This is a genomic window from Marinactinospora endophytica, from assembly GCF_054780875.1.
Map to the genome: position 1 here is coordinate 171,399 of NZ_BAAGVM010000009.1, position 90,512 is coordinate 261,910.

The 90,512-nt window shown below is 72.1% G+C and carries 78 protein-coding genes (1 of these 78 only partly in view); 28 read left to right on the forward strand and 50 right to left on the reverse strand.

Features of this window, described 5'->3' with window-relative positions; translation table 11 throughout:
- Positions 1 to 67, forward strand: the 3' end of a protein-coding gene (locus tag ACYVHU_RS17905) for an ABC transporter permease (protein ID WP_078762428.1). It extends 731 nt beyond the left edge of the window; only the last 67 of its 798 coding nucleotides appear in the window; its start codon lies off the left edge, out of view; it ends in the stop codon at positions 65 to 67.
- A gap of 51 nt (positions 68 to 118) precedes the next feature.
- Positions 119 to 496 (forward strand): hypothetical protein, encoded by a 378-nt coding sequence (locus ACYVHU_RS17910; protein ID WP_432939674.1) that lies wholly within the window; start codon positions 119 to 121, stop codon positions 494 to 496.
- A 51-nt stretch (positions 497 to 547) separates the two neighbouring features.
- Here ACYVHU_RS17910 and ACYVHU_RS17915 read toward each other — a convergent pair whose 3' ends face one another.
- The 7 genes from ACYVHU_RS17915 to ACYVHU_RS17945 form a co-directional block, all read right to left on the reverse strand.
- Positions 548 to 1,492, reverse strand: a complete 945-nt coding sequence (locus tag ACYVHU_RS17915) for a universal stress protein (protein ID WP_078762427.1) — start codon at positions 1,490 to 1,492, stop codon at positions 548 to 550.
- On the reverse strand, positions 1,489 to 2,928 hold the full coding sequence (locus ACYVHU_RS17920) for an amino acid permease (RefSeq protein WP_235001023.1): 1,440 nt from the start codon (positions 2,926 to 2,928) through the stop codon (positions 1,489 to 1,491). The genes ACYVHU_RS17915 and ACYVHU_RS17920 overlap by 4 nt, the downstream gene beginning before the upstream one ends.
- Positions 2,929 to 3,041: 113 nt before the next feature.
- Positions 3,042 to 4,028: a carbamate kinase gene (gene arcC / locus ACYVHU_RS17925; RefSeq protein ID WP_078762426.1), complete on the reverse strand. Its 987-nt coding sequence runs from the start codon at positions 4,026 to 4,028 to the stop codon at positions 3,042 to 3,044.
- A 5-nt stretch (positions 4,029 to 4,033) separates the two neighbouring features.
- Positions 4,034 to 5,038: an ornithine carbamoyltransferase gene (argF, locus tag ACYVHU_RS17930; RefSeq protein ID WP_078762425.1), complete on the reverse strand. Its 1,005-nt coding sequence runs from the start codon at positions 5,036 to 5,038 to the stop codon at positions 4,034 to 4,036.
- Between the two features lie 153 nt (positions 5,039 to 5,191).
- The gene (locus tag ACYVHU_RS17935; RefSeq protein WP_498949055.1) at positions 5,192 to 6,412 is read right to left on the reverse strand and encodes an arginine deiminase; all 1,221 of its coding nucleotides are present in this window, start codon (positions 6,410 to 6,412) and stop codon (positions 5,192 to 5,194) included.
- 61 nt (positions 6,413 to 6,473) lie between these two features.
- Positions 6,474 to 7,853, reverse strand: coding sequence for an amino acid permease (locus ACYVHU_RS17940; protein WP_498949056.1), 1,380 nt, complete (start codon positions 7,851 to 7,853; stop codon positions 6,474 to 6,476).
- Positions 7,854 to 8,032: 179 nt separating this feature from the next.
- Complete coding sequence (locus ACYVHU_RS17945; RefSeq protein WP_078762423.1) at positions 8,033 to 9,418, reverse strand: amino acid permease; 1,386 nt, start codon at positions 9,416 to 9,418, stop codon at positions 8,033 to 8,035.
- 232 nt (positions 9,419 to 9,650) lie between these two features.
- Between ACYVHU_RS17945 and ACYVHU_RS17950 the strand changes: the two genes are divergently transcribed.
- Positions 9,651 to 10,547, forward strand: a complete 897-nt coding sequence (locus ACYVHU_RS17950) for an EamA family transporter (RefSeq protein WP_078762584.1) — start codon at positions 9,651 to 9,653, stop codon at positions 10,545 to 10,547.
- A 42-nt stretch (positions 10,548 to 10,589) separates the two neighbouring features.
- Positions 10,590 to 11,675 (forward strand): COX15/CtaA family protein, encoded by a 1,086-nt coding sequence (locus ACYVHU_RS17955; RefSeq protein WP_078762422.1) that lies wholly within the window; start codon positions 10,590 to 10,592, stop codon positions 11,673 to 11,675.
- On the opposite strand, the gene ACYVHU_RS17960 is transcribed toward ACYVHU_RS17955, so the two are convergent.
- The 3 genes from ACYVHU_RS17960 to ACYVHU_RS17970 form a co-directional block, all read right to left on the reverse strand.
- Complete coding sequence (locus ACYVHU_RS17960; protein WP_078762421.1) at positions 11,602 to 12,978, reverse strand: PrsW family intramembrane metalloprotease; 1,377 nt, start codon at positions 12,976 to 12,978, stop codon at positions 11,602 to 11,604. The two genes, ACYVHU_RS17955 and ACYVHU_RS17960, sit on opposite strands and share 74 nt — an antisense overlap.
- 141 nt (positions 12,979 to 13,119) lie before the next feature.
- Positions 13,120 to 14,094 (reverse strand): heme o synthase, encoded by a 975-nt coding sequence (locus tag ACYVHU_RS17965; protein ID WP_078762420.1) that lies wholly within the window; start codon positions 14,092 to 14,094, stop codon positions 13,120 to 13,122.
- Positions 14,094 to 14,228 (reverse strand): hypothetical protein, encoded by a 135-nt coding sequence (locus ACYVHU_RS17970; protein ID WP_498949057.1) that lies wholly within the window; start codon positions 14,226 to 14,228, stop codon positions 14,094 to 14,096. The genes ACYVHU_RS17965 and ACYVHU_RS17970 overlap by 1 nt, the downstream gene beginning before the upstream one ends.
- A gap of 636 nt (positions 14,229 to 14,864) precedes the next feature.
- Here ACYVHU_RS17970 and tkt point away from each other — a divergent pair.
- From tkt to pgl, 6 genes are all read left to right on the forward strand, one after another.
- Positions 14,865 to 16,907, forward strand: coding sequence for a transketolase (gene tkt / locus ACYVHU_RS17975; protein WP_394330063.1), 2,043 nt, complete (start codon positions 14,865 to 14,867; stop codon positions 16,905 to 16,907).
- An 83-nt stretch (positions 16,908 to 16,990) separates the two neighbouring features.
- Entirely contained in the window at positions 16,991 to 18,100 is a 1,110-nt protein-coding gene (tal, locus tag ACYVHU_RS17980; protein WP_078762418.1) for a transaldolase, read from the forward strand.
- Positions 18,101 to 18,235: 135 nt separating this feature from the next.
- Positions 18,236 to 19,912, forward strand: coding sequence for a phosphoglucose isomerase-related protein (locus tag ACYVHU_RS17985; RefSeq protein WP_498949105.1), 1,677 nt, complete (start codon positions 18,236 to 18,238; stop codon positions 19,910 to 19,912).
- Between the two features lie 86 nt (positions 19,913 to 19,998).
- On the forward strand, positions 19,999 to 21,528 hold the full coding sequence (gene zwf, locus ACYVHU_RS17990) for a glucose-6-phosphate dehydrogenase (RefSeq protein WP_078762417.1): 1,530 nt from the start codon (positions 19,999 to 20,001) through the stop codon (positions 21,526 to 21,528).
- A 19-nt stretch (positions 21,529 to 21,547) separates the two neighbouring features.
- Positions 21,548 to 22,477 carry a glucose-6-phosphate dehydrogenase assembly protein OpcA gene (locus ACYVHU_RS17995; RefSeq protein WP_078762416.1) on the forward strand — a complete coding sequence of 310 codons (930 nt, stop codon included), beginning with the start codon at positions 21,548 to 21,550 and terminating at the stop codon, positions 22,475 to 22,477.
- Positions 22,474 to 23,232 (forward strand): 6-phosphogluconolactonase, encoded by a 759-nt coding sequence (gene pgl / locus ACYVHU_RS18000; protein ID WP_498949058.1) that lies wholly within the window; start codon positions 22,474 to 22,476, stop codon positions 23,230 to 23,232. Before ACYVHU_RS17995 ends, pgl begins: the two co-directional genes overlap by 4 nt.
- A 38-nt stretch (positions 23,233 to 23,270) precedes the next feature.
- On the opposite strand, the gene ACYVHU_RS18005 is transcribed toward pgl, so the two are convergent.
- Together ACYVHU_RS18005 and ACYVHU_RS18010 are read right to left on the reverse strand one after the other, a co-directional pair.
- Complete coding sequence (locus ACYVHU_RS18005) at positions 23,271 to 24,272, reverse strand: ADP-ribosylation family protein (RefSeq protein ID WP_498949060.1); 1,002 nt, start codon at positions 24,270 to 24,272, stop codon at positions 23,271 to 23,273.
- Between the two features lie 261 nt (positions 24,273 to 24,533).
- Positions 24,534 to 25,520 (reverse strand): LacI family DNA-binding transcriptional regulator, encoded by a 987-nt coding sequence (locus ACYVHU_RS18010; protein ID WP_498949062.1) that lies wholly within the window; start codon positions 25,518 to 25,520, stop codon positions 24,534 to 24,536.
- A gap of 155 nt (positions 25,521 to 25,675) precedes the next feature.
- Here ACYVHU_RS18010 and ACYVHU_RS18015 point away from each other — a divergent pair, with 155 nt between their 5' ends.
- The 10 genes from ACYVHU_RS18015 (at position 25,676) to ACYVHU_RS18060 (ending at position 35,664) form a co-directional block, all read left to right on the forward strand.
- Complete coding sequence (locus ACYVHU_RS18015; RefSeq protein WP_432939650.1) at positions 25,676 to 26,500, forward strand: ABC transporter permease; 825 nt, start codon at positions 25,676 to 25,678, stop codon at positions 26,498 to 26,500.
- Positions 26,497 to 27,282: an ABC transporter permease gene (locus ACYVHU_RS18020; protein ID WP_498949063.1), complete on the forward strand. Its 786-nt coding sequence runs from the start codon at positions 26,497 to 26,499 to the stop codon at positions 27,280 to 27,282. Before ACYVHU_RS18015 ends, ACYVHU_RS18020 begins: the two co-directional genes overlap by 4 nt.
- A 23-nt stretch (positions 27,283 to 27,305) precedes the next feature.
- Complete coding sequence (locus tag ACYVHU_RS18025) at positions 27,306 to 28,325, forward strand: ABC transporter ATP-binding protein (RefSeq protein WP_498949065.1); 1,020 nt, start codon at positions 27,306 to 27,308, stop codon at positions 28,323 to 28,325.
- Entirely contained in the window at positions 28,322 to 29,371 is a 1,050-nt protein-coding gene (locus ACYVHU_RS18030) for an ABC transporter substrate-binding protein (RefSeq protein WP_078762410.1), read from the forward strand. Before ACYVHU_RS18025 ends, ACYVHU_RS18030 begins: the two co-directional genes overlap by 4 nt.
- Complete coding sequence (locus ACYVHU_RS18035; RefSeq protein ID WP_498949067.1) at positions 29,368 to 30,315, forward strand: nucleoside hydrolase; 948 nt, start codon at positions 29,368 to 29,370, stop codon at positions 30,313 to 30,315. Before ACYVHU_RS18030 ends, ACYVHU_RS18035 begins: the two co-directional genes overlap by 4 nt.
- Before the next feature lie 30 nt (positions 30,316 to 30,345).
- The gene (locus tag ACYVHU_RS18040; protein ID WP_432939638.1) at positions 30,346 to 32,055 is read left to right on the forward strand and encodes an adenine deaminase C-terminal domain-containing protein; all 1,710 of its coding nucleotides are present in this window, start codon (positions 30,346 to 30,348) and stop codon (positions 32,053 to 32,055) included.
- Positions 32,056 to 32,139: 84 nt separating this feature from the next.
- Positions 32,140 to 33,027: an arginase family protein gene (locus tag ACYVHU_RS18045; protein WP_498949069.1), complete on the forward strand. Its 888-nt coding sequence runs from the start codon at positions 32,140 to 32,142 to the stop codon at positions 33,025 to 33,027.
- Positions 33,028 to 33,147: 120 nt separating this feature from the next.
- Positions 33,148 to 33,441, forward strand: coding sequence for a TFIIB-type zinc ribbon-containing protein (locus ACYVHU_RS18050; protein WP_078762408.1), 294 nt, complete (start codon positions 33,148 to 33,150; stop codon positions 33,439 to 33,441).
- 367 nt (positions 33,442 to 33,808) lie between these two features.
- Positions 33,809 to 34,570 (forward strand): sugar phosphate isomerase/epimerase family protein, encoded by a 762-nt coding sequence (locus tag ACYVHU_RS18055; RefSeq protein WP_498949071.1) that lies wholly within the window; start codon positions 33,809 to 33,811, stop codon positions 34,568 to 34,570.
- The gene (locus ACYVHU_RS18060) at positions 34,570 to 35,664 is read left to right on the forward strand and encodes a Gfo/Idh/MocA family protein (protein WP_498949072.1); all 1,095 of its coding nucleotides are present in this window, start codon (positions 34,570 to 34,572) and stop codon (positions 35,662 to 35,664) included. The genes ACYVHU_RS18055 and ACYVHU_RS18060 overlap by 1 nt, the downstream gene beginning before the upstream one ends.
- Before the next feature lie 62 nt (positions 35,665 to 35,726).
- Here ACYVHU_RS18060 and ACYVHU_RS18065 read toward each other — a convergent pair whose 3' ends face one another.
- From ACYVHU_RS18065 to ACYVHU_RS18075, 3 genes are all read right to left on the reverse strand, one after another.
- A complete protein-coding gene (locus ACYVHU_RS18065) occupies positions 35,727 to 36,575 on the reverse strand; it encodes a polysaccharide lyase family protein (protein WP_078762405.1) in 849 nt (282 codons plus the stop codon).
- Complete coding sequence (locus tag ACYVHU_RS18070; RefSeq protein ID WP_498949074.1) at positions 36,572 to 38,179, reverse strand: alkaline phosphatase D family protein; 1,608 nt, start codon at positions 38,177 to 38,179, stop codon at positions 36,572 to 36,574. The genes ACYVHU_RS18065 and ACYVHU_RS18070 overlap by 4 nt, the downstream gene beginning before the upstream one ends.
- A gap of 202 nt (positions 38,180 to 38,381) precedes the next feature.
- On the reverse strand, positions 38,382 to 38,810 hold the full coding sequence (locus tag ACYVHU_RS18075) for a DoxX family protein (RefSeq protein ID WP_078762403.1): 429 nt from the start codon (positions 38,808 to 38,810) through the stop codon (positions 38,382 to 38,384).
- A 337-nt stretch (positions 38,811 to 39,147) separates the two neighbouring features.
- On the opposite strand from ACYVHU_RS18075, the gene ACYVHU_RS18080 reads away from it, so the two are divergent.
- Both ACYVHU_RS18080 and ACYVHU_RS18085 read left to right on the forward strand, forming a co-directional pair.
- Positions 39,148 to 39,441 carry a hypothetical protein gene (locus ACYVHU_RS18080; RefSeq protein WP_078762402.1) on the forward strand — a complete coding sequence of 98 codons (294 nt, stop codon included), beginning with the start codon at positions 39,148 to 39,150 and terminating at the stop codon, positions 39,439 to 39,441.
- 542 nt (positions 39,442 to 39,983) lie between these two features.
- Complete coding sequence (locus ACYVHU_RS18085) at positions 39,984 to 41,468, forward strand: amino acid permease (protein ID WP_078762401.1); 1,485 nt, start codon at positions 39,984 to 39,986, stop codon at positions 41,466 to 41,468.
- A gap of 57 nt (positions 41,469 to 41,525) precedes the next feature.
- Here ACYVHU_RS18085 and ACYVHU_RS18090 read toward each other — a convergent pair whose 3' ends face one another.
- From ACYVHU_RS18090 to ACYVHU_RS18125, 8 genes are all read right to left on the reverse strand, one after another.
- The gene (locus tag ACYVHU_RS18090; RefSeq protein WP_078762400.1) at positions 41,526 to 42,638 is read right to left on the reverse strand and encodes a GNAT family N-acetyltransferase; all 1,113 of its coding nucleotides are present in this window, start codon (positions 42,636 to 42,638) and stop codon (positions 41,526 to 41,528) included.
- A gap of 158 nt (positions 42,639 to 42,796) precedes the next feature.
- Entirely contained in the window at positions 42,797 to 44,005 is a 1,209-nt protein-coding gene (gene hutI, locus ACYVHU_RS18095) for an imidazolonepropionase (protein WP_078762399.1), read from the reverse strand.
- Complete coding sequence (locus ACYVHU_RS18100; RefSeq protein WP_432939620.1) at positions 44,002 to 45,411, reverse strand: formimidoylglutamate deiminase; 1,410 nt, start codon at positions 45,409 to 45,411, stop codon at positions 44,002 to 44,004. The genes hutI and ACYVHU_RS18100 overlap by 4 nt, the downstream gene beginning before the upstream one ends.
- A complete protein-coding gene (locus tag ACYVHU_RS18105; protein ID WP_235001017.1) occupies positions 45,408 to 46,625 on the reverse strand; it encodes an allantoate amidohydrolase in 1,218 nt (405 codons plus the stop codon). The genes ACYVHU_RS18100 and ACYVHU_RS18105 overlap by 4 nt, the downstream gene beginning before the upstream one ends.
- A gap of 136 nt (positions 46,626 to 46,761) precedes the next feature.
- Positions 46,762 to 48,423: a urocanate hydratase gene (gene hutU / locus ACYVHU_RS18110; RefSeq protein WP_498949078.1), complete on the reverse strand. Its 1,662-nt coding sequence runs from the start codon at positions 48,421 to 48,423 to the stop codon at positions 46,762 to 46,764.
- A gap of 20 nt (positions 48,424 to 48,443) precedes the next feature.
- A complete protein-coding gene (gene hutH, locus ACYVHU_RS18115) occupies positions 48,444 to 49,982 on the reverse strand; it encodes a histidine ammonia-lyase (protein WP_498949080.1) in 1,539 nt (512 codons plus the stop codon).
- 286 nt (positions 49,983 to 50,268) lie between these two features.
- A complete protein-coding gene (locus tag ACYVHU_RS18120) occupies positions 50,269 to 50,904 on the reverse strand; it encodes an alpha/beta hydrolase (protein WP_078762395.1) in 636 nt (211 codons plus the stop codon).
- Positions 50,901 to 51,857, reverse strand: coding sequence for a ring-cleaving dioxygenase (locus ACYVHU_RS18125; protein WP_498949083.1), 957 nt, complete (start codon positions 51,855 to 51,857; stop codon positions 50,901 to 50,903). Before ACYVHU_RS18125 ends, ACYVHU_RS18120 begins: the two co-directional genes overlap by 4 nt.
- 120 nt (positions 51,858 to 51,977) lie before the next feature.
- Between ACYVHU_RS18125 and ACYVHU_RS18130 the strand changes: the two genes are divergently transcribed.
- On the forward strand, positions 51,978 to 52,787 hold the full coding sequence (locus tag ACYVHU_RS18130; protein WP_498949085.1) for an IclR family transcriptional regulator: 810 nt from the start codon (positions 51,978 to 51,980) through the stop codon (positions 52,785 to 52,787).
- Positions 52,788 to 52,812: 25 nt separating this feature from the next.
- Here the strand turns inward: ACYVHU_RS18130 and ACYVHU_RS18135 are convergent, their stop codons facing one another.
- From ACYVHU_RS18135 to uvrC, 9 genes are all read right to left on the reverse strand, one after another.
- Positions 52,813 to 53,175: an RNA polymerase-binding protein RbpA gene (locus tag ACYVHU_RS18135; protein ID WP_078762392.1), complete on the reverse strand. Its 363-nt coding sequence runs from the start codon at positions 53,173 to 53,175 to the stop codon at positions 52,813 to 52,815.
- 118 nt (positions 53,176 to 53,293) lie between these two features.
- Positions 53,294 to 53,530 carry a preprotein translocase subunit SecG gene (gene secG / locus ACYVHU_RS18140; RefSeq protein WP_078762391.1) on the reverse strand — a complete coding sequence of 79 codons (237 nt, stop codon included), beginning with the start codon at positions 53,528 to 53,530 and terminating at the stop codon, positions 53,294 to 53,296.
- A 199-nt stretch (positions 53,531 to 53,729) separates the two neighbouring features.
- Complete coding sequence (tpiA, locus tag ACYVHU_RS18145) at positions 53,730 to 54,515, reverse strand: triose-phosphate isomerase (RefSeq protein ID WP_078762390.1); 786 nt, start codon at positions 54,513 to 54,515, stop codon at positions 53,730 to 53,732.
- A gap of 9 nt (positions 54,516 to 54,524) precedes the next feature.
- Entirely contained in the window at positions 54,525 to 55,715 is a 1,191-nt protein-coding gene (locus tag ACYVHU_RS18150; protein ID WP_432939608.1) for a phosphoglycerate kinase, read from the reverse strand.
- A gap of 86 nt (positions 55,716 to 55,801) precedes the next feature.
- Positions 55,802 to 56,809, reverse strand: a complete 1,008-nt coding sequence (gene gap, locus ACYVHU_RS18155; RefSeq protein WP_078762388.1) for a type I glyceraldehyde-3-phosphate dehydrogenase — start codon at positions 56,807 to 56,809, stop codon at positions 55,802 to 55,804.
- A 239-nt stretch (positions 56,810 to 57,048) separates the two neighbouring features.
- Positions 57,049 to 58,029, reverse strand: coding sequence for a DNA-binding protein WhiA (gene whiA / locus ACYVHU_RS18160; RefSeq protein ID WP_078762387.1), 981 nt, complete (start codon positions 58,027 to 58,029; stop codon positions 57,049 to 57,051).
- Between the two features lie 230 nt (positions 58,030 to 58,259).
- Positions 58,260 to 59,249: a gluconeogenesis factor YvcK family protein gene (locus ACYVHU_RS18165; protein ID WP_078762386.1), complete on the reverse strand. Its 990-nt coding sequence runs from the start codon at positions 59,247 to 59,249 to the stop codon at positions 58,260 to 58,262.
- 161 nt (positions 59,250 to 59,410) lie between these two features.
- Positions 59,411 to 60,295, reverse strand: coding sequence for an RNase adapter RapZ (rapZ, locus tag ACYVHU_RS18170; protein ID WP_078762578.1), 885 nt, complete (start codon positions 60,293 to 60,295; stop codon positions 59,411 to 59,413).
- Between the two features lie 4 nt (positions 60,296 to 60,299).
- Positions 60,300 to 62,339: an excinuclease ABC subunit UvrC gene (gene uvrC, locus ACYVHU_RS18175; RefSeq protein ID WP_498949089.1), complete on the reverse strand. Its 2,040-nt coding sequence runs from the start codon at positions 62,337 to 62,339 to the stop codon at positions 60,300 to 60,302.
- Positions 62,340 to 62,523: 184 nt separating this feature from the next.
- Here uvrC and ACYVHU_RS18180 point away from each other — a divergent pair, with 184 nt between their 5' ends.
- Complete coding sequence (locus ACYVHU_RS18180) at positions 62,524 to 63,651, forward strand: mechanosensitive ion channel family protein (protein ID WP_078762385.1); 1,128 nt, start codon at positions 62,524 to 62,526, stop codon at positions 63,649 to 63,651.
- Between the two features lie 91 nt (positions 63,652 to 63,742).
- On the opposite strand, the gene ACYVHU_RS18185 is transcribed toward ACYVHU_RS18180, so the two are convergent.
- From ACYVHU_RS18185 to ACYVHU_RS18250, 14 genes are all read right to left on the reverse strand, one after another.
- On the reverse strand, positions 63,743 to 64,162 hold the full coding sequence (locus ACYVHU_RS18185; RefSeq protein ID WP_235001016.1) for a Rieske (2Fe-2S) protein: 420 nt from the start codon (positions 64,160 to 64,162) through the stop codon (positions 63,743 to 63,745).
- Between the two features lie 103 nt (positions 64,163 to 64,265).
- Complete coding sequence (locus ACYVHU_RS18190; RefSeq protein WP_144390148.1) at positions 64,266 to 64,853, reverse strand: RDD family protein; 588 nt, start codon at positions 64,851 to 64,853, stop codon at positions 64,266 to 64,268.
- A gap of 742 nt (positions 64,854 to 65,595) precedes the next feature.
- Entirely contained in the window at positions 65,596 to 68,430 is a 2,835-nt protein-coding gene (gene uvrA, locus ACYVHU_RS18195; protein WP_078762382.1) for an excinuclease ABC subunit UvrA, read from the reverse strand.
- 255 nt (positions 68,431 to 68,685) lie between these two features.
- Entirely contained in the window at positions 68,686 to 69,711 is a 1,026-nt protein-coding gene (locus ACYVHU_RS18200; RefSeq protein ID WP_078762381.1) for a TerC family protein, read from the reverse strand.
- A 328-nt stretch (positions 69,712 to 70,039) separates the two neighbouring features.
- Positions 70,040 to 71,134 carry a glycosyltransferase family 4 protein gene (locus ACYVHU_RS18205; RefSeq protein WP_078762576.1) on the reverse strand — a complete coding sequence of 365 codons (1,095 nt, stop codon included), beginning with the start codon at positions 71,132 to 71,134 and terminating at the stop codon, positions 70,040 to 70,042.
- A gap of 5 nt (positions 71,135 to 71,139) precedes the next feature.
- Positions 71,140 to 72,789, reverse strand: a complete 1,650-nt coding sequence (gene murJ / locus ACYVHU_RS18210) for a murein biosynthesis integral membrane protein MurJ (protein ID WP_235001015.1) — start codon at positions 72,787 to 72,789, stop codon at positions 71,140 to 71,142.
- Between the two features lie 116 nt (positions 72,790 to 72,905).
- Positions 72,906 to 73,892, reverse strand: coding sequence for a hypothetical protein (locus ACYVHU_RS18215; protein WP_498949092.1), 987 nt, complete (start codon positions 73,890 to 73,892; stop codon positions 72,906 to 72,908).
- Entirely contained in the window at positions 73,889 to 74,962 is a 1,074-nt protein-coding gene (locus ACYVHU_RS18220; protein ID WP_498949093.1) for a copper transporter, read from the reverse strand. Before ACYVHU_RS18220 ends, ACYVHU_RS18215 begins: the two co-directional genes overlap by 4 nt.
- Entirely contained in the window at positions 74,959 to 76,164 is a 1,206-nt protein-coding gene (gene steA, locus ACYVHU_RS18225) for a putative cytokinetic ring protein SteA (protein WP_498949095.1), read from the reverse strand. The genes ACYVHU_RS18220 and steA overlap by 4 nt, the downstream gene beginning before the upstream one ends.
- 216 nt (positions 76,165 to 76,380) lie before the next feature.
- Positions 76,381 to 78,081 (reverse strand): DNA repair protein RecN, encoded by a 1,701-nt coding sequence (gene recN, locus ACYVHU_RS18230; RefSeq protein WP_078762377.1) that lies wholly within the window; start codon positions 78,079 to 78,081, stop codon positions 76,381 to 76,383.
- Between the two features lie 66 nt (positions 78,082 to 78,147).
- Positions 78,148 to 79,134 (reverse strand): NAD kinase, encoded by a 987-nt coding sequence (locus ACYVHU_RS18235; protein WP_078762376.1) that lies wholly within the window; start codon positions 79,132 to 79,134, stop codon positions 78,148 to 78,150.
- Positions 79,135 to 79,254: 120 nt separating this feature from the next.
- A complete protein-coding gene (locus ACYVHU_RS18240; protein ID WP_078762375.1) occupies positions 79,255 to 80,055 on the reverse strand; it encodes a TlyA family RNA methyltransferase in 801 nt (266 codons plus the stop codon).
- Between the two features lie 48 nt (positions 80,056 to 80,103).
- Entirely contained in the window at positions 80,104 to 80,385 is a 282-nt protein-coding gene (locus tag ACYVHU_RS18245) for a hypothetical protein (RefSeq protein ID WP_078762374.1), read from the reverse strand.
- Positions 80,382 to 81,365, reverse strand: coding sequence for an accessory factor UbiK family protein (locus ACYVHU_RS18250; protein ID WP_078762373.1), 984 nt, complete (start codon positions 81,363 to 81,365; stop codon positions 80,382 to 80,384). The genes ACYVHU_RS18245 and ACYVHU_RS18250 overlap by 4 nt, the downstream gene beginning before the upstream one ends.
- Positions 81,366 to 81,518: 153 nt before the next feature.
- Between ACYVHU_RS18250 and ACYVHU_RS18255 the strand changes: the two genes are divergently transcribed.
- The 3 genes from ACYVHU_RS18255 to ACYVHU_RS18265 all read left to right on the forward strand — a co-directional run bounded on the left by ACYVHU_RS18255 (position 81,519) and on the right by ACYVHU_RS18265 (position 84,642).
- On the forward strand, positions 81,519 to 81,869 hold the full coding sequence (locus tag ACYVHU_RS18255; protein ID WP_078762372.1) for an SCP2 sterol-binding domain-containing protein: 351 nt from the start codon (positions 81,519 to 81,521) through the stop codon (positions 81,867 to 81,869).
- A gap of 398 nt (positions 81,870 to 82,267) precedes the next feature.
- On the forward strand, positions 82,268 to 83,590 hold the full coding sequence (locus tag ACYVHU_RS18260) for a DUF1015 family protein (RefSeq protein WP_078762371.1): 1,323 nt from the start codon (positions 82,268 to 82,270) through the stop codon (positions 83,588 to 83,590).
- A 47-nt stretch (positions 83,591 to 83,637) separates the two neighbouring features.
- Entirely contained in the window at positions 83,638 to 84,642 is a 1,005-nt protein-coding gene (locus tag ACYVHU_RS18265; protein WP_498949098.1) for an HAD-IIA family hydrolase, read from the forward strand.
- Here ACYVHU_RS18265 and ACYVHU_RS18270 read toward each other — a convergent pair.
- A complete protein-coding gene (locus ACYVHU_RS18270) occupies positions 84,622 to 85,083 on the reverse strand; it encodes a single-stranded DNA-binding protein (RefSeq protein ID WP_078762369.1) in 462 nt (153 codons plus the stop codon). The two genes, ACYVHU_RS18265 and ACYVHU_RS18270, sit on opposite strands and share 21 nt — an antisense overlap.
- Positions 85,084 to 85,296: 213 nt before the next feature.
- On the opposite strand from ACYVHU_RS18270, the gene ACYVHU_RS18275 reads away from it, so the two are divergent.
- A complete protein-coding gene (locus ACYVHU_RS18275) occupies positions 85,297 to 86,289 on the forward strand; it encodes an MBL fold metallo-hydrolase (RefSeq protein ID WP_394330059.1) in 993 nt (330 codons plus the stop codon).
- 1,042 nt (positions 86,290 to 87,331) lie between these two features.
- Here the strand turns inward: ACYVHU_RS18275 and ACYVHU_RS18280 are convergent.
- The 3 genes from ACYVHU_RS18280 to ACYVHU_RS18290 all read right to left on the reverse strand — a co-directional run bounded on the left by ACYVHU_RS18280 (position 87,332) and on the right by ACYVHU_RS18290 (position 89,908).
- Positions 87,332 to 87,805 (reverse strand): NUDIX domain-containing protein, encoded by a 474-nt coding sequence (locus tag ACYVHU_RS18280; RefSeq protein ID WP_078762368.1) that lies wholly within the window; start codon positions 87,803 to 87,805, stop codon positions 87,332 to 87,334.
- Positions 87,806 to 88,184: 379 nt separating this feature from the next.
- Positions 88,185 to 89,123 carry a tetratricopeptide repeat protein gene (locus tag ACYVHU_RS18285; protein WP_235001014.1) on the reverse strand — a complete coding sequence of 313 codons (939 nt, stop codon included), beginning with the start codon at positions 89,121 to 89,123 and terminating at the stop codon, positions 88,185 to 88,187.
- On the reverse strand, positions 89,096 to 89,908 hold the full coding sequence (locus ACYVHU_RS18290) for a hypothetical protein (protein ID WP_498949100.1): 813 nt from the start codon (positions 89,906 to 89,908) through the stop codon (positions 89,096 to 89,098). The genes ACYVHU_RS18285 and ACYVHU_RS18290 overlap by 28 nt, the downstream gene beginning before the upstream one ends.
- Between the last annotated feature and the right edge of the window lie 604 nt (positions 89,909 to 90,512).

Below are 90,512 nucleotides of genomic sequence, written 5' to 3' on the forward strand. Positions count from 1 at the left end.
CCTGGTCCTCGCCGTGTGGGCGGTCGCCGGTTCCCTGCTGGCGAGCCGCCTCTTCCGCTGGGAGTAGCCCCGACGACCGTGACCGCGCCCGCGACATCCGACCGGTAGCGTGGAGCGGGTGGAGTACATCGGTGTCCCCCTGGTGAGCCTGATCCGCGATCTCGGCCCACCGCTGGTGGTCGTGGTCCTCGGACTGGCGCTGGCCGCGCGCTGGCGTCCGCGCCGGCCCCGGTTGGTCGTCGCGGCGCTGCTGGTCCACCTGTTCGCCGCGGCCCTGCCCTATCTGTGGATCTCGGCGCAGGTGTTCCTCGGGCTGGCCACGCAGTCGGCCGCGGGCCTGGTCATGATCCTGGTGCAACCGGCCGTGCAGTTCGCCGCGTGGGTGCTGCTGCTGGTGGGAGCGATCGTGCCACCGCGTGGAGCACCGCCGGGCTCCCCGTCCCCGGCCCGCTCCTCGGCCGTGACCGAGGAGCCCGCGCTGGGTTCCTCCCGCTAGCGCCCCCGCGTCGAACCGGGGCCGCGACGGTGCGGGGACGCCCTGGTCTCCTCACCCGCGACCGTCGGATGGCGGAGCCGCCCCCCTGGGGAGGAAGGCCACGGGCACGCCGGAGGCCCGCAGGATGTCGATGGCCATGTCGCCGAGGAAGACCCTGCGCAACGGCCCGCCCTGTCCCGAGGCGCAGACGAGCACCTCGCCGGTCCGCCATTCGGCCCGCGCCAGCGCGTCGGCGGCGCTCGTGCCGGCCACGATCTCGGTGGAGACCGAGATGGGGTCCGGTTCGGGCAGCGCGGCGACGTTGCGCACGGCCTCCCGCAGGTCGGCGGCGCCCTCGACGCGGAGCCGTTCCAGCATCTGCTCCCGCAGCCGGACGCCCCGGCCGCCCCGGGCCGCGTCCCCGATGAGCATCGTCAGCAGGCGCAACGGCAGGTCGAGCCGGCCGGCGAGCGAGGCGGCGAAGGCGAGGGCCCGGTCGGCTCCGGGCTGGCGCAGGTAGGCGAGGGTGAGCCGGTCCAACCGGGGCACCGACAGCGCGGCGTACCCACTGGGCGCCAGGAGCACGGGGACCGGACTGCCGTGCAGCAGCTGGTCGGCGGTGCTGCCCATGCGGATGTGGCCGCGCGGTCCGCCGGGCGCCGATCCGATGACGATCGCGTCGGCGCCGGCGTCGGCGGCGTAGTCGGCGAGACCCCGACCGCTGCCCCGGTGATGGTGGATGCGGTAGTCCACGCCCACCGGAGGAGGCGTCTGGCCCGGGGCCCGGTCGCGCACGATGCGGCGCGCGGCCTCAAGAGCGTTCTCGGCCTCTTCGCGCAGGTAGGTGACCCACTCGGCGTCCACGGCGGCCTTGGTGTGGGTGGGCCAGCCCGACGGGGGGACGTTGACCACCGACACCCGGGCCCGGGCCCGCCCGGCCAGGAGGAGCCCCAGGGCCAGCGCGTCCGTTCCGCGCTCGTTCGGCTCGTAGCCGATGACGACGTGTCCGCCTCTCATGGCGTGTTCGCTCCCCTCACCGCTCGCGCGAGCCTGGACTTGCGATGACCGTAGGCGAAGTAGGCGCCCAGCCCCACCAGGATCCACAGCAGGAACACCAGCCAGGTGACGTGGTCGAGCCGGGTCATCAGGAAGACGCAGAACAGCGTGCCGAGGATGGGGGTGAGGGGGAACAGCGGGGTGCGGAAGGAGCGCTCCAGGTCGGGACGGGTACGCCGCAGGACCATCACCCCGATGTTGACCAGGGCGAAGGCGAACAGCGTGCCGATGCTGGTGGCCTCGGCCAATCGCCCCAGCGGCACCAGTCCCGCGAGCAGCGCGACGAAGGCCGACACCAGCCAGATGTTGGCGGTGGGCACCTGGGTGCGCGGGTTGACCCGGGAGAAGATCTTCGGGATCAGACCGTCGCGCGACATCGCGAAGAGGATGCGGGTCTGGCCGTAGAGGACGGTGAGCACGACGCTGGCGATCGCGATGACCGCGCCCAGCGACAGCAGGACCGCCGCCCAGCTTCCGCCGATGACGTTGGTCAGCACCATGGCCAAAGACGCCTCGCTGCCGGCGAGGTCGCTGTAGTGGACCGCCGCCACCGCGGCGAGCGCGACGAGGACGTAGACGACCGTCACGATGACCAGGGAGAGCAGGATCGCCAGCGGCAGGTCGCGCTTGGGGTTGCGGGCCTCCTCCCCCGCGGTGGAGGCGGCGTCGAAGCCGATGTAGGAGAAGAACACCTGGGCGCCGGCCGCGCTGATCCCGGCGATGCCCATGGGCGCGAACGGGGTGAGGTTGCCGGAGTCGAAGGCGGTGAACGCCACGACGCAGAAGAACAGCAGGACCGCGACCTTGAGCACGACCATGACGGCGTTGGCCCGGGCGCTCTCCGAGGCGCCTCCCAGCAGCAGCCAGGTGGCGAGGAGGACCACCGCGATCGCGGTGACGTTGACGACGCCGCCGTCACCGGGGGGCGCGCTCAACGCGGCGGGGATGGTGAAGCCGAACAGCCCGTTGAGGAACTCGTTGAGGTACTGCCCCCAGCCGACGGCCACCGCCGACACCGACACCGCGTACTCCAGCAGCAGGCACCAGCCGCACACCCAGGCGACCAGCTCGCCCAGGGTGGCGTAGGCGTAGGAGTAGGAGGAGCCCGAGACGGGGATGGTGCCGGCCAGTTCGGCGTAGGACAGCGCGGAGAACAGGGCGGTGATCGCGGCCAGCGCGAAGGCGACGACGACGGCGGGGCCGGCCAACGGGGCGGCCTCCCCCAGGATGACGAAGATCCCGGTCCCCAGGGTGGCGCCGACGCTGAACATGGTGAGCTGCCACAGGCCCATCGTGCGTTTGAGCCGGCCGCCCTCGCCCTGGCCGCCCTCGCCGACGATCTCCTCGGTGGGTTTGGTCCTGGTCAGGCTCTGCCAGAACGACCCGTTTCGCTGCACCTCGGACTCCCACCGTTTCGGACGGACGACGACACGACCGGATGACTATACATATATGCGTATAGAAATGCGGAATCGTGGCGTTGTGATCTCCGTTTCCCGGCCGCCCCCGTTCACCTGCTCTCCTGTCCCGCCTCGGGCCCCAGCCCGCTCGGCCGGCCGGGCCCCGCGGCGCCGAGTTCGGGGTAGGTCCCGCTCGGCGTGACGATCGTGCCCGCGGTACCCGCCAGGATCTCGGCGGCCTGGGTCAGCGATCCGATCGCCCCCATGTCCCCGGTGATCTCGGCGAAGCGGCAGACCGCCTCGACCTTGGGCCCCATCGACCCGGCGGGAAACTCCATCGCCCGGAGCTGACCCGGCGTGGCGTTGGAAATCTCACGCTGGTGCGGCGTACCGAAGTTCTCCATGACCCGGGGGACGTCGGTGAGCAGCAGCAGCGCGTCGGCCTCCAGCGCCTCCGCCAGCAGCGAGGCGGTCAGATCCTTGTCCACGACCGCCTCGACGCCCGCGAGCAGCCCCTCTTCGTTGCGGATGGCCGGCACCCCGCCGCCCCCGGCGCAGACGACGATCGCCCCCGAGGACAGCAGCAACCGGATCAGCCGGGTCTCCACCACCCGCTGCGGCCGCGGCGAGGGCACCACCCGGCGCCAGTGCGCGCCGTCGGGTTTGACCACCCACCCCCGCTCCTCGGCCAGGCGCCTGGCCTCGGCCTCGTCGTAGACGGGGCCGACGAACTTGGTGGGGTTCTGAAACGCCGGATCTCCCATCGACACCAGCGTCTGGTTGATCAGGGACGCCACCTGGCGGCCGGGCAACGCGTTCTGCAGGGCCTGCAGCAGCCAGTAGCCGATCATGCCCTGGGTCTGCGCGCCCAGGACGTCGAAGGGGTAGGGCTGGCTGAGGGAGGAGTCGGCGGCGCTCTGCAACGCCAGCACCCCCACCTGCGGACCGTTGCCGTGGGTGACGACCAGTTCGTGCTCGGCCGCCAGGGGCGCCAGCGCGTGGACCGCGGCGGCGACGTTGCGGCGCTGGATATCGGCGTCGGGGCGTTCCCCACGCCGCAACAGGGCGTTTCCGCCCAGGGCCACGACCACGCGCATCTCCGTCAGCCTCCCAACGTCGCGACCAAGACGGCCTTGATGGTGTGCATCCGGTTCTCGGCCTGGTCGAAGACGATCGAGGCTGGCGACTCGAACACCTCGTCGGTCACCTCCAGGGCCTCCATTCCGGTCTTCTGGTACAGCTCTTCGCCGATCCGGGTGTTACGGTCGTGGAAGGCCGGCAGGCAGTGCATGAACTTCACGTCGGGGTTGCCCGTGGCCGCCAGCGCCGCGGCGTTGACCTGGTAGGGCCGGAGCAGCTCGATACGCCGCTCCCAGGTCTCGGCCGGCTCCCCCATGGACACCCACACGTCGGTGTAGACGAAGTCGGCCCCCTTGAGCCCCTCGGCGACGTCCTCGGTGAAGGTCACCTTCGCCCCGGTGCGCTCGGCGATCTCCCGGGCCGGCCGCGCCACGGTCTGCTCGTCGGGCCACAGCTCCTTGGGGGCGACCATGCGCACGTCGACGCCGAACATCGCGCCGGCGACGGTCAGCGAGTGTCCGAGGTTGTTGCGGGCGTCGCCCATGTAGGCGAAGGTGACCTGGCCGAGCGGTTTGTCGGTGTGCTCGGTGATGGTGAGGAAGTCCGCCAGCATCTGGGTGGGGTGCCACTCGTCGGTCAGCCCGTTCCACACGGGCACCCCCGCGTAACGGGCGAGTTCCTCGACGAGCTCCTGCTTGGAGCCGCGGTACTCGATGCCGTCGTACATCCGTCCCAGGACACGGGCGGTGTCCTTCATCGACTCCTTGTGGCCGATCTGGGATCCGCCCGGGTCCAGGTAGGTGACGTGGGCCCCCTGGTCGTGGGCGGCGACCTCGAACGCGCAGCGGGTGCGCGTGGAGGTCTTCTCGAAGATCAGGGCGATGTTCTTGCCCGTGAGGCGCGGCTGTTCGGTGCCCGCGTACTTCGCCGCCTTGAGGTCGGCGGACAGCCGGAGCAGGAACGCGAACTCCGCCGGCGTGAAGTCGAGTTCCTTGACGAAGCTGCGGTTACGCAGATTGAACGCCATCTCGGCGCTTCCCCTCTGTCGTTCCTGGCCCCGCCGGCCGCACGGCGCGGCCGACGCCAGGATGGTGGTCGAGAAATCGATCGGCGCCCGGAACACCGATACGCAAGAACATACACAGGTGTGCATATAAATGCGGAAGAGGGTGGCGCACGCTCACGCGTCCCGCTCGATCGGGCAGGTCATGCAGTGCGGGCCACCGCGGCCGCGTCCCAGCTCGCTGCCGCGCACCGTGATCACCTCGACGCCGTTCTTGCGCAGGAAGGTGTTGGAGGTGACGTTGCGCTCGTAGGCGATCACCACGCCCGGCTCGACCGCGAAGACGTTGCAGCCGTCGTCCCACTGCTCGCGTTCGGAGGAGAAGACGTCCTGCGTGGGCGTGAGCACCTTGATGTCGTCCAGCCCCAGGGCGTCGGCGATGGCCCGGTGCATCTGCTCGGGCGCGTGGTCGGTGACCTTGAGCTCCTTCTCGTTGTCGCCCGGTTCGATGGTGTAGGAGGGGAGCATGCCCAGCCCCGCGTACTTGACGAAGACGCCGTGGTCGACGTTGGTCATGACCGTGTCCAGGTGCATGACCGCGCGGGCCTTCGGCATCCAGATGCCGAGGATCCGCTGGGCCGCCCCCTTGGCGAAGAGCCGACGGGCCAGCATCTCCACCGCCTGCGGCTGGGTGCGTTCACTCAACCCGACCAGCACCGCGCCGTTGCCGATGGGCATGACGTCCCCGCCCTCGATCGTGGCCGGCGCCCACTTGCTCCCCGGCGCCCACACCTCGAAGTCGGCCTCGGCGAACATCGGATGCCAGGTGTAGACCGCCTCGTAGTGGACCGTCTCGCGCATGCGGGCCTTCTTGCGCATCGCGTTGACGGAGACGCCCCCGTAGATCCAGCACGAGGTGTCACGGGTGAAGATGTGGTTGGGCAGCGGCGTCAGGACGAAGTCGTCGGCGTCCAAGGTGTGGAACCAGACCGACTTCGGTTCCTCCATCCGCTCCAGCAGCTCGCGCTTGGTGATGCCGCCGATGAGGAACCGGCGCAGCGTCTCGGTGTCCATCGCCTCGAACGCGCTGCGGATGCCGTCGATGGCCAGCGGCCCCTGGAAGCGCTCGTCCAGGCTGTGGTCGAGGATGTAGGCCTTGGCCTCGGGCATCTCCAAGACGTCGTGGAGCAGCTGGTGGAACAGGTGGACCACGACACCCCGGTCGCGCAGGTAGTCGGCGAACGCATCGTGCTCCTCGCGTGCCCGCTTCGCCCACAGCACGTCGTCGAACAGCAGCGCGTCCCGGTTGCTCGGGGTGAGCCGCTTCAACTCCAGGTCCGGCCGGTGCAGGATCACCTGCCGCAACCGCCCGACCTCGGACTTCACTGAAAAGGCCATGCTTCCTCGTTCTCTCGCGTTCGCCTCGCCCGGGCGGCGGGCCACCGGAGCGCGGGCGAACTCACCGTCGACCACCTGCCGCGGCCGTCTGCCGGGTACGCGGGCCGCCGTCACCGCCGCTGGAGCGCGCCCAGATGTAGACCGGCACTCCGACGAGCAAAATGAGCATTCCCTGGAAAACCGCCTCGGAACCGGCACCGAACACCATCCAGAACGAAAAGGCCATCGCCACGATCGCCAGCGCCATGTCGCGCGCGAGGTGTCCCATCCGGATCCGGCGTCGGTGCGTCACCAGCCAGAAGATCTGGGCACAGGCGGAGAAGAAGTAGGGGATGACCGTGGTGAAGGTGGCCAGCAACAGGATCGACTCGAAGGCGTCGGCCGCCCCGTAGTAGTTGGTGACCACCACGATGGTGGTCAGGACCGCCCCGGCCAGGATGCCCACGTAGGGCACGCCGCCGCGGGTGCGGGAGAAGGCCTGTGGGAACAGGCCGTCACGCGCGGCGGCCATCGGCATCTCGGCGACGAGCATCGTCCAGCCGTTGAGCGCGCCCAGACCCGAGATGATGGCCATGACGGCCAGTACCCCGCCCCACACCTGCCCGCCGAACATGTTGTTGATCGCCTCGGCGAAGGGCGCCTCGGAGACGACCAGCCGGGCGTAGGGCACGTTGCCCATCACCGCGACCGTGCCCAGCAGGTAGACCACGGCGCACGCCAGGGTCCCGATGACGCTGGCCCGCCCGATGTTGCGCTCGGGGTCTCGTACCTTCTCCGCGGCGACCGACGCGCTCTCCACCCCGGAGTAGGCGAAGAGCAGGACCGCGCCGGACAACGAGACGGCGGTGAGCAGGGATCCGCCGGTGGCGTTGAACGGACCGAAGTTGGCCGGGTCGATGAACAGCAGTCCCACGAGCGCCACGAACAGCAGCGGGACGAACTTCAGCACCGTCGTCACCAGCTGGAAGGCCCCCATGTTGCGCACGCCGGTGAGGTTGACGACGGCCGGCAGCCAGATGCCCACCAGGGCGACCGCGGTGCGGCCGAGCGTGGAGTCCCAGTCCAGGAAGTAGTTGACGTAACCCACCCAGGCCACGGCGATACCGGCGTTGCCCGCCCAGGCCGTGATCCAAAACGACCAGGCGTTCCAGAAACCGGCGAAGTCACCGAAGGCGTCGCGCGCGTAGGCGTAGGGGCCGCCCGAGGCGGGAACGCGCGCCCCCAACCGGCCGAACACCGTGGCCAGCGCCAGGGCGCCCACCGTGACCACCGCGAACGCCAGGATGCTGACCGTGCCGTAGCCGGCGAGGGTCGCGGGCAGGAGGAAGATGCCGGTGCCGACGATGTTACCGACGACCAGGGCGGTGGCCACCGGCAGCCCCAGACGCGGCCCGTCCGCCCTGCCCTGGCTTCCCTCGTCCGCCGCCCGCGCGGTGCTCACGGGCGCCTCCCCGATCCGGCGCTTCCCACCCGCATCGCCCCGCTCTCTCGCTCACCGCGCGGAGCGGACCACCTCGGTCCACCGGATTCCCCGGCCCTCGCGGACTGTGTGCGATCCTGGCGTCTCCTTCCCGCCGGGAAGGACGGGGCTCGCCCGGTTGTCGAGAGCGACCGAAGGGTTTACGACGGTTTGACCGCGCCGGTGGCCTCGGCGTGTTCCGCGCGGGCGGCGGCGCGCCTGGCACGTGCCCGTTCCCCGACGTAGACCGGGACACCGAGCAGCATGATCAGCATGCCCTGCAACGCCGCCTGCGCCCCGGCCCCCACGACCATCCACAGGGAGAACAGCATCGCCAGCACGACCATGGTCAGGTCCACCGCCAACCGCCCGCCCGCCACCGGGCGTCCCCCGTCCCCGCCCACCAGCCAGTACAACTGGGCGCAGGCGGAGAAGAAGTAGGGGATGACGGAGGTGAAGGTGGCCAGCAGCACGATCGACTCGAAGGCGTCGGCCGCTCCGTAGAAGTTCAGCACGATGACCAGGGAGGCCATGACGGCGCCGGCGACCACGCCGAACCAGGGCACCTCGCGGGCGTTGGTCCGGGCGAAGACGCGCGGGAACAGCCCGTCGCGCGCGGCGGCCATCGGCATCTCCGCGACGACCATCATCCACCCGTTCATGGCGCCGATCCCCGAGAGCACCGCCATGGCCGCGACGGCGCTGCCCCAGTCCTGGCCGCCGAAGACGGCGTCGGCGGCCAGCGCGAACGGGGCCTGCGACTCCCTCAACCGCTCGTGGGGCACGTTTCCCATGACCGAGACCGTGCTCAGCAGGTAGACGAGGGCGCAGGCCAGCGTGCCGATGACCGTGGCGCGTCCGACGTTGCGCCGCGGGTCGCGTACCCGGCCGGCCGCGATCGAGGCGCTCTCCACCCCGGAGTAGACGAACAGCAGCACCGCGCCGGCCAACGACACCGCCGTCAGCCAGGACCCGCCCGTCGCGTTGAACGGGCCGAAGTTCGCCGGATCGATGAAGAACAGCCCGATCAGGGCGACCGACAGCAACGGGAGGAACTTCAGCACCGTGGTGACGACCTGGATGACCCCCATGGCCCGCACCCCCGCCAGGTTCACCAGGGCCGGTACCCACACGCAGACCAGCGCCAGCAGCGAGGAGCCCAGGGGCGAGTCCCAGCCCAGGAAGTGGTTGGCATAGCCCACCCAGGCCACGGCGATGCCGGCCATCCCCGCCCATGTCGTGATCCAAAACGACCAGGCGATCCAGAAACCGGTGAAGTCGCCGAAGGCGGCGTGCGCGTAGGCGTAGGGGCCGCCCGAGCCCGGGGTGCGCGCCGCCAGCCGGCCGAACACCGCTGCGAGGGCCAGCGCGCCCGCCGACACCAGGACCAGGGCGAGGAGGCTGATCGTGCCGTAGCCGGCCAGGGTCGCGGGGAGCAGGAAGATCCCGATGCCGATGACGTTGCCCATCACCAGGGCGGTGGCGGTGGGCAGGCCCAGGCCCGCCCGGCCCTGTTCCCGCGTTCTTCCGGCCGGTGCCGTGGTCATCCGTCGTTCCCCCGCAGCGGGCCTCGCCCGCGTCCTCGTCGCCGCCCGCGGGCGGTCCTCCGTTCATGAGCCCTCGGTAACGGTACGGGGTCATCAGCGGTGTTCAGCGCGTTTGCGCCCGCCCCGCCACGTGGTCTCCCCCACTCGATTCATAGGATGGTGGGTTGTGACCGCCAACGCCGCCGATGGTTCGCCTCTCCCGTCCCGTCTGCCCGCCCTGCGCGGCGCGGCCATGCTCCGCAACGCCGGCGCCTCCATTCCGCCGTCCTGGTACGTGGTCGCGGGGATCCTGTCGATCCAGGCCGGCGCCGGGATCGCCAAGAACCTGTTCACGGTGCTGCCGCCCAGCGCCGTGGTGTGGCTGCGGCTGCTCACCTCGGCGGTGGTCCTCATGGCGCTGGTACGCCCGCGGCTGCGCGGACACACCCGCGCCGACTGGCTCGTCGCGATCGGCTTCGGCGTGTGCCTGGCGACCATGAACTTCTCGCTGTACCAGGCCATCGCGCGCATCCCCCTCGGCATCGCCGTGACCATCGAGTTCCTGGGACCGCTGGCGGTGGCCGTCGCCGGTTCCCGGCGCCGCGTCGACCTGCTGTGGGTGGGGCTGGCCGCGCTGGGCGTCGTCCTGCTGGGGTACGGCGACGGCCACGTGACGCTGGCGGGTGTGGCGTTCGCGCTGCTCGCCGGGGCCGCCTGGGCGGGCTACATCCTGCTGGGCGCGGCGACCGGGCGGCGCTTCCCCGGGACCTCGGGGCTGGCGATCGCCAGCGTGGCCGGAGCGGTGCTCGTGGCCCCCGCCGGCATCGCCGAAGGGGGCGCCGCGTTGCTGGACCCACGGCTGGTGGTGATCGGCCTGCTCGTGGGACTGCTGTCGTCGGTGATCCCCTACACCCTGGAGATGCACGCGCTGCGGCGCATGCCACCACGGGTGTTCAGCATCCTGATGAGCCTGGAGCCCGCCGCCGCGGCGCTGATCGGCCTGCTCCTGCTCGGGGAGATCCTGACGATCGGCCAATGGGCCGCCGTGGCCTGCGTCGTCGCCGCCAGCCTGGGGGCCACCCGCACCGAGCGGACCCGGGCGGCGCGGGAGGCGGGTCCTCCCCCCGCCCCCGACCCTGGGGAGCGGTGAGGCGGATCCGGGGGAGCGCAACCGTCTACTACAGTTTGTCGTATGAGTGGTTCCCCAGCTCCGGCCGTACTCGCGGCGGACGAGATCTTGATATTGAACCTGCCGCTGTGGACGTGGCAGATCGTCTTCGCCGTCGCCGGGGTGCTGGCGCTGGTGGTGCTCTCGCGCACCATCTGGCACCCCACCGTCGCCTCACTGCGCTGGTGGGCGCTGGGCAACATCGTCGTCAACGCCGGCATCGCCGTGACCGGCGCGACGGTGCGGGTGACCTCCTCGGGGCTGGGCTGTTCGGAGTGGCCCAAGTGCACCAAGGAGAGCTTCGTCCCCGTGGGCACCCACCACTCCGCCTTCAACGCCGCCATCGAGTTCGGCAACCGGACGCTGACGTTCCTGGTCCTCGCGGTCGGGGTCATCGTGTTCGTCGCGACGCTGCGGATGCGTCCACGCCGCCGCGACCTGCTGACGTTGGCCACCATCATCCCGATCGGCGTGCTCGGCCAGGCCGTGGTCGGCGGCATCACCGTGTGGAGCGACCTGCACCCCGCCTCGGTCGCCGCGCACTTCCTGCTCTCCACGGTGGTGGTGATCTTCACCGTCGCCTACTACGTCCGCTGCCGTGAGCCCGAGGGCGAGCTCCGGCTCACCGTCGCCCCCTCGATCCGACACCTGGCCACCGCGCTCGTCCCGCTCGGTTTCGCGCTGCTCGTGGCCGGAACCGTGGTCACCGGTACCGGTCCGCACGGCGGGGACGCCTCGGCCCCGAGGTGGGACTTCGACATGGTGCTGGTCACCCGCGTGCACTCGCTGCTGGCCTGGGCCACGGTGGCCGGCGCCGTCGCCCTGATCGTGCTGGCGCTGCGCCTGGGTGCGCCGCGGCGGCTGCGCACCCAGATCTGGCTGCTGCTGGCGGTGATCGCCGCGCAGGGCGGTGTGGGCTATGCCCAGTACTTCCTCGGGCTGCCCGAGCTGCTGGTCGTCCTGCACGTACTCGGTTCGACCCTGGTGTGGGTCGCGATCCTTCGGGTGTACTTCGGGACCGCCGAACGGGCCGCCGTCACCAGCCCCGCTCCCCGGGGGGAGTCTGGCGAGGCGGCTGCGGCGGCCACTGGGCCGGCCGCGGACCACTAGGCGGCTGCGGGCCCGGCGGCGCACTGGGGTGCGCCCCGGGCCGGGGCGCCTCGCGCTGGCTCCTCGCCCGCTCGATGACGTGGGCGAAGTCGGAGCGCCGCAGGAAGCCGGAGTCGGTGGGCCGTTCCGCCCACACCGGCGCGGCCGGGACGGCCGCGCGCCCGATGAAGGCCTCGCGCGCCACGTGCATGAGCGCGAGGAAGGAGTCCCTGCGGTGCCACCACTGCGGGCGCACCACTCCGCGCTCCATCCGCTGGTGCAGCAGCGCCAGCTCGGTCGCCGCCAGCTGGTAGTCGCGCATCGCGTTACGGCCGGCCTGCCCCGCCGTACGCTGCGCCCAGGCCCGCGCCCCTCTCCGGCCCGCCATGGAGCTGAGCATCTGGATGTCGGCCGGCGTGACCAGGCCGGTGGGGATGTAGGGCGGCAGGTGACGGGCGATCGCCGCGACCTGGCGGCGCCGGTCCTGGACCGCGACCACGATGATCATGACGAGCACGAAGAACAGCACCAGGTAGGCGACGCCCAGCCCGAGCCAGCCGAACAGCGTCGACCCGTTCCACAGGGCGTGCAGCAGCATCGCGGCGATCCACCCGCCGACCGGGGCGAGGAAGCGCGCCGGCCCGCGGTTGATCGCCGCGTAGGCCACCCCCAGTCCGATCATCGCGGTGTAGATGGGGTGACCGAACGGCGCGATGACCCCGCGCAGCACGAAGGTGAACGCCAATCCGGCGAACCCGCTCTCGAAGAACGAGGTCAGGAAGTAGGAGATGTTCTCGGTGAAGGCGAAGCCGGTCGCCACCATCCCCGCGTAGATGACGCCGTCGGTGTAGGAGTCGATCTCGTGGCGGCGTCGCCACAGCAGGATGAGCAGCACCACGCCCTTGGCGGTCTCCTCGACCAGCGGCGCCCCCACAGCGGCGCTGAGGTAGGAGCCGAGGTCCTCCCCGAACACGGGGACGGCGTACAGCTCCATTCCCAGCGTGTTGAGGACGAGGGACACCAGCACCGCCACGCCCGCGCCCCACAGGAAGGCGAACAGCAGCATCGTGGCCGGCTCGGGCTCCAGTCGGTCCAGCAGCAGGATCAGCGGGATCAGGACCGTCACGGGGATGATCGCGGCGACCAGGCTGACGACGAAGCCGAGCGCGCCGGCGGCGCCACCGCCGACCAGGCCGCCGAGCAGCAGGTAGCCGAGCATCAGGGCCATGCAGATCACGCTGACCGTGATGCCGACGATCAGCCCCACGGAGTGACGTCCGGGCCGGCGTCCCTCCAGGATGGCCTTCGTGTCGAGAACGGGCATAGCCCCAGAGCGTAACGTGTCGTTCCCCCGCGCCGTCCCTCGGCGGCGGCGCGGGGTGGCCGGCCCCGGACGTCGTGACATGGCAACGGCCCCCCGCCCCTGACTCGGGGGCGGGGGGCCGGCGGCCGCGGAAAGGGCGGGTCAGGCCAGCAGGCCCGCGATCAGCGGGTCGATCGTGACCGCGCAGAACAGCAGCGCCAGGTAGGCGTTGGACAGGTGGAAGAAGCCCATCGTCTTCAGCTGCGCGCCGGTGACACCGGCCCGCACCCGGTTGAACAACCGGTGCGCCTGGAACAGCAGGATCGCGCCGAGCACGATCGCGCAGACGGCGTAGAACAGGGTGGTCCCGGCGACCGGCCAGAACAGCACCGAGACGATCACCGTCGCCCAGCTGTAGAGGACGCATTCGAGCAGGACCCGACGGTCGCTGGCCACGACCGGGAGCATCGGGACGTTGGCGGCCGCGTAGTCCTCGCGGTAGCGCATCGCCAGGGTCCAGGTGTGCGGCGGGGTCCAGAAGAAGACGACGAGGAAGAGGACGAACGGCGCCCAGTCCAGGCCCCCGGTGACCGCGGCCCAGCCGATGAGCACCGGCATGCAGCCGGCGATCCCGCCCCACACGACGTTCTGCGCGGTACGCCGCTTCAGCAGCATGGTGTAGACGAAGATGTAGAAGAGGATCGCGGTCAGCGACAGCGCGGCCGACAGCCAGTTCACGAACACCGCGAAACCGACCGTGGAGACCACGGCGAGGGTCAGGCCGTAGATCATCGTGCCGCGCGGTGTGACCTGGTGCATGGCGACCGGACGGCGCCGGGTGCGACGCATCTCCTGGTCGATGTCACGGTCGATGTAGCAGTTGATCGCGTTGGCGCTGGCCGCCGACATCGTGCCGAAGAGCAGCGTGGCGACGGCGGTCCACAGCGGGGGGACCCCACCCGCCGCGACGAACATCACCGGGATCGTGGTGATCAGCAGCAGCTCGATCACCCGGGGCTTGGAGAGCGCGACGTAGGCGCGCACGTAGGCGCCGAAGGAACGGGAGCGGGCCGCGCTGTCGCGCGCGTCCGCGTCCTCGACGCCGGCAGGGTGCGGGGAACGGTTCAGCAAGGTCATCAGCGCCGTCGCGTCTTCTCGCCACGGACCGCCACGCCCTGCTCCGGACGCGCCGCGCCCACCTGTCGTTCGCCCCACCCGTCACGCGGCGCGAAACGCGCGGCGGGGGACATCCGCTCTACGGACACAGACACGCTGAACCTCAAAGGAATCGGGAATCTCTACTGCTCGCCACGGGGGGGCCGCGGGCTCGGCACGCTCACGCGCCGGAAAAGCCGCGAAACCCGGTCAACGACATACTGTAGTACTTGCCGGGGCGCCCGCCCGACCGGGGGCGTGTCTGCGGAACCGGCTCTGAACTGTGGTTGCGCGCTCCCGCGGCGGAGGCGACCTCCCTCCGTACCCGTCCCGTCACCGCGGCGTTCCTCGCAGGCTGCCATAAGCGGTGGTCAGGCCATAGCGCGCCACGCCCGCCAGGTCAAGGAGGCAAGGGGGATAAACCTCGCTCCAGTGGGCAAGGGTGAGACGTGTTGAACATCGTTACCGATCGGTTCGGGCGATAGGCTCGAGACAGCGATCGTTCCCGCCGTGGCCCCGCGCACGGTCGTGGTCGGGAGCCGCATCCGCGGACCCGGTCCCACCGTCTCCGCACCGTCGCGGCGAGGATACGTCTGTTGACCATCCCATATTCACAGTTCCCGGGCGTAAGACGCCCGTTCGACCTGGATGCGCGAAAGGAGCCCTGAGCCCGCGTGAACACCGACACCTCAAAGACCCTTGATTGGTCAGAGCTGGACCAGCGCGCCGTCGACGTGGTCCGCGCCCTGGCGATGGACGCGGTCGAGGAGGCGGGCTCTGGCCACCCCGGTACCGCGATGAGCCTGGCGCCCGTGGCCTACCTCCTCTTCCAGAAGGTCATGCGCCACGACCCGAGCGAACCCACCTGGATCGGCCGCGACCGCTTCGTCCTCTCCGCCGGCCACTCCAGCCTCACCCTCTACATCCAGCTCTACCTGGCCGGTTATGGCCTGAGCCTGGACGACCTCAAGCGGCTGCGCCAGTGGGACAGCCTCACCCCGGGCCACCCCGAGCACGGGCACACCGCCGGCGTGGAGACCACCACCGGACCGCTCGGCCAGGGCATCGGCAACGCGGTGGGCATGGCGATGGCGGCCCGCCGCGAGCGCGGCCTGTTCGACCCCGAGTCCGCTCCCGGCGAGAGCCCCTTCGACCACTTCGTGTACGCCATCTGCTCCGACGGCGACGTCCAGGAGGGCGTCTCGCACGAGGTCAGCGCGCTGGCCGGCACCCAGAAGCTCGGCAACCTGATCCTCATCTACGACGACAACCACATCTCGATCGAGGACGACACCCAGATCGCCTTCTCCGAGGATGTCGCCGCCCGCTACGCCGCCTACGGCTGGCACGTCCAGGAGATCGACTGGACCGCCGGCGGCTCCTACCACGAGGACGTCGCCGCCCTCCACCAGGCGGTGCTCGCGGCCCAGGCCGAGACCGAGCGCCCCTCCCTGATCAAGCTGCGCACGATCATCGGCTGGCCGGCCCCCAACAAGCAGAACACCGGGGCCTCCCACGGCTCGGCGCTGGGCGCCGAGGAGGTCGCGGCCACCAAGCAGATCCTCGGCCTCAACCCGGACGCGACCTTCGACGTTCCCGAGGAGCTGCTGGAGCACACCCGCAAGGCCGTCGAGCGCGGCCGTGAGGCCCGCGCCGAGTGGGAGGGCTTCCTCGCCGCCTGGCGCAACGGCGCCGGCGAGCGCGGCGACCTGTTCGACCGCCTGTCCTCCGGCAAGCTCCCCCAGGACTGGACCGACGCGCTGCCGACCTTCGAGGCCAGCGCGAAGGGCATGGCCACCCGCAAGGCCTCCGGCGAGGTGCTGAGCGCGATCGCCCCGGTGCTGCCGGAACTGTGGGGCGGCTCCGCCGACCTGGCCGGTTCCAACAACACCACGCCCAAGGGCGAGCCGTCGTTCATCCCGGAGGAGTACTCCACCACGGCGTTCTCGGGCAACCGGTTCGGCCGGGTGCTGCACTTCGGCATCCGTGAGCACGGCATGGGCTCCATCCTCAACGGCATCGCGCTGCACGGCCCGACCCGGCCCTACGGCGGCACCTTCCTGGTCTTCAGCGACTACATGCGCCCGGCCGTGCGCCTGGCCGCGCTGATGAAGCTGCCGGTCACCTACGTCTGGACGCACGACTCGATCGGCCTGGGCGAGGACGGCCCCACCCACCAGCCGGTCGAGCACCTGTGGTCGCTGCGCGCGATCCCGGGCCTGGACGTGGTCCGCCCGGCCGACGCCAACGAGACCGCGGTCGCCTGGCGGACCATCCTGGAGCACAACGACCGTCCCGCCGCGCTCGCCCTGACCCGGCAGAACGTTCCCACGCTGGACCGCAGGGAGCTGGGCTCCGCCGAGGGCACCGCCAAGGGCGGCTACGTGCTCGCCGAGGCCTCCGACGGCAGGCCGCAGGCGCTCATCATCGCCACGGGCAGCGAGGTCGCGATCGCGCTGGAGGCCCGGGAGCGCCTGGAGGCCGAGGGCACTCCCACCCGCGTGGTCTCCATGCCCAGTGTCGAGTGGTTCAACGAGCAGGAGCCGGCCTACCGCCAGAGCGTGCTGCCGCCCTCGGTGCGCGCCCGTGTCTCGGTCGAGGCCGGTGTGGCGCTGGGCTGGCGCGAGTTCATCGGTGACGCCGGCGAGTCCGTGAGCCTGGAGCACTTCGGTGCCTCGGCTCCCTACCAGACGCTCTACGAGCAGTTCGGCATCACCGCGGAGCGGGTGGTCGCCGCGGTCCACGCGAGCATCGCCCGCCTCGGCGGCGAGAGCGGGACGACGACCGGCAACTGACGTCCGCGGGGAGGGTCCTTCACCGGTTCGGGAAGGACCCTCCTGCCGTCGGTGCCGCAACGACGAGGGGAAGACGAAAGACCATGACGAACCCACTGAAGAACCTGTCCGACCAAGGCGTCGCCGTCTGGCTCGACGACATCAGCCGGGAACGCCTGCGCAGCGGCAACCTGTCCGAGCTGATCCGCGACAAGAGCGTCGTCGGCGTCACGTCGAACCCCACGATCTTCGAGAAGGCCCTCAAGGAGGGTGACGCCTACGACGCGCAGCTGCACGACCTGGCGGTGCGCGGGGTGTCGGTGGAGGAGGCCGTGCGCGCCATCACCACCTACGACATCCGCTGGGCCGCCGACGTGCTGCGCCCGGTCTACGACGCCACCGACGGCCAGGACGGCCGGGTCTCCCTGGAGGTCGACCCGCGCCTGGCGCTGGAGGCCGCCGAGCGCACGGTCGCCGAGGCGCGCGCGCTGTGGTGGATGGTCGACCGGCCCAACCTGATGATCAAGATCCCGGCGACCGAGGCGGGGCTGCCCGCCATCACCCAGGCCCTGTCCGAGGGCATCAGCGTCAACGTCACGCTGATCTTCTCGCTGGAACGCTACCGCGGTGTGATGGAGGCGTTCCTGGCCGGTCTGGAACAGGCCCGCGAGAACGGCCACGACCTCCACACGATCCACTCCGTGGCATCCTTCTTCGTCAGTCGGGTGGACACCGAGATCGACAAGCGGCTGGAGGCCATCGGCAGCGAGCAGGCGCGCGGGCTGCGCGGGCGTGCCGCGATCGCCAACGCCCGCCTGGCCTACGCCGCCTACGAGGAGGTGTTCTCCTCCGAGCGGTGGAAGGCCCTGGAGTCCGCCGGTGCCCGCCCGCAGCGTCCGCTGTGGGCCTCCACCGGTGTGAAGGACCCCGCCTACCCCGACACGCTCTACGTCACCGAGCTGGTCGCTCCCGGCACCGTGAACACGATGCCCGAGGCGACCCTGGAGGCCACCGCCGACCACGGTGAGATCTCCGGCGACACCGTGCGCGGCACCTACGAGCAGGCCCGCGCCGACCTCGCCGCGCTCGCCGAGGTCGGGGTCGACTACGACGACGTGGTCGCGGTGCTGGAACGCGAGGGCGTCTCCAAGTTCGAGAAGTCCTGGGAGGGACTGCTCGACGGGGTCTCCCAGCAGCTCAAGGCCAACTCCTAGGAGCCCGCCCGTTCCCGGGCCCACCCCCGGGAACGGGCGTCTCGCTGATCCGTTCGCGGTCCGATCGGGAAAGGCGGGCTCGGCCGGGGCGGGTCGGGTAGAAGATGATCCCGGGTGCCCGCGACGGGCGCCCGGATGTCGGATCTCGCGCGAACCGTGGAAGGACCAGTCGCTTTGAGCACTGACCAGGTAAAGGCCGCAGACCTTGTCGTGACGTTGGAGGGCGCTGTCCGTGACAGCGCCGCCTCGGCCCGGGAGCGTCTCGTCGCCGACGGGATTCCGGCGAAACTCGCGGCAAAGGACCCGTCATTGTGGGGGCCCGACGCCGCCGCCGAGGCCGCCGTCCGGCTGGGCTGGCTCGACCTGCCCCGCTCCTCCCGCGCCCTGCTTCCGGAGCTGTCCCGGGTCGCCGCGGAGAAGCGCGCGGCCGGACTGGACCGCGTCGTGCTGGCCGGGATGGGCGGTTCCTCGCTCGCCCCCGAGGTGATCGCCGCGACCCGGGGCGTTGAACTGACCATCCTCGACACCACCGACCCGCACCAGGTGCGCCGGGCGATCGAGGACCGTCTGGAGCGCACCGTCGTGGTGGTGTCCTCCAAGAGCGGTGGCACGGTCGAGACCGACAGCCAGCGGCGCGCCTACGAGGCGGCCTTCCGGGCGGCCGGGATCGACCCGGCCGAGCGCATCGTCGTGGTCACCGACCCCGGCTCGCCCCTCGCCCGCCTGGCCGAGGAGGCCGGTTACCCCACCTTCCTGGCCGATCCCGAGGTGGGGGGCCGCTACAGCGCGCTGAGCGCCTTCGGCCTGGTTCCCAGCGCGCTGGCCGGCGTGGACGTGACGGCCCTCCTGGACGAGGCCGAGGCGCTGGCGGGCTCGCTGGCCAAGGACACCGACAACCCCGCCCTGCTGCTGGGGGCCGCCCTCGGCGGGTTCACCGGACACGACAAGGTGCTGCTGGCCGGGTCGACGCCCGCGGGGCTGGGCGACTGGATCGAGCAGCTGGTCGCCGAGTCCACCGGCAAGGACGGGACCGGGCTGCTGCCGGTCGTCGTCGAGGGCCCCGACGCCCCCGGGTTCGTTCCCGGCCCCGACAGTCACCTGGTCGCCTTCGCCGAGCACGGCGATCCCGGCGCCGACCTCGCCGACACCGTGGTCAGCGGCCCCCTGGGGGCGCAGTTCCTCGCCTGGGAGTACGCCACCGCCGTGGCCGGGCGGCTCCTGGGCATCGACCCGTTCAACCAGCCCAACGTGCAGGAGTCCAAGGACAACACCAAGGCGCTGTTGGAGGCGTCGGGGGACGGCCCGCTGCCCTCGGGCACCCCGCTGCTCGTGGACGGCCCGGTCGAGGTGTACTCCGCCGACAGCGGCCTGTACGACGGCGCCGGCGACCTCACCGAGGTAGTGCAGCGGCTCGTGCGCGCGGTCCCCGAGGACGGCTACCTCGCCGTGATGGCCTACCTGGACCGCGACCCGGCGGGCGAGGGCGAGGCCGCCGAGGTGCGGCCGGCGCTGGCCGCGCTGACCCCGCGCCCGGTCACTTTCGGCTGGGGACCGCGTTTCCTGCACTCCACCGGGCAGTACCACAAGGGTGGACCCCACAACGGAGTGTTCCTCCAGATCACCGGTGAGGTCACCGACGACCTGGAGGTGCCCGGCCGCCCCTACAGCTTCGGCCGGCTCCAGCTCGCCCAGGCGCTCGGCGACTTCGGCGCGCTGGGCGACCGCGGTCGGCCCGCCGTCCGACTGCACCTGCGCGACCGCGCCGCCGGCCTGGCCCGGTTGCGCGAGGCGCTGGACTCCGTCCGTCCCTGATCCGACCCATCCCCGCCGCCGCGGCCACACCCGCGGCGGCGTACGCCACCACCACACGGGGAGATGAAGACGTGAAAGAACCGGTGATGCCGGGAGCGGTCCCCAACCCCCTGCGCAGCGTGCTGGATCGGCGGTTGCCGCGCATCGCCGGCCCGAGCGTGCTGGTCCTGTTCGGGGTCACGGGAGACCTGGCCCGCAAGAAGCTGCTGCCGGCCATCTACGACCTGGCCAACCGCGGGCTGCTGCCGCCGGGCTTCGGCCTGGTCGGCTTCGCCCGGCGCGACTGGGCCGACCAGGACTTCGCCCAGCAGGCCCACGAGGCCGTGCGCAAATACGCGCGCACCCCCTTCCGCGAGGACGTCTGGCGTCAGCTCAGCGAGGGGGTCCGCTTCGTCCAGGGCGAGCTGCACGACGACGAGGCCTTCGACAACCTGGCCCGCACCGTCCGCGAGCTCGACGCCGACCGCGGCACCGGAGGCAACTACGCCTTCTACCTGTCGCTGCCGCCCAAGCTGTTCCCGACGGTGGTCAAGCAGCTGCGGCGCTCGGGGCTGGCCGAGTCCCGGGGCGACTCCTGGCGCCGGGTCGTCATCGAGAAGCCCTTCGGCCACAACCTGGAGAGCGCGCAGGAGCTCAACGCGGTCGTGGACGACGTCTTCCCGCCCCAGTCGGTGTTCCGCATCGACCACTACCTGGGCAAGGAGACCGTCCAGAACATCATGGCGCTGCGGTTCGCCAACACCCTGTTCGAACCGATCTGGAACCGCAGCTACGTCGACCACGTGCAGATCACGATGGCCGAGGACATCGGTGTGGGCGGCCGGGCCGGCTACTACGACGGCATCGGCGCCGCCCGCGACGTCATCCAGAACCACCTGTTGCAGTTGCTCGCGCTGGTGGCGATGGAGGAGCCGCTGTCCTTCACCGCCGACGCCATCAGGGCCGAGAAGGAGAAGGCCCTGTCCGCGGTCACCCTGCCGGAGGACCTGGGCCTGGGCACCGCCCGCGGCCAGTACGCGGCGGGTTGGCAGGGGGGCGCCTCGGTCGTGGGCTACCTGGAGGAGGAGGGGATCCCCGCCGACTCCATCACCGAGACCTACGCGGCGATCAAGCTCGGCGTGAACACCCGCCGCTGGGCCGGGGTCCCCTTCTACCTGCGCACGGGCAAGCGGCTGGGCCGGCGCGTGACCGAGGTCGCGCTGGTGTTCCAGCGCGCCCCGCACGAGATGTTCAGCCGGGTCGAGACCGAGGAGCTGGGCGCCAACTCGCTGGTGCTGCGCATCCAGCCCGACGAGGGCGTGACCCTGCGGTTCGGCTCGAAGGTTCCGGGCGCCTCCATGGAGGTCCGTGACGTGAGCATGGACTTCACCTACGGCGAGTCCTTCACCGAGGCCAGCCCCGAGGCCTACGAACGGCTGATCCTGGACGTGCTCATCGGCGACCCGCCCCTCTTCCCACGCCAGGAGGAGGTCGAGCTGTCGTGGAAGATCCTCGACCCGATCGAGGAGTACTGGGCGAAGAACGGCCGGCCCGAGCAGTACGAGTCGGGCACGTGGGGTCCGCCCTCGGCTCACGAGCTGATGGCCCGCGACGGCCGCCAGTGGCGCCGGCCCTGACGGGAAGAGGGAGACGACGATGACGCTGTATCTTCCGCGTACCACCACCGCGCAGATCACCGAGGCCCTGGCCAACGAGCGGCGCAGTGTCGGCGGCGGCGCGATGAACATGGTGCTGACCCTGGTGATCGTGACCGACGAGGCCGACCACTACGACGCCGTGCGTGCCGCCACCGAGTCGGGCCACGAACACCCCAGCCGGGTGCTCGCGCTGATCCGCCGTGACCGCGACGCCGAGCCCGCGATCGACGCCGAGATCCGCCGGCCCGGCACCGCCGGCCCCGGCGAGGCCCTGTTGCTGCGGTTGTACGGACCGCTCGGCGACCACGCCGACTCCGTGGTCACCCCGCTCCTGGTGCCCGACGCGCCGGTCGTCGTGTGGTGGCCGGGCGAGGGGCCGGCCGACCCCGCCTCCGACCCGGTGGGCCGGCTCGCCCACCGGCGCATCACCGACGCGCTGCGCGCCGCCGACCCGGTCGGTGACCTCATCGGCAGGATCGCCCATTACTCCCCCGGTGACACCGACCTGACCTGGACCCGGCTGACCCCGTGGCGTTCCCTGCTGGCCTCCACGATGGACCAGCCGTGCGGGTGGGTCACCGCGGCCGAGGTGACCGCCGAACCGCACTACCCGAGTGCGGACCTGCTCGTGGCCTGGCTGTCGCAGCGGTTGAACGTGCCGGTGACCCGCAAGGAGTCGCACGGTCCCGGCATCACCGGCGCCAAGCTCAGCACCGAGGACTGCGGCGACATCGAGATCAGGCGGCTGGACGGACGGGTGGCCACCCTGTCGCGTCCCAACCAGCCCGACCAGACCGTCGCGCTGCCGCGCCGCCGCGCCGCCGAGGCCCTCGCCGAGGAGCTGCGCCGGCTCGACGCCGACGAGGTCTACGAGAGCACCGCCAAGCACATGGCCGAGACGTTGGGGCGGTCGGGGGTGAACGCGTGAGCGACGCCGAGGTGATCCTGCACGCCGACGCCGACCTGCTCGCCGCCGCCACGGCGGCGCGGATCGTGACGCGGCTGACCGAGGCCCAGGCGGCACGCGGCTCGGCGTCGATCGTGCTGACCGGAGGCGGCATCGGCACGGCCGTGCTCGCCGCGCTGGCGCGTACGCCGGCGCGCGACGCCGTCGACTGGCGGCGGGTCGACGTGTGGTGGGGGGACGAGCGCTTCCTTCCCACCGGGGACGCCGAGCGCAACGAGACCGGGGCGCGGGCGGCGCTGCTCGACCACATCGACCTCGATCCCGGGCGCGTGCACCCGATGCCCGCCCCCGACGGGCCGGACGGGGACGATCCCGCGGCGGGCGCGCTCCGCTACGCGGCAGAGCTGCGCGTCCGGGCGGAGGCCGGCGGGACGGTTCCGTCCTTCGACGTCTGCCTGCTCGGGGTCGGCCCGGACGCCCACGTCGCCTCGCTCTTCCCGGGGCTGCCGGCGATGAAGGAGCGGGAGCGCTCCGTGGTGGCCGTCCACGACGCTCCCAAGCCGCCCCCCACCCGGATCTCGTTGACCCTGCCGGCCATCGCCGCGGCCCGTGAGGTGTGGGCGCTGGCCGCGGGAGAGAGCAAGGCCGAGGCGGTCGGCCGCGCGCTGGGCGGGGCCGGGGAAGTGCCCGCGGCCGCCGTACGCGGCCGCGAGCGCACGCTGTTCCTGGTGGACCGCGCCGCGGCTCGGGACCTGCCGGAGACCGCGCGTCCTTGACCGGTCCGGGGCCGGGAGCGGGGCTCACGGCCCCCGGGTCAGCGCAGCACCGTGACCCGGGGCAGGTCGCGATGGTCCCGGTGCGCCTGGACGATCCCGGCCAGCGCGGGACGGTCGAGGGCGCGGTAGGCCGCGACGAGGAGCTCGGCCGCCAGGCGCTCGCGGAGGGGGTCGCCCTGCGAGACCCAGTGCAGGTCACGTCCCAACACGAGCGCCCGGGCGGGGTCGCCCGCCGCGCAGCGGCGGACCGCCTCGGCCGCCGCCGCGGTCACGGCCTCGGGGTCGCCGGTCAGTTCCTCGTAGACGCGGGTGTACCAGTGGTGGTCCTCCGCCCCTTCCTGCGGACCGCGTGGCGGGGCGGCTCCCCGAGGGAGGAGGGCGCCGCCCCCGTCCAGGGTCATGACCCGCTCGGGGATCGGCCGCGCGGCGCGGAGCGTCCGAAGGTAGTCCACCCCCTCGTGGCCGGGATCGCCCACGCCGAAGGCCACGAGGAGGGCCCTCAGCCCGCGCAGCCGGTTCCGCCGTTCGTCGACGGGCGCGCCGACCCTCTCCTCGTCGAGGAGGTCGCGCCAGGATCCCTCCAGGTGGGCGCGCACCACCTCCAGCGGTGTCCCCTGGGGGACGCCGACCCCGCCGCCGTCGTTGGTGCGGTATCCGGCCACTCCCGCGCAGGTCCGGCCGTCGTCGAACCACAGGCCGAAGTGCAGCCCGTCGCTACCGCCGTGCAGGAAGGTGACGAACTCCGGCGGGTCGCGGTAGTAGCGCCCGTGCACGCGCACGTCGATTCCGTCCCGGGTCGGCCGACCGGGCTCCTCCAACAGGTCGGCGACACCGTAGGGGGCGAGGTCCAGGTCCGCGAGCGCCTGCCGGTCCGCGGGCCCCAGGGAGCGCAGGAAGGCCCAGAACTCCCGGAGGGACTCGGGGGGCGTCATCCCCCAGTCCCCTTCGAAGCGTTCGCGGAACGCGGGGAACCCCTCCCGGGTCTCCTCCAGGGCCTGGTGGGCGCGGACCTCGGCCGGGGCGGTGGAAGCGGGGACCACGGGGTTCCTCCTCGTCGACGCGGCGTCGGCCCATCCTAGGAGGGGCCGACGACACACCGGCCCGGGTCCGGCGCGTGCCGCCGGTCCCGTTCCCGGGGAACGAGACCTCGGGAGGCCGGGGCGAGAAGGATGTCCCGGGCGAAGGAGCGAGCCGGGTACGGGCAGCTCGTTTCCGGCCCGGACCTGTCTCCCTCGCCCTCGCGCATCGCCGCGGGGAAGCGGGTCAGGGGCGGCACGCCGCCCCGAAGGCGGAGCGCGCGGTCATCGGGCCGGCGGGACGAGCGAACCGGTGAGCACGACCTCCGTGGGCAGTTTCCTGCTGGCGGGCCGACGCGCCGCTCCCTGTGACCCGGCCATCTCGACGAGGTCGGCGACGGCCCGGCCCCCCAGCTCCCCCGCGGGGACCCGGACCGCCGAGACCGGGGTGCCCGGCAGGTCGGCGAAGGCCATGTCGTCGGCGGCGGCGACGCTGAGCCGTTCGGGTACCTTGATGCCGCGCCGGCCCAGCTCGTACATCAGCCCGAGGAGGAGCAGGCTGTTGAAGGCCAGCGCGGCGGTGCAACCCGACTCCACGATCTCGGCGGCGGCCGCCGCGCCATCGGCGAAGGCCGGGTAGACGGGGCCCACCACCCTCAGGTCCAGGCCGAGCCGGGCGGCGTGCTCGCCCAGCTCGTCCCGGCGGCGCCGGTCCATCCAGGAGCCGGGCGGACCGGCCAGGTAGGCGACCCGGCGGTGTCCCAGCTCGGCCAGACGGTCGAAGATCCGCGCCAGTCCGCCGGGGGTGTCCACGGTGAGCGAGGTCAGCCCGTTGACCCTGCGGTTGACGACGACCACGGGTTTGCGCCGGTGCGCGGCGACCAGGTCGCGCGCGGAGCCGACCGGGGAGAGCAGCACGAAGCCGTCCACCTGGTCCCGCAGCTCCCGCAGCACCTCGCCCTCGCGTTCGGCGGCGCCCTCGGTGACCGCGATGATGAGCCAGCGGCCGTGTTCCTCCGCGACGGCCTGCGCGCCGGCGATGATGGCCGCGTAGAAGGGGTTCTCCAGGTCGGGGACGAGCATCGCGAAGAAGCCGGTCCGGCCGGTGGTCAGGGCGCGCGCGGCCGGGTTGGCGCGGAACCCCACCTTCTCGGCGGCGGCGCGGACCCGTTCCAGGGTGCGCGGCGCCACCATCTCCGGCCGGCTCATGGCCCTCGACACCGTCGACGCCGACACTCCGGCGACACGCGCCACGTCCTCCAGCCCGGCCAACCCTCTACCCCTTTGCGTCGTTTTGGCGTTATGTCCGATATAAGGTTACGCTGTTGCAAGCGCTTGCAGTAGCGCTTGCACATGAATCCCCTGATCAGACGATCAGATCCGCAGACCCCGCGACCCGGTTGCGCCGGGCCGCCAACCTCACGGGGGTGGAATTGTCCCGGCGTGGAACCCTGTTCGCGCTGCTCGTACCCGGTCTGGCGGTACTCCTCTTCGGTTTCCTCTACCCGGTCGCGGCCACCCTGGCCTTCCCACCGGACGGCGACCCCGCCACGGTCGCCCGCGAGACCGGATCGCTGCTGACCGACCCCTACCTGCTCCCGGTGATCGCGCGGACGATCCGCGTGGCCGTGGTGACCACGCTCATCTGCCTGGTGCTCGGCTTCCCGGTCGCCTACCTCATCTCCCGGGTCCCGCCACGCTGGTCGGGCAAGCTCCTGGCCCTGGCGATCTTCCCGCTCATGCTCAACACCGTCGTGCGCACCTACGGCTGGCTCGTCGTGCTCGGCGGCAACGGGCTGCTCAGCAGCCTCACCGAGGGGCTGGGCCTGGGGCCGTCCCGGCTGCTCTACACCGAAACGGCCATCGTCCTCGGCCTGGTCCAGCTCTTCCTGCCGCTGATGATCCTGTCGTGCTACTCCAGCCTGTCCCAGCAGGACCCGCGGCTGGAGGAGGCGGCCCGCGGCCTCGGCGCCAGCCCGGGCCGGGCCTTCCGCCAGGTGGTGTTCCCGCTGGCGCTGCCCGGCGCGCTGGTCGGCTGCACCCTGGTGTTCGCCGGGGCGGTCACCGCGTTCACCACGCCGCAACTGCTCGGCGGCGCCCGCGAACGCATCCTGTCCACCCTGCTCTACAGCAGGGTCAACGTCAGTCTGGACTGGCCGGCGGCCAGCGCCGTCGCGCTGGTCATGACGGTGCTGGTGCTCGTCGTCAGCGCCCTGTCCAGCCGGCTGAGCGCGAAGGGAAGCACCCAGTGATCCGCCGCCCCCTGCTGTCGCTGCTGACGGCCCTCGCCTTCCTCATCATGCTCGGGCCGGTCGTCATCCTGCTCGGCGTCGCCTTCACCGCGGGCAGCACGCTGACCTTCCCGCCCGAGGGGCTGTCGCTGCGCTGGTTCGCCGCCGCGCTGGACTACCAGCCCTTCATCAGCTCCCTCGGCACCAGCCTCGTCGTCGCGGCGCTGTCCACGGTGCTGGCGCTGGCCCTGGGCGTCCCGGCCACGCTGGCACTGCAACGAGGCCTGATCCCCGGGCGCAGGGTCGTGGAGAACCTCTTCGCCACCCCGATCATCGTGCCCGAGCTGGTCCTCGGCCTGGCCCTGTTCCAGCAGCTCATGGTGGGACTACAGATCACGGCCCTGGCCACGCTGGTCATCGGCCACACCGTCCTGCTCCTCCCCTACGCGGTGCGGGTGGTCGGGGCGTCGCTGGCGCTGTCGGACCCGCGGCTGGAGGAGGCCGCGCGCGGTCTGGGCGCCGGCCCGCTGCGCACCTTCTTCCAGGTGACGCTGCCGGTCATGCGCCCGGGGATCATCTCCGCGGCGATCCTGGCCTTCATCACGTCGCTGAACAACGTGCCGCTGTCACTGCTGCTCACCGGGCCGGGCGTCTCCACGCTGCCCGTCGAGATGCTCAACTACGTCCAGTCCTCGTACGACCCCGTCGTCGCCGCGGTGAGCGTGCTGCTGCTCGCCGCCAGCGTGGCCGTCGCCCTCGTGACCGAACGGCTCGTCGGCTTCAACAAGGTCTTCGGCCGCTAGTGGCCGGGAAGGAGAGCCAGAACATGACCCCCGTGGTCCAGCTCGAATCGGTGAGCCGCGCCTTCGGCCGGTCCCGCGACGCGGTCGCCGCGGTCAGCGACCTCGACCTCGTCGTCCCCCGCGGTAAGTTCACGACCCTGCTGGGGCCGAGTGGTTGCGGCAAGACCACGACCCTGCGGATGATCGCCGGATTCGTCCAGCCCACCTCGGGGCGGATCCTGCTGGAGGGCGCCGACGCGACGAAGACGCCGCCGGAGAAGCGCAACATCGGCATGGTCTTCCAGTCCTACGCGCTCTTCCCGCACATGACGATCATCGACAACGTCGCCTTCGGGCTGCGCGCCCGCGGCCTGGCCAAGACCGAGGTCACCGCCCGGGCCGGCGAGGCGCTGGAGCTGGTCGGCCTGTCCGCGCTGGCCGGACGCAAGCCGGGCGCGCTGTCGGGCGGCCAGCAGCAACGGGTCGCGTTGGCCCGGGCCGTGGCGATCCGCCCCTCGGTGCTGCTGCTCGACGAGCCCCTGTCCAACCTCGATGCCCGGTTGCGCGTCCAGATGCGGGCCGAACTGCGCCGCGTCCAGCGCGAGACCGGCCTCACCGCGATCCTGGTCACCCACGACCAGGACGAGGCGCTGGAACTGTCGGACCACATGGTCATCCTCAACAAGGGCCGCCTGGAGCAGGAGGGCGCGCCACGCGACGTCTTCCCCCGCCCCGCCAGCCGGTTCGTCGCCGACTTCCTCGGCTACGAGAACTTCCCGGTGCTGCCCGGCCACGGGCCGGTGGCGATCCGTCCCGAGCACGTGCGCCTGCTGTCCTCCGGCGAGCCGGACGGTGCCGGCGTGAGGCTGGAGGCCACCGTCACCAACGTCACCTACCAGGGCAGCCACTGCGTGGTCGAGGTGAACGCGAACGGTCTCGGCGACGGCACGCGGCTGCTGTGCGCCCACCCCGGGGAGGCCCCCCGGCCCGGCGAGGCGGTGCGGGTGCTGCTGCCCGCCGCCCACCTCGTCACCCTGGGAGAGGACGCGGAGGCCGCGCGATGAGGCGCCCCGTCACCGCGGCGCTCGCCGGTCTGTGCGCCCTGGCCGCCACGGCGACCGCCTGCGCGCCGACCCGCGAGGCCGACACCGACACCCTCGTGGTCAGCACCTTCTCCTTCGCGACCGAACAGTTCATGGAGGTCGTGGCCGAACCGTTCGAGGAGCGGACCGGCATCGAGGTCGTACTGGACACCGGGAACAACGCCACCCGTCTGACCAAGCTGCGCATCAACAAGGAGCGGCCCGACACCGACGTCGTGCTGATCTCCGACTACTACGCGGCCATCGGCAAGGAGATGGGACTGTTCGAGCGGATCGACCCCGAGACCGTCCCCAACATGGCCGAGATCCAGCCGTGGGCGGTCGATCCCGAGGGGTACGGTCCCGCCTACACCTTCCAGCTGCTCGGTCTGATGTACCGGACCGACCTGGTGGAGGAGGAGCCCACCTCGTGGGGGGCGCTGTGGGACCCCGAACACCCGGGCGGGTTCGCGCTGCCCGACATCTCGGTGTCGGCCGGACCGCTGATGGTCCTGGCCACCGGCGAGACCTACGGTTCGGGCCCCACCGACGCCGACACCGGGTTCGAGCGGCTGGCCGCGATCGGCCCGGACGCCCTCCAGTTCTACTCCAGCAGCACCGAGGTCTCCAGCCTGCTGGAACGGGGGGAGATCGCGATGGCCCCGAGCCTGGACAACTTCGCGATGAACGCGGTCGAGGCCGGCCAGCCCATCGGGTTCGCGCTTCCGGAGGAGGGGCGGCTGATGACGGCCAACACCGCCCAGATCGTCAACGGCGCGCCCAACCGGGCCGGCGCCGAGGCCTTCGTCGACTTCCTGCTGGACCCGCAGGTGCAGTCGGAGGTCGCCGAGGTCATCTACGACAAGCCGGTCCACCCCGACGCGCAGGTCACCGATTTGATGACCCGGGTGTCCGGGGAGGCCGCCGTGAACCCGACCGAGGCCGGTTACCACCAGGGCGACCTCGACCTCATCGCCGGCGAACGCTCGTCCTGGCTGGACCGCTTCGTCGAGGAGGTCGCGCGTTGAGCGCCGGACGGATCCCCGTCGTCATCGACTGCGACCCCGGCGTGGACGACGCGATCGCGCTGCTGCTCGCGCTGGCCTCACCGGAACTGCACGTGCGAGGCGTGACCCTGGTCGCCGGCAACACGTCCCTGGCCAACGTCGAGCGCAACGCGGCACAGGTGCTGGACCTGGCCGGCGCGCCCGCGGACCTCCCGCTGGTGCCCGGCCTGGCCGGCCCGGTGGCCCGGATCGAGCGGATCCCCGACGAGCCCATCCACGGGGCGGGCGGGCTGGGCGGCCTGGAGCCATCGGCCACCACACGCCCCTCCCACGCGGGGCACGCGGTGGACTGGCTGGCCGAACAGGCCCTGGCCGCGCCGGGGGAGCTGACGCTCGTCGCGCTGGGTCCGCTGTCCAACGTCGCGGCGATGCTGGCCCGCCACCCGCAGGCCGGCCCCGCCTTCCGCGAGATCGTCGTCATGGGCGGCGCGGCGTTCGTCCAGGGCAACGTCACCCCCGCGGCGGAGTTCAACTTCTTCGCCGACCCCGAGGCCGCCCGGTACGTGCTGGCGTCGGGGCTGCCGGTCCGCGTGGTGGGGCTCGACGTCACGCGCGCCGCGCTGTTCCCCCTGGAGGAGGCCGAACGGCTGGCCGCGCTGCCCGCGACCGCGGGCGTCGCCGGAAGGCTGCTGCGCGACTTCGCGCTGCGCTACCAGGCGCGTTTCGAGGTGGCCGCGGTCCCGGTCCACGACGCGCTCGCGGTCGCCGCCGTCTCCCATCCCGCCCTTCTCGGCTGGGCCGAGGGAGAGGCCACCGTGGAGTGCGCCGGCGAGGTCACCCGTGGCGCGCTCGTGGCCGACGTCCGCCGTCCGGAGCGGGCGCGCCGCGCCCGCATCGCCCTGTCGGTGGACTCCGCGGCCTTCGTCCGTCTGCTCTCCGAGCGCCTCACCGGCTACGCCCGCTGATCCGCCCACCTATCTGCGAGGAAACCCGCCATGACGCACCCCGAACCTGTCGACCTGCTGCTCCGGGGCGGCCGTGTCGTCTCGGTCCAGACCGGCGAGGTCTGGGCCGCCGACGTCGCGGTCACCGGGGAGAGGATCCGCGCCGTGCTCCCGCCGGGGACGCCGGTGCGCGCGACCGAGGTGATCGACGCGACCGGGCTGATCGTCGCCCCCGGCTACGTCGACGCCCACATGCACATCGAGAGCTCGCTCGTCGCGCCCGCCGAGTTCGCGCGGGTGACACTGCCGCGGGGGACCACCACCGTGCTGGCCGACGCCCACGAGATCGTCAACGTCGCCGGGCGCGACGCCCAGGCCTGGATGATCGAGCAGGGGCGCGCCACGCGGCAGACGATGTGCTGGGCGGTCCCCTCCTGTGTCCCCGCGCTCGACGGGTTCGAGACGGCCGGCGCCCGGCTGGACGCCGCCGACATCGACGAGATGCTCGGTTGGGAGGGCGTGACGACCCTGGGCGAGGTCATGGACTACCGCGCGGTCGTCTCCGGGGATCCGCGGATGCGCGGCATCGTCGAGGCCGCGCAGCGGCACGGGGTGCGTCTGGACGGGCACTGCCCGAACCTCTCGGGGGCCGAGCTCGGCGAGTACCTGTGGGCCGGGATCGACTCCGACCACTGCAAGAACACGCCCGAGGTCGCCCTGGAGAAGGCCCGCCTGGGCATGCTGCTGATGCTCCAGGAGAAGTGCCTGACCCCCGAGGTCGTCGACGCGCTGCTGGGCCTGCCCCACCTGCCCGACTTCTGCCTGGTGACCGACGACGTGGCGGTGGACGCGATCCTGTCCCGCGGCCACCTGGACCGGGTGGGCGCGGTCGCGCTGGAGCGGGGGATGTCCCCCCTGGCCGTGCTGCGCGCGCTCACCGTCCACCCGGCACGCCGGCTGGGCCTGCACGACCGCGGCGTGGTCAGCCCGGGCAAGCGCGCCGACCTCGTGCTGCTGCGCTCCCTCACCGACCTGACCCCCGCGCTGGTCCTCGCCGGCGGTGTGGTCGTCGGGCGCGACGCCCGGCCCGTGCAGGAGGCCGTCCGGCTGGCCGACAACCCGTTCTCCGGGACGGTGCGCCTGGACGCCGAGGCGGTGGAGGCCGCCGTGTGGCGGGTGGACCTGCCCGACGGGGAGCACGCCTTCCGCGCGATGCGGGTCAACACCGTCGACACCTACACCGAACCGGACGAGGTGGTGCTGCCGGTGCGTGACGGGGTCGTGGAGTGGGAGGGGCGGACCGCGGTCGTGGCGGTCCTCGAGCGGCACACCGGCAGCGGCCGGGCCTCCTTCGCCCCCGTCACCGGTCACGATCTGGGGGTCGGCGCCTTCGCCACCACCTACGCCCACGACAGCCACAACCTCACGGTGATCGCGACGGCCTCGGCCGCGCTGCGGGAGGCGGCGGGCACGGTGGTCGCGGCCGGCGGCGGGATGTGCGCGGTGCGCGAGGGGCACCCCCCGGCGACGCTGGAGCTGCCCGTGGGCGGGGTGATGTCGGACCGCTCCGCGGAGGAGGTGGCGGCGGCCTCCGGCGCGGTCCGCGGCGCGCTGGAGGCGTGGGGCTGGCACAACCGCAACGTCTTCATGAGCGTCTCCACCCTCACCCTCCCGGTGTCCCCGCAGGTCAAGATCACCGACCGGGGGCTGGTGCGGGTGGTGGAACGCGCCTGGGAGCCGGAGACGGTCGGCGGGTCCTGACCGCACGGCGAACGGGTTGCCGGGCGGCCGGACGCCCGGCGATCATGGACCGGCCCACCCCCGCGACGTCCCCACGAGGTGCCGGTGAAACCGATCGTCCTGCTCGACGCCCCCTCCAACCTGGGTCTGCGCCCTCCCGAGGAGGGGGCGGTGCCCGGTTGCCACAAGGCCCCCGGCGCGCTGCGCGACCAGGGGTTGCTCACCCGGCTCGGCGCGCGTGACGCCGGTGTGGTGACGCCACCGCGCTATCGGGCGGCCTGGACGCCGGGCGTCGTCCGCAACGAGGAGGCGGTCGCCGGCTACACCCGCTCCCTGGCCGACCGGATCTCCACGATCCTCGGGGAGGGCGGGTTCCCGGTCGTGCTGGGCGGCGACTGCAGCATCCTCCTCGGCGCGGCCCTGGCCCTGTCCGGGAAGGGCGGGCACGGGCTCGTCTACCTCGACGGGCACCTGGACTACCGCCATCCCGGCAACAGCGACGAGGTGGGCGCCTGCGCGGGTGAGGGCCTGGCGTTGGTCACCGGCCACGGCGGCGTCCTCGCCGAGCTGGGCGGCTCCCGGCCCTACTTCGCGCCCTCCCGAGTCGCCGCCCTGGGGTTTCGCCCTGGTGACGAGGACGAGGCCGAGGTCGCCGGGGCGGGGGTCACGCTGCTCCCCGCCCCCGCGGTGGGCGAGGATCCGGCCGCGGCCGCGGCGACCGCGTTGACGGCGGCGGCCGGTCCCGACGGGACCGGGGCGTTCTGGATCCACCTCGACGTCGACATCATCGACGCCGCGCTGCTGCCGGCGGTGGACAGCCCCGAGCCCGACGGCCTGGACTGGGACCAGCTCGCCGACCTGCTGGCCGCGCTGGTGGCCGCGCCGGGGGCGACCGGCCTGGACCTGACCATCTACGACCCCGACCTCGACCCGTCGGCGCAGGGGGCTCGCGCGCTGGTCGACGTCCTCGCGCGGGCGCTCTCCCGGGGATGAGGCGTCGTCCCCCGGCGATCGCCGCGCCCCTCCCGAAGGGTCGGAAGGGTGAGGGGAACGACCCCGCCGGGTTCCCGATTCCGGTGGACCACGCCCCACGGGTGCGCTATCCAATTGATCATGAACGAACTCAACTGCCCCAAATGCCCGGGTTCCCTCACCCGGCAGAACCTCGTCGGCGTGACCGTGGACCAGTGCCAGAAGTGCCGCGGCATCTTCCTCGACCGCGGCGAGCTGGAACAGCTCCTGGAGGCCGAGCACCGCTGGAGCCGCGGCTACGAGACCGGCGCCGAGTACCGGGGCGGCCGGCGCCGCCGCGAGGAGGCCCCCGAGATCGCCTACGCCCAGGACGACGACTACCAGGGCGAACGTCGTAGGCGCCAGAAGAGCTTCCTGGACGAGATCTTCGACTGACCCCCTCACGTCGGGCGCCGCGCGGCGCCCGACGCTCACCTCCCCGCGGACGGCGCGGGGAGGCCGCCGAGGTCCCGCGGCGCGGGAAGCGGGCCGTGCCTCCCGGCCTCCGGCACCGGCCGGCGGCCGCGCTCGCCCACCACCTCCCCCCGCCCCGCGCCGGAGGGTCCACCACGCCGCCGGCCCCTGTCCCGCGGTACCGGTTTCCAGCTGATCGGCAACCCGTCTCGGTATCCGGCCGGAATTCGGTGCGCACGGGGATCCCCGCCGTCAGCGGCCGGAGGCGGTTTTTTTGCTTGCTCGTTCGGGAGCGCTCCCGCACACTCGTCAACGGACCGTAAGGCCGCGAGAAACAGGGGACACCGACGTGACCGCTCCCAATCCGCCCGCCGTCCAGCTCTACACGCTCCGCGATCGCCTCGCCCAGGACCGGGCCGCGACCCTGCGCGCCGTGGCCGACCTCGGCTACCGCGCCGTCGAGCCCTTCGACGTCGTCACCGACCCCGCCGGACTCCGCGTCGACCTCGACGCCGCCGGACTGACCGTGTGCTCGGTCCACGCCCCGGCACTGGACCCCGACACGCGCGACGCGGCGTTCGCCGGCGCGGCCACGGTCGGAGCCGGCACCGTCGTCGTCCCCTTCCAGTCCCCCGAGCGCTTCCTCGACGCCGCCGCCCTGCGGGACCTGGCCGCCGACCTCAACACGGCCGCCGCCGCGGCGCGCCGGCGCGGTCTGCGGCTCGGATACCACAACCACGACTTCGAGCTCTCCACCCGGATCGACGGCCGGCCCGCGCTGGAGGCGCTCGCCGATCTGCTCGACCCGGACGTCCTGTTGGAGGTGGACGTCTACTGGGCGGCCGTGGGCGGCGTGGAGGTGCCACCCCTGCTCCAACGGCTCGGTGACCGGGCACGCTACCTGCACGTCAAGGACGGCCCCGTCAACAGGGAGGAGCCGATGACGGCGGTGGGCTCCGGCCGCATGCCGATCGCCCAGGTCCTGGCCGCCTCACGGGCCGAGTGGCACATCGTCGAACTCGACCACTGCGCCGGGGACGTCCTCACCGCCGTCGGTGACAGCCTGGACTGGCTGGTCCGCAACGACCTCGCCGGCGTGGGAGAGGCGTGATGGGCGTCGGCGTCGCCGTGGTCGGCTGCGGCACCATCAGCGTGGAGTACCTGCGCAACCTCACCTCGTTTCCCGATCTCGACGTGCTCGTCTGCGCCGACCTCGATCCCGAGCGGGCGCGCGCCCGCGCCGAGGAGCACGGCGTGCCCGTGTGGGGCCCGCCCGAGACCGCCTACACCCACCCCGACGTCGAGATCGTCGTCAACCTGACCATTCCCGCGGCCCACGCCGAGGTGTCCCACGCCGCGATCGCCGCGGGACGGCACGTGTGGAGCGAGAAACCCCTGACCACCGACCCCGAGTCGGCCCGGCCCCTGCTGCTCCGCGCCGCGGAGGCGGGCGTCGCCGTGGGATGCGCCCCCGACACCGTTTTGGGCGCCGGCGCCCAGAGCGCGGCGCGCCTGGTCGCCGACGGGCGGATCGGCGTCCCCGCGACCGCGCTGACGCTGATGCAGACCCCCGGACCGGAGTCGTGGCACCCCGACCCGGAGTTCCTGTTCCGGCGCGGGGCCGGCCCCCTGTTCGACATGGGCCCCTACTACCTGACCCTGCTGGCCTGGCTGTTCGGCCCGGTGACACGGGTGGCGGCCGTGGGCCGCAGGAGCCGGACCCACCGCACGATCGGGTCGGGACCGCGGGCCGGAACCGTCTTCGAGGTCGAGGTGCCCACGCACGTGTCGGCGCTCGTGGAGTACCGGGACGGCCCGGCCGCCACCATGGTGATCTCCTTCGACTCCCCCCTGTTGCGGGCCGGCTTCGTCGAGGTGACGGGGAGCGAGGCGACCTTGGAGGTGCCCGACCCCAACCGGTTCGACGGGACGCTGCGGCTGCGTCCCCCGTTCAGCGACGACTGGAGCGCGTTGCCCAGCACCGGCACCACCGCCACCCGCGGCATCGGCGTGCTGGAGCTGGCCCGCGCGGTCCGCGCCGGCGCGTCCCCGCGCGCCTCGGGGGAGGTGGCGCTGCACGTGCTGGAGACGATGCACGCGATCCACACCTCCATCGACAGCGGCGAGTTCGTCACCGTGGAGAGCGGGTTCTCCGCTCCCACTCCGTTGCCCGAGGACTGGGACCCCTTCGCCCGGACACTGTGAGGACCGCCTCCCCGGTGCGCCCGGCCCGCTGTCCCCCCACCCGAGGGGACGGCGGGCCGGCCTCATCGTCCCTGGTCGAGCGCGAACACGCCAACGGCGTCGTAGGCGTGCCAGGATCCGGAGTTCTTGGTGATCGCGACGGCGTTCTCGCCGACCGCGAACTCCTCCGCCGGCAGTTCCAGCTCCACGAACGAGGGGCGCAGCGCGGTTCCGGGCACGGTGGCGTCGCCCTCCAGGGACCCGCGGGTGCCGCCGCCGCGGAACTCCACCTCGGTGACCTCGGTGCCGTTGACCGAGATCGTCGCCGTGCCGGCCAGGGAGGCGTGGGTGTCGATGAGCCAGATGGCCAGTCCCAGCCGGCGCGCCTCCTCCTCCAGCGAGAAGCGCAGCCGGAAGGTGTGCCGCGTCCGCCCGCCCCACGCGTCGGAGGGGCCCGGGTGGAGGTAGCTCCAGTCACGGGCGGGGTCGCTCGTGCCATAGGTGAAGTCCACGCCGTTGGGGAAGGCGGTGCGGTAACCGCTCTGTCCCCCCGAGGGGGCCAGGGCCAGTTCCAGGCTCTTGGAGTCGAACTCCCCGACCTGCGCGATGGGTGTCCCCGTCACCACCATGGAGGCGGTCGAGGTGCCCGCCACCGCCCTGGAGGGGCGACTGCGCCGCCCCGCCGCGTCCACGGTGACGATGCTGTAGTACCTCGTCACCGCCTCGGGGCCGAGGGTGTCGTGGGTGAACCTGCCGTAGACGGTCTTACCGATCAGCGTCTCCGCGGAGAGGTCCACCTCGGCGCTGTGCGAGGCGTGGATCGCGTAGTGGTCGACCAGGGGCTCCCAGTCGGTGAGCTCCCACGTCAGGTCGATCGCGCCGATCCGACCCTGAGTGCTGAGACCGTCGACGGTCGGGGGCTTACGGCTCACTGTGCTCCTCCCAGCACCTGCTCCAGACCGGGACGGCCGGCCTCCGTGACGAACCGGGCGGCCGTGCTGACCTTTCCGTTGTCGTCCGATTCGATGTGGTCGATGACCTTGAAGTCCGACGTCACCGCTTCCCTCGTCATCTCGACCTGGACGTAGCCGCGCCGGGCGTTGTAGAGCCGGACGTGGGGGTTGCCCAGCCAGATGGGGGCCAGGTTGTCGCTGTCGGCGCCGTCCCCGTCGGAGGCGATGGAGGTCGTCACCAGCTCGGTCCCGATCGTCGCGGAGTCCGGGTCGGTGAAGTCGGCCTTGAGTTCGGCCGCGGCGTGCCGGTGGATGTCACCGGTGAGCACGAGCGGGTTGGCGACCTTGTGCCGGGTGAGCGTGTCGAACAGGCGCTGCCGGTTGGCGCTGAACCCGTCCCACTGGTCCATGCTGTAGGTGACACCGGCGCCGGTGTTGCGGTCGATGGAGGCCATGACGACCTGCTGGGCCATGACGTTCCAGGTGGCGTCGCTGCGGCGGAGTCCCTGGTAGAGCCACTCCTCCTGCTCGGTGCCCAGGATGGAGCGCTGCGGATCGGTGTGTTCGCCTCCCGGCGTTCCGCCGTCCGAGGGAACATCGTCGCGGTACTGGCGGGTGTCGAGCACGTTGAACTCGGCGAGCCGTCCGTACCTGACCCGACGGTACAGCCGCATGTCGGGGCCGCTGGGCAGGGAGGTCTTGCTCAGCGGCTGGTTCTCGTACCAGGCGCGGTAGGCGACGGCGCGGCGGCGCAGGAAGTCCTGCGGGCCGACGCCGTACTGGGAGACCTCGTCGGCGTAGTTGTTCTCCACCTCGTGGTCGTCGGTGGTGACCAGCCACGGCGCGCGGGCGTGCGCCGCCTGGAGGTGGGGGTCGGATTTGGTGAGGGCGTAGCGGAGCCGGTACTGCTCGAGCGTGATGGTCGCCGCCGCGTGCGCGGTACCGAGCTCCCCCGTTCCCTGCCGCCACAGGTTGGCCGGGGTGATGCCGTACTCGTAGATGTAGTCGCCGAGGAAGAGGACGAGGTCGAGGTCCTGCTCGGCCATGTCGCGGTAGGCCGTGTAGTGGCCGTGGTACCAGGCCTGGCAGGAGGCCATGGCGAAGGTGATCGATCCGGTGCGCCCCCTGCGGGAGGGGGTGGTCCTGGTGCGTCCGACCGGGCTGATCTCGCGCCCCGCGCGGAACCGGTAGAAGTACTCCCGGTCGGGGTCCAGACCGTTCACCTCGGGGTGTACGGAGTGGGCGAGTTCGGCGGAGGCGACCGCCCGCCCGCGACGGACGATCCTGCGGAAGGACGCGTCCTCGGCCACCTCGTACTCGACGGTGATGTTCCTTTGGGGCATGCCACCGTGCCCGTCCTCCGCGAGTGGTTCGGGCGCCAGGCGGGTCCACAGGACGAAACCGTCCGGGGTGGGGTCACCCGAGGCGACCCCGAGCCGGAAGGGGTCGGCGGGGACACGGGAGGAGAGCGGGGCTGCGTGTGTCGGGGCGCCTGTTCCCAGAGCGAAGGCTGCCGTGCTGATCCCGGTGAGGGTGAGAAAGGTACGTCGGGATGGCGGGATGGGAGAGGTGTGTGGAGCCATGCATCGTTTCCGTCCACTCGGGGATGCGGCGGCCTCGATACTCAGAGTCCCGGTTTGACTCCGAATTGCGGCCAGATGTTGCACAGGTGGACTCTCTCCGACAACTCCCGCGAACACCACCCCTTTCGTCACGAAAAAACATGAAGAAACATGAAGCGCCTGCGTCCCGGTGGACGCAGGCGCTCTTGGACGTCGGCGCTCGTCAGGCGGCCGCCCCGGCGGGGGCATGACGCTTGCGCCCCCAGGGCAGCAGCCGGTCAAGGGTGAGGGAGCCTCCCGCGAAACCGAGCGCCAGGCCCGCGGCGCCCAGGACGAGCGGCAGTTCGTACCCGCCGAGCAGCGGGTCGCCGACGTGGGCGAAGACGTAGGCGGCCGCCATCTGGGCCGCGAGGAGGACCCCCACCACCGGCAACGCGAAGCCGACGACCAGGGCGATCCCTCCGGCGAACTCGATCAGGATGGCGACCAGCGCCGCCACCTCCGGAAGCGGAATCCCCATTCCGGCGAACATCTGGGCGACACCATCGGGACCGGTGGCGATCTTCTGCCATCCGTGGGCGGCGAAGACCAGGCCGACGGCGACCCGTCCGATGAGCAGCGCGACGTCGGCGAGCGTGTTCCGTTCGTTCATCGTCTGAACCCTCCGAGGTTGACTGGAGCGATCCCGGCGGGAACAGGAGTGTGCGGCGTCCACCCAACCGAGAAGCAGGAAGTATCTTCCTGGAAAAATATAACCTATGAGCGACCCGCCGGCCACGCCTCGCATTCACGAATAAACGAATGTGACACGGAACGCCTTCACCTCACGTCCTTCCCACCATGAACACGCCCCGCTTTCGCTAGGCTCACCCAGACGACCACGGCCGTTCATGCACCGTGCACCCTTTTCGGTCCCGCGCCGCCCATTCGAACGCGTGTATGATTTTGGCGCCAGTATCCACCCCGACTACCGAAGGGAAGCCACTGCCGTGGTCACCGAGGTCTTCACGCGCAAATACTGCGATCCGCACGCCGTCCGGGACGAGAAGGTCGAGGCGACTGAGGTCATCCAGTTCGCCTGGGACGGCGCCGTGCGCGAGGTCGACGCTTGCAGCGACTGCAAGAAGGAGTACGACACCCGCTTCGAGCCGCTGTTCGACTACTCCCGCCCGGTGAAGAAGCGCCGCGCGACGACCAAGCCCAAGACCGAGGACAGCGCCCCCAAGGCCGACTCCCCCGCCTCCTCCGAGGAGAGCCCCGCCGCCGAGCCGGCCGACGCCTGAGCATCGCCCTCACCGGCGACCTCAGCACGGGATCCGGCGCGGCCTCGACCGCCCGCCCTCGACCGGCGATGATCCCGTGACGCGGACGTGACCGCGGTGCCACCGCGCCACGCCTCCGCCACACCGACGCGCGGATGAGACCCCACGGCCGGCGCCCCACCGGGGCGCCGGCCGTTTCGCGTGGGCGAGCCCCCGGCGCGGTCTTCACCTCACCTAATCGGGGCACGTGATCTTCCCCGCGTTCGGCCGTCTTTCCCGCGAGGATTCCCCGCCGTCCGCACCTCCTCCACCCCCGCCTCCCCATCCCCTGTCCGACAGGCGATGGCGCCGATACGCCCGGGTTCGACCGGACCACGGCCGCGACGCTACGCAAGTGAGTGATCACATGTTGTACTGATATTTTCGGTCAACAGGTTGATTTTGCGGCAACAGTGCTTCACGTCGGACTTTAGTAAACCTTTCGGATGGGAGTATGCTCGCGCGGCACATCGATCTCGCTACACGGCCTCACGAGGGCCGGCAACGGGGGCTGGAGTCTGTCATTGAGCATCTGGCGCACGAAAAGCATCGAGCAGTCCATCAGGGACACCGACGAACCGGGGCACCGGCTCCGTAAGGACCTCACCGGATTCGACCTCATCGTCTTCGGTATCGGCGTCATCATCGGCACGGGCATCTTCGTCGTCACCGGACGACAGGCGGCGGTGAACGCCGGACCCGCGATCGTGGTGTCGTTCCTGATCGCCGGCCTGGTCTGTGCCCTGGCCGCCATGTGCTACGCGGAGTTCGCCTCGACCGTCCCCGTCGCGGGGAGCGCCTACACCTTCGGTTACGCCAGCCTGGGCGAGTTCGTCGCCTGGATCATCGGCTGGGACCTGGTCCTGGAGTTCACCCTGGCGGCCTCGGTCGTCGCGGTCGGCTGGTCGGGCTACGCCGGAGACCTTCTGGGCGTCCCTACCTCCCTGACACTGGACAACGGCTACTCCGTCAACTTCGGGGCGATGTTCATCGTCATCCTCCTGGGTGTGCTGGGGCTGCTCGGGACCAAGCTGTCCGGCCGGATCTCCGCGGTGATCGTCGCGATCAAGGTCGGGATCGTCCTGTTCATCATCGTCGTCGGCATGTTCTACGTGAAGACGGCGAACTGGGTCCCGTTCGTGCCGCCCGCACAGCCGGCCCCCGCCGAGACCGACTCGATCGGCCACACCCCGCTCACCCAGGTCCTGCTGGGCCTGGAGCCCAGCCAGTTCGGCCTGTGGGGCGTCATCGCCGCCGCGTCGGTCGTGTTCTTCTCCTTCATCGGGTTCGACATCGTCGCGACGACGGCCGAGGAGACGAAGAACCCCAAGCGCGACATGCCCATCGGCATCTTCGGGTCGCTGATCATCGTCACGGTCCTGTACATGGCCGTCGCCGCCGTCGTCACCGGCATGCGCCCCTACTCCGAGCTGAACTCCGACGCCCCGCTGGCGGAGGCCTTCCGCGCGGTCGGCGCGGACTGGGCCGGGACGCTGATCTCGCTGGGAGGCGTCATCGGCATCACCACCGTCATCCTGGTGCTGATGATGGGACAGTCGCGGGTGGCCTTCGCGATGTCGCGTGACGGTCTGCTGCCGCGCGGCCTGTCCAAGACGCACCCGCGCTTTGGGACCCCCTACATCATGACGATCATCACCACCGTCGCCGTGGCGGTCCTGGCCGGTTTCGTGCCGATCGCCGCCCTGGAGGAGATGGTCAACATCGGGACGCTCTTCGCCTTCGTGGTGGTGTCGATCGGGGTGATCGTGCTGCGCCGGACCCGTCCGGACCTGCCGCGCTCCTTCCGGGCCCCGTTCGTCCCGGTCCTGCCGATCATCGCCGCGCTGGCCTGTGTCTGGCTGATGCTCAACCTGACCGTGGACACCTGGATCCGGTTCATCGTGTGGATGGCGATCGGCGTCGTCGTGTACTTCGCCTACGGCCGCCGCAAGAGCCTGCTGGCCCAGGCGGACCAGAAGTCCACCACGGACGGTGCCGGCACCGCCTGACCGCTACCTCGTTCCCGGAGGCCGGCCCCGCCCCTGGCGGGCCGGCCTCCGGTGGTTTCAGCGCCGGACGTCCGGCGTGCTCCGCCCCGCCGCCCCGGCCTGGGTCATCAGCGTCATGAGGCGTCCCGGCCGGCGGGAGACGACGGTGCCGGCGACGGGCAGGCGGGCCTGGACCACCCCCTCCACCGGCGGGCGCAGCGTCGCGCCGAGGCGTCGCATGATCCGCTGCATCGGCAGGTTGGCCGCGGCGATCTCGGCCCGCACCTCCGCCAGGCCCCAGTCGGCGGCGATGGCGGTGAGCGCCCGGGCCAGGCTGGTCCCCACGCCGTTGCCCTGCCAGGAGTCCTCCACGAGGAAGGCGACCTCGCCCACCCCCGGGTCCAGGGTGTACATGAGGTGGGCCAGGGCGACCGGTTCCCGGGCCCGCGACGGGCGGGCGGCCAGGGTCAGCCCGCGGTCGGGGTCGCAGAAGACGTCGAGCATCCGGGGGGCCAGCTCGCGCAGGCTGGAGAAGTAGCGGCGCCGGGTCGTCTCCGGCGTGCAACGGCGGTGCAACCGCTGCACCGCGTCGGCGTCGGCGCCGCCCACTTGGTGGACGAACAGCTCGATGCCACGGTGGGTGACCATCGACCCGTTGGTGGGAGCGGGCCCGGTCGGCGGCAGCACCGAACGGACCAGGGCGTCGGCCCGGGCCGACTCGGTCCAGGTGAAGGGGCGGTCGGCGCGCCTGAGCCGCACCCCGCGCAACGGCCCCACAGGGACGACCAGCGTCGTCTCCGGCTCCTCGGGGAACTCCGCGACCGGACGGCCCGGGTTGGTCCAGGAGGCCTCGTCGGCGAGCAGGAGTTCGCGCAGCGCTTCGGGGAGCAGGTTGGGGGTCGAGCGCAGCCGGGCGGTGAGCAGCAGGGCCCGGGTGACGTCGTCGCCCACCTCGCGCGGGTGGGCCGCGACGGCGACGACGCTGTCGGTGACGCTGCGCCGGGCCACCTCGGCCAGCATGGCCCTGTGGTCGTCGCGGACGTCCACCACGAACTCGTCGACGACGCCGGCCGCGTCGGCGTGGATCGACAGGCCCACGACGTTGCCCCCGTGCGCCGCCATGGCGTCCACGACATCGGCGAGTTGGCCGGGTCGGTCCTCGACGACGGTCCGGATGCGCCACAGGCTCATGTCTTCCCCTCGGTCGGTGGCCACGCCCCGAAGAGGACTTCCGCCCTTTTCGATGGCTTTCGTCGTGCCATGTCCAAGGATGAGCGGACAAGGTTTCCACGGCGCTACGGCGGTGTTAGGGCCTGTTTCCCGTGTCGGTTCGCCGATCGGACGGGGCCTCACGCCCGGCCGGCGACCCGCTCCCCGTCCTTCCAGACCGCCGCGACCTGGGGGACTCCCGGCCGGTAGGCGAGGTAGAGCGGGTCGGGGGCCTCCAGCAGCACCAGGTCGGCGCGGGCGCCCACCCGCAGATGCCCGATGTCGTCACGGCGCAGCGCCCGGGCGCCTCCCTCGGTGGCGGCCCACAGCGCCTCGTCCGGGGTCATGCGCATCTCGCGCACGGCCAGGGCGATGCACAGCGCCATGCTCGTGCTGAAACAGGAACCGGGGTTGCAGTCGGTGGCCAGGGCGACGGTCGCGCCCGCGTCCAGCAGGGCCCGCGCGTCCGGATAGGGGGCGCGGGTGGAGAAGTCCACGCCGGGCAGCAGGGTCGCCACGGTCGAGGAGGCCGGATCCGCGAGCGCGGCGATGTCGGCGCCGTCGAGGTAGGTGCAGTGGTCCACCGAGGCGGCCCCGAGCTCCACGGCGAGACCGACCCCCGGCCCCGGGCCGAGCTGGTTGCCGTGGACCCGGGCGAGCAGCCCGTGTTCGCGCCCGGCGGTCAGCACCCGCCGGGCCGCCTCCTCGTCGAACGCGCCCCGCTCGCAGAACACGTCGATCCAGCGGGCGTGTGGCGCGCAGGCCCGCAGCATCGGCCCGGTGACCAGATCGACGTAGCCCGCGGGGTCGGCGGCGTACTCCTGGGGCACGACGTGGGCGCCGAGGAAGGTCACCTCCTCGGTGAGGCGCGCCGCCACGCGCAGCGCGCGTTCCTCGTCGGCGACGGTCAACCCGTAGCCCGACTTGATCTCCAGGGTCGTGGTCCCCTGGGCGCGGGCCTCGCCCAGCAGCTCGGTGGCCCTGGCGAGAAGGGCGTCGTCGGAGGCGGCGCGGGTGGCGGCCACCGTGGACCGGATGCCACCCGCCTCGTAGGCGCGCCCCTCCATCCGCGCCGCGAACTCCGCGCCGCGGTCGCCCGCGAACACGATGTGGGAGTGGCTGTCGACGAAGCCCGGCACGACGCAGCGCCCGGCCGCGTCCACCCGCGCATCGGCGGCCGGAGCGCGGCCGGCCGGCCCCGTCCAGGCCACCCGCCCCTCCTCGACGACCAGCGCGGCGTCAAGGATCCGCCCCAGCCGCCCCTCCCCCGCCCCGGGGTCGTTGGTGACGAGCACGCCGATCCGGTCGACGAGCAACGATCGGGGGACAGGGGTCGACGTGGTGGTCATGCGTGTACCTCCTTGATCGCGGCGTCCAGAAGCTCGGCGGCGTCGGGGATCATCGTGTGCCGGCCGTCTCGGACGATCCAGCGCCCGTCCGCCATGACGTGGCGGACGTCGGCCGAGGTCGCGGCGAACACGGCGGCCTCGGCGGCGCGCGCGGGATCCGTCCCGGCCAGCCGGACGCCGTCGAGGTCGAGGACGACGAGGTCGGCTCGCGCCCCCGGCCGGATCACGCCGGCCGGCGGCTCCCCGTGCCGCGTCCAGCCCAGCGCGGCGTGCCCGGAGGCCATGGCCGCCCGGCCCAGCTCTGCGGCGCGCAGCGTCCCGCGCCGTCCGGTGCGCAGCCGCTCGTGCAGCTCCACCGCGCGCATCTCCTCGAACATGTCGATCTGGGCGTGGGCGTCGGTGCCCAGCGTGAGACGGACCCCGGGGTCGCCGCCGGCCCCGGCGACGAGGTCCGCCGTGCGCGGCAGGCCGTCGGCCAGGTCGCGTTCGGTCGTCGGGCACAGGCACACCGTCGTCCCCGAGGCCCGGATCGCTCCCACGTCGCTGTCGGTGAGATGGGTGGCGTGCACCAGGGTGGTGGCGGGCCCCAGCGCGCCGGTGTCGGCGAGCAGTCCCGCGGGGGTGAGGCCGGTGGCGGCCCGGCACGCCTCGTTCTCGGCCGGCTGTTCCGAGAGGTGGACGTGCAGCGGCGCGTCGGCCGCGCGCGCCCATTCGACCACGACGGGGATCTGGGCGCGGGGGACCGCGCGCACCGAGTGCACCGCGGCCCCCACGCGGGCGTGACCGCCCTCGGGACGCAACCGGGAGACCCGTTCGGCCCAGGCGTGGGCGTCACCGTCGCCGAACCGCTCCTGGGGCCCCGCCAAGGGCAGGTGGCGTCCGTCGGGCCCCAGGCCGCCGGCCAGGTAACAGGTGTCGAGCAGGGTGATGCGGATGCCGGCGTCGCCCGCCGCGGCGACGAGCGCGAGCGCCATCGCGTTGGGGTCGCCGTAACGGGTCCGGTCGGGTCCGTGGTGCAGGTAGTGGAACTCCCCCACGCAGGTGATCCCGGCCAGGGCCATCTCGGCGTAGACCGCGCGGGCGAGCCGATGGTAGGAGTCCGGGGTGAGCCGGGCGGCGACCCGGTACATCTGCTCGCGCCAGGTCCAAAACGACCCGGTGCCCCCGTGGGTGCGTCCGCGCAACGCCCGGTGGAAGGCGTGCGAGTGGACGTCGGCCATGCCCGGAAGCGTCAGGCCGGCCAGCCGTGGGACACCGGGCGGGGCGGGCACCCCCGTGGTGACGTCGGCGATCAGGCCGTCGGCTCCGACGTCGACGAGCACGGCCGACTCGATCGGGTTCTCCCCCTGCCCGCTCCACGCCCACGCGCACCAGTAGCGGGCGCCGGGGCCCGCGCGGCCGGTCATCCCGTACCGGCCAGGTCGGCGAGGACGTCGGCCAGCGCCACCACCCCGGCGTGCACGTCGGCCCGTTCCGCGCTCTCCTCGGGGGCGTGGGAGACCCCGGTGGGATTGCGCACGAACAGCATCGCCGTGGGCACGGCGGCGGCGAGCACGCCCGCGTCGTGGCCGGCCCCGGTGGCCAGCACCGGAGCCGGTCGGGCGCCCCCGACGATCGCGGCGACGCGGTCCCGCAGATCGGTCTGGAACTTCACGATGGGGGTCAACGACTCCTGGTAGCTGGCCAGCGCGACACCGTGCTGGACCGAGCTGCGCCGCGCGACCTCGTTGACGTGTTCGACGAGCGCGCGCAACGTCACGTCCTCGGGCGCCCGGGCGTCCAGCCAGGCGCGCACCCGGGAGGGGATGGCGTTGGTCCCGTTGGGGGTCACCTGGACCCGTCCGATCGTCGCGACCGCGTCGTAGGCCTCGGCGCCCGAACGGGCGGCGAGCACGGTTTCGGCGAACGGCAGCATGGGGTCGTTGCGGTCGGCCAGCCGCGTGGTCCCGGCGTGGTCGGCCTGCCCGGTGAAGTCCAGCCGCCAGCGTCCGTGCGGCCACACCGCGCCGGCGACCCCGACGGGCGCGTCCAGTCCCGCCAGCGCGCGGCCCTGTTCGATGTGGAGTTCCACGAACGTCCCGATCAGCGCGAGACGCTCGGGGTCGGCGCCGATCCGTTCCGGGTCGACCCCGGCTCTGGCCGCCGCCGAGGCCCAGGTGACGCCGTCGGCGTCGGCGAGGCCGCGGGCGCGCTCGGGCGCGATGGCACCGGTCAGCAGCCGGCTTCCCAGGCAGGGGACCCCGAAGCGGGCCCCCTCCTCCTCGACGAAGACGGTGACGGCGATGGGCCGGGAGGGGGTGAACCCCCGTTCCTTGAGCAGGTCGACGGCCGCCAGGGCACCGGCCACTCCAAGGGGCCCGTCGAAGGGGCCCCCGTCGGGCACCGAGTCGAGGTGGGAGCCGGTGACGACGGCGCCGGGAGCGGGCTCGCCCCACCAGGCCCACAGGTTGCCGTTGCGGTCGGTCTCCACCCTCAGCCCGCGCGCGCGGGCCTCGGCGGTGAACCAGGCGCGGGCCTCGGCGTCGGCGGGGGTCCAGGAGAAACGCCGGTAGCCGCCCCCCGCGCGGTTCCGGCCGATGGGGTGCAGTCCGCTCCACAGTTCGTCGAAGGTCGTGCTCACTCGGGTGTCTCCTCGTCGTCTTCCCCACGGGGTTGCTCTGGCAGTGTCCCGCGTCGGAACCGCCGCGGTCCGACCGGCGGGGGTGGTGTCGCCCTCTCCGCCGGTCGGCCGGGTCGCGCGCCGTTGGACGAGCCGCTCACCCCTCGCGCATCGGTGCCCGTAGCCCATGCCGCCGCGCGGTCTCCTCCGCCTGGGGGTAGCCCGCGTCGACGTGGCGCAACACCCCGGTCGCCGGGTCGTTGGTGAGGACCCGTTCGAGCTTGGCCGCGGCGAGCGCGGTCCCGTCCGCGACGCTGACCTGGCCGGCGTGGACGGAGCGGCCCATGCCCACCCCGCCGCCATGGTGGATCGACACCCACGACGCCCCCGAGGCGGTGTTGACCAGCGCGTTGAGCAGCGGCCAGTCGGCGATCGCGTCGGAGCCGTCCAGCATCGCCTCGGTCTCGCGGTAGGGCGAGGCGACCGATCCCGTGTCGAGGTGGTCGCGGCCGATCGCCAGGGGCGCGCCCACCTCGCCGGCGGCGACGAGCTCGTTGAAGCGCAGGCCGGCGGCGGCCCGCTCGCCCTGGCCGAGCCAGCAGATGCGGGCGGGAAGCCCCTGGAAGGCGACCTTCTCCCTGGCCAGGCGGATCCACCGGGCGAGCGGCTCGTTGTCGGGGAACAGGTCGAGCACGGCCTGGTCGGTCCGCGCGATGTCGGCCGGGTCCCCCGACAGGGCCACCCACCGGAACGGTCCCTTCCCCTCGCAAAACAGCGGCCGGATGTAGGCGGGGACGAAGCCGGGGATCTCGAACGCCCGGTCGTAGCCGGCGCGCCGGGCCTCGTCGCGGATGGAGTTGCCGTAGTCGAACACCTCCGCCCCCGCGTCGCGGAAGCCGACCATCGCCTCGACGTGCGCGGCCATCGACTCGCGGGCCCGGCGGGTGAACCCCTCGGGGTCGGCGTCGGCGCGGGAGTGCCACTCCTCGAAGGCGACGTCGGCCGGCAGGTAGCTGAGCGGGTCGTGCGCCGACGTCTGGTCGGTGACGACGTCGACGGGGACGCCGCAGCGCAACAGCTCCGGCAGGACCAGGGCGGCGTTGCCGGGAACGGCGACGGACAAGGGGCGGCGGTCGGCGCGCGCCGCCTCGGCCAGGCGCACCGCCTCGTCGACGTCGTCGGCGCGTACGTCGAGGTAGCCGGTGCGCAGGCGGCGTCGGATCCGCTCCTCGTCGCACTCCACGACGATCGCGACGCCCCCGTTCATCGTGACGGCGAGCGGCTGCGCGCCCCCCATGCCTCCCAGCCCCGCGGTGACCGTGAGCGTTCCGGCCAGGCTGCCGCCGTACCTCTTGGCGGCGACCGCGGCGAAGGTCTCGTAGGTGCCCTGGAGGATGCCCTGGGTACCGATGTAGACCCACGAGCCCGCGGTCATCTGCCCGTACATGGTCAGGCCCAGCGCGTCGAGGCGGCGGAACTCCTCCCAGTTGGCCCAGTCGGGGACGAGATTGGCGTTGGCGATGAGCACCCGCGGCGCCCATTCGGAGGTGCGCAGGATCCCCGCCGGGCGTCCGGACTGTACGAGCAGCGTCTCGTCGTCGGCCAGCTCGCGCAGGGAGGCGGTGATCCGGTCGAAGCTGCGCCAGTCGCGCGCGGCCCGCCCGGTCCCGCCGTAGACGACGAGGTCGTCGGGGCGTTCGGCGACCTCCGGGTCGAGGTTGTTGTGCAGCATCCGCAGCGCCGCCTCCTGTTGCCAGCCCTTGGCGGTCAGGGTGGCGCCGCGGGGCGCGCGCACGGTGCGGGGTGCTCCGTTGTCCATGCCGGTTCCTTCCTGCCGGTTCAGTCGATCCGGGCCGCGGAACGGGCCGCGGCGAGGATGGTGCCGTCGCGTACAAGGCGGGCGACGGCGGCGATCTCGGGGGCCAGGTGCCGGTCGGGACCGGGCCCCGGGACGTGGGCGCGCACCGCGGAGACGACGGCGGCGGTGGCGGGGGCCGGCGCCAAGGGGGCGCGCAGGTCCAGCGCTCGGGCGGCGGTCAACAGTTCGACGGCCAGCACGTCGGTGAGCCCGTCGAGGGCCCGGCGTAGTTTGCGGGCGGCGGACCAGCCCATGGAGACGTGGTCCTCCTGCATGGCCGACCCGGGGATGGAGTCGACGGAGGCGGGAACCGCGAGCCGTTTGAGCTCGGCGACGATCGCCGACTGGGTGTACTGGGCGATCATGTACCCCGAGTCCACCCCGGGGTCGTCGGCGAGGAAGGCGGGCAGGCCGTGGGAGCGGGCGACATCGAGCATCCGGTCGGTACGCCGTTCGGCGATCGAGGCCACGTCGGCGACGGCGATCGCCAGGAAGTCCAGCACGTAGGCCAGCGGCGCGCCGTGGAAGTTGCCGTTGGACTCGACCCTTCCGTCGGCCAGGACGACCGGGTTGTCGATGACCGAGGCGAGTTCGCGCGCCGCCACCGTCTCGGCGTGCGCCAGCGTGTCGCGGGCCGCGCCGGCGACCTGCGGCGCGCAGCGCAGCGAATAGGCGTCTTGGACGCGCGTGCAGTCGGGGCCCCGATGGGAGGCGACGATCGGCGAGTCGGCGAGCAGCGCGCGCATGTTGGCCGCCGCGACCCCTTGGCCGGGGTGGGGGCGCAGTTCCTGGAGGTCGGCGGCGAACACCCGGTCCGTACCGAGCAGCGCCTCCACGCTCATCGCCGCGCTGACGTCGGCGACGCCCAGGAGGGCGCGCAGGTCGTGGCAGGCCAGGACGAGCATGCCCAGCATGCCGTCGGTCCCGTTGATGAGCGCGAGCCCCTCCTTCGCGACGAGCTCGACCGGCTCCAGTCCCGCCTCGCGCAGCGCCTCCGCGGCCGGGCGTATCCGCCCCTCCCTGTCGCGCACCTCCCCCTCGCCGGTGAGGGCCAGCGCCACGTGGGCCAGGGGCGCGAGGTCCCCCGAGCATCCCAGGCTGCCGTACTCGTAGACGACCGGGGTGATCCCGCTGTTGAGCAGGGCGGCGAGCGTTTCGGCGGTCCGTGGGCGCACGCCGGTACGTCCGGAGGCCAGGGTGCGCAGCCGCAGCAGCATCAGGGCGCGCACGACCTCGCGCTCGACTTCGGGGCCGGTGCTGGCGGCGTGCGAGCGGATCAACGAGCGTTGGAGCCGGGCCCTGAGACCCGGGGTGATGAAGCGCGTGGCCAGCGCCCCGAATCCGGTGCTCACGCCGTAGGCGGGCTGGTCCCTGCCGGCCAGCGCGTCGACATGCTCGCGTCCCCGGGCCAGCGCCGCGCGCGCCTCGTCGCTGAGACGTACCGGTGTGTCGTGTCGGGCGACCTCGACGACGTGCCGTGGGGCCAGGGGGGTGGGGCTGATGGAGACGAAGGCGGACATGCCCCCATTGGACGACAGGAAGGGCCGCGCGCGGGGAAGCGGCACGGCGATCGTGTCCGGTATTTCAGACGCCCCGGGGGACGCGGCCCCGTGGGCGGGCCGTGCCGTGGAGTCCCGGGCCGGAAGGTCCGGCCGGTACCGGCCTCTCGTCACGGCGACGGGCCGGCCGCGGGGTCCCTCGCCGGTCCTGGCGGACCGTGCCGGTGGGCGGGACGGGGAAGGGCGCCCTTGTGGGGCGCCCTTCCGATCCGCGCGGGACGGACGCGCGGCTGGGGAGACGTCGTTGTCAGGAGGCCGGCCGCGGACCCGCCAGCCAGGTCCGCGCGTCGGCCACCACCTCGGGGGAGGGAGCGTGGCCGCCGGCGTGCGTCCGCAACCACACGTCCGCGCCGCGCTCGCGAAGCTGCTCCACGAGCAGCTCCGCCTGGTCCAACGGGGTGATCGGGTCGCTGGTTCCCGCCCCGACGAACACCCGGGTCCCCGTCAGGTCCACCGGTTCGGGCCGGCGTCCCTGCAACGGGGCCGCCGGCGCCAGGAGGACGGCCGCGCGCAGCAGCCCCGGACGCAGCAGGAGCAACGCGGCCGCGATGTTGGCGCCGTTGGAGAAACCGACGGCGGTCAGCCCGGACGGGTCGACGCCGTACGCACCGGCCGCCTCCTCGACGAAGTCACCGAGTTCGTGGGCGCGGCGGATGACGTCGTCCACGTCGAACACACCCTCCCGCACCCTGCGGAACCAGCGGCCCGCGCCGTTCTCGTCGACCTTGCCCCGTGGCGACAGCAACGCGGCGCCCGGCGCCAGCGTCCGGCCGAGCCCGAGCAGGTCGTGTTCGTCGCCCCCGGTCCCGTGCAGCAGGAGGAGGGTGTCGGCGTCCGGCCGTGTGGCGGGTTCGAAGAGGTGGACGAAGCCGAGGGCGCTCACCCCTCCTCCCCGAACGTGACGGCGGGCAGGGACTTCTCGATCTGGGCGCGGTTGGGCTCCAGCCACGGCGGAAGCTTCAGCCGGCGTCCCAGCTCCAGCAGGGGCTCGTCGTAGTCGAACCCGGGGCCGTCGGTGGCGATCTCCAGCAGCACCCCACCGGGCTCGCGGAAGTAGATCGAGGTGAAGTAGGAGCGGTCGCGGATCTCGGTGACGTCGACGCCGTCCTCCAGCAGGGCGCTGCGCCACGCGCTCTGGGCCTCCTGGTCGGGGGCCCGGTAGGCGACGTGGTGGACGGTGCCCGCCGCGACGTGGCCGCGGGGGGCCTTTGGCGCGGCGACCACGTCGAGGAGGGTGCCGACGCCGTCGGCCGCGCCGGCGGTGCGGAAGCGCAGACGGCCCTTCTCCTCGCCGGCCAGGGTGAATCCGAGCCGCCCGGCCAGCATGTCGGCGGTGCGCTCGTGGTCGTGCTCGGTCAGCGTCACCGAGCGGATGCCCCGGATGGCGTGTTCGACCGGTACGGCCCCGCCGTCCCAGGGGTCGGTGTCGTGGTGGTCGGGGCCGGCGACCAGTTCGAGGACGAGTCCGTCGGGATCGCGCAGGCTCAGCACGTCCTCCGTCAACCGTTCGGTCGGGCGGGTGGCCTCCACCCCCAGCGCGGCGAGATGACGCTGCCACCAGCCGATCGATCCCTCGGGCACGGAGAAGGAGGTGACCGTCGCCTGTCCGGCGCCCAGGCGTCCCTTGGGCGCGCCCGGCCACGGGAAGAAGGTCATGATCGTCCCGGGGTTGCCCGCTCGGTCGCCGTAGTAGAGGTGGTAGGTGTCGGGAGAGTCGAAGTTGACGGTCCACTTGACCAGGCGCATCCCCAGTGCGTTGAGGTAGAAGTCGGCGTTGGCCTGGGGGTCGCCGGCGATCGCGGTGACGTGGTGGATTCCCGCCGGTTGCACGCTCATGTTCGGGCTCCCTGGTCGCTTCTCTGTTTCCCACCCTGGTAAACAGTTGAATCTTAAACTAAATTCCCGGTCCTCTCCCCCGGGCTTCCCGACCGCTCCCCCAGCGGCGACAATTCCCCCATGTCCCACGTCCCCTCGGCCACCCGCGCCCTACGCGTCCTGCGCTTTCTCGCCGCCCAGCCCGGGCCCGTGACGGCCGGGGCCGTTGCCCGCGCCCTGGAACTCCCCCGGTCGAGCGCCTATCAGCTCCTCCAGGCCATGGCGGCGGAGGGGTTCGTCACGCACCTTCCCGAGGAACGCCGTTGGGGCCTGGGCGTCGCCGCCTTCGAGGTCGGATCGGCCTACCTGCGCCACGACCCGTTGGAGCGGCTGGCCCGCCCCCTCCTCGCCCGGCTGCCCCAGGAGACCGGCGCGACCGCCCATCTCGGTGTCCTGCACGGCCGCGACACCCTCTACCTGCTCAAGGAGCGCCCGGCACACGCCCCGGCGCTGATCACCGGGGTGGGGGTGCGGCTTCCGGCCCACCTGACCGCATCCGGCCGCGCGCTCCTCGCCCACCTGTCCCGCGCACAGGTCCGCGCCCTGTATCCCGACACCGCGCGCTTCGTCAGCCGCACCGGACTCGGTCCAGGCTCCCCCGGCGAGCTGCGCGACACGTTGGCGCTGGAACGCCGCCGCGGCTGGTCCGCCGAGGAGGGCCAGGTCACCGAGGGGTTCCGGTCGGTCGCCGCGGCGGCCTTCGACCACAACGGGACACCGGTCGCCGCGATCAGCCTGACCGTTCCCCAGGCCCGGCCGGTCACGGACACGGCACTGGCCGGACGGGTCCGCGACGCGGCGGCCGAGCTGACCCGCCGGCTGGGCGGACGGACACCGACCCCGCCCGTCGAGGGACCCCGTGAAAACGACGACGCGCCCACCCGGACATGAGGGGCGGGCGCGTCGTAAGGCGGGGTCACCCCCGCATCGCGGCCTCGACGGCGGCACGGTCGGCGCGGAGCTTGGCCAGCGCCTCCTCCAGGATGGCCTGGCCGTCGGCGTCGCTGCGGCGCTCCTTCACGTAGGCCAGGTGCGTCTTGTAGGGCTCGGTGCGCGGCGGAGCGGGCGGGTTGTCCGGGTCCTTGCCAGCGGGGAAACCACACCGGGGGCAGTCCCATTCGTCGGGGACCTGCGCCTCGTGCGAGAAGCTCGGCACGACCTCATGCTTGTTGGCGCAGTAGAAGGGGACCCGGATGCGCGGCGCGGACTCGCCGCGCTCGGCCTCGCCCATCGGTCCTGCACCAACGCGGCTGCCACGAATGGCGCTGCCACTACCCACGAAAAAACTCCTTCGGCGAACAAGCCCCCCGCGAGGGGAAACTCGATGCGCGCTCCGCACGGTCGCGTCAGTGCCGGGCGCGCGCCCGGGCCGCGCGGGCACGATTACGTAAGAGGGATCAAGCCCCCCGGTTGATCAACAGGCCGAGCACGACGACGCACACGATCCACAACAGCGCGGTGACGATCGTCAGGCGGTCGAGATTGCGCTCGACCACGGACGATCCGCCCAGGGAGGAGGTGACACCGCCGCCGAACAGGTCGGAGAGGCCGCCGCCCTTGCCCTTGTGGAGCAGCACCAGCATGATCAGCAAGACGCTGCAGAGCATCACGACGATGGACAGACCCAGGATCACGTGCTCACCCGTAACTCAAGCCCCACCAGGGGGATCGACGACCTGAGGGCCCCGCGACCTTGGTGCGCCGCCCGGTTCGACCGGAGGCCCGGCGTAGGGGCCCGGGACAATACTCGATTTTACCCCGGCCCGCGGCGGCGCGGGCCGGTTCCCGTCGGATGGCGGTGGGACGGGTGCTCCCCCGCCCCACCGCGCCACGTCATCCCTGGTCGCGGAAGCGGACCAGCTTGACGAACTCCTCGGCCTTGAGGGAGGCACCGCCCACCAGGGCACCGTCCACGTCGCTCTTGGCCATGATGCCGGCGATGTTGTCGGCCTTGACCGATCCGCCGTAGAGGATACGGGTCTCGCGCGACGCCTCAGGCGTGTACAGCTCGCCCAGACGCACGCGCAGCGCCCCGCACACCTCCTGGGCGTCCTCGGGCGTGGCCACCTCACCGGTGCCGATCGCCCAGACGGGCTCGTAGGCGATCACCAGACGACGGACCTGCTCCTCGGTGAGGTCCTTCACCCCGGCCTCCAGCTGGGCGAGGGTGTAGGCGACCTGGTCGCCGGCCTTGCGCACGTCCAGCCCCTCGCCCAGGCACAGGATCGGGGTGATGTCGGACGCCAGCGCCGCCTTGGCCTTGGCGTTGACGATCGCGTCGTCCTCCCGGTGGTACTGGCGCCGCTCGGAGTGACCGACCAGCACGTAGGAGCAGCCGAGCTTGGCGAGCATCCCACCGGAGATCTCACCGGTGTAGGCGCCCTTCTCGTGCTGGGAGATGTCCTGGGCCCCGTACCCGATGTTCAGCTTGTCGCCGTCGACCAGCGTCTGCACGCTGCGCAGGCTGGTGAAGGGCGGGAGCACCACGACCTCGGTGGCGTCGAAGTCGGCGTCGTTGAGGGAGAACGCGAGCTGCTGAACCAGCTTGATCGACTCGAAGTGGTTGTTGTTCAGCTTCCAGTTGCCCGCGATCAGCGGCTTGCGCTTGGCGTTGGCCATGGGGGTTTCCTACTCGTCTTCCAGTGCCGCGATACCGGGCAGCGTCTTGCCTTCGAGGTACTCCAGGCTGGCTCCACCACCGGTGGAGATGTGACCGAAGGCCCTCTCGTCGAAACCGAGCGAACGCACCGCGGCGGCGGAGTCCCCGCCACCGACCACGGTGAAGGCGCCGGAGTCGATGAGGCCCTGGGCCACCGCCCGGGTCCCGCCGGCGAACGGCTCCATTTCGAACACGCCCATCGGCCCGTTCCAGAAGACCGTCTGAGCGTCGGCGAGCTTGGCCGCGAACAGCTCGGCGGAGCGCGGACCGATGTCCAGGCCCATCCGGTCGGCCGGGATGGAGTCGGCGTCGACGGTCCGGCGGTCGGCGTCGGCGGCGAAGCGGTCCGCGGTCACGACGTCCACGGGCAGGACGAACTCCACGCCCTTGTCGGCCGCCCGGCGCAGGTACTCCTGGACCGTGTCGATCTGGTCGCGCTCCAGCAGGCTGGTGCCGACCTCGTGCCCCTGGGCCGCGAGGAAGGTGTAGGCCATGCCACCGCCGATGAGGATGCGGTCGGCGGTGCCGAGCAGGTTCTCGATCACCCCGAGCTTGTCGGAGACCTTGGAGCCGCCGAGCACCACCGCGTAGGGACGCTGCGGGGACTCCGTGAGCCGGCGCAGCACGTCGATCTCGGTGAAGACCAGGCGGCCCGCGGCGTGCGGCAGGCGGCGCGGCAGGTCGAAGACGCTGGCGTGCTTGCGGTGCACGGCGCCGAAACCGTCGCCCACGTAGAGATCGGCCAGCGCGGCCAGCCGGTCGGCGAACTCCCCGCGCTCGGCGTCGTCCTTGCTGGTCTCGCCGGGCTCGAAACGCAGGTTCTCCACCAGCGCGACCTCGCCGTCGGCGAGCGCGCCGGCGACCTCACGAGCGGACTCGCCCGCGGTGTCGGTGGCGAAGCGCACCTCGGCACCGAGCAGCTCGCCCAGGCGCGCGGCGACCGGGCGCAGCGAGAACTCGGGCTTGACCTGGCCCTTGGGGCGGCCCAGGTGCGCTCCGACGATGACGCGCGCGCCGCGCTCGCGCAGCGCGTTGATGGTGGGCAGGCTCGCCCGGATACGGCCGTCGTCGGTGATGCGGTCACCGTCCAACGGCACGTTCAGGTCGGCCCGGACGAAGACGCGGCGGCCCGTGACGTCGAGGTCCTCGATCGTCCGCATGCTGCTTCCCTCCTGAGAAGGCGTGTACATGGGCGGTGACGCCCTTCCCCGCGGGGAAGGGCGTCACCGGATGCCGTGGACGGCGTCTACAGACCGGCGCCGACGAGCTTGACGACGTCGACGAGACGGTTGGAGTAACCCCACTCGTTGTCGTACCAGCCCACGATCTTGACCTGGTTGCCGAAGGCCATGGTCAGGCTCGCGTCGAACGTGCAGGAGGGCGAGGTGCCGACGATGTCGGAGGAGACGATCTGGTCCTCGGTGTAGCGCAGGACGTCCTTGAGCGGGCCCTCGGCGGCGGCCTTGAACGCCGCGTTGACCTCCTCCTTGGTGACCTCGCGCTCCAGGGTGACCACGAGGTCGGTGACCGAGCCGTCCGGCACCGGAACGCGCATCGCCAGACCGTCGAGCTTGCCCTTGAGCTCGGGCAGCACCAGCGCGGTGGCCTTGGCGGCACCGGTGGTGGTGGGGATGATGTTCTGCGCGGCGGCGCGGGCGCGACGCAGGTCCTTGTGCGGGAAGTCGAGGATGACCTGGTCGTTGGTGTAGGCGTGGACCGTGGTCATCAGGCCCTTGACGATGCCGAAGTTGTCCAGCAGCGTCTTGGCCATCGGCGCCACGCAGTTGGTGGTGCAGGAGGCGTTGGACACCACGTGGTGCTTGGCGGGGTCGTACTTGTCGTCGTTGACGCCCATGACGACGGTCAGGTCCTCGCCCTTGGCCGGGGCGGAGATGATGACCTTCTTGGCGCCGGCCTCGATGTGCTTCTTGGCGTCCTCGGCCTTGGTGAAGCGGCCGGTCGACTCGATGACGACGTCGACGCCCAGGTCGCCCCAGGGCAGGGCGGCGGGGTCGCGCTCGGCGAGGGCCTTGATGCTCTTGCCGCCGACGCTGATGCTGTCCTCGCCGACCTCGACCTCGCCGTCCAGGGTGCCGAGGACGGTGTCGTACTTGAGCAGGTGCGCGAGCGTGGCGTTGTCGGTGAGGTCGTTGACCGCGACGATTTCGACATCGCTGCCCCCGGCGGCCTGGACCGCACGCCAGAAGTTGCGGCCGATCCGACCGAAGCCGTTCACGCCTACACGGATGGTCACGGAACCAATCTCCTCACGTATCGATGAGTCGCTGATCGCGGCCCGGCGCGTCCCTCGCGTGCGGGGACGTGCGTCTGGGGTCGTTACCGACCCTATCGGAATCCCGGCAGGCAGAGGCGGTGGGCCCGCCCGTCACGGCGACGCCGGGTGCCGGGGGACCATCCTTGCACCCGCCCCGAAAAGGGTCTAGACCATTTCGGCGAAATTTTGCCCCATCCCGGCCGCGCGCGCCACCGTGTTCAGGGAACCAGCATGTCGGGCGTCAGGTTGGCCTCGGTGCCGGGGATCCCCAGGTCTGCCGCCCGCTTGTCCGCCATCGCGAGCAGCCTTCGGATACGACCGGCGATGGCGTCCTTGGTCAACGGCGGGTCGGAGAGCTGCCCCAGCTCCTCCAGCGACGCCTGCTTGTGCGACAGGCGCAGCCGCCCCGCCGCGACCAGGTGGTCGGGGGCGTCGTCGCCCAGGATCTCCAACGCGCGCTCCACCCTGGCCCCCGCGGCCACCGCGGCGCGCGCGCTGCGCCGGAGGTTGGCGTCGTCGAAGTTGGCCAGCCGGTTGGCGGTCGCCCGCACCTCGCGCCGCATCCGGCGCTCCTCCCAGGCCAGCACGCTCTGATGGGCGCCCAACAGCGTCAACAGGGCGCCGATGGAGTCGCCGTCGCGCACGACCACGCGGTCCACCCCGCGCACCTCACGGGCCTTGGCGTGGACCTTGAGCCGCCGTGCCGCGCCCACCAGGGCCAGCGCGGCCTCGGGGCCCGGGCAGGTGACCTCCAGGGACATGGACCGCCCCGGTTCGGTCAGCGACCCGTGCGCGATGAAGGCGCCACGCCACGCCGACTCGGCGTCACAGGCGCCCCCGGCGACGACGTGGCGGGGCAGTCCGCGCACCGGACGGCCGTTGTTGTCGATGAGCCCGGTCTGCCGGGCCAGGCTCTCACCGTCCTTGATCACCCGCACCACGTAGCGGTTCCCCTTGCGCAGCCCGCTCGGCGCCAGGACGACGACCTCGGACTCGTGGCCGAACACCTCGGAGATGTCCTTGCGCAGCCTCCGGGCCGCCGCCCCCGTGTCGAGCTCGGCCTCGATGACGATCCGCCCGCTCACGAGGTGCAGTCCACCCGTGAAGCGCAGGATCGTGGAGACCTCGGCCTTGCGGCAGCATGGTTTGAGAACGGTCAGCCGGCTCAACTCGTCCTTCACCACGCCGGTCATCGCCATGGATGCGGTCCCTCCCCCTGGAATTCTGCTCACGCCGGACGCCGAAAGAAGAACGGAGCGCCCTTCGTGGCAGACTACTGGCCCATCGCAGATGCGCCACGCCCTCGCGGGCGTGTCCGGCATCGCTGGTCACCGCGGTGAGCCGCATTCACGACGGTGACCGACGTTGGAGAGATTCCCGATATCGCCCGCGCGGACCGGATCGCCGGACGTGGCGGAGCGTCATCCGCTCACGCGTGGAAGATCTCGTCGAAGGCCGCGGCGAGCAGGTCCGGATCGTGGCGGGGCGTGCCGTCGGCCGCGGCCACGTCGGCCAGCACCAGGCGCCCCCCGAGCTTCTCCACCGCCCGGCTCAGCTCCGCGGGGTCCTCGACCACCCCCCGGTCGGCCAGCACCACGTCGATGCGCAACCTCGGGGCGTGCGCGGCCAGCACCTCGAGATAGGTGTGCGCCGCGAAGTCGTCGGTCTCGCCCCGCTGGGGGGACAGGTTCAACGCCACGACCCGGCGGGCCCGCGTGGACACCAGCGCCTCGGCCAGGTCGGGCACCAGCAGATGGGGCAGGACGCTGGTGAACCACGAGCCCGGGCCGAACACCACCCAGTCGGCCTCGCGGACCGCCTTGAGCGCCTGCGGCGACGCGGGAGGGGTGTCGGGCACCAGCGAGATGGAACGCACCCGGCCACGGGTGCTGGCGCAGGCGACCTGGCCGCGCACGGTCGTCACCTCGTGTGGCCGGGCGGGGTCGACCCCCTCGACCTCGGCGACGATGTCCAACGGCACCGAGGACATCGGCAGCACCCGGCCATGGGCCCCCAGCAGCTGGCCGACCCAGTCCAGGCCGGCGACCGAGTCGCCGAGCAGCTCCCACAGCGCGACGATGAGGAGGTTGCCGACCGCGTGACCGTGCAGCTCGCCCTCGGAGCGGAATCGGTGCTGGATCACCTCGCTCCAGGTGTGCCCCCACTCGTCGTCCCCGCACAGCGCCGCCAGCGCCATGCGCAGGTCACCCGGTGGCAGCACACCCAGTTCCCGTCGAAGCCGACCGCTGGAACCGCCGTCGTCCGCGACCGTCACCACCGCGGTGACATCGGTGGTGACCCTGCGCAGCGCCGACAGCGAGGCGTACAGACCGTGCCCGCCCCCGAGCGCCACCACCCGTGGCGGCAGCGCCCCATCCGCGTATCCGGCGTCCGCGTTCGCGTCCTCGTAGCCCGACATCTGAGTGTGCGTACCTCTGTCCGATCCGTTCGCGGGCCACGGGCCCGCTGTGCGGGCCGCGCACCGGCGCCGGCGGCCCTGAGGGGTGAAGGCAATGCTACGAACCGCCACGCGCCCCGGCCACTCGCCCACCGCCCATCCGGGTGGCGGCGGGCTCCACGCTACTCGCGTCCCAGATCTCGGTGGACGACGTGGACCTCGAGCCCTTCCTCGCGCAGCCGCTCGCTGAACCGCTCCGCCATGGCGACGCTGCGGTGCTTGCCCCCGGTGCACCCCACCGCGAGCGTCATGTAGTGCTTGCCCTCGCGCAGGTAGCCGGCGACGAGCAGGCGCAACACCTCGGTGTAGGCGTCGAGCAGTTCCTTGGCCCCGCGCTGGGAGAGCACGTACTCGCTGACCGGCGTGTCCTGGCCGGTCATCGGGCGCAACTCGGGCACCCAGTGCGGGTTGGGCAGGAAACGGCAGTCGATGACGAGGTCGGCGTCGACCGGCAGGCCGTACTTGTACCCGAAGGACACCACGTTCGCGCGCAGGTGGGCCTCCTGGGCCGCCCCGAAGAACCCGATGACCTTGGCCTTGAGCTGGTGGACGTTGAGCTGCGAGGTGTCGATGACGAGATCGGCCTCGCCCCTGATGGCCTGCAGCAGCTCGCGTTCGCGTGTGATCCCGTCGGTGAGGCGTCCGTCGCCTTGGAGCGGGTGGGGCCGGCGCACCCCCTCGAACCTGCGCACCAACGCCTCGTCGCCGGCCTCCAGGAACAGCACCCGCGCCGCGATCCCACGCCGGCGCAGCTCCTCGACCGTCGACAGGAGGTCCTCGGTGAAGGCCAGGCTGCGCACGTCGACGACCGCCGCGACCCTGGGCACCGCGCCCTGGGTCCGTCCGGCGAGGTCGATCATGGTGAACAGCAACCCCGGCGGGAGGTTGTCGACGACGAACCAGTCGAGGTCCTCCAACGCCCTGGCCGCCGTGCTGCGTCCCGCCCCCGACATCCCCGTGACGATGACGATTTCCGGCGGGAGCTCTCCGCCGAGGTTCTCCGTCACCTGGTCATCCCCCATGTTCACGCTCGCCCTCGTCTGATGCGTCCTGCACGGTCCTCTGCCCGCCTCCGGTACCCGCCAACGCCGCCGCGATCACCGCGGCGGTCCGCTCCCCGATGCCGGGAACCTCGGCGATCTGCTCGGTCGAGGCCGCGGCGAGCCTGCGCAGCGACCCGAAGTGCCGCAGCAGCGCGTTGCGCCGGGCCGGCCCCAGCCCCGGAACCTCGTCAAGGGCGCTCGTGGTGAGCGCCTTGGCCCGCTTCTGGCGGTGGTAGGTGTTGGCGAAGCGGTGCGCCTCGTCGCGCACCCGCTGGAACAGGTATAGTCCCTCACTCGCGCGCGGGAGGATGATGGGGTCCTCGTCGTCGGGAACCCACACCTCCTCTAGACGCTTGGCCAGGCCGCACACCGCCACGTCCTCGATCCCCAGCTCCTCCAGCGCCCGCTGGGCGGCCTGGACCTGGGGTCTGCCCCCGTCCACCACCACCAGGTTAGGGGGATAGGCGAACTTCGCGGGGCGTTCCCGGGAGTCGCCGGCGTTCCCGCCCGCCGTGTGCGCCGCCTCGGGGTCGCCGAGGGTGGCGAGTTCGCCGGCGCGCTGGCTCTCCTCCAGGTAGCGGCTGAACCTGCGGTGGATGACCTCGTGCATGGCGGCGACGTCGTTCTGCTCGGCCCCGCCCGAGCCGCTGCCGCGGACGCTGAAACGGCGGTACTCCGACTTGCGGGGCAGTCCGTCCTCGAACACCACCATCGAGGCGACGACGTGGGTGCCCTGGAGGTTGGCCACGTCGTAGCACTCGATGCGCAGTGGGGCCTCGTCCAGCCCGAGCGCGTCGCGGATCTCGCCGAGGGCCTTGCTGCGCGTGGTCAGGTCGCCGGCCCGCTGCGTCTTGTGGCGGGCCAGGGTCTGTTCGGCGTTCTTGGCGACCGTGTCCAGCAGCGCCTTCTTGTCACCGCGCTGCGGGACCCGAAGGTCGACCCGGCCCCCGCGGCGTTCGGCGAGCCAGGCGGTGACCGCTTCGAGGTCGGCGGGGGGCTGCGAGACCAGCACCTCGCGCGGGATCACCGCGGCCGGCCCGTCAGGGGCGTCCTCGTCGGCTCCGGCGGGATCCGCGCCGCCGTAGGTCTGGGCCAGGAAACGCTCGACGAGGGCTCCGGTGCCCACGTCCTCGACCTTGTCGACCACCCAGCCGCGCTGGCCCCGGATACGCCCGCCGCGCACGTAGAACACCTGGACGGCCGCCTCCAACGGATCCTCGGCGAAGGCGATGACGTCGCAGTCGGTGCTGTCGGGAAGGACGACGGCCTGCTTCTCCAGGGCCGTGGTCAGCGCCTGGATGTCGTCACGGATGCGGGCGGCGCGCTCGTACTCCTGCTCGGCCGCCGCGGCGCGCATCCGTCCCTCCAGCTCCTTGATGAAGCGGCCGGTGTCGCCGGCGAGGAAGGAGCAGAAGTCCTCCGCGAGCGCGCGGTGCTCGGCCTCGTCGACGCGCCCGACGCAGGGGGCCGAGCACTTGTCGATGTAGCCGAGCAGGCAGGGACGCCCGCTGGAGCGGGCCCGCCGGAACACCCCCGCCGAACAGGTCCGCACCGGGAAGACGCGCAGCAGCAGGTCCACGGTCTCGCGGATGGCCCACACGTGGCCGTAGGGCCCGAAGTAGCGGACCCCCTTGCGCTTGGCCCCGCGCATGACCTGGACCCGGGGGAACTCCTCGTTGAGGGTGACCGCGAGGTAGGGATAGCTCTTGTCGTCGCGGTAACGGACGTTGAACCGCGGTTCGTACTCCTTGATCCAGGAGTACTCCAGCTGGAGGGCCTCGACCTCGGTGGCCACCACCGTCCAGTCGACGTCCACGGCGGTGGAGACCATGTTCTGGGTACGCGGGTGCAGGCCCGCGAAGTCCTGGAAGTACGACGACAGGCGGGCGCGCAGGTTCTTGGCCTTGCCGACGTAGATGACCCTGCCGTGCGCGTCGCGGAAGCGGTAGACGCCGGGATCGGTCGGGATGGAGCCGGGCACGGGCCGCAGTTGGGGTTGCGCTGCCATACCCCCATTGTGCTGGGCGGCGGTGACATCTCGCACCCCCACCGGCGTGAGCACGTCCGGATCGCCCTGCCCGGCGCCCCACGTGCCGATGACCACGCTTCACAACGTCACGATTGAGTATCCGGATGGTCTAGGTTGTGTTCGATACCGGGCATTCTCCTAGACATGAGGGGGCTTTGTTCCCGTGCCGCTTGAATCCTGGATCGCCCTGGGTGTCTGCATCGCCGTGGCGGTAGGGCTGGTCTCCGCCGTGCACTGGCTCCTGACCCACCAGCTCTCGAAGGTCTGGGGCAACGTCCGGCCGCTCGTGCAGCGCTGCCGCTACCCGGCCTACGCCAGCGCGGTGGTGATCGGCGCCAACATCGCCCTGCCCGGGCGCTCCGCCTTCGACGAGCGCAGCTGGTACCTCGCGTTCGAGCACGGCATGCAGATCGCGATGGTCGCCTCGATCACCTGGCTCGCGCTCAGCATCGCCTACGCGATCACCGACATCGTCTTGGACCGGCTGGCCGTCCACAACGGTGACGCCGACCGGCGTGCCCGGCGCCTGCAGACGCAGGTCAAGCTGCTGCGCCGGGTGATCGCCACGATCATCGGCGTCCTGGCCGTGGCCGCGATCCTGTTCACCTTCCCCGCGGTCAGGGCGCTGGGCGCCGGGCTCTTGGCCTCCGCCGGCCTCATCGGCATCGTCGCCGGTGTCGCCGCCCAGTCCACCCTGGGCAACCTGTTCGCCGGGCTACAGCTCGCCTTCAGCGACGCGCTGCGCATCAACGACATCGTCGTGTTCCAGGGAGAGTGGGGCCGGGTCGAGGAGCTCAGCCTCACCAACGTGACGCTGCGGTTGTGGGACGAACGCCGGCTGGTGCTACCGGTGTCGCACTTCACCACCAACCCCTTCGAGAACTGGACCAAGCAGGGAACCCCCATCACCGGGGCCGTCCTGTTGCGCGTCGACTGGGAGGTGCCGATCGACAAGATCCGCGCCGAGGTCGGCTCGTTCGTCTCGGCCCACCCGCTGTGGGACGGCCGCCGCTGGTCGCTCCAGGCCACCGACGTGCTGGAGAGCGGACTGATCGAGTTGCGCGCGGTGGTCACCACGGCCGACGCCGACGCCCGCTGGGACCTGTGCTGCGACCTGCGCGAGCACCTGGTCACCTACATCCGCACCAACTTTCCGGAGTCCCTGCCGCGCAACCGGACCCAGTTCATCGGCCGCGAGCGGGGGGAGCCCTACGCCTCCCTGTGGCCTTCCTCCCGGCTGCGCGACCAGGCCGCGCGCCAGGACCGCGACGCGGAGGAGCCGGAGGAGTGAAACGGGGTGGGCGCGGGGTGCGATCGCACCCCGCGCCCACCCCGTTTCCGGTCGCGGCGCGCGGCCCCTGCCACGACCCGGACCGGCTCCTTCACACCAGCGTGATGTCGGTGCCGTCCACGCTCACCTCGAAGGCCTCCAACGGCTCGGTCGCGGGGCCGGCGAGGACCTCGCCCGTCGCGATGTCGAACCGGCTGCCGTGGCACAGGCAGCGGATGTGGTCGGTGATCTCCTGCACGGTGCACCCCGCGTGCGCGCACACCGCGCTGAACGCCTTGAACCGGCCCTCCTCGGGCTGGGTGATGACCAGTTTGTCGGACATGCTGATCATGCCGCCGCCCACGGGGACGTCACCGGTCTGCGCGATCACCTGGCCGTGCAGGTTGTCGTGCGGCGTGGGCTCGGGCCCTCCGCATCCGCTCGCTCCCACGGCGGCGACTCCCGCCACTCCGGCGGCGCCCAGCAGTCTCCGTCGGCTCATCCCACAGGCGCACGACGCCCCCGTTGCCATGACGAGGCTCCTTTCGCTCTCACGAGAACTACTACAAAATGTAGTACCTGAGCGGAGCCGTTCGTCCCGGGTGATCTCGCCGGGGATGTGATTCCTCGCGGAATCAGCCGCGCACCACGACCGTGCGAGCGATCTTGTCGTTCAACGACTGCCGGTCCGGACGGTCCCACAAGGGCCACAGACCGTTGATGATCGGCCACAACCAGCTGAACCAGCTGACCACCGGAACGAAGTTCAGCGGAACGTAGATCCACCAGGCGAGCGCGCGCAGGAAAGAGGTTCCCGGCGGCAGCCCGACTCCCCGGGGTCCCCGTTGCGGGACGACCCGCAGGCCCAGCGCCCGTTTGCCGACCGTGGCCCCCCACTTCATCAGGCACAGTCCTTCGTAGAGCAGCACGATGACGGTCGAGATGACCAGCATCAGCAGCGTCATGGCCACCAGTGATCCCGATGGGACGACCTGGTTGGTCTCCGGATCGATCAGGATCGGACGCGCCGAGAGCAGGACGCTGCCGAGCAGGAGGTTGACCAGGAAGACCGGGACGAACACGATCACCGCGTCGATGATGCGGGCGACCAGCCGCTGCCACCACTCGGCGATCCCGCCCGTGGGCGGCGCGCCGTATCCCCCGTAGCCGCTCTGGGCATGGCCCTGCGCCGGTCCCTGGTGAGGGTGGGGCCCCGGCGGCATCCAGGTCTCGGAGCCGGGCGGATGACCACCCGGGGGCGGCCCACCGGCCGGACCCGACGGCGGCACAGAACCAGGCGGCCCCATCGGCCGCTCCGGACCCGGCGGCCCACCGGCCCCCGGATACCCCGCACCCCCAGGCACCTCACCCGGCCCCCCAGGACCCGCACCAGACCCCGACGGCGTCCGGGATTCGGAGCCGGGCGGGCCACCACGCGGATGACCGCCCGGGGGCGGCCCACCGGCCGGACCCGACGGCGGCACAGAACCGGGCGGCCCCATCGGCCGCTCCGGACCCGGCGGCCCACCGGCCCCCGGATACCCCGCACCCCCAGGCACCTCACCCGGCCCCCCAGGACCCGCACCAGACCCCGGCGGTCGCTGTTCCTCTCCGGGCCGGGCGTGCGCGCCCGTCGAACCCGGCGGCCGCTCGGGCGGGGCCGGTTCCTCGTCCGGAGCCCCCCGCGGGCGACCGCCCTCGCCCTCGGACGGGTCGTTCGGCGGCGGTGGCGATGGATGGTTCATGAGCGCCTGCACTCCCCGCTACGTCGGACGCGCGCCACCGTCAGGCGCCCGCTCTGCGGCACGCACCGTGTTCGGCAGCTCGCGCGTCGGATCGGTCACGCAGGCGCGCGCCACGGGATCGCCTGCCGCCCCACTACCCGTTCCCACGGATCCACACCATGGGGTGACCCGCTTCGGGGTCCCCGCGACCACGGGCGGGGCGGGGGGCAGGCGCCCCGTCTCACAACACGCCGCGCAGGAACCGCCCGGTGAAGCTCTCCTCGACCTGGGCCACCTGCTCGGGCGTCCCCGTGGCGACGACCGTCCCGCCTCGCGACCCGCCTTCGGGCCCCATGTCGATGATGTGGTCGGCGGTCTTGATGACGTCGAGGTTGTGCTCGATGACGATGACGCTGTTGCCGCCGTCCACGAGCCGTCCGAGCACTCCGAGCAGCTTACGGATGTCCTCGAAGTGCAGGCCCGTGGTCGGCTCGTCCAGGACGTAGACGGTCCGTCCGGTGGAACGGCGCTGCAGTTCCGTGGCGAGCTTGACCCGCTGGGCCTCGCCGCCGGAGAGCGTGGTCGCCGGCTGCCCCAGCCGCACGTACCCCAGTCCGACGTCGTTGAGGGTCTGCATGTGCCGTCGGATCGCGGAGATCGGCTCGAAGAACTCCAGCGCCTCCTCGATGGGCATGTCGAGCACGTCGGCGATGGTCTTGCCCTTGTAGTGGACGTCCAGCGTCTCGCGGTTGTAGCGGGCGCCGTGGCAGACCTCGCAGGGGACGTAGACGTCGGGCAGGAACTGCATCTCGATCTTGATCGTGCCGTCGCCCGCGCACGCCTCGCAGCGCCCGCCCTTGACGTTGAAGGAGAAACGCCCGGGCTGGTAACCGCGTACCTTCGCCTCGGTGGTCTGGGCGAACAGCTTGCGGATGTGGTCGAACACCCCGGTGTAGGTCGCCGGATTGGAGCGCGGGGTCCGACCGATCGGGCTCTGGTCGACGTGCACGACCTTGTCGAGCTGCTTCATCCCGTTGACGCGGGTGTGGCGCCCCGGAACCGAACGCGCCCCGTTGAGCTCCTTGGCCAGGGACTTGTAGAGGATCTCGTTGACCAGCGTGGACTTGCCGGAGCCGGACACGCCGGTGACGGCGGTGAGCACGCCGAGCGGGAAGGTGACGTCGATGTTCTTCAGGTTGTTCTCGCGAGCGCCCTTCACGACGAGCTCGCGTCCCTTGACCAGCGGCCGGCGCGTGGCGGGAACCTCGATCCTGCGCCGGCCGGCGAGGTAGTCGCCGGTGGTGGAGTCGGGGCTGTTGAGCAGATCGTCGACGGTGCCCGAGACCACGACGTTGCCACCGTGCTCTCCCGCGCCCGGGCCGATGTCGACGACCCAGTCGGCCGCGCGGATGGTGTCCTCGTCGTGCTCGACCACGATGAGGGTGTTACCGATGTCGCGCAACCGCTGCAACGTCTCGAGCAGCCGGAAGTTGTCGCGCTGGTGCAGACCGATCGAGGGCTCGTCGAGCACGTAGAGCACGCCGACCAGACCGGAACCGATCTGGGTGGCCAGCCTGATCCGCTGGGCCTCGCCGCCCGACAGCGAGGCGGCCGGCCGCTCCAGGCTCAGGTAGTCCAACCCGACGTCCAGCAGGAAGCCGAGGCGGGCGTTGATCTCCTTGAGCACCTGGGCGGCGATGACCTGCTCGCGCTCGCTCAGTTCGAGGTCGCGCAGGAACTCCGCGCACTCGCTCAGCGGCAGCGCGCTGACGTCGGCGATGGAGCGGCCTCCGACGGTGACCGCGAGGATGACCGGCTTGAGGCGCGCCCCCTGGCAGGCCGGACAGGGGACGACCCGCATGAACCCTTCGAGACGCTCACGGCTGAAGTCGCTCTCGCTCTCGGCGTGTCGCCGGTGCACCCAGGGGATGACCCCCTCGTACTCGGTGTAGTAGGAGCGGGTGCGCCCGTAGCGGTTGCGGTAACTCACGTGGACCTGGGTCTCGTGCCCGTGGAGCAGTGCCTTGCGCGCGGCCTTGGGCAGCTTCTCCCACGGGGTGTCCAGGTCGAACCCCATGGCGTCGCCGACCGCCTGCATGAGGCGGCCGAAGTACTCGCCGGCGTGCCCGCTGGACCACGGGGCGATGGCGCCCTCGTTGAGGGTCTTGGCCGGGTCGGGGACGATCAGCTCGGGGTCGACCTCCAGGCGGGTGCCCAGGCCGGTGCACTCGGTACAGGCGCCGTAGGGAGAGTTGAACGAGAACGAGCGCGGCTCCAGCTCCTCGAACGACAGGTCGTCGTAGGGGCAGAACAGGTGCTCGGAGTAGACCCGTTCGCGTTCGGGATCGTCCTCGGGCAGGTCGACGAACTCCAGCAGGATCGTCCCGGCGGCGAGCCGGAGCGCGGTCTCGACGGAGTCGGTGAGCCGCTTCTTGGCCGACTCCTTGACGGTGAGCCGGTCGACGACGACCTCGATGTCGTGCTTCTCGTACTTCTTCAGCTTCGGGGCCTCGTCCAGGCGCACCGCGGTGCCGTCGACCCTGGCCCGGGTGTAGCCCTTGGTCTGGAGGTCCTTGAACAGTTCGACGTACTCGCCCTTGCGCCCGCGGACGACCGGCGCGAGCACCTGGAAGCGTGTCCCCTCGGGCAGTTCGAGGACCCGGTCGACGATCTGCTGGGGGGTCTGTCGCGCGATCATCCGGCCGCACTCGGGGCAGTGCGGCTGCCCGATGCGCGACCACAGGAGGCGCAGGTAGTCGTAGACCTCGGTGATGGTGCCGACCGTGGACCGGGGGTTGCGGTTGGTGGACTTCTGGTCGATGGAGACCGCGGGGGACAGCCCCTCGATGAAGTCGACGTCGGGCTTGTCCATCTGGCCGAGGAACTGCCGAGCGTAGGCCGACAGCGACTCGACGTAGCGTCGCTGTCCCTCGGCGAAGATCGTGTCGAAGGCCAGGGAGGACTTCCCCGACCCCGACAGCCCGGTGAACACGATCATGGCGTCACGCGGGAGGTCCAGCGAGACGTCCTTGAGGTTGTGTTCCCGGGCCCCTCGAATGACGAGCTGTTCGGCCATGGATGATTAGCCCCTTCGGCAACGGCGGCGCGCGATGGCCTGCGGCGGTCGGGAGACCCACCGCGGCGGCGCGCGGATGAGGCGCCTGCGCCGGGCGGCTCGGGGGTTGGGCGCACCCACGTCGGCCGCCGCACGGCGTTCGGCTTCTTACGGAAACGACTCGGCGCCGCGGAAACTTCCAGCGGACGCACGTGAGGGCGCCCACCAGAGCCGGCGGACGCCCTCACTATAGCCGAACAACTGTTCGAGGATGGCTCACTTGCGCGAGATCGCGTCCTCTCCTTCGGTCTCGGAGCCGGCGGCCAGCTTCTTCTTGTCGGCGGAGGCCTTCCAGAGGCTGGCGACGATCGTGATCGTCATGATGCCGAGGATGACGGTGAGGGACAGGCCGGTCGTGACCTCGGGGACGTGGACGCCGTTCTCGTGCAGCGCGTGCAGGAACATCTTGATACCGATGAACACCATGATCGCCGCGAGGCCCCAGCTGATGTAGGACAGCTTGTCCATGAGACCGGCGAGGAGGAAGTAGAGCTGGCGCAGACCCAGCAGGGCGAACGCGTTGGCGGTGAAGACGATGTAGGGGTCCTGGGTGAGACCGAAGATGGCCGGGATGGAGTCGACCGCGAACACCAGGTCGGTGACGCCGATCGCGACGATGACCATCAGCATGGGGGTGACGTGGCGGCGACCGTCGAGCTTCACGGTCAGGCGGGCGCCGTGGTAGTCGTCGGTGACCGGCCAGACCTTCTTGACCATCCGCACCGCGAAGCTGTCGGTGTAGTCGGACTCCTCGTGGCTGTCGCCCTTGACCTGGTCGCGGACGATCTTGATGGCGGTGTAGATGAGGAACGCGCCGAAGAGGTAGAAGACCTCGCTCCAGGCGTTGATCGCCTGCGCGCCGATCGCGATGAAGATACCGCGCATCACCAGGGCGATGACGATGCCGACCAGCAGCACCTCGTGCTGGTACTTCTTGGGCACCGCGAAGCTGCCCATGATGAGGTAGAAGACGAAGAGGTTGTCGACGCTCAGGCTCTTCTCGGTGACGAAGCCGGCGAAGTACTCACCCGCGACGGTGCCACCGCCGAAGTACCACAGGCCGAAACCGAAGAGGATGGCGATGCCGATGTAGAAGGCCGCCCACCAGGCGGCCTGCTTCATGCCGAACTCCTTGGGGCCGCTCTTCTTGCTCCAAGGGTGGTCGACGATCGCGAGATCGACGACCAAGATGGCGATCATGGCGCCGATCGTGGCGAACCAAACCCACATGGGCACGTCCATGGAGACCCTCCTCCGGTCGTGTGGTGCCCGCTTTCGGGGTACGGGCATGCGTACTAACCGGAGGTCTCTCCCATCCATGAACCATGGATCGACGGCACCGGGCCCGCACCGTCATTGCGTTCCGTGATGACGACACCGCCGCGAAAGGGATACTCCCCTCACCTGTTGAATGACCCGGGAACATGGATCTATTCCATCTTTCCCTGGGCCGGGCTCAATGATGCCATCGACTACGCCCAGTCGGAACCATGCTCCACGCCGTTAAAGGGTTTGGGGAGGTGTGTCTTACCTCACCGTGGTGAAACGCGGGGGCGCGGCCGGGACCCCCTCAGGCCACCATGCCGCGGTTCGCGGCGAGCCGACGGTAGAGGCTGAGGACCTGTTCCACGGTGTCGTCCTCGGTCGGCAGGGCCGCCGCGGTCAGCCTGGCGGCGTCACGCATGGCCTCGACACGGCTCGGCTCGTCCAGGACCTGGGCGACCCCGTGGGCCAGGGCCGAGGCGTCGCTGGGCGGGACCAGCAGCGCGACCCCCGAGTACAGGTCGGGGATGCCGCCCACGCGGGTCGCGACCACCGGCAGTCCGGCCCGCAGCGCCTCCATGATCACCAACGACGGCCCCTCCCACAGGGAGGGGAGCACGAACAGGTCAGCGGCGGCGAGGAGGTCGGGGATATCGGTACGGTGCCCCAACAACCGCACCGGGAGCTCCTCGGCGTCGATGCGCGCGTTCAGCTCCCGGTCGAGGGGGCCGTCCCCGGCCACCACGAACACGGGGGCCGGATCGCGCTGCTTGAGCCGCCGGGCCGCGTCCAACAGCACGTCCAGGCCCTTCTGCGGGGCGAGCCTGGCCACCACCAGCGCGAGCGGCCGGTCCGGCGCCACGCCCAGTTCGGCGCGGACGTCCTCGGCCGTGCGCTGGGGCGGCCCCATCGGCGGAGCGGTCACCAGGGCGCGTTCGACCTCCCGCGCCCCCTTGGCCCGCATCCGGGCCACCAGGTCCCCCGAGACCCCGAGGACGATGTCGGCGCGGCGGGCGACGAGCCGCTCCAGGGCGGGAAAGACCAGCCCGAGCGGCCCCGACACGGCGGGCGGGGCGTTGTGGAGCGTGACGACGAGCGGGCGGGCCTGGGCCAGCGCGCACAGCCCGCCCGCCCGGATGCCGTGGGCGTGCACCATGTCGGCGTCGGCCAGGAGCCCGCGCAGACGCCCGATCGCGGCGAGGTCACCCGCCGGGCGAGGCCGCGTACCGACGTCCACCGGAACGAAGCGGCAGCCGTTCGCGGTGAAGCCGAAGCGCTCCTCGGTCGCCTGCGGACCTATGACGGCGACCCGATGGCCGCGCGTGACGAGTCCCGCGCTCAGCGAACGGACATGGTTGCCGACACCACCGCCGCTGGTCGCGATGACCATCGCGATCCTCATCCGGGTCATGCCTTCTCGTCTCCTGTGTCTTGGGTGTCTGGGGACTCCTTGCCCGGCGGGGCCACCCGCCGGGTGATCGCCGCACGGACCGCGCGGCGATCGATCAGCATGGCGACCGCGCCGAAACCGGCGAGCGCCGCCACACCGCCGAGTGCGGCCACACCGACGTTGCCCCACAGGCCATCGGCGTCCAGCGCCCCGGTCAACGACGCGCCGGCCAGGTAGCCGACACCGGCGCCGAGCAGCGCGGCGGGGAGCCCCCGCCCCAGGCCCGCGAAGGCGGCACGCCCGTTGACCCGGGCGACGGCGACGGCGAGCAGGACCGCGGTCAGGGACAGTCCCAGGGAGGTACCGGCGCCCAGGGCCGCGACCGCCCCCCGCTCGGGCGCGACCAGGACGAGCGCGGCGCCCGCCGTCGAGACCACCAACCAGCCCATGACCTGCGCCGCGGCGGCCGAACGACCGTGGTGGGCAGCATAGAGCGCCCTGCTGAGCAGCGCGACCAGACCGAACCCCACGATGCCGGGAGCGTAGGTGAGCAGCGCCAGTTCGAGGGGGGCCGGCTCACCCGGGGCGAAGACCTCGGCCACCGGACGCGCCGCGGCGGCCAGCGCCGTGGCCAGCCCCGCCGTGATGACCAGCGTGGCCCGCGCGCCGACCGACAGGATCGCGTTGTACCCCTCCTGGTCGCCCTCGGCGTGGCGGACCGACAGCGTGGTGAAGGCGCTCGTGGCGATCGGGACCGCCACGACCCCGTAGGGCAGCGTGAACAACGCCCAGGCGTAGTTGTACAGCGCCGCCGCCCCCGCGCCACCGCCCCTGTTGGCCAGCATGATCGCGACCAGCATGCTCAGCTGCATCGCGATCAGCGGCAGCAGCGCCGCAAGGCCCAGGGAGCGGGCCGTGCGGGCGACACCGGGCGGGAACCTCAGCGTGGGGCGCAACCCCAGCCGCAGGCGCAGGAGCGGCACCAGCGCGGTGAGGAACAACGCGACGACGCCGGCCGTCGTGCCCAACGACAGGGTCAGCTCCGCGGCGGCCGGCAGACCCGCGATGTCGTCGCGGTAGGCCGCGCCGAGGGGAACGAAGGCGAGGTAGGCGGTGATGACGACGAGACTGGAGAGCAGCGGGGCCAGCGCCGGAGCCAGGAACCGGCGATGCGCCTGGAGGATGCCGTAGAACACCGCGGCGAGACCGTAGAAGACGATCTGCGGGGCGAACACCAGCAGGAACCGCACGGTCAACGCGAGCACCGCGTCGTGGTCGCACCCCCGCGGGTGCCCCAGCATCAGGGTCATCGCCGGTGTCGCCACGGCGGCCAGGACGAGCGCCAGTGGGACCGCGGCGAGCAGCACCCAGGTGACGAGGGCCGAGGCGGTGCGGCGCACGTGCTCGCGGTCGCCGCGCTCGGCCGCCGCGGCGAGCACCGGGACCACCATCCCCGACAGCGCGCCGCCGATGACGACCTCGAACAGGACGTTGGGCACCTGGTTGGCGGTGACGTAGGCGGTGCTCAGGCAGTTGGTGCCGACGGTCTGGGAGAACACCACGGTGCGGCCGAACCCGGCGACGCGGGCGAAGGCGGTGACCACGGCGATGAGCAGGGCCGCGCCGGCAACACCGGCGCTCAGGCGCCGGATCCGATCCCAGGACACGGGGTGGGGACTCCAGGTCGTTGGTTGGTGCGGTCACGCGCGGGGGTGCGTGAAGGCCCGCGAGGCGCGGCTTCGGGGACGGGGGTCTCGAAGCCCGCGTGGTCCGGGCGGGCCGTTCAGGCCGGCTTGGGTTGGGGGGCCGGTTCGGGGACGGGAGGGCTCTCAGGCGCGGCGGGCCGGCCGATGTCCTGCGCGGTGGGCACGGGGCCGGGCGCCGGGCGCCGTCCCAGTTCGTCGGCCCAGCGCAGTGGGGGGGTCGCCGCGATGACGCGGGAGAAGCTGACGACCTCGCTGGCGGCGGTGAGGGCGACCACGCCGGCCAGCAGGCCCAACCGGGTACGCCGGGACGAGACCGCCGTCGCTGCCACCCCCAGGACCGCGCCCAGCGCGTTGGCACCGGCGTCGCCGAGCATCGCGCGTTCGCCCAGGTCCTCGGAGAGCAGCCCGGCCGCGGCTCCCAGCGCGGGGCCGGCGACGGCGGCGGCGACCGGATGGGCCAGGGCCGGCGCGCCGGCGAGCAGTCCCGCCTTGATCGCCCGCCCGGGACGCAGGTCGAACAGGTTGACCAGGTTCGCCGTCCCGGCGATGAGCGCGCCGTCGATGACCAGGTCGGCCGGCCGGGGGCGCGCCACGGCGGCGGCGGTCAGGCCGACCGCGCCGATACCGAGGATCTTCACGGCGCCGGTGGTGACCTCGCCGCGCGCCAGGGCCCCGATGTGCCCCTTGAAGCCCCGGGAGTCCCCGGATCCGGACAGGTCGTCATAGGCGCCGAACAGGCCCGCTCCCGCCGCGGCGACCACCGTCGCGGCGCGCAGCCGCGGTGTCAGCCCGGGGGCCACCAGGGCCGCCGCGCACGTTCCGGCGGCCAGCGCCGGACCCTCCAGCAGGGTGACCTGCTCCCCCCTGAAGTTCGTGCGGATCCAGGTGCTTCCGGGACGACCCGCGGCGGCGAACACACCGCCGCCGTCCTCGCGCGGCCGCGACCGGGTCAGCGCGGCGTAGGAGGTCCGGGCCGCTCCCGCGCCCAGCGCCGCCCCCGCGATCGCCCTGGCGACCGTCCGCCCGATGCGTGCCCGCCGGGAAGGACGCGGTGGAGAGGTCACCGTCCCCGCTCCTCTCCGTCGTCCTTCGCGTTCTCCTCGCCCGCGGCGGGTTCGGTGCCCGTCGTGTTCTCCTCGGGCTCGTTGGGACGGGGCAGCGGGTCGGGCAGGAAGGCGTCGACGCCCTCCCCGACACCGTAGTTGCCGCTGCGCCCCTCGGTGCTGATCGCCAGGGCCAGGGCGGCGACCACGTCCCCCGCCACGGTGCCCGCGGTGTCGACCGTGGCGAACCTGGACTCCTCGCTCCTGGCCTGGGAGATGATCCCTCCCGGCTCGACCGAGGTCGCGCCGCCGACCAGTACCGCACCCTCCGCCGCGTCGCGCAGCGCCCGGGTCAGCGCGATGTAGGCGGTGTTGGCCGGGGACGCCACGTCGTCTTGTTGCGGGTCGGTGGAGGAGGGAACCGTGAAGGGCTCGGCCGGCGCGAGCACCAGCGCGATGTCGGACTTGCCCGCGGGGTCACCGTGCACGGTGAGCAGCCCCGCCTCGCTGAATCCGGCGAGGACGGCGGCGGCGTCGTAGCCGTTCTCCGCCTCCTCCTCGGGCTGTTCCTCCGTCTCCTCGCGCTCCTCTTCGGTGGGAGCGATCAGGGCCCGCGCGAGCTCCATGCCCGCCCGCTCATAAGCGCCCCCCTGAGCGGCGGTCTCGCCCTGGGCGAGCTGATCCACGAGCTCGTCGACGAAGGTGGCCTGTTCGGGATCGCCGTACTCCTCGGCGAAGACCAGGCGGCCCGGAACCGTCCCCCCGGCCTGCTGGACGCGGTTGACCAGACCGTCGCGCATGGCCTCGTCGACCCCGGGGGTCTCGACGATCACGACGCGGGTACCGGTGAGCTGGTCGGCGAGCATCTGCTCGGCGTAGGCGTCGACCAGCTGGTCGTTGCCCGTGTTGAGCTGCTCGGCGACGTCCTTCTCCGCCCGCAGTTCCTCACTCTCCTCGCGCAGCTGCGAGGTCTCCGATTGCAACGTGTTGAGCAGGGGGTCCTGGAGCATGGTCGTGCCCAGCACGATGCCCACCGTCAGCGCGAGGAAGATCGCGACGATGGAAACCAGGTGATAGCGGAAATCGATCACGAGAACAGTCCGGTCAGCGAGTAGAGGAAGTTTTCCCAGCGAGCGGCGAGGAAGGTCAGGTAGACCTGGCCCACCGGTGAGCTGTAGGCCGCGACCACGATGGTGAGCAGGGATGCCGCGACCAGCGCCAACAGGGTCCAGGGCGAGATGCGGCTGCGGTAGAGACGGCTGACGCCCTTGGCGTCGATGAGCTTGCTCCCGACCCGCAGACGTGTCAGGAACGTGCTGGCCATTCCGGCGCGTCCCTTGTCGAGGAACTCCTCCAGGGTGGCGTGCGTGCCGACAGCGACGATGAGGCTGGCCCCGGCGTCGTCGGCGAGCATCATCGCGACGTCCTCGCTGGTGCCGGTCGCGGGAAAGACGATGGCCTCGTGCCCCAGGTCGGAGAGGCGTTTGAGCCCCGGCGCGCGACCGTCCCGATAGGCGTGGACGACGAGCTCGGCACCACAGGCCAGCGCCTTGTCCGACACCGAGTCGAAGTCACCGACGATGATGTCGGGCCGATAACCGGCTTCGAGCAGCGCGTCGGCGCCGCCGTCCACGCCGATCATCACGGGCCGGTACTCGCGGATGTAGGAGCGCAGGGCGGCGATGTCCTCGCGGTAGTGGTAGCCGCGCACGACGATCAGCACGTGCCGGCCCTCGATCTCGGTCGCGATGTCGGGGACGCCGACACCGTCGATGAGGAGTTCGCGTTCCCGCTTGAGGTACTCCATGGTGTTGGCGGCGAAGGCCTCCAGCTGCACCGACAGACCGGCGCGCGCCTCGATCATGGCCGCTTCGATCGACTGGGCGTCCTGTTCCACCCCCTTGGCCACGACCTCGTCACCGCGCAGCAGCACGCCGTTCTCCAGGCGCAGCACCTCGCCCTCCTGGACGCGGGTGAACACCTCGGGATCGACATCGTCGACCAGGGGAATGCCCGCCTCGACAAGAAGCTGGGGGCCCAGGTTGGGGTAGCGCCCGCTGATGCTGCTGGCGACGTTGAGGACCGCGGAGACACCGCAGGCCACCAGCGCCTCGGCGCTGACACGGTCGATGTCGACATGGTCGATGACCGCGATGTCACCGGGCTTCAACCGCTTGGTCAGGTTCTTGGTGCGGCGGTCCGCGCGCACGGGAGCGGTAACACCGACAGAACCGTCGGTCTTGCCGCGACGGAGTTTCGGGAATCTGGCGGCGAGCGCCGTCGGGACCTTCATCGGTTGCATCTTGCCAGAGCGGTCCCGCCTTCCGGCATAACACGAGGGGTGACGGCGTGTTCACCCAAAGGCATCGACGACCTCCTCCTGCCACACCCATGTGGGGTGTTCAGGGCCGCACCATGCGCACTCGCCACCTGGACACAGGCCGGGCGGGCCGGCCGGGCGCCTCCCCGGCGGCCCCTGATGGCCCGAAGCGGCCAACGCAGGGACGGTTCAGTCCCGGTCGGCGGCCGCGATCGTGAGCAGCTCCTCGGCGTGGGCGCGGCCGAGTTCGGAGTCCTCCATCCCGGCCAGCATACGCGAGAGCTCCCGCACCCGCCCCTGACGATCCAGACGGGTCACCCCGCTCTCGGTCACCATGCCGTCGTTGGACTTCTCCACGAGCAGGTGGGCGTCGGCGAAGGCGGCCACCTGGGGAAGGTGGGTGACGACGATGACCTGGGCACGGCGGGCCAACCGGGCCAGTCTGCGGCCGATCTCCACCGCGGCCTTGCCCCCGACCCCGGCGTCGACCTCGTCGAACACGAAGGTCGGCACCGGGTCGGCGCCGGCGAAGACCACCTCGATGGCGAGCATCACCCGGGACAGCTCACCCCCCGACGCCCCCTTGTTCAAAGGCAGGGGCGGGGCGCTGGGATGAGGGGCGAGCAACAGCTCGATGTCGTCGCGGCCGTGCTGGCCGAACTCCTCCCCCGTGGTGACCCGGACGCTCACCCGCGCGTGCGGCATGGCCAGCGCGGTGAGCTCCTCGGTCACCGCGGCGCCGAAACGTTCGGCGGCCCTCGTCCGGATCTCGGTCAACCGGTCGGCGAGGCCGGTCATGGCCTCGCGCAGCTCCGTCTCCTCGACGCGCAGCGCGTCGATGCGCTCGTCGTCGCCGTCCAGCTCGGCCAACCGCTTGGCCGCGTTCTCGGCCCAGGCCAGCACGTCAGCGGTGGTCTCGCCGTACTTGCGGGCGAGCTGGGTGAGCAGCGCGCGCCGCTCCTGGACCGCGGCGAGCCTGGCCGGATCGGCCTCGACCGACTCGGCGTAGGAGGCGAGCTCCGTCGCGGCGTCGCTGAGGATGTAGCTCGCCTCGTCGAGGCGGTCGGCGACCGCGGCGAGGTCGGCGTCGTGCTCGCGCACACCGGCGAGCGCCTGACGGGCCGCGGCGAGCAGGCTGATGACGTCGGCCTGGACCTCCGCGACGGCCGGATCCCCGACAAGCGCCTCGTGCGCGGTGGTCGCCCCGATCCGCAGCGCGTCGGCGTGCCCCAGCCGGGACTCCTCCGCCAGCAGCTCCTCGTCCTCCCCGCTCTTGGGGTCGGCCGCGGCGATCTCCTCCAGACCGAACCGGAGCAGGTCGGCCTCCTGGGCGCGTTCCCGCGCCCGGGTCGTGAGCTCCTCCAACGTGTCGGCGACCTCACGGTGACGTCGGTAGGCCGCCGAGTAGGCGCTGGCGACCTTGGCCAGCTCCTCACCCGCGTAACGGTCCAAAGCCGCGCGCTGGCGTTCGGGACGCAACAGCCGCTGCTGGTCGGACTGCCCGTGCACGGCGACGAGGTCGTCGGCGAGATAGGCGAGCAGGCTGACCGGGGCGGAGCGGCCGCCCAGCGTCGCCCGGGAGCGCCCTTCGGCCGACACGGTCCGGGTGAGGATCAAGACGTCCTCGTCGAGGTCTCCCCCCGCCTCGGCCACCCGCTCGGCCACCCTGCCGTCGGGGGCGACACGCAGCCGTCCCTCGACGACCGCGCGGTCGGCCCCCGGCCGGACGCGCTGCGGGTCGGCCCGCCCGCCGAACAGCAGGCCGAGCCCGGTGACGACCATCGTCTTGCCGGCACCGGTCTCACCCGTGACGACGGTGAACCCCGGCGACAGCTCCAACACGGCGTCGTCGATGACCCCGAGCCCCTGGATTCGGACTTCTTCGAGCAACGGAACCTCTCCTGTTACCGCCACAGGCGTGCAGTGCGCCACGTCCCCTGCCCGGGACGCGCGGATTCACCGCCCCTCGGGGTCGGCGAGTTCGGCGCGTCCACGCCATCCGGCCACGGGCAGGCCGAACTTGGCGACCAGCCGGTCGGTGAACGGCGCCCGCTGCAACCGGGCCAACCGTACCGGCACGTCCGCACACGAGATCTCGATCCGCGCGCCGGCCGGCAATTCGACCATACGGCGTCCATCGCACCAGAGCACGCCGGCAGTGGTGTCGGGAAGCACTTCCAGCGCCACCGTCGCCTTGGGGGAGACGACGAGCGGCCGGGCGAACAGCGCGTGGGCGCTGATCGGGACGACCAGGAGCGCCTCGACCTCGGGCCAGACGATGGGACCCCCCGCCGAGAAGGCGTGCGCGGTCGACCCCGTGGGCGTGGCGCAGACCACTCCGTCACACCCCCAACGCGACAGGGGACGCCCGTCGATCTCCAGGACCGTCTCCAGCATCCGGCGCGCCGAGGCCTTCTCCAGCGTCGCCTCGTTCAGCGCCCACGTGCGGACCGGGGGCAGGCCGTCACCACGCCCCCCGTTGTAGACGGCGACGTCCAACGTCATCCGCTCCTCGACGGAGTAGTCGCGTTCGACGACGCTGCGCACCGTGGCGGTGAGGTCCTCTCGCTCGGCCTCGGCCAGGAACCCGACATGGCCGAGGTTGACACCGAGCAGGGGGGCTCCGGCCGGACGGGCCAGCTCGGCCGCCCGCAACAGGGTCCCGTCTCCGCCGAGCACCATGACGATCTCGACGCCCAGGGCCGCATCGGGACCGGCCGGCACGATCTCGACGGGATCGAGCCCGCATCCGCTCCGCTTGAGGTCGTCGGCCTCCGACTCCAACATGCGCACGCCCATCCCGGCGGCGGTGAGGCACTCGTGGACCAACCGGGCACTACGGACCGCGGCGGGCCTGCCCGTGTGGGTCAGCAGCAGCACGCTGCGCCGGTCCGGCCGCTCCGAACTGGTCACGACGCCATCGGCCGTGCCCGCGCTGGTCATCGAAACGTCCTCCTCGCTGAGTCCCCGTCGCCCCTCCGGGGACGACGCTGTCGTCACCCGGCCGGGTCACGTTACCCGAACCGGCACCCCCAACGGCGCCGTGCCCAGGCGTGGGAGGCGTTAGCGGGGCCCCTCCTCGATGGCCCGCCACAACCGCTCCTCTTCCAGGGCCGGGGCCCCGGCGCGCATCCACAGGAAGTACTCGACATTGCCCGAAGGGCCCGGCAGCGGGCTCGCCGCGACGTCGACCGTCCCCAGCCCCAAGGTCATCGCGTGGTCGGCGACCGCCCGCACCGCGTCGGCCCGCGACTGGGGCTCGCGCACCACGCCACCGGCCCCGACCCGGTCGCGCCCCACCTCGAACTGCGGCTTGACCATCATCGCGAAGTCGGCGCCGGGCCGCGCGCAACGCACCAGGGCCGGCAGCACCAGGGTCAGCGAGATGAACGACAGGTCCCCGACCACCAGGTCCGGCAGTGGTTCACCGACCTGGTCGGGGGTCAGGTCGCGGACGTTGCAGCGCTCCCGGACGGTGACACGCTCATCGCCGCGCAGTTTCCAGGCGAGCTGCCCGTAGCCGACGTCCACCGCGACGACGTGCGCGGCCCCCCGGCGCAGCAGGACATCGGTGAATCCGCCGGTGGAGGCCCCGGCGTCCAGACAGCGGCGGCCCGCCGGATCGAGTCCGAAGGCGTCGAGCGCGCCGATGAGCTTGTGGGCACCACGCGAGACGTAGACGGGCTGCGCCTCGCCCTCGCTGACGACGATCGCCTGGTCGGTCCCGACCTGGGTTGCGGCCTTGGTGGCGACGACGCCTGCGACACGGACCTGTCCCGCGTCGATGAGCTCGGCCGCGTGACCGCGGGACCGGGCGTGGCCGCGCCGGACGAGTTCGGCGTCCAGTCGGCTGCGTTTGGGCATGGTGTGGAAGTGCCTATCTGAACGAAACGAGTGATGGAAGGACGGCCCTCAGCTCGGCCGCGGCCCGCCGGGCCGATCGCCCCGTGGCTCGCCGGGGCGTTCCTGGTCGAGGCCGGAGAGCACGGCCGAGAGGTCTCGATGGATCGCGTCGAACACGGCGACGTGCTCGGCGACGGGCAGCCCGTCGAGGCCGGCCAGCCGGTCGCGGACGCCGGTCCGGGTGCGCTCGGCGAGCCCCGCCTCGCCGACGGTCGCCCCCGGTGGTCCGGGGAGCGGACGAGGAACGGGGCGCCTCCCCTCGCGGGACTCCTCGCCGTTGCCCGGGGTCACTTTCCGCCGTCCTTGGCGCCACGCGCCCGAGCGCCGCCCGAGCGCTTGGTGGCGCCCTTCCCCCCGGCCCGGGAGCGCGTGGTCGTGGACTTGGCCTTGGCGCGGCCGGCCGGCTTCTTCGTGGCGGAGGTCTCGGCGGCGGCCGGTTTGTCCTCCTCGCCGTCACCGGCCGTCTGCGGGTCGGGGTCCTCGTCGGTGGACGCCTCCCCGTCTCGCTCCTTGGAGGGGCGGGCGCCGTCCTCGTTCTCGGCCGTCCCCTCCTCACCCGCGCGGCCGGGACCGGTGGGCGCGGTCGGTGTCGCCTCCATCCCCGGTAGCACCTCGGCCTGCGGAGGGACGGCCGAGGAGTCGGGGAGCTCCGTGGTCGAGGTCTGCGTGACCGTCGGTCCGTCCCCCTCCGCCGCGACGCCCGTGGGGGAGGCCGTCTCCGCCTCCTCGACACCGGCGGTGTCACCGCGGCCCCCCGGCTCGGAGTCCTTGACGTGGCCGACCATGACCCCGTCCTCCCGCGCTTCCGGACTCTCGACGGCGACGGGCGCGGAAGGGGACGGAACCAGAGGGGGCGTGGCTCCCCCGGCGGGGGGAACGGGCCGCACGGCGGTGCGGGAGGCCAGCCGGCGCTCCAGCTCGGCGACACGGCGCGCGAGCCGGTCGTACTCGTCCCGCCGGACGAGGTCGAGACGGTCGAGGACCCGTCGGACCTCGGCCTCGATCAGGTCGTCCAGCGCCGCCCGGTTGGCCTTGCTGGTCTCGATGAGATCGGCGGCCAGGGTCTGGATCGTGTGCCCCACCCGGGTCGCGCGCACCGCACCCTCCACGCCGTCCACGGCGCCCCGGGCCGTGTCGGCCCCCTTGGCGACGGCCGAGCGCCCCTCCTCCTCCCTGAGGAGGGTCTTGGCCGCGGCGACGGCGCGCTTACGTGTCAGCTCGGTGAAGCCGCTGGCGGCATCGAGGTAGGTACGTACCGCGTCGACGACCATGTGAACGTGCTCCTCGTGAAATCTGGATGCGACTCCGGGAAGACCCCACAAAACGCTACCGGCATCGACGTAGGAATGTGACGGGAGCGTCCAGGTCGGCGGGGAGGATAGGCGCCGTGCGCGCCCCGTCGCGCGCTAAGGCATCATGGACGCATGGCCAGCGTTGAGGAATGTCGTACGGCGATCGGCAAGGTGTCCGACCGGATCATGGAGGTCGACGAGGCGCGTCGACGCAAGCACATCGTGGACCGTACGGTGAGCGTGCTCGTCAGCGACCTGGACACCATGTTCGTCATGCGCCTGAGCATGGACGGACTGGTCGGCGTCACCGACCGGCCGGCGGCCGACCCCGGTGAGCGGGCCCAGGTACGCATCACCACCACCAGCGACGACCTGATCGAGCTGGCCGAGGGCCGGCTCGACTTCGCCAAGGCGCTGTTCTCGGGCCGGGTGAAGCTCGACGCGAGCCTGAGCGACATGATGCGGATGCGCAAGCTGCTGTGAGGCCCCGGGGCTGTTCCGGCACGGCGCCGGGAAAGCCCGTCCTCCGCGTGGCACCGTTTCGCCCCTTGCCCTCCCGGCCGCGTGTTCACGACGCCTGTCCCTCTCCCGACCGGCTCGGGAACGGTCCGCAGTGCTCGCCACCGCGCCGCCAGGACCAGGGGATGTCTCGCACGCGGTCCCTCGGACCGGCCGATCCGGACGCGGCCGGCCGCGGGACACGACGCTCGTCCCGTCCTGGCCCTTGCGGCCCGGTTCGGGGCGGCCGAAGATCCGTGGCGAACCCGGCCGCCGAGACGGCCCCAGGCCCCCGCACCGCCCGCGGGAACGGGGCCCGGACGGCATAACGGAAGGCCAGGGCCGTGGAGGGCCTCCCACGACGGTGCCGGTATCGTGCGAGGGTGCGGAGAGCGACCCCCGAGGACGTATTGGAGCTGGCCCCGTTCCAGGGGCTGCGCTACGCCACGGCTGACGCCCGTGCCCTCATCGACTCCCCCACGCTCGATCTGGCCCTGGCCCTGGCCCCGCCCTACGACGTGGTCGACGCCCAGACAGCGACCGACCTGGTGCGCGGCGACCCGCACAACGCCGTGCGGCTCACGCTCCCCCCGGCCGCCCGGGAGGCCGGCGACCCTCCCTGGGAACTGTGCGGCCCGGATCGCTACCAGCGCGCCGCCCTGACCCTGCGCCGCTGGGTCGCCGAGGGGGTGCTGGTGCGCGACCCCACGCCCGCGCTCTACGTCTATGAGCAGACCTCGCCCACCGGACACCGCCAGCGGGGCCTCATCGGCGCGCTGCGTCTTCCCCCGCCCGACAGCCCGGTGGTACGACCGCACGAGGCCGTCTTGGCCGGCCCGGTCGCGGATCGGGCACGGCTGATGGCCGCGACCAGGGCCAATCTGGAGCCGATCTTCCTGCTCTACCAGGGCGGGAACCCCGTGCGGGGCGCCGCGACGCTGACGGTCGACGCCATCGCGCAGTCCTCGACGGAGGCGCTGGTGGACACCGTCACCGGAGACGGCGTGACACACCGGCTCTGGGCCATCAGCGACACCGCCACGCTGCGGGCCGTGGCAACCGACCTGGCCGCTCGCACCGCCCTCATCGCCGACGGCCACCACCGCTATGCCGCCTACCAACGGCTACGAGCCGAACGGGACGGACCTGGCCCCTGGGACCATGGACTGGCCTTCCTCGTCGACTCCGACGCCTGGCCGCCACGGCTCGGCGCGATCCACCGCGTCCTGCCGAAGGTGGAGGCCGGATGGGCCGCCCGCACCGCGCGGGAGGTGGCGGTGGTGGAGGAGCTTTCCGGAGGGGACCTGCGGAGCGCTCTCGCGCGGCTGCGGGACGCCGCTGGGCGGGGACCCGCCCTCCTCCTCGCCGACTCCGGCACCTGTTTCCTGCTCCACGGTTTCGACCGCGACCGGCTCCGCGCGGCGATGCCCGACCGCTCCCACCAGTGGCGGAGACTGCCCACCTCGGTCCTGGAACGGGTGCTGCTGCCGTTGTGGGGCGTCGCCGACACCTCGGTGAGACTCGTCCACGACGAGGCCGATGGCGCGCTGGCCGCGGCCCGTCCAGATGGCAGCGCGGTGATCCTGCCCCCGCTGGAGGTCTCCGACGTCTACGCGGTGACCGCCCGCGGAGAACTGACCCCACGCAAATCGACATCGTTCGGTCCCAAGCCACGCACGGGGCTCGTCCTGCGTGCCTTTCCCTGACCGTGGACCCCGCTCGTCCCACCACCATCGAGACAGTTACAGGCGCGATGACTCTGAAATCCTCCACCGAACCGCTTTCGACCGTCCACGACGCCGCGCTGCTGGACCTGGACGGGGTCGTCTACATCGGCTCCGGCCCCGTTCCAGCCGCCCCCGAGGCCATCGAGAAGGCCAGGGCCGCGGGCATGCGCGTGGCGTTCGTGACCAACAACGCCGCACGCACCCCCGCGGCGATCGCCGAACGGCTCTGTGGGATGGGGATCCCCGCCCGTCCCGAGGAGGTGGTGACCTCGGCGCAGGCGGCGGCGCGGTTGATCGCCGAGCGTTTCCCCGCCGGTTCGGCGGTCCTCGTCGTGGGCGACACCGGGCTGCGCCAGGCGCTTCGGCAGCAGGGGATGCGTCCCGTGACGGTGGCCGCCGAACGGCCCGTGGCCGTGGTCCAGGGGTACTCGCCCAGGCTGGGCTATGACCTGTTGGCCGAAGGGGCCCTGGCGGTGATGGCCGGCGCGCTGTTCGTGGCCACCAACGGCGACGCCACCGCGCCATTGGGACGTGGCGTGCTCCCGGGTAACGGCTCCTTCGCCCGGGTGATCGCCCATGCCTCGCGGACCGAGCCGATCGTCGCGGGCAAACCCGAGCGGCCACTCCACGAAGAAGGGGTGCGACGCACCAGGGCCACCAACCCGCTCGTCGTCGGCGATCGCCTGGACACCGACATCGAAGGCGCCGCCAACCGGGGCGCGGACGCGCTCCTGGTGTTGTCGGGGGTGACCACCCCCGCCGAACTGCTCCTGGCACCACCACGGCACCGTCCCTCCTATCTGGCCTATGACCTGAGCGGGCTGAACCTGCCCCACCCCGAGGTGCGGACACACGGAACGGAGGCGCGCTGCGGCGCCTGGCAGGCCACCGCGCACCAGGGCGGCCTGGAGCTCTCGGGCCACGGGGACCGCCTGGACGCGCTGCGCGCGCTGTGCGGGGCCGCCTGGGCCCACCCCGAAGGGGTGACCCCGGCGGCCGTCGCGGCGCCGCTAGCCCAGCTGGGCTGGTGAGCCGGGCGGCTCGATCCGCCGGGCGGTCCGAGCCTCGACCTCGAACACGCTGGCCGCCCCACTGGGCGAACGCCAGAAACGGCGCCGCAGGGCCCCGGTGACCTGGACCAGATCGCCGATCCGCCAACCTCGTGTCGCCTCTTCCATGGACGGGTGGAAGCTGACGCAGGTGATCGGGTCGGCGGGTTGGTTGGGACGCTGCTCCTGGGGCGGCCGGACCACTGAAACACGCCAGGTGACCAGGTGGTCACCGCTGGGAAGTTCCCGTACCGCGGGCTCGGCGGTGACCCGTCCGGCCAACAGCACCTCGTTGCGGTGTCCCAGGCGGTCGGCACCGGCCCGCTCCCCAAGGTCGTCGGTGGGTGAGGCGGACGGGACACGCGCCGGGTCGGCGGCGGGGCCCCTGCGGACGGCGACGGAAGCGGTGGACGTCTTGTGCATGCTGGTCCTCCCTGGGGGGATGGGTCGGTAGCACCCGCGGTCTCGTGTGCGGCATGCCGTTTCCATCTCCAGCATCCGCCGTGGCCGCCCATGCCGGAAGGACGACTTCTTCACCTGTGGATAACCCCGTCCTCACCCCGCCCGGACCCCGTGGAGTCGGGGTGAACTAGATTCGGTCCGACCGGCACGAAGCGGGGATAGGGAGACGAGGCAGTGCACGAGGCGACGACCCCAGGCGGGCTTCCCGACACCATCACCCCCCTGGGCGACGAGATCTTCGCGATCGACACGAAGATGGCGGGCTACGAGGGCATCACCTCCAGCTACCTGATCCGGACGGAACGGCCCTGCGTGGTCGAGGTGGGGACCGCGGGATCGGCCCCCGTCCTGCACGACGCGCTGACCAGGTTGGGCGTGTCCCCTCAGGATCTCGCGACGGTCGTGGTCACCCACATCCACCTCGACCACGCCGGAGGCACCGGCGACATCGCCCGTCTCTTCCCCAACGCCGAGATCGTCGTGCACGAACGGGGAGCGCGCCACCTCGCCGATCCCTCCCGGCTGATGCGCAGCGCCCGCATGGTCTGGGGGGAACGGCTCGACGTCCTGTTCGGCGAGATGAGCCCCACCGAGGCGACCCGCATCCGCGCCGTCGACACCGGCGGCGAGATCGACCTGGGCGGTGGGCGCCGTCTCACCGCCTACTACTCCCCCGGCCACGCCAAGCACCATGTGGGCCTGGTCGACTCCGCGACGGGTGACCTCTATGTCGGGGACGCGGTCGGCGTGTACAACCCCCACACCGGGGACGTGCGTCCGGCCACTCCCCCGCCCGACTTCGACCTGGACGCCGGTCTGGAGTCCCTCCGCCTGTTCGGCGACATCTCCCCTCGGCGTCTGATGTTCTCGCACTTCGGCGCGGTGGAGAAGGTGGAGGAGACGTTGGAGCGCGCCGTGGTCGAACTGCGGGCCTGGGTCGAGGCGGTGCGGAAGGCGCGCACCAGTTCCGCGGGAGACCTCGACCACGCGGTGGCGATGGTGCGCGAGCAGGTGCGACGGCGCTACCGGCCCCTGCCCGAGGACGCCCCCGCCGACTCCCAGCGCGTGTTGGAGATCCTCAGTGGCGTGGAGGGCAACGTCGCCGGCATCTCACACTGGCTCGACCAGGTCGAGGCCGACCAGGCCGCCGATCGGAGCGCCCGCTGACCCACGCGGTCGAGGCGGGAGGAGCCGCGCGGTCCGGCCGGCCCCCGCGCGATGGTGTGACGCGGCGTCGCCTGGCGGAGCCGGGCGACGCCGGATCCGTGCCGGGGAAACGGTCCCATGACACACGGTGTCTCTCCCCGTCCCCGCTCCCGCCCCCAGGGCCGGGAACCAGGCCCACGACCGGCGACGCCCCGTGACGGACCGCGCGAACGACTCCGGTGGACGGGGGGTCATCGACCGATCGCGACATCCCGGACCTGAGGACGGCGTGGTGGGCGGTGCCCAGGCCACCGGCCCACCCCTGCGGGCCCGGCCGTTCCATCCCGGCGGCGAGCACGCACTCCACGCCGCCTGCCCGGCCGCCCCTTCGCCTCGTCTCCCGCGCTAGGGGGGGCGGACGCCCCCACCCGGGACGACCCCGTCCTCCCGTCGTCGAGGTCGAAGGCGTGATCGTGGGACCGTGCGTGCCGCCCCGGACCGGGAGGTTCGGTCCCCGCCAGGCGCTCCTCCACGTCACGGCATCGCCCGCGGGCCGGGACGGAGGCCGGCGGCCCTGCTCCGCAGCGCGCGGATCTTCGGCGACGGCCCTCCCGCGTCCGGCGAACGACACGGCCACGGCCGGAGCGGCCCCGTTCGATCGGCCGGCACCGCGACCCGACGGAGGCGGCGTCTCCGTCGGGTCGCTCCAACGCCGGACGTGCGATCACACCGCTGCTGGCCACGCCGACGCCTCTCGACCGCTCCACGCCCTGGGAACCACCGCCATACTCGACGGGCCTTCCGGCATTGCGCCGCCCGCCCCCATCGCGCCGGACGACGATCCGCTCCTGGGCAGGGACCTCAGTCTGGTTTTCAGCGTCGAGAGAGCGCGACCGTCGCGGTCCGGCGCTCACCCGCGCGCTCCGGATGCGCGGGCGCGGACCGGCCGTCCACATCAAGACCACCGGGCCGCGCGCGGCCCGGGAACGGCGGCGGCCCCACCACGGACGCGCCGATACTCGGGTATCGACCGGCGCCCAGAAGACGTTTTCCGCACGGCCCGCTACGGCCGGGCGCGTCCCTTTTCCCGGCCGTCGGCCTCATCGCCCTCCGGGGCCCCGGGCAGACCCAGCACCGTCAGCAGATGGGCGTAGAGGCCGTCGTCCCACGACAGGTCCGGGGGAAGGACGTCGAAGGACCGGACCTCGGTCGTCTCGAACCGGCCGGTCAACGGCCGCAGCCGGACGACCTCGGCGTGGGTGACGACTGTGGTGTGCCCGTTCGCCAACACGTAGTAACCGGCGATCCGGACGGGCCCCAGTTCGGCCCCCGCCTCCTCACGCGCCTCGCGACGCGCGGTCTCCTCGACCCCCTCGCCGGGTTCCACGTGTCCCCCAGGGAACTCCCAGGCCCGAAACCGGTTACGCACGAGTACCGGCCGTCCGTCGTCGAACAGCAGCACCACCACCGAGTCGTGCGAGGCGGGCAGTCCGCCGAGTCGGACGACCGCACCGTTCAACGGCTCCATCCGGGTCATCGATCGTCCTCCTTCAGCGGCCCGCCCGATCCACCATCGGGTTCCTTCCCACTCTCACCCGCCCCCGTCGGGTTTCCCTCGCGCTCCGTGCCCCGGCCGGCGCACTCGGGGCCTTCCCCTCCCGGAGTGGACGTCCCAGACGGCACCCCGCGGGATCGCGCACCGGAAAGCCGGGAAGGCGGACCCGCCCACGTCCGGCACCGGGGACGATGCCCCTCGCTCCCCGTCGGCGCCCAAGGCGCCTGCGCCGGGCCGCAGGCCCTGTCCGGCGACGGCGAACGTCACCCCGCGGCCGATCCTCGACGGACTCGATCCTCCACCGCGAACACCGGCGGGTCCGGAACCGCTCTGCGGTTCCGGACCCGAACACGTCAACGGATCAGTCGGTCTCCTCGCGAGGACGCCCGTCCTCGCTCGCCCCGGAGCCTTCCTCACTGTTCCCGGCGTCCTCCACGGCGTCTTGGACGTCCTCCGTCCGCGCCGCTGCGGAGCCGGACCCATCGGGGGTCTCGTCGTCCCGCCGCTGCTCGTCCTCCACGGCCTCGGTCCCCGGGGACCCCTCGCCATCCGGCGTCTCGTCCCCCCGCGTCTCGTCGGCCGGTTCGGGATCCTCGGCGTCGCTCCAGACGACGTCTTCACCGATGTCGGTGATCTCCAGGCCCTCCAGCTCGGCAAGGCGCTCGTCCGCGTCGGTCTCACCGTCGCGGTCCACCGCCGAGGCGCGGGAGAAGTACTCCCGGGCCTCCTCTTCACGGCCCAGTTCCAACAGCACGTCGGCGTAGGCGTAGAACAGACGGGCCACCCAAGGCCGGGCCCGCCGTTCCTTGAGCTCCGGTCCCTGCAACTCGACCAGGGCCGCCTCCGGATCCCCCATGTCCCGGCGGGCGCCAGAGGCGACGATACGCAGCTCGACCCGCTCGGCCACGTCGAGCTCCCTGCTCTCCGGGCCGTGCGCGATCTCCAGCGCCCGCTCCGGACGCCCCAGGCCCCGTTCGCAGTCGGCCATGAGGGCCAGGTAGGTGTTACGGCCGTTCAGCCGCCGGGCCGCGCGCAGGTCCGCCAGCGCCTCCTGCCACTTGCCGACGCTGTAGGCCGCCACCCCTGACGCCTCACGCACCGCACCGACACGCGACGCCCGGCGGCGCGCGTAGATCGCGTGCTCGTAGGCCCGTTCCGGGTCCTCGTCCAACAGGGCGCCGGCCACCACCAGGTGCCGTGCCACGATGTCGGCGAGCGAGCGCGGCAGCGTGTTCAACTCGGCACGGACCTCGGCGTCCAGCTGACCCGCTGTCACGTCCTCGGGCAGCTCCGGAGCCATGTCACGCGGGTCTCGCGGCGCGCGGTCATCGCGCCGGTCGCGGTGAGGGCCGTCGAAGCGGCCTCCCGAACGGCGGTCCCCGGAGCGGAAGGGCCGTTCTCCCCTCCGGCCGCCGCGGTCGTCGCGCCGGTCGGACCAGCCGCGGCGACCTTCACCACGGCCGTATCCCTCGCGGGACCCCTCCCGGTCGTCGCGTCGGTAGCCGCGGTCCGAGTCTCCTCGGTAGCCTCCTCGGCCAGAACCGCCACGCTGCCCACCCCGGTCGTCACGCCGGTCGGACCAGTCACGGCGACCTTCGCCCCGGCCGTATCCCTCACGCGGACCACGCCGCTCCTCACGCCCGAAGCCACCACGGTCCTCACGCCCGCGGTACCCCTCGCGTCCACGAGTGCCGTCGCGGTCGTCGGCGCGGTGGCCGCCTCGGCCGCCCTCCTCGTCGAAGCGTCGACGGCGTTCGAAACCGTCCCGCTCTCCGCTTCGCTCGTCGCGTCGGTAGCCGCGGTCCGAGTCTCCTCGGTAGCCTCCTCGGCCAGAACCGCCACGCTGCCCACCCCGGTCGTCACGCCGGTCGGACCAGTCACGGCGACCTTCACCGCGACCGTATCCCTCACGCGGACCACGCCGCTCCTCACGCCCGAAGCCACCACGGTCCTCACGCCCGCGGTACCCCCCACGCTCTCCACCACGGTCGAAGCCGGACCGGGAACGGTCGCCCCGGCCGGCTCCCCGTCCTCCGGGACCACCCGATCGGTGACCTCCGTTGTTGCGGGCTCCGGAGCCGTCACGGCCCCCCGATCGGCTGTCGTCAGTCATGTTCCGTCCGTAAACATTCAAAAGCGCTGCCACCGTCCCGTAGCAGCGCGTCGTGATTCTCAGATCCCTCTCACTCTACGACATGTGAACTCGGGCCACGTCCACGCACGTCACGCCCGCCCGTCGGGTAAAGCGTGAAGGATCACCGGTATCCGACCCCCGTTCGGTACCGGGAGCGCTCATGTCCGCTCCCGACCGCCGTCCCGGAAACACCGTCACACGACGCTTACACGTCTCTTGGAAGCGAATTCCTATCCCAGGCGTCCCGCCGGTTCCGTGGCCGAAGACGGGGGCCTGCCACGTTGCCGGCGCTGTTTCGGCCCCCACTCCAGAGGCAGGAACCCCGCTCTATAGTCACCGGCCAGGAAACCATGCCCGCCCCCTCTCCTCGAAACAACCCGACCCACCCTCAAACAGAAACAAAAAAAGGGGGGTTCCCGGAACGGGAACCCCCCACACACACGGGAGACCGAACCCCCCACACGGAGGATCCGGCCTCAACCGAAAAGATGCCCGGCGGCGACCTACTCTCCCACCCCAACACGGAGGCAGTACCATCGGCGCAGGGAGGCTTAA

Excerpts from the sequence above, each read along its gene's own strand:
- zwf (WP_078762417.1), top strand. The coding sequence starts at position 19,999 with ATGCCGGGAGCGGTCCCCAACCCCCTGCGCAGCGTGCTGGATCGGCGG.
- whiA (WP_078762387.1), bottom strand. The coding sequence starts at position 58,029 with ATGGCGATGACCGGCGTGGTGAAGGACGAGTTGAGCCGGCTGACCGTT.
- ACYVHU_RS18250 (WP_078762373.1), bottom strand. The coding sequence starts at position 81,365 with ATGGTCGTCGACGCGGTACGTACCTACCTCGATGCCGCCAGCGGCTTC.
- ACYVHU_RS18255 (WP_078762372.1), top strand. The coding sequence starts at position 81,519 with ATGGCCAGCGTTGAGGAATGTCGTACGGCGATCGGCAAGGTGTCCGAC.
- ACYVHU_RS18090 (WP_078762400.1), bottom strand. The coding sequence starts at position 42,638 with ATGAGCCTGTGGCGCATCCGGACCGTCGTCGAGGACCGACCCGGCCAA.
- ACYVHU_RS17985 (WP_498949105.1), top strand. The coding sequence starts at position 18,236 with ATGTCGGATCTCGCGCGAACCGTGGAAGGACCAGTCGCTTTGAGCACT.
- ACYVHU_RS18075 (WP_078762403.1), bottom strand. The coding sequence starts at position 38,810 with ATGAACGAACGGAACACGCTCGCCGACGTCGCGCTGCTCATCGGACGG.
- hutH (WP_498949080.1), bottom strand. The coding sequence starts at position 49,982 with ATGTCCGCCTTCGTCTCCATCAGCCCCACCCCCCTGGCCCCACGGCAC.
- ACYVHU_RS18285 (WP_235001014.1), bottom strand. The coding sequence starts at position 89,123 with ATGGCTCCGGAGCTGCCCGAGGACGTGACAGCGGGTCAGCTGGACGCC.
- ACYVHU_RS18100 (WP_432939620.1), bottom strand. The coding sequence starts at position 45,411 with ATGACCGGCCGCGCGGGCCCCGGCGCCCGCTACTGGTGCGCGTGGGCG.
- ACYVHU_RS18240 (WP_078762375.1), bottom strand. The coding sequence starts at position 80,055 with ATGCCCAAACGCAGCCGACTGGACGCCGAACTCGTCCGGCGCGGCCAC.
- ACYVHU_RS18125 (WP_498949083.1), bottom strand. The coding sequence starts at position 51,857 with ATGAGCGTGCAACCGGCGGGAATCCACCACGTCACCGCGATCGCCGGC.
- tkt (WP_394330063.1), top strand. The coding sequence starts at position 14,865 with ATGGACGCGGTCGAGGAGGCGGGCTCTGGCCACCCCGGTACCGCGATG.
- ACYVHU_RS18070 (WP_498949074.1), bottom strand. The coding sequence starts at position 38,179 with ATGGCTCCACACACCTCTCCCATCCCGCCATCCCGACGTACCTTTCTC.
- uvrC (WP_498949089.1), bottom strand. The coding sequence starts at position 62,339 with ATGGCAGCGCAACCCCAACTGCGGCCCGTGCCCGGCTCCATCCCGACC.
- steA (WP_498949095.1), bottom strand. The coding sequence starts at position 76,164 with ATGAAGGTCCCGACGGCGCTCGCCGCCAGATTCCCGAAACTCCGTCGC.
- ACYVHU_RS18030 (WP_078762410.1), top strand. The coding sequence starts at position 28,322 with ATGAGGCGCCCCGTCACCGCGGCGCTCGCCGGTCTGTGCGCCCTGGCC.
- ACYVHU_RS18235 (WP_078762376.1), bottom strand. The coding sequence starts at position 79,134 with ATGACCAGCGCGGGCACGGCCGATGGCGTCGTGACCAGTTCGGAGCGG.
- ACYVHU_RS18025 (WP_498949065.1), top strand. The coding sequence starts at position 27,306 with ATGACCCCCGTGGTCCAGCTCGAATCGGTGAGCCGCGCCTTCGGCCGG.
- ACYVHU_RS17955 (WP_078762422.1), top strand. The coding sequence starts at position 10,590 with ATGAGTGGTTCCCCAGCTCCGGCCGTACTCGCGGCGGACGAGATCTTG.
- ACYVHU_RS18190 (WP_144390148.1), bottom strand. The coding sequence starts at position 64,853 with ATGCCGCCGGGGCCCCACCCTCACCAGGGACCGGCGCAGGGCCATGCC.
- argF (WP_078762425.1), bottom strand. The coding sequence starts at position 5,038 with ATGGCGTTCAATCTGCGTAACCGCAGCTTCGTCAAGGAACTCGACTTC.
- ACYVHU_RS17945 (WP_078762423.1), bottom strand. The coding sequence starts at position 9,418 with ATGACCACGGCACCGGCCGGAAGAACGCGGGAACAGGGCCGGGCGGGC.
- ACYVHU_RS17995 (WP_078762416.1), top strand. The coding sequence starts at position 21,548 with ATGACGCTGTATCTTCCGCGTACCACCACCGCGCAGATCACCGAGGCC.
- ACYVHU_RS18040 (WP_432939638.1), top strand. The coding sequence starts at position 30,346 with ATGACGCACCCCGAACCTGTCGACCTGCTGCTCCGGGGCGGCCGTGTC.
- ACYVHU_RS17950 (WP_078762584.1), top strand. The coding sequence starts at position 9,651 with ATGCTCCGCAACGCCGGCGCCTCCATTCCGCCGTCCTGGTACGTGGTC.
- uvrA (WP_078762382.1), bottom strand. The coding sequence starts at position 68,430 with ATGGCCGAACAGCTCGTCATTCGAGGGGCCCGGGAACACAACCTCAAG.
- ACYVHU_RS18060 (WP_498949072.1), top strand. The coding sequence starts at position 34,570 with ATGGGCGTCGGCGTCGCCGTGGTCGGCTGCGGCACCATCAGCGTGGAG.
- ACYVHU_RS18280 (WP_078762368.1), bottom strand. The coding sequence starts at position 87,805 with ATGACCCGGATGGAGCCGTTGAACGGTGCGGTCGTCCGACTCGGCGGA.
- ACYVHU_RS17960 (WP_078762421.1), bottom strand. The coding sequence starts at position 12,978 with ATGCCCGTTCTCGACACGAAGGCCATCCTGGAGGGACGCCGGCCCGGA.
- ACYVHU_RS18270 (WP_078762369.1), bottom strand. The coding sequence starts at position 85,083 with ATGCACAAGACGTCCACCGCTTCCGTCGCCGTCCGCAGGGGCCCCGCC.
- tal (WP_078762418.1), top strand. The coding sequence starts at position 16,991 with ATGACGAACCCACTGAAGAACCTGTCCGACCAAGGCGTCGCCGTCTGG.
- ACYVHU_RS18130 (WP_498949085.1), top strand. The coding sequence starts at position 51,978 with ATGTCCCACGTCCCCTCGGCCACCCGCGCCCTACGCGTCCTGCGCTTT.
- ACYVHU_RS17915 (WP_078762427.1), bottom strand. The coding sequence starts at position 1,492 with ATGAGAGGCGGACACGTCGTCATCGGCTACGAGCCGAACGAGCGCGGA.
- ACYVHU_RS18150 (WP_432939608.1), bottom strand. The coding sequence starts at position 55,715 with ATGCGGACGATCGAGGACCTCGACGTCACGGGCCGCCGCGTCTTCGTC.
- ACYVHU_RS18165 (WP_078762386.1), bottom strand. The coding sequence starts at position 59,249 with ATGTCGGGCTACGAGGACGCGAACGCGGACGCCGGATACGCGGATGGG.
- ACYVHU_RS18200 (WP_078762381.1), bottom strand. The coding sequence starts at position 69,711 with ATGGACGTGCCCATGTGGGTTTGGTTCGCCACGATCGGCGCCATGATC.
- ACYVHU_RS17935 (WP_498949055.1), bottom strand. The coding sequence starts at position 6,412 with ATGGCCTTTTCAGTGAAGTCCGAGGTCGGGCGGTTGCGGCAGGTGATC.
- ACYVHU_RS17965 (WP_078762420.1), bottom strand. The coding sequence starts at position 14,094 with ATGACCTTGCTGAACCGTTCCCCGCACCCTGCCGGCGTCGAGGACGCG.
- arcC (WP_078762426.1), bottom strand. The coding sequence starts at position 4,028 with ATGCGCGTGGTCGTGGCCCTGGGCGGAAACGCCCTGTTGCGGCGTGGG.
- ACYVHU_RS18265 (WP_498949098.1), top strand. The coding sequence starts at position 83,638 with ATGACTCTGAAATCCTCCACCGAACCGCTTTCGACCGTCCACGACGCC.
- ACYVHU_RS18205 (WP_078762576.1), bottom strand. The coding sequence starts at position 71,134 with ATGAGGATCGCGATGGTCATCGCGACCAGCGGCGGTGGTGTCGGCAAC.
- tpiA (WP_078762390.1), bottom strand. The coding sequence starts at position 54,515 with ATGGCCAACGCCAAGCGCAAGCCGCTGATCGCGGGCAACTGGAAGCTG.
- hutI (WP_078762399.1), bottom strand. The coding sequence starts at position 44,005 with ATGACCACCACGTCGACCCCTGTCCCCCGATCGTTGCTCGTCGACCGG.
- ACYVHU_RS18050 (WP_078762408.1), top strand. The coding sequence starts at position 33,148 with ATGAACGAACTCAACTGCCCCAAATGCCCGGGTTCCCTCACCCGGCAG.
- hutU (WP_498949078.1), bottom strand. The coding sequence starts at position 48,423 with ATGGACAACGGAGCACCCCGCACCGTGCGCGCGCCCCGCGGCGCCACC.
- ACYVHU_RS18185 (WP_235001016.1), bottom strand. The coding sequence starts at position 64,162 with ATGGCAACGGGGGCGTCGTGCGCCTGTGGGATGAGCCGACGGAGACTG.